This is a genomic window from uncultured Negativibacillus sp. (assembly GCF_944388365.1).
GTDB lineage: Bacteria > Bacillota > Clostridia > Oscillospirales > Ruminococcaceae > Negativibacillus.
In genome coordinates, this window is the sequence record NZ_CALXIN010000001.1 from 1 (window position 1) to 92,682 (window position 92,682).

The window sequence follows — 92,682 nt, forward strand, 5'->3', positions numbered from 1 at the left end:
TATATCGGACAGGTAGCAGTCGGCGCGGTTGTCCTCAACCGCGTGGAGTCCTCCTCCTTCCCTGACAGCATCTCCGGTGTTGTCTATCAGCCTGGCGCCTTCACCGCCATTACCGACGGGCAGATCAACGAAGCGGTCACCGACTCCGCACGCCGTGCAGCCCGTGAAGCTCTCAATGGCTCCGATCCTACCGGCGGTGCACTCTACTACTATAATCCTGATAAGACATCCAACAAGTGGATTCGCTCCCGAACCGTTATCACCCAGATTGGCGACCATCTTTTCTGTTCTTAAAGATAAAAGACCTGACTTCAATATTTACCGAAGTCAGGTCTTTTATCTTTATTTTTTAGGAAATATTTTCTTCGCAGAAAATCTTCTCTGTTTCTTCCCTCTTTAAATCTCGGATATGGTGTGTCTGACGCCCTTCCGAATAGGAATAAACATAAACATCGCACCTGCCTGTCCTTCGCTGCAAAAAGCTCTGCACTCTTCGGATGCGCACGATCCGCTCCGGCCGGATAATCACCTGATGCAGCGAAAAGCCCTTGGAGTAACGAAGTGTATAGCATCCATCCTGAAAAGAGATTCCCGCGGTGTTTAAATCAATCAGCTTTACGATCAAAAGCCAGATCAGTGGAAAGTTTGCCATAAAAGCCACCCATACGATCAGCTCCCGCCAATCTGGAAAGAAGTAGCATAATACGATCCTTGCAGCCAGCACCGCTACAATCAGCGCCAACGTTCTCGATGTATACCGAAACGCCGAACGAATGCGATGCGGCCGCAGCGTCCGCTCGGACAGATGATACTCCGGCAGCAGCAGACGTAAACTGTAGTTCAGCTGCCTTCTTCGCACACAGGGAATCAGTGCGGAAACATCATCCTTAAACTTGCCATATCCCACCGTGGACAGGAAGATAGAATAGACTCCCAAAATACAGGTTAGCAACGACCGCCGAATATCCAGATAACCAATCTTGCTCACCTCAATCCGGTAAGAACGTCTGGTCAAAAGGCCGGCATTGACCTCCAATAGATTGCGGCGGCGCATCACTTGAAAATTCGCGTGCCGCGCAAGACTGGCGACAAAGGCACAAAGATATCCCAATGACATCACACTTGCCAATGAAAAAGCCGCCGGTGGGATTCCAAAGGCCAGCGTCCTCGCAACATTTTCAAAGGTACCATAAATCATCTCGGAAAATCTCTGCCCCAAAATGTTGCCTACCTGGGTAATAAAGGTAGAGATCAACACCATTCCTGCAAACGAGTTGGAGGTAATCAGTGCCAGAATAAACACATATCGGCTCTTTGGCTTGTAGCTTCGCACCGGAGATAAGGGAGCCAGCGGAACCGGTGCCTGCAGCATCCGCAAAATCTTCTGACAATCCTTCTTTTTGAGCATCACCAACAGATCCGCATTCTGGATGCTTCCTCCCGCCGTATCCACCCGCAGATATACTGCACCAAATAACCACAGGCGCAGCGGTTGAATCACCGAGATGCAGCAGGTGCGGGATACCGGCAAAAAGGTCAGCTCTCTGCGAAAGACACCTCGTTTGACCAGTAACCCATCTCCCGACACCTCCACCGTGAAGGTTGCCCACAATAGGATACCCAGCGATAGAAAGGCAAACAGAACCAGCAGGTCCATCCAGGCGCCATGCAGCCATCGGGACAGATTGACTCCCAAAGTAAATCCCTCTGTCAATGAAAAGCTGTTGATGAGCACAAAGTATAAACCTCTGACAACTGGAATCAGCAGGATGAACAGATAACGCCACAGGTTGCTCAGGATATACAGCGGATGCGGACGGCATCGCTTAATTGTCACTGTGTTCTCCATGCTCCACCTCCATTTTGCGTCCTAACTGTACCCGCAAAAGACGTGCTTCCTCATAGTTCAGCCCAGCGATACGGATCACGCCTCCCGCCGCATACAATCGCAGGCTTGCCAGATTCATCAATTTCTGCAGCGGTGTCTGACTGAGTGTCGTATACTGCACATTGCGGATATACACCGCATCCATCTGATTGTATAAAACGCCGCGGCTGACCCGCACCATCCGATCGCTGACGGCATAGTGGTAAAAATGATAGTACATCGGATAATACACAAAACATAACAGCAAAAATACTGCCATCCAAACAAACGTCCAAATGGTAAACCAGCTTGCCTTTGTATAATAAAGAAATCCTCCGACCATCGCCGGACCTATGCAGAACAGCAGCAGCCTGATTCTCCAATAGGTCAGCACACGGGCCGGAAGGCGCTGCCCCGTCAACTTATCTCGCCATCCTTTCTAACCTATAATCCATAATGAATGACATACTTATCTTCTTTCCAAGCCTGAATAAGCATCCTGTGCAAGTCAGCAAGTTCTGGGACTGCTGCAATGATGTCACACATCAAGGGAAGTGAAGCCGGTGGAATCAAAGTAATTCCACAATAGGCCAATCCCTTGCCAGGCACATCCAGCGCATGCCAATAGCAATCCGCCGCACAGAGCTGCTCTGCAACCAGCTCCAGCACATCGTCGTCCACCTTGATGCAGTGGTACTTGTCCGGCTCATATTCATCAAACCGCTGTCCCAGAACCGGAGCCTCCTGCATGATTCCAAACTCATGACTTGCCATCTGCGTTTCCTCCCTATCCCTTGTTCTGCTCGATCCCTTTCATGCTCAGCGAGATGCGCTTTCTCTGCAAATCCACATCCAGCACCCTGACCTTGACAATGTCTCCCACCTTGAGCACTTCGGATGGATGTTTGATGTACCGGTCGCAGATCTGGGACAGATGCACCAATCCATCCTCATGCACTGCGATATCCACAAACGCGCCGAAATCGGTGACATTGCGCACCGTACCAGTCAGAATCATGTCCGGCTTTAAGTCCTTAAGCTCCATGACATCGGTGCGCAGCATCAGTTTTGGCAGCTCGTCGCGCAGGTCTCTTCCAGGTTTGAGCAACTCCGCAATCATGTCCCGCAGCGTCGGCTCGCCGATTTCCAACCGTTTGGCCAGCTGCTCCATCGTTCCCAACTGGGCGGCACGCTGCGGCAGCTGGGTAATCTTTGCACCCAGCACATCCTCCAAATCATATCCGCACAGCTGCAGCAGCTTCTTTGCCGCCGCATAACTCTCCGGGTGAACACCGGTGCGGTCGAGCGGATTCTCGCTTTCCATCACCCGCAAAAAGCCTGCGCACTGCTCGTACGCCTTTTTGCCCAGCTTCGGCACCTCCATCAGCTGACTGCGCTTTGTAAAGGAACCATTCTCCTCCCGATAGCTGACGATGTTCTTTGCAACCGATGTATTCACTCCCGCTACATACGAAAGCAGCGACTGACTGGCTGTGTTCAAATCCACGCCCACCTTGTTGACGCAGTCCTCCACTACGCCGCCAAGCGCTGTGTCCAGCTCCTTCGGCGGCATGTCGTGCTGATATTGTCCTACACCGATCGCCTTCGGGTCGATCTTCACCAGCTCTGCCAGCGGGTCCTGCAATCTGCGCGCAATCGAAACTGCACTGCGCAGCGAAACGTCAAACTGCGGAAACTCCTCTGCTCCCAGTTTGGATGCCGAATATACCGACGCTCCTGCTTCGCTGACCACCATATAGGATACCTTGTCCTTTCCTTCACCGTTTATCTCACCGAGCAGCTCTGCCACAAAGATTTCCGACTCCTTGCTTGCTGTTCCGTTTCCGATGGCAATCACACTGACTCCGTATTTGCGGATCAAGCCCGCCAAAACCTTCTTTGCCTGTTCGGTGCGATTCTGCGGCGGTGTCGGGTAAACCACCGTTGTTTCCAACACCTTGCCTGTCGCATCCACCACCGCAATTTTGCAGCCGGTCCGGTACGCAGGGTCAAACCCCATCGTCACTGCACCTTTGACCGGCGGCTGCATCAGCAGATTTTTTAAGTTTTCCGAAAATACACCGATCGCCTGTCTGCATGCTTTTTCGGTCAGCTGTCCGCGCAGCTCTCTCTCCAGCGAAGGAAACAGCAGACGCTGATAGCTGTCCTCACATACCTCCCGCAGTAAGGCAGCAAACGGAGAATCTCTGCGGATCACTTTGTGCTCCATCCGTCCCAGACAGACCTTGTCGTCAACCTCTACCTTGACCTTCAGTGCCTGTTCCCGTTCTCCGCGGTCGATTGCCAAGATGCGGTGCGGCGCAATTTTGCCCACCGATTCGCTGAATTCCGAGTACATATTGTATATTTTGTTTTCATTTGTACCTGTTGTTGTCGAAATCAGGGCATTTTTCTGTAAATAATCTCGCAGTGATGCACGGATGTCCGCTGAATCGCTGATCTCCTCTGCCAGGATATCCTTGGCTCCGGCAATCGCTGCTGCGGCATCCTCGACACCTTTGTCGGGATTGATATAGCCTGCTGCCTTTTGTTCCAGCGACTGATCTGCCTTCTGCCGCATCAGCCAGTCGGCCAATCCCTGTAAACCCTTTTCCCTGGCAACCGAAGCTCTGGTCTTTCGCTTCTGCTTATAAGGACGGTAAAGGTCCTCCACCTCGGAAAGCATCTGCGCCTGTTCCAGTGCCTGTTTCATCTGTGCCAGCTGCTTCTCATCCAGCTTGCCGCTCTGTTCAATCAGCCCCAGCACTTCCTCTTTTCTTTTTTCCAGATTCCGCAAATAGGATAAGCGTTCGCTCAGATTGCGCAGGACGGTGTCGTCCAAACCGCCGGTTGCTTCCTTTCGATAGCGGGCGATAAAAGGAATGGTGTTTCCCTCATCCATCAGTGTGACCGCACTCTCAATCTGTTTGAGCGGCACAGAAAGCTCCTTTGCCAGCACCTGTAAAATGTCCATCTGTCTGTCATCCTTCCATTTCATTTTCTTCCTTTCACTATATCATAGTTTCTTCGATACCAAAAGCAAAATATCTGAATTTATTGTCCATAATGTTATTTTTATCTTTCAGTATACTTTTAGAATATATTTTCTTATACTTTTTGTATTCTACTGTCGAATTATCACAAAAAAGGCAGCGAAGCTTCCATCAACTTCGCTGCCTTTTATTTATGCCAGATTGGAAATTTCCTTTCCGTCAACTGCGTTCTGGCAGTTGTTCAGAATCTGATTGACGATATCCTGCTGCACTGTATATTTGTTCTCACCGTTGAGCGAGATATAGACCGAGCCGTCGCCTGTTGGTGTCAGGACAAAGATATCCGCTTCTCTCGTGTCATCCACATAGGAAATAGTCATGGTGAGCACCGCATCCAGCGTCGGTTCTTTGCTGCTCATCTTGTCCGGTGGAATAGCTGTGATTGTCTGATACAGTTCCTCAAACAGTTCTGTATCTACCTGTGTTCCATTGCAGTCTACCGTAGTGCCATCGTCTGAATGAGAGAGGATAAAGTCATAGCTTGCACTGGTACCGGTTACCTGTAACTGTACCACCTCGTCAAGCGATACCGGCTGGTACACGCTTTGAACAAGCTGTTCTGCCTGTACCGTCAACCAGCTTAAACGGCTGGAGGACACCAGATAAACCATCGGGGAATCCTCCCGCATCAGATAGACATAGTTGTTGCTGTCCGGCGCAGATGTTTTCAGGGTAAAGCTCTCCACTCCGTCCATCTGTACCGAAATCACCGAATATGGATCATCCAGTCCAAAGTTAATCAGTTCATCCTCGGTCGGATAAACCGCCTCAATCGAGTTTGCATATAAGGAGAAAAGTCCTTCGGTCACCTGTGAAGCGGAGGCTTCGCTGATGGTCTGCTCGATCGGCGTCGTCATCTTATACTCTTTTTCGGTCGAGGAAACAACAACTTCCTCTGTTTCTTCTGCTTCTGTGCTTTCCTCATCCTCCACCGTCTGAATCTCCAGTGTAATGGCAGATGGACGTACCGATCCCGACAGGGTGATTACCGCCTGTGTGTACTCCGGTTCTGCCTCTGTGATTTCATTGTTCAGGAAGGAATACCGATGCCTGGAAACGCTGTCCAGAATATCGTCGTTCAGCAGATAGACACCATCTTCGTACAGTGCATAGACACTGCTGCCATTGGGCGCCTCATCTCCCAGATAGAGCACCTCTTCTGTTCCTTCTGCCGTCACGATTTTCACTGTATAGGACGGTGTGTCCAGTCCGTATTGTACCAGCGACTCCTGGGAGTCCCCGATGGTTTCTGCCTCTGTTTCCTCAGAAAGGCTGAGCAGCTTTCTCTGTGCGGTCAGGTTGGAAAAGCAGGCTGTCAGATTGCTGACGTTCAGACTGGATACATCCAGTTCCTCCAAGCCCTCGATGACAAAACCATCGCCCTGATTGACCAGCGTAAACTCATCGCTTGGATTCTGAATCTGGATGGTGTTGATGTCATCGACCGATAAGGACAACAGCACTTCTTCCGACGAGCTCTGCGTTTCTCCCGTTTCCTGCTCTTCCTGCGTCTGGAACCGAAATATCAGAAAAACCAGCAGTCCAACCAGCACCAGAACCAGCAGAAAACTTGCCGCCAGCGCTGTCGTTTGTTTTTTCATGCACCAACTTCCTTTCTTTGCACGCTTATGCGTTGCGCCGTTTGATCCACAGATACATACCACAGCCCAGTGTCATGATTGGTACAACGATCATAAAGATCAAACCGATGGTAAATACCTGTGCCGTATTTAATCCCAGCTCCTGACCGCCCAGCGTTTTGGACTGGATGGAAATTACATTTTCCCGATGGGTCAGTGTGTTCATTACCGATAGATAGTAATCCGCGTTGGCAAACGAACCGCTCTGCAGCAGCGAGTCGCTCAGCGACACCGAGGAACCATAGGCAACAACCTGACTGGTTTCTCCGTCATCAAACGTTTTTGTAGAAAGGATTGCCAGCGGGAATGGGCCATATTCCTCCGGCTGCCAGTTTTCCAGATCTGCGCTGTCGGTATCGTATGGAATTACCGAGGAAGTGTCCGAAGATTTCAGTAAAACGGTGGTGGAAATATCCATGTTGGTTTCAAAAACCTGCTCCAGAGGACGCGCAAACGGCATCGTCAATGGAATGGATGTATCAGACATCGTGTCGGTCAGTGTCAGATCGCTGATCTGGATGGTCGAGAAATAGGGGTTCATGTTGATAACTTTGTTGTTGTTTGTCTCCACAATCGAACTCAGCTCCACCGAAATTCCCCACTTCTGCAGAAAAGCATCCAGACGAGGCAGTTCCGGTTGGGTCGTGTCTGCAAAGTACAGCAGCGTTTTTCCCTCCTGTGACAAAAATGCATCCACACGATCGAGCACCTCCTGATCTGGGTCGTTGGTCGGTGCCATCCAGATCAAAACATCCACATCCTCTGGAATTTCATCCACCGTTGGATTCAGCGAGGTCACCTCAAAATTGTTGCTGGTCAATAACTCTGCAAAACCATCTGGATACTGTTCACCATGGCCTGTGAAAATCGCCGTCTTAACCTGTGTCTCGGAGGTTACATTCATAATTGCCGAGGTCATCGCCTGTTCTGCCTTGGAGGAGGTGATGTAGCTTCCATAATAAGAACCGGACTCCACATTGAACAGATCATACGCTGTCAGCGTCTGAGAACGCCGCGCACTCGAAACAATGATATCTCCAATCTGGACATCCTCGTAATTGGAAAGTAACGATGGATTTTCCAGCAGGTCGATATATTCCAGCGTGATCTGATCGGAGTACTGCGCATACTGTTTAAGTACCTCATTGGCCTGGACATAATATTCACCGCTGCCTACAAAGTTGCTTTCGGAGGTCAGAACCTGAATCGAAACCGGCTCGCTCAACTCAGACAGATACTCCTTGGACTGATCGGTTAGCTGAAACACCTTTTCAGGCGTCAGATCCACACTGATGGGATAGTGCTCGGTCAGATATGCCGTCAATACATTCAGCAGTACCAGCGCCACAACAATCAAAAAGGTGGTTGCTCCTGACAGCATCAGATACTTTTGGCGTCTGGTTGTAGGATGATGTTCTTTTTTCTTCCAAAATTTCTTCATCATGGCACCTTCCTTTCCGTCTTAGGAAACACGGCGGCGTTCCAGATGCCGCACTGTCAAAAACAGGAACAATACCGCCACACTGATAAAGAAGGTCAGATCGGATAAGTTCAAAATTCCCCTGGTGAAATCCAGATAATGCTGATAAAAGGAAAGTTCATCCATCAGCTTGGACACTGCCTCGCTGGAAACCACCGGCGTAAAGCTGTTGATAAACATCAAAAGCAGACCGATTGCCATCGAACCGATAGCAGCGATCACCTGATTCTCTGTCAGGGAAGAAATATAAAGGCCAATCGCACATAATGCCGCTCCCAGCAGCAAAAGTCCCAGGAAATTTCCGCAAAATACCGCTGCATCTGGAATCTGAAAAGCACACATCACCAGATAATAGACAATGGTGATGCCCATACCAATCCCGTAAATACTCAAACAGGCCAAAAATTTCCCCAGGACAATCGACGTAAAGTGGACTGGCGCCGTAAACAGTGCCTGTTCTGTTTTCTGGCGGCGCTCTTCACTGAACAGACGCATCGTCAGAATCGGCACCAGAAAAATGACAATCGAAAATAGATTGGAAAATACATAGCTCATGTCGGTCGTGTTGCTCACCAACGAGGTTGCAAAAAAGTAATAACCCGAGAGCGCAAAAAATACCGCCAAAAATACGTATCCAACCGGAGAGGTCAGATAAGAGCGCATCTCTTTTTTATATATTGCTGTCATCCCTTATTCTCCCTTCTCCTGTGTCGGCTCGGATGTTGATGCTTTTTCTTCTTCCGGATTTCCTTCGGTGAGTGCATCCGCTAAATCCACCGGTTCTTCCTGTAAACCTTCCGCTGTCAGCCGCAGGAAGATTTCTTCCAGATTTAGATTCTTGCGGCTCATCGTCAAAATCGCACAGTCGGTCTTGCTGAAGGTTTTGAAGATTGCTCTTCTGACCGGTGCACTGTCGGTACAGTCGTTTGACAGAGAAACCACATACTCCAGTCCATTGCGGTGTTCTGCCTTCTCCACCATTGCAATTTTACGCAAAAGCTCGATAATTGTCTTTTGATTTCCTTCTATCTCCAGCTGAATCTGTAAATGTCCGGTCAGCTGATCGGCCAATTCCTCCGTTCTTCCGTCTGCAACAATTTTGCCTCGATGAAGGATGATGATTCTGTCACAAATTTCCTGCACCTCCGAAAGGATGTGCGACGAAAGCAAGACGGTGCGCTCCTTGGCTAACTGTCGGATCAGCTCTCGAATCTCAATAATCTGTGCAGGGTCCAGTCCTACCGTTGGTTCATCAAGGATCAGAATTTCAGGATCGCCAATCAGTGCCTGTGCTAATCCCACTCTCTGCCGGTAACCTTTGGATAGATTGCGAATCATTCGATCTTTTACATCGCCAATTCCAACCAGATCCATAATTTTCTGCAAATATTCATCCCGCGGCTGAGTTATGTTTCGATTCTTTTTGACCTTTTTCAGATTATAGATAAAAACGAGATATTCCCACACCTTCATGTCCTGATAGACCGGCGGCTGTTCCGGCAGGTAGCCGATCTTTGTTTTTGCGCGAAATGGATCGGTCAGGATGTCCACTCCTTCGATCAACACATCGCCGTCCGAAGCCGAGATATATCCCGTCAGAATATTCATTGTTGTTGTTTTACCGGCACCGTTGATTCCCAAAAATCCGACCGCTTCCTTCCCTTCGATCGAAAAGCTTACCGAATCCAGCGCCTGTTTGTTTCCATAGTGCTTGCTGAGGTTTTTCACTTCCAGCAACAGATTCATCCCCTTTTGTGTGCAGTTTGGTTTTCCCTGTCTTTGTTCGCTTCTTATTAGTGTACAGGAAGTCGCTTCAAAGAGTTTTAAGAAAATATTGGGAATTTTTAAAGTTTCTTTCAGCATTTAAAAAACTTCTTGTTTTCTGTCAAATTCTCGGACATACAAAAAAAACGGATTCCAAAACTGGAATCCGTTTTTGGTGACCCGTGCGAGAATCGAACTCGCGATACCGCCGTGAAAGGGCGGTGTCTTAACCGCTTGACCAACGGGCCGCACATATATAAAAACTGCAAGAGCAGGTTTTAACGATGGTAGCGGCAAATGGATTTGAACCATCGACACTTCGGGTATGAACCGAATGCTCTAGCCAGCTGAGCTATGCCGCCATGTCATACGGCATTGCCGTAATCAACGAGCTAAATTATATAACATATTTTCGGATTTGTCAACACCTTTTTTTAATTTTTTTTACTTTTTTTATTTTATCCCTTTTTCTCCTTTTTATTCGCATAAATATCTCTCTAAACAGAAAAAAAGGATGTCCTTTTCATGAAAGGACATCTTTCTCTTTTGCTTGATTTCTTTCCTATTCAAAGCGGGCAAAACCCTCGAAACATTTTTTACCATTTTGATCCAATCCACTGACATAGTAGCTGAGGGAGTCGCTGCCTTCTTCTGTCAGTTCCTTGGTAAAGATGGCAAGCTCCTCTCCCATTTTGGCCTCGTTGTGATAGTTGATGACCAGCTTTTTCATCTGGCGATCCACCGTCGCCGAGAATGGAAGATTGTCCAAAATAATATCCGCATACTGCGTATTGTTCAGATGTCCATTGTCATCGGTGCGGGAATAGGTCACTCTCTCTGTTCCGGTTTGCTTAGCATCCTTTACTTTGGGAATGGTGAAATCATGCTCCTTTTCCATCTCCATGTGGAAAGGAAAGTTCATTTCTTCCGGCGGATTCCGCAAAATCTTTCTGGTATCTGTGTCGACCAACACCCATTTTGAATCCTGTGCAGCTACTTCCACTCCCTGCTCGTTAAAAAACTGGGTATATCTGCTGTAGATTGCGCGGTTTGGACGGGATGGACGGGTCACCATCCGAATTTTATCTCCCACTTTGATTTCTCCGTACAGCTCCAGCGATGCTTTCGCCAACAAAAACACCGTGTGGGTGCGGTGGTATACATCAATCGTCAAGCCGATGTCATTGCAATGGTTGGTGCTGATCGCCTGGCTCTGGGACATCAGTGCTCCGGCTTTCATTCTGCCGTTGCAGTCACATTCATACTGTCCCACAATAAATGACTGTTCATATACATCAATGTTTGCGCTCAAAACAAAACCCCTCTTTCCAGCCTTGATTTTATTTTATTATATTCCTTTTTTCAAAACTGCTCAATCAATATTGGGCGTTCTTTCCGATCAGAATATCATAAAACAGGGACATCCTCCATGATGCCCCTGTTTTTGTTTAAAATTATTTGCTCATCTTTTCCGCCAGCTGTTTCAAATCCTCTTCGCTGTAAAACTGAATTTGAATCAATCCGCCATTGCCGCTCTGTACAATCTTCACCTTGCGGCCCAATTCGTTGGACAATGCCAGCTCCATCTCGGTAAAGAAGGTTTCCTGCGCGCTCCAGCTTTCCTGGTAAGCTTCCGCCTTCTGATCCTGCGGCTCCTCATTTTTCTCTTTGGACATCTTTTCGATGTCACGCACCGAATATTTGCCGGTTTTTACCTTCTGGGCCACCGACAGCAGCTTGTTCTGATCTTCAAAAGCCAGCAGTGCTCTTGCATGTCCAGGAGAAACCTCGCCTTCTTCCACCATCGTAATGACCGTCTGTGGCAGATGCAGCAGACGCAGCGCATTGGCAATCGCCGGACGGGATTTTCCCACACGCTTTGCCACCTGTTCCTGTGTCATTCCGTAGCGCTCCATCAACAGCTTGTAGCCGGACGCCTCCTCAATCGCATTGAGGTCCTCGCGCTGCAGGTTTTCGATCAGCGCAATTTCCATCGCCTGTTCCTCATCCATATCACGGATGACCACCGGAACCTCCTGCAATCCAGCCATCCGGCTGGCTCTCCAGCGACGCTCTCCGGCTACCAGCTGATAACCTCCGGTTGGAAGCGGACGCACCAGCAGCGGCTGCAGAACACCGTGTTCCTTGATGGAGTCCGCCAGCTCATTGAGCGCTTCCTCGGAGAAAACTTTTCGAGGCTGTTCCTTGTTTGGCTCAATCTCGCTCAGACGTAAAGTGACAACCCCAGTATCCACCGTTTCATTATCAATAAACAGCGCGTCCAGACCTTTGCCCAGACCACCTTTTTTTGCTCGTGCCAATCTTCTCACCTCTTACTTTTTCTTCGCACGATTTTTCTTTAAAAACTCCTTGCACAGCGCAGTATATGCCTTGGCGCCTCTCGAGGAAGCATCAAAATAGATCGCCGGCATTCCAAAGCTTGGAGCTTCCGACAGACGGACATTTCTTGGAATCACTGTGTCATATACCTTGTCTGGAAAATGTTTTCGAACCTCTGCTTCCACCTGCTCTGTTAAGCGAAGACGTCCGTCGTACATTGTCAGAAGGATGCCTTCCAGCTCAATCACAGGATTGTATAAGCGTTTTACCTGACGGATAGTAGCTGTCAGCTGGGATAAACCTTCCAAGGCGTAATATTCACACTGAATCGGAATAATCACAGTGTCACATGCCGAAAATGCGTTGAGTGTCACCAGTCCCATGGATGGTGGACAGTCGATCAGAATATAGTCGTATTGATCGCGAATTGCCGCCAATGATTGACGTAATTTTAACGTTCTGTCCTGACTCTCTGCCAACTCCACTTCTGCCGCTGCCAGATCAATGCTGGATGGAATCAAGTCCACATTTTTAAACTGAGTTTTGAGAATCGCTTCTGATGCCCGACCGTCTCCCACCAACAGGTCGTATACCGAGCACTCCACTTCTCTTTTATTGATGCCCAGACCGCTTGTCGAGTTTCCCTGAGAATCCACATCCACCAGCAAACATTTTTTTCCGGCTTTTCCCAGTGCAGCGGTCAGATTGATTACCGATGTTGTTTTTCCAACACCGCCTTTCTGATTTGCAACTGCAATCACTTTCCCCATCTATGTTCTCTCCTTCCACGACCAAATTGTCACATAAAAACAGAGTTTCCTCTGAAAATCCTTCGAATTTAGTTTGATTATATCATAATTTCTGTGGAAAAGAAAGAAAAAAGCCTTCTTTCCACCTGTTTCTCCACAAAAATGTTTCATGTGAAACTTTTTGACTTTGACACTCAGTCTTTTTGTCGCAGCAGTTGTTTTTGTGTTTCACGTGAAACGAAAGATTGAAAAGAAAATCTTTTTTTGCTGCAATAAAACAAATCAAATTATACACCTATTGGTTAAAGGGCATTTTGCCACTATTAAAAATCAGGAGGTTCTGACCATATGAAAAAGTTCATTTCCGCTGCTATCTGTGCCGCAATGATTCTCTCCATGGCAGTTACTTACAGTGCCGATTCCTTTACTCTTTCCAGAAGTGTCATCCAGCCATATTCTTCGATGATCAATCGTGATAAAGAAGTTGAACCGCTCTATACTGTTTCCGAGCCAAAAATCCCAGAAGATATCGACGAGCAGTATACTTACCAGCAGCAGAATCAGACACCTGAAGCGTTTATTCAAAGTCTGCAAACCTTCGGTGCCAAAACCTCTTCGATGCTGCTGAAAGATACCACCTCCAACCAGACCTACTCTCCTGTCAGCTTTGCCTATGCGCTTGGCATCCTGGGCAGTGGAGCAAAAGGTCAGACACAGCAGGACATTGTACAGGTTCTTGCGTCGGAGAACATGGACGAAGTTTCCAACGGACTGAATAAGTTCTATCTTTCCAACTATCATAATGAAGAAAACACCGTCCTCAAGATTGCAAACTCTCTCTGGATGCAGAAGGATTATTCCTTTAAATCCTCCTTTGCAAAAAATGCTGTCGAGGACTTCTATGCTTCCTCCTATTCGGTGGACTTCAAAAAACAGAGCAGCGCAGATGCAATGGCAAAATGGATCTCGGAGCAGACCGGTGGACTGCTCAATCCAACCTTTGAGCCAAATCCAGACCAGGTTCTTTCGATCATTAACACTTTGTATTTCACCGGCTCATGGGCGGATCAGTTCGATTCCCAAAACAATGTGACCGACAAATTCACCCTGTCAGATGGAACACAGACCGATGTCACCTATATGACCCAGGAGCAGAAAGGTTCCGCTTACTACCAGACCGATAAATATACCATGGTCAAGCTGCCATTTGAAAATGGTCAGACAATGAACTTTGTTCTTCCTGCAGAAGGTGCTTCCCTCTCCTCGCTGCTCGACGAACAAACCCTCCAGCAGATTTTGGCAGATCAGTCCGAAGAAAGCACCCACTATGCCGATGTCACTGTCCGTGTTCCGAAGTTCAGCTACGACACCGAATTTAACCTGAATGACACCTGCAAAGCACTCGGCCTGGAGGAGCTTTTTGATGGAAGTGCAGACCTGTCCGGTATCACTGACGGCGATGTTGCTGTTTCCGATGTGAAACAGGAATCCCATGTCGAAATTGATGAAAACGGCTGTAAGGCTGCTGCCTACACCAAGATGGATATTATGAAGATGAGCATGCCGGTTGAGATGGAAAAATACACCTTCTCGCTGGACCGTCCTTTCCTGTTTGTCATCGAATCTCAGGACAATGCTCCACTGTTTGTAGGTACCGTTTATAACCCTTCCAAATAATGAAATCTCCTCGTATTTGATAGATTCACCCACAAACAAAAAGAGGTGCACGCAATAGCGTGCACCTCTTTTGTTATATGTTGGATTCATAGACATACAATGAAAAGCGCTCAGCATTGATCAGCTGCCTGCCTGCATACATTGGCTGTCCAGCTGCATCGTATGCAGTACTCTTGACGTACAGCAGGTGTTCTCCGCGCTTTACATTGAGCAGTTCACCCTCTCGAGTGGTTGCTCTGCAAATCTCAATCCTTTTTTCCGAACTTGCTACCCTTTTGCCTGTTTTTTTCTCAATATAATCAAACAGTGAGTTGTCGTCAAAATTGGCCTCCAGCAAAAAGGCATACTCCATAGTGAAGTAGTTGTTTTCGATAACAACCGGTTCCGAATCAGCAAAGCGGACTCTGGAGATAAATACAACCCGACTTCCCGCAGGAATTTCCAGGCGGCGTGCCATTTTTTCATCCACTGTCACAATTTTATTCTCCAGCATCTTTCCTCCTGCAGTAACTCCCATCTGCTGACACATATCTGTAAAGCTCTGCAGTTTGCGCATATTGCGCTCAAATTTGGGTTTTGTCACAAAGGTTCCTTTACCCTGTTTGCGTTCCACCAACCCTTTGTCAATCAGTTCTCCAATGGCTCTGCGCACCGTATTGATGCTGATATTATAAGTTTCTGCCATTTCATTTTCTGTCATCAGACGATCCCCGGGATGATACCGTCCAGAACGAATATCTTCTTCAATCGAATCCATCAGCTGGACATAAAGTGGGGTGATCGCTGTCGAATCGAGCATATTGTTACCTCCTGTCCAGACTCCGACCTTCTTGCAATCATCACATTATAGTCATAATTATAATATATTCCTACACATTAAAACAATATGAATTCTCCCAAAATTTCCCACAAGAATCCAATATTTTCTGCTTTAATTTGTCATATTATATACAGAGTACCATCTTTTCCTAGCAAAAAACACAGGTATACGGCAACGTGCTGACCCTAAATAGCCTTCTGCAATTTCACCGTATACCTGTGCTATCTGTTGATTATTAGAACATTAGTATTCTACTTTCCACATATATCTTCTTACATCCATGGAATGTCCTCTGACCTCTGCCATCTGAGATACGTAGTATCTTTCGATCGGGATGAGTACAACCGGATTGAAGAACTCTGCAACTGCTGGATCAATTCTGCCCTTGTTCAGTTCTTTGAAGTCGATAACAATGTAGTTCTCTGCGTAGGTCTTCAAGAATTTCAGGCAACGCTCATCCAATGCTCTGGTTCTTCCTTCGCTCATAATCAAAACCATTGGCAGCTGTTTGTCGGTTGTTTCGAACGGACCATGGAAGTATTCACCAGTGTGCAGGCAAACTGCATGTTTCCACTGCATCTCCATGAAATGGCAGCAGCACATGGAATAAGCAACACCATAGTTTGGACCGGATGCCAATACATAGAACACTGGCTCATCCTTTTCTTTTTCAGCCCAAGCCTTCGCCTCTGCCAGACAGTTTTCCTTGCCTTCCTGTACAATCTGGTCGATGTACTGATAAGCGTCCATTGCTTTGTCATACAGCTCCCAGCCTTCGATTTGATGCAGCAGCTCGAAGCCAACACGCAGGGAGTTTGCCTGGTTGGAATTGCTGTAATCCTGGTTGTCACCGTTGGAGTAAACCAGTACATACTGTCCAACCTTTGCCATTCCGGTGCTGGTGGAACCGGTCATTGCAATGGTGATTGCTCCACGCTCGTTTGCTGTTTTAACTGCCTCTACTGTCTCTGGTGTTGCTTTCAGAGAGCAGATGACAGCCAGACAACGCTCATCCAGCTCCTTCGGGGTTGCATGTACAAACTCGTTGCTGGTGTAGGTGGTTGCACTAAAGGTTTTTGCCTCGCTCTGCAACAGATACAGACCTGGGAAGATGGCTGCTTTGGAACCACCGCAAGCTACAAAATAGACGTGTTTCAATCCGCCTCTTTCTTCCATCTTTTGTTTAATTTCTGCGATCATGTTTTTTACTTCCATGACTATCGCTCCTTTCAGCTGTCAACCCTCGCTCTTTATTTTTCCATTTCTGATTTATCCTTGCTGATTTCCTCTAACATTCTGCACAGCAAGCGGACACAGTCCACTGCGGATGGATAATATCCATACTCTTTTTCGCTGTGGTCCAATGCTCCATGAGGACCCATGCCGTCCAGAATAACTGCACCTCCACAACGGGAAAGGTGATTTGCATCGGACAATCCACCACGATCCTTTTCCTCAAAATGGATCTGCAGTTCGTCCGCCATCGCCTGCAATCTCTTCACAAAAGCAGCCGTCTTTTCCGACTTCATCATCGGAGGCGAGGACCGATGTTTTACGACTTCGGTGCGAACACCTTTGACAAACGGTTCTCCATTGACCATTTTATCCACTGCCCGTTCCAGACGGATTCGCTCCGATTCCTTTTTAAACCGCATCTCAACGCTCAGCTTTGCAAAATCTGCAACAATGTTGTTGGCAGTTCCGCCGGATACAACACCGACATTGACCGTTGTGTCCTCTTCTCTGCTGGCAAGTCCCATCAGCTCAACGATATAGTGACCCATCTCCAGAATCGCAGAGGCGTTCTCTACACTGAACATAAAGCCGGCATGTGCTGCCTGTCCGTGGAACTCCAGTTCATATCCCATGGAACCTTTGCGTGCAAAACAATGTCTTGTGCCTTTGTTTCCTGCCGATTCCATGACGATGATGTAATCTGCCTTTTTGCCGATTTCATCCATCTTTTCTCTGGAGTAACGGCTGCCGATCTCCTCATCCGGATTATACAGCATACAGATGTTCAGCTTGTCCAGCACCGCCGGATCGGTGTTGAGCGCCACGTGAAACATTGCTGTGTCGCCGTTCTTCATGTCACCGACGCCAGGACCGTATACATTTTCCTCATCCATGTGGAATGGACGCTGTGCCGCTGTTCCATCTGGAAAAACGGTGTCCATGTGTCCAACAAACATGACATCATAATGGTCAGCCGGACGATTGCAGATCTCCATCAGGCGTCCTGCCTCAGGACCAACATCGTGGTTGATGACATGCCATCCAATGCCACGATACCAGCTTTCGATCTCATCGGCCACTTTATTTACTCCCGCCGTATTTCTGGAGCCGCTGTCAATGTTGACCAGCGTTTCCAGCTGCTTCAGATATAAGTTTAAATCCAAGCTGTGTCACCTCCTGTTTGCGCTGTATGTTATCGTTCTCTTGCAAAAAGGTAATAGGCTGGACTGCGATTTTCACAGTCTTTTTGTAAAACCTGAAAATTACAGTAGGCAAAAGGTTCTTTTACCTGAACTTTTCCCTTGCGTCCTTCCGAGTCAAATTTTCCTGGTTCCAAAGCTGGGTCCAGAATACATGCCTCTGTTTCATCCGCTCCGATTACCAGAATATAGTGTCCTCCGTGGGTGAAAACACCCTCATAACCTTCTCTGTCACCGCCGGAATTGGCTACTGCCATTCCACCGTTTCTGACATGAGCGATCATTTCCTTGATATTATCCGTCTGCGCATAGGTTAACCCAAATTTTTGTGCAACTGCGGGTCCCAAAATCGTCAAATTTGTTCCTGCGCTCTGGTTTGCTTTGAGATCATACGCCATCTGCCGGCAATCTTCCAGCGACAAATGGTGCATCGTCATGTTCTCTACAATCATACATAAACAGCATAATCCGCAGCCTGCCGCTGAGATATTGGATTTATCCGGCGGTGCACCACCATTTTTCAGGTTGTGCTGATAGGGCATGTCAGGATACTTGCGTTGATTCAGATACAGCATATCCTTTTCCTCCCTTTAATCATTGATTTCCTGGTAGCGCAGACAAGCTACTTTACGCTTTCCATCCACATCCTGAAGCTGTGGTGTTTCCTGTGAGCAGCGCTCAGTTGCATATGGACAGCGGGTGTGGAAGCGGCATCCCTTTGGCGGATGCAGCGGGCTTGGAACCTCTCCTTCGAGAATAATCTCTTCCTTTTTGCGGTGAATATCCGGCACCGGAATGGCGGAGAGCAAAGCCTTGGTATATGGATGCAGCGGATGTGCAAACAGATCCTGTTTGTCCGCAATTTCTACGATTTTACCCAGGTACATAACCGCAACCTTGTCGCAGATATACTGAACAACACTGAGGTCGTGAGAGATAAACAGGTATGCCAAATTCATCTGTTCCTGCAAATCTTTGATCAGGTTGAGCACCTGTGAGCGAACCGATACGTCCAGCGCCGATACAGGCTCATCACAGACAACCAGTTCAGGGTTATTGATGAGTGCACGCGCGATAACAATTCGCTGACGCTGACCACCGGACATCTCATGTGGGTATTTGTTGAGGTATTTTTCACCCATACCAACAACGTCCAGCATCTGAATAACCTTTTGTCTTTTCTGTTCCCGATCCAAATCTCCGGCGATATCCAATGGAGATCTGACCGACTGGAAAACAGTTTTTCTGGGATTGAGCGAAGCAAATGGGTCCTGGAAGATCAGCTGCATCTTTTTTCTGTACGGCATCATCTGATCGACCGAATAGTTGGTGATCTCTGTTCCGTTGTAAAAGATCTGTCCTCCGCTGACCGAGTGCAGCTTGAGGATGGTTCGTCCCAGCGTCGATTTTCCGCATCCGGATTCTCCAACCAGATCGACAGTCTCTCCCTTTTGCATAATCAGGTCAACGCCATCTACCGCCTTCAGATAGACTCTGTCAGCCTCTTTGAAACTCTTTTTGACCAGAAATCTCTTTTGCAGGTTACGAATTTCCAACAGTGGTGCTGCCATCTGCGCTTCCTCCTTCCTCTACATACTTCCAACAGCGGATCTTGTGTCCGTCTTTCAAAGTGTGCATTCCTGGATCAGCTTCCCAACATTTTGGCATTGCCTCTTTGCATCTGGTGCAGAATCGGCAGCCTTTTGGCATCTCGTCCAGCGTCGGTACCGTACCTTCAATCGTGTACAGACGTTCGTCCTTGCCCTGATCCAGTCTTGGAATCGAACTTAACAGGCCAATGGTGTATGGGTGCATCGGATGGTCAAAAATCTGCTCCAATGTGCCATACTCCACGTCCTTTCCGGCGTACATGACCATGACGTTGTCCGCCATCTCTGCCACAACGCCCATGTCGTGGGTAATCAAAATAACCGAGGTATTGTAGTTGTGGGTCAGTTCCCTCATCAGACGCAAAATCTGTGCCTGAATGGTTACATCCAGCGCAGTGGTAGGTTCGTCTGCAATCAGCAGCTGTGGATTGCACGACAGCGCCATTGCAATCATAACTCTCTGGCGCATACCGCCTGACAGCTGGTGCGGATATTCCTTGATGCGCTGTTCCGGCGAAGGGATTCCTACCTTTTCCAGCATCTCAATGCTCTTCTTCATCGCTTCCTGTTTGGAAATCTTCTGATGTGTCTGAAGCATTTCCACCATCTGATAACCGATGGTGTATACAGGATTCAGCGAGGTCATTGGCTCCTGGAAGATCATCGAAATCTTGTTTCCGCGCACATCGCGCATCTCCGCATTGCTGGCTTTTGACAAATCTTTTCCCTGGAAAACAATCCTGCTTTCTGGATCAATTTCACACGTTCCCGCCGGCATCAGACGGAGGATCGAGGTCGCTGTCACGCTCTTGCCGCAGCCTGACTCCCCAACAATCCCGATGATTTTACCTGCATCCAGGGAGAAGTTAACGTCCTCTACTGCCACTGTTTTTTTATTTTTTATTACAAAGCTGACCTTTAAATTTTCAATATTCAATAAAGGCTCCGGCATAAGAGGTTCCTCCTTTATCTATTCCTTATCCGGCTTGTAAACCGAAAATGCCTTTCTGAAGGGACGCATCAAAGATGCGTCCCCTACATTCAGAAAAGCGTCCTATTCTTACTGTGTTACAGACCAGTTCCAAACAGCTTCGTTGAGCATACCGCTGTCTGCCTGATGTACACCCTGCATTCTTGGGTTGATAACGTTGAAGGAGTAAGAATGATAGAGCATTACCAGAGGCATCTCATCATACAGGAACTCCTGATATTCGTTAACCAGTTCTTTTCTGGCTGTTTCATCCAGCTCAGAACCGATCTTTTCCTGATATTCTGCATAGCGTTCATCGGTAATCTGGCAGTAGGTTGCGTTGCGGTAATCATAGTAACCTTCCATCCACAGTGGGAAGCTGGTTGCTGTCGATCCGCAGATACCCAGATCGTAAGTACCATCCTGCAGGCCTGCAAACTCGGTTGCCAGGTCAACGGTCAAAACTTCAATGTTAATACCAGCTTCTGCCAGCTGCTGCTGAATCAGAGCTGCCATTTTTTCTCTTGCGGAGGTAACTGCCATGGTCAGTGTTGTGCTGCTGTCCCATCCAGCTTCTTCCAGCAGAGCTTTTGCTTTTTCTACATCGCGGCTCCATTCGATTCCTGCATCATATTCGGAACCTGGAATGATGTAAGTTGCTGAAGGAACACCTTCACCGTCAACGTTCTGTTTGATCAGCATATCCTTGTCGATTGCAAGGTTCATTGCCTGACGAACTCTCTTGTCGGATACGTTCTGGTTGTTGATCAGGAAGATTGCAACGCCGGTAGGCAGATCAGATTTTTCAACTGGCAGACCAGCAGCTTCTGCTGCTTTTGCATCTTCGATGGTGGACGACTGGAAGAACATATCCAGCTCATTTGTCATAACGGAAGTAACTGTGTTGGATGGAGATACAACGGTGTAAACCAGTTTGCCAAATTTTGGTGCGCCAAGCTGATAATCTGCAAAAGAACCCAGTTCCAGCTGGCTGCCCGAAAGCTCGGAGATGTAGGTGCAAGGACCGGAACCCATGTCATTCGGGTTGTCCCACAGATCAGAGCTGTTTACATCAGCAGGTGCAATGTCGCCCAGCAGATGCTCTGGCAGAACGTAGAAGTATTTGTTGTGCAGAAGGATCCAGTCTTCTACTGGTGTTGGGTTTTTAAAGTGCATTACCAGTGTGTAGTCGTCGGTTGCTTCGATGCCGATGGAGTCGCCTGTTGCAACACCGTTGTCATCGGTACCTTCGAAGAACTTAAACTCACTCTTCATACCAAAGTCAAAGTCAGGATCGGTGACCAGATTTGCGGTGAATACCCAGTCATTTGCAGTTACTGGAGTACCATCGTGGAATTTACAGTCAGGGTCCAGATGGAAGGTTGCTGTCATACCATCTTCAGAGGATTCCCAGGATTCAGCAGCTCTTGGCTGAATTCCGCTGGCTGCCTCTTCGATGTAGGCAAGACGGTCATACAGTTTGTCCAGAATCAGGTGGTTAAAGGTCGAACCGCTCGAAGATCCATAAGGATTCAGCGAGTCCCATGCAGTGGTCAAACCATAGTTGATAACTACATCGGAATAATCGGTTGTTTCTGCTGTGGTTTCGCCGCTTTCAGTTGTTTCCTCAGTCTGTGTGCTGTTGTCTGTGTTCTCAGCGGTTGTCTCGCTGCTGGAACATCCCATCATTGCTACAGACATGGTCATTGCAAGTACGATTGCCATGCTGACCGCTTTCAGGAAATGCTTCTTCATACGTACACTCTCCTTTTGTTTGTTTACTTCATCTTTGGATCCAGTGCATCACGGACACCTTCACCGATAAAGTTAAATCCGACAACCACCAGGATAATGCAGATGCCTGGTGGAATCCATACCCATGGTCTTGCTGTCAGAACCAACAGATTCTGTGCAGCAAAGATAATGTTACCCCAGGAAGCCTGTGGTGTCTGAACACCCAGACCCAGGAAGCTCAGCGACGACTCGGTCAAAATACCGCTGGATACGCGGAATGCAATCGTCACCCAAACCGGTGCAATCGCGTTAGGAAGAATTTCCGTAAAGATAATTTTACGGTTTTTCATTCCCATTGCTCTTGCTGCCTCAATATATTCCTTTTCCCTCAGAGAAAGGGTGTTGCCGTAGATCAGCTTGGCGATCGACGTCCATCCCAAAACACCGATGACCACCGTTACGTTAAAGATAGAAGGTCCAAATACAGCTACCAGTACCAGAATCAGAATCATCGAAGGGAACGACATGAAAATATCAGCCGCACGCATGATGATTGTTTCCCAGATTCCGCGGTAATAGCCTGCAATCAGTCCCAGTGGAACACCGATCAATACGCTGACACAGGTGGAAGCAATACCAACCAGCAGCGAAATTCGACCACCATAGAGCAATCTTGCAAACAGATCTCGTCCAACATCGTCTGTACCCAAAATATGCTGCGCGCTCGGAGGTGTGTTAAAGCCTGCCTCTGCGTCGGTGGTAAATGGGTCAAGATCCATCACCAGTGGTAAAATCAGCACAGCCAATGCGACAATCAATACGACAATGACGCCAAACATCGCGCGTTTATTGTGTCGGAACTTGTCCCATGCCTGGCTTTTCACCTTGTTGGGGGTCGAAGCAGCTTGCGCTGTGTTTCCCATTCATTACACCTCCTTAGTCGTAGCTGATTCGTGGATCCAGTTTCGCATAAATCAGATCCAGTACCAGGTTCGCAATCAGAACAACAACCGAAATCAGTACAGTGACACCCATGATAACCGGATAGTCACGGTTGTTAATCGCTGTTACCATCAGGCTGCCGATACCTGGCCATGCAAAAATCTGTTCTGTTACAACTGCGCCACCAATCAAAAACGGAATGGAAAGGCTGATGGATGTAACAACCGGAATCAATGCGTTGCGGAACGCATGACGAACAACGATGATCGCTTCTTTCAAGCCTTTGGAACGAGCTGTTTTGATGTACTCCTCATTGAGTACCTCCATAACACTCGCCCTGGTTTGCTTGATATAGTTTCCTATCGGCTGAATACCACAGACAAACGCCGGCAGTATCAGATGCCTCAGCAGATCCGCCAGATCCCTCGCTCCCGAAGTACTGTACATACCGCTTGCCGGCAGCCAGCTCAGCTTAACCGCGATGACATAGATCAGAATCAAGCTGAGGAAGAAGTTTGGTACCGATGCACCGATAAATGCAATAAAGTTTGCCAGGGAATCCCACTTGGAATATGGTTTGTATGCGGATACAATTCCCAGCGGAACACCGATGATAATTGCCATCAAAATACCGCTTCCTGTCAGGATCAGGGATGCCTGCAGTCGCTGGCCGATCATCATGCTGACCTCCTGAGAGGTTCTGTAAGATGTTCCCAAATCCCCGCGGAACAACTCTCCCAGCCAGATAAAGTATCGAACGATAATCGGTTTATCCAGCCCCAATGAAATTTTGAGCGCTTCCAGGTCGCTCTGCGACAGCTCACCGGAAGACGCCATAATATCAAGAGGTCCACCTGGCGCAATGTTTACCAGGAAAAATACAACAAACGTAATTCCCAGAAAAACAGGGATTGCAATCAGCAGTCTCTTGATTGTGTACTTGATCACCTTTTTCACCTCTCTGTTTCTAAATAAAAAATTCCCTTCTTCTGTTCTCCTTTCTGCATCTCGCCTGCATAATCCATTTTTGATTTAAGTTCAGCTTCCGTCTCCAAATCCTCTGAAAAAGATTTTTCTTCCTTCCGCCGCTCAAATTCATTCCGCTTCATGCTAATTCATACTGTAATATATTGTAATGAACTTGTCAATATAAAACTATTTTTGGGTTTTTTGTGGAAAATATTAAACAATTTATACAATAAGACCACTTGACAAAACGCTTTTTAGCCTTTATCATAAGATTAAACATGCCAAAACATATGGTAATGAATCTGTCAAAATAATATAGAAAATGTATCAAGGGAGTGTTATTATGTCCATCAAGGTAATCGGTGTCGGCGATAATGTTGTGGATAAATATATGCATACAAAAACCATGTATCCTGGAGGCAACGCCTTCAACTTTTCTGCATACGCCACAATGTTAGGCTGTCCTTCCTCCTATATGGGTGTATTTGGCAATGATGAAGCCGCTGCTCATGTGCAGGCAACTGCAAAAGAGCTGGGGATTGATACCAGCCACTGCCGCATTGAAGAAGGAGAAAACGGCTATGCCATGATTACCCTTGTGGACGGAGATCGTACCTTTATGGGCAGCAACAAAGGCGGTGTTGCAAAGGAAAAACCAATCCGATTCCAGCCAGAGGATCTGGAATATCTTTCCGGTTTTGATCTGATCTGCACCAGCATCAACAGCCATATTGATCCAGAGCTGCCAAAACTTTCTCCCCTGCATCCATACGTTGCCTACGATTTTTCCATCATTGAAACCGACGAACGGTTTGACGCTGTTTGTCCATATATCGACTTTGCCATCACCTCCTGCGGCGATGCATCGTTCGAGCAAATCAAAGAAAAGTGCGCCCGCATCCATCAGCGCGGATGCAAATATGTCATTGCAAGCCGTGGAAAAAACGGTTCCGTTTTCTCTGACGGTGAATACCTGTTTACCCGTGCCGCCAATCTGGTCAAGGCAGTGGATACCCTTGGCGCCGGTGACTCTTTCCTGACTGCGTTTCTGCTTTCCTTTGTGGAATGGCTGCGCTCCAGACCGGAAGATGTTTCACTGGAAACCGCTGTTATGCAGGCAATGGATGCAGGAAGTGCCTTTGCTGCCAAAACCTGTATGGTACATGGTGCATTTGGACACGGAAAACAGTTTGAGTAAAGTTGAAATCATCGGGGACTTGTCTCTTCTTTGTGGTGTAAAAGCCCAAAAAAACACCGAATACACAACTGTGTATCCGGTGTTTTTTTGGCTTTCTCTATATCTCTTAAGAAGGAATTTTTTTCTTGTAGGCACTTTCCTTTGGAATGCGGATGGTATAGACCAGTTCATCGCTTTCCTCCTGTACCTGGGTCTGTGCTTTGATACCCGATAACCTCATGGTCTCCAGCGCCTTATCAATGGTGTTTAAAAAGATGCGCAAATCTCGAACAACAAACAAGCGGTTCTTGTCCCTCTGTTTCTGCTGCTGTTTTCCCTGAAGCTGTGCTAAGTATCGCTCGGTCTGTGCGACGTTCATCTCTTTTTCCGCAATCGTTTTGATCGCCGAAAGAATCACTTCATCGCCCTGATCGTTTAAGCACAGCAATGCGCGCGCATGTCGTTCGGTCAGGCCATGGTTGACAATTTCTTCCTGAACCTCTTTGGAAAATTGCAGCAGACGCAGTTTGTTTGCTACCGTGGATTGATTCTTTCCCAGTTTTTTTGCCACTGCCTGTTGGGTGTATCCTGCCATCTTCATCAGTTTTTGAATTGCCATCGCTTCTTCAAAATAATTGAGGTCGCACCGCTGAATATTTTCGATCAATGCCAGGGCACTGCTCCGCTCCTCATCCATCGAAGTGAGAATCGCAGGAATCTCCTGCATCTTCAGCTTTCGGCACGCCAGCAGCCGGCGCTCTCCTGCCACTAACTGATAGTATCCATTTTCCAGCGGCAGAAGGGTGATCGGCTGCAGCAGTCCATATTGTGCAATACTGGAAGCCAGCTGCTCAATTTTTTCGGCGTCAAATACCTTGCGCGGTTGATATGGATTGGGGAGGATTTTATGTTCTGGAATCAACACCACCTTGTTGATGGTTTTTTGTTTAGCAAGAAGCGCCTTCATCTCAGCAGCTTCACCTCCTTGAGTTCCCTGGTCCCAAAACGCCCCTGCCTGGACTGGTCACACCAGCCGCAGGCAGGTAAAGTTTTGAGATATGATGGGAGCAGAAATGTTTGCAGGAGCGGATTAGGGAGCTCCGCACCTGCCGAGCAAAAGAAAGGAAAATAGGAATAGAAAAGGCATGGACTGCAGACCAGCTTCGGTCCGTGTCCATGCCTATATCATAGCACAGAGTATTCCTGATTTCCAGAAAAATCGTTCGACATGTTTCGACTTATCCCTGCAAAATCCCCTTTAAAGAATCGGTTTCTTTGCCATTTTAGCGGCGGTTCTGGGGAATTGCGGCGGAGTCTGCGATATTTTCTTAATCACAAGGATGCTTCTGCCGCTGTCTTCCGGCAGTGTAAAGTGCAGAATCTGTTCCACCTTGCCGCCCATTGTGGCGATGGCGTTCTTGGACTCACGCACTTCCTCCTCGACCTCCGGTCCTTTCAGCGAAACGAAGTAGCCTCCCACCTTGACATACGGCAGGCAGTATTCCGCCAGATCCCGCAGATTGGCAACAGCTCGGGCGGTTGCAAAATCAAACTGTTCCCGCAGATGTTTCTGTTTTCCGCCGTCCTCTGCCCGCGAATGCAGGAAACTGCAATCCAGACCCAGCTGGTCATTGACCGCCTGCAAAAAGGTCAGACGCTTCTGCAAGCTGTCCAGCATCGTTACCTTCAGGTCAGGGCGTGCAATCTTCACCGGCATGGATGGGAAACCCGCACCGGTGCCCACATCAATCAGGCTCGCTCCCTGCGGCAGCTGTACCGCTTTGAGCAGCAGCAGGCTGTCCACAAAATGCTTAAATACAATCTCTCTGGCCTCGGTGATGGCTGTCAGATTCATTTTTTCATTCCATTCCACCAACAGCTGCGCATACACATCCAGCTGATCGGGCGCCTGCTGCGGCAGTTCAATCTCAAAGGAGCGGCAGCCCTCCAAAAGAAGCTGTTTATCGATCATATCTCTATCCTTCCTGCACCGACGGATGATTTCTCCTCCGGTGCGACAAAATGTTTCATGTGAAACATTGGGTTTCTACGAATTTTTTTCCTCCATCCGATTGCTTTCGAGGTAGATCAGCAGCACCGAGATATCCGCCGGACTGACTCCCGAAATGCGGGAAGCCTGACCAATGTTGTATGGACGGACCCGCTGCAGCTTTTCAATCGCTTCCAGACGCAGTCCTCGAATCTGGGTGTAGTCAATCTGCTCTGGCAGCTGCTTGCTTTCCAGCTTGCGCATCTGTTCCACCTGCATCAGCTGCTTCTGGATGTAGCCCTCGTACTTAATCTGAATTTCCACCTGTTCGGTCACCTCGTCAGGCAGGTTCGGACGCTCCGTGTCAAACGGTGCCAGATCCTGATAGGTGATCTGTGGACGGCGAATCAGATCGGAGGCATGCGCACCGGTTTCCAGCGCTGCTGTTCCTCTTGCAACCAGCATGTTGTTCAGCTCTTCGGACGGACCAAAGGTTAGCTTTTCAATGCGCTTGCGCTCCTGTTCGATCTGTTCCTGCTTGTGCAGATAGTTCTGCCAGCGCTCCTCGCTGATGAGTCCCAGCTCGTGACCGATCGGTGTCAGACGCTGATCCGCATTGTCCTGTCTGAGCAGCAGACGATACTCCGAGCGGCTGGTCATCATGCGGTATGGGTCGGAACAGCCCTTGGTAACCAGATCGTCAATCAGGGTGCCGATATAGCTGGATGCACGGTCGAGGATCAACGGATGTTTTCCCTGTACCTTTCGTGCCGCATTGATGCCGGCAATCAGTCCCTGTGCCGCTGCTTCCTCATAACCGGAAGTACCGTTAAACTGACCCGCACCATACAGACCTTCCACCTTCAAAAACTCCAGCGATGGACGAAGGTCCAGCGGGTCGATGCAGTCATATTCAATCGCATAGGCGTTGCGCATGATGCGGACATTTTCAAAGCCGACAATCGAGCGATAGATCTGCACCTGTACATCCTCCGGCAAAGAGGAAGAAAGGCCCTGCAAATACATCTCCTCGGTGTCCAATCCCACCGGTTCCACAAAGGACTGGTGGCGTGGTTTTTCTGCAAAGCGCATTACCTTGTCCTCGATACTTGGACAATAGCGCGGACCGACGCCCTCGATCATTCCTCCGTACAGCGGAGAACGATGGATGTTGTTGCGGATAATCTCGTGTGTCTTTTCGTTGGTATAAGCAATGTGGCAGACCACCTGATTTTTTAAACCTTCGCGCGGTGTCTCAAAGGAAAACGGGATGATTGGCTCGTCCCCTGCCTGTACCTCCAGCTTGCTGTAATCAATGCTGTCGCGATGGACACGCGCCGGTGTTCCAGTTTTAAACCGACGCAGGTGGATACCCAGACGCTCCAGTGCCTCGCTGAGTCCTACCGCCGCGTGCAGACCGTCCGGTCCGCTCTCGTAGGAAACATCTCCCACGTAGATTCTGCCGTGCAGGAAGGTTCCCGAACAGATGATCGCCGTTTTGACGGTGTAAACTGCACCCAGCTTGGTAACCAGCTCTTTGACTGCACCGTTTTCGTCGATGCGAAGATCGCACACCTCCGCCTGAATGATGTCCAGTCCCTTCTGCTTCTCCAGACGGTGCTTCATCTCACGGTGGTAGGCATCCCTATCCGACTGGACACGCAGGCTGTGAACAGCCGGTCCTTTTCCTCGATTGAGCATCCTGCTCTGCAAAAAGGTGGCGTCTGCCGCCTTGCCCATCTCGCCGCCCAGCGCATCAATCTCCCGCACCAGATGGCCCTTGGCAGTTCCTCCAATCGAAGGATTGCACGGCATGTTGCCGATTGCATCGAGGGACATGGTAAAGATGGCCGTTTTTGCGCCCAGCCTTGCTGCTGCCAGCGCCGCTTCGATGCCGGCATGGCCCGCACCGATTACCGCGACCTCATATTCCCCCATCTTGTACTCCATTCTTTGTTTCCTTCCTTTCTCTATTTTCCAACACAAAAACGTGCAAATACCTGGTCAATGACCGCTTCGGAAGCGCGTTCACCGGTCAGTTCCAGCAGATCGTCAATCGCCGCATCAATGCAGACGTTGACTGCATCCAGCGTCTCGCCCATCTGCAGCGCCTGCTGTGCCTGTTCCATCGTCTTTGCCGCTTCTTCTACGCAGGCTCTCTGACGTTCGTTTGCAATGATTCCAGACGAGGAATCGAGTTGCGCCAGATTCAAAATCTCCCGCACCTGTGTTTCCAGTTCTTCTACGCCTTCACCTGCGCTGGCAGAAAGCTGTGCAATATGAGGAATCTTTTCCTTAATTTGCTCGATGTCCATTTTTCGCTCCAGGTCGGTCTTGTTGATGACTGCCACTACCGGACGGTCCTTGATTTGGTCGATCAATTCTAAATCCTGCTGGGACAGCTCTTACGAGCTGTCGAACACTGCCAGCACCAAATCGCTGCTGTCCAGACGTTTGCGCGCCAATTCGACGCCCATTCTTTCCACAGGGTCATCGGTATCGCGCAAACCGGCAGTATCCGCCAGATGCAGCACTACATCGCCCAGACGGATGGTATCTTCGACAACATCTCGGGTGGTGCCTGGTATCTGGGTGACGATACTTTTTTGTTCTCCCGACAGCAGGTTCATCAGCGTCGATTTTCCAACATTTGGACGGCCCACAATGACCGTCCGAACTCCTTCGCGCAGCACTCTGCCGCTGTCATATTCCCGCAAAATGGTGTGCAGTGAATCACAAATCTGATCCACACTGCGGCGCAGATTGTCGTCCGACACTTCCTCAATATCCTCATCGGGATAATCCACCCACGCAGCCAATGCAGAGGACACCCCCAGCATCTTGTCTACAACCTTGTGGATCTTTTGAAACACCGCACCGTCCCGCGCGCTCAGCGCAGCCTGGGCGCTTTGGCGTCCCTGTGAAGCGATCAAATCGACCACTGCCTCCGCCTGTGTCAGATTCATTTTTCCGTTCAAAAAGGCACGACGGGTGAACTCACCAGCCTGTGCGGGTCGGGCGCCGGCACTGATGCAGGCGCGCAATGTACGCTGCACCAGATAGATGCCTCCGTGGCAGCAAATCTCCACCACATCTTCCCCTGTATAGCTCTTAGGGTTGCGATAAACAAAAACAACCGCTTCGTCGATCTCCCCCTGGTCATCATGCAGTCGTCCAAACAGTCCTCGATATCCTTCTGTCTGGGATACCTTTCGGCCCGAAACCGATACAAATACACTGTCTGCCACTGCAAATGCCTGCGGACCGGAGATGCGCACCATTCCAATGCCTCCTACTGCCACCGGCGTTGCAATCGCCGCGATGGTGTCTGCAGCAATCATGCTGTTCATCCTGACCCTTCCTTTCTCTTGCAAACCTCATTTGTCCATAGATACTGTTATTATAGCAAAAAAACGCATCAATGCAAAGTATCGTGCCAAAAACAGCATAAAAATATCCCGTCAAACCAATGGTTTGACGGGATATTTTTATGCTGTTAAGCAGCTTTTCTCTTTATTGGAATTGGTGCACGATAGCTTGCTGCCTTACGCACCATACAATACTGTACCAGGTCAGGATAGTGGTCGATTGTTTCATACAATTCAAACCCAAAGTGCTGGTACATCGACACGTTTTTAGGATTGTGGGTCTCCAAACTAATGAACATTTCCCTCTGATCCGCATATTCCATCACAACATTCATCAAATATTTAGCAAGTCCTCTGCCCTGACAGGACGGTCGTACCGCCAGGTAGATAATATGCAGACGGTTTTCGTCCAGTTCCTCGGTCCAACTGCTGTTAAGATAGTCCCTGCCTTTGACAAAATTGAAAAATGTTTCCAAGCTCGGGTCATCGCGAATCAAACATGCGTTGGTTTTTACTGTGCTGTACAGCTGCTGCAAATAATATTTAAACGGATTATATGGTGCTGCTTCATCCGATACAACAATAATCGCATCAAGATTCTGGTTGTTTGCATAGATTTCGCAGTTTTCCAGCATTTCATCCAGGTCGCATCGAAACAGTTCCGGCAACAGTTTTTCTCTGGTTTCCTCGTCCGGAATCAGTTCCTGATACAATGGGTCATTGCTGAAGCATTCCGTCAGCAGCGCAATCAGCTTTGTTTCGTCTTCTCTTCCAACCCGATATAACCTATCGGTATCCATGATTTCACTCACCTTTAATATGATTCAGAGATTTCGATTTGTACAAGGCTGCAGCTTTGTTTTTCTTGTTCCGCGGTACCTTTATTATACCCTACCGATGCCTGTCTCTTCAAACCGCATTTGGCCGTGAAAACACAGGGGATTTCTTCTCCATTCACTTTTTACCCTTGTCCATAATTGGGCGATCTCACGTTTCCTTTGTTTTTCTCGCTTATGCTCCCTCATCCATCTTTTCTTCACCTGCGCTTCATCTGCTGTTTATCCCTGCTTTACAAAGGATAAACAAAAAAACCGACAGCAAAGCTGTCGGTTTTTTCAGATGGATTACTCCAGATCAATTTTTGCGTATAACGGCTTGTCCTCTGCCTCTCTTGGAGGAGTGCTGCGAGGAACTTCGTTGCGTACGTTTTCATTGGAAGGTGCCGGTCTGTCCTCAAAGCGGCGCTCTTTAAACTCGCGGTTCTGCTTTGGAGCGCGTTTGCGGTTCTCGACATCCTCCTTGGTGTTGGTGTTTGGACGGAATACATACGGTTTCTTTTCCTGACCTTCTTTGCGTCTCTCACCCTGCTGTCTGCGTCCACCCTGACGGTAGCCGCCTTTGCCGTTGTTGTACGGTTTCTTCTTGCCTTTGTAGTTGTTGTACTTCTTAACCGGATTGGTCGAGCTGATGACAACGCGGCGGTTTGGTTCCTCACCAATCGAAGAAGAGGTTGCACCCTCGACGGTCGAAACGGTCGCATGGATGATTCTTCTTTCGTATGGATTCATCGGTTCCAGGGTCACGCTGCGTCCGCTTTTGACAACATTGCGGGCAAGACGTTTTGCCAGCGACTCCAGGGTTTTCTCGCGTTTCTCACGGAAATTGCCGCTGTCAATGGTAATTCTCATATAGTCACCGTCCAGACGGTTGACTGCAAGACTTGCCAGATACTGGATTGCATCGATCGTTTCGCCGCGTCGACCGATAACAAATCCCAGGTCATCTCCCTTGAGGGCGATGTTCAGGTTGTCTCCGTCCTTAGTTGCCTCTGCAGTAAAGGACGAAACACCCATTGCTTTGAGGATGGAGGTGACATATTCGACCACCATTGCCTCTCTGTCCTCCTTGACAAAGACGCGAACCTTTGCCGGGTAGGTCTTTAAACCGAACAGACCTTTTTTCGGCAGGTCGATGATCTCAAACTCCGCCTGTTCTCTGGAAACATTCAGCTGCTGGCAGGCTTCTTCGATTGCCAGATCAACTGTTTTTCCTGTTGTAATGATCTCTTTCAAACTGTTACCTCCTCTGATAATCAGCGAAAAGCTCGGTTGCTATTCCAAATCGTCGTCGGTGACCTCGGTATAAACGTCGCCATACTTTTCAGCATCGCGTTTTCTAGCCTCTGCCAGTTTTTGACGATTGATTTCTTTCTGTGTTTTTGCTTTTGCCTTTGCCTCTGCATCACCATCGCGTGCCTTCTTTTTGGCTTCGATGCGTTCCATGCGCTCCTGTTCTCTGCGCGCTTCTGCTTCCTGTTTTGCTTTTTCTGCCATTTCCTTTGGATTATAGAACTTATTCAGGATCATGGTCTGCACAAACATCAATACGTTGGAGACAATCCAGTAGATACCAACACCGGCTGGAACCTGAAAAGCGATCCACAGGGACATCAATGGAGAAATCAACATCATTGCCTTCATGGTGCCTGCGCCAGGACCTTCCATTGCGGTAGGATTGTTGCGCATAGCCATCCAGGAGGACAGAAAAGCGGTTGCACCCGAAAGGATCGGGATCAAAATCAGAATATTAAAACCAAACGACGGAGTCGCACCCAGGTTGATACCTAAGAAGTTCAGATCAAATGCCTGGATTTTGCTGACAATCTCCTGTCCCAAAGCCGCATAGGCCTGTGGGTTTTCCTGTACCGAAGCGATGATGCTGGTCTGTGGAGAATAGTGGCTGAATGCAACGCCAAGTCCCTCCATGATCGACTGTGCCTGAGCAATCAGCTCACTGCTCATACCAAGAACGTGGGTCATTGGCTTGTAGATAACGTCAATCAGACCGAAGAGTACCAGGAAGGTGATCAGCATCGGCAGACATCCGCCTGCCGGATTGTAGTGCTCTCTCTGATAGAGCTTTTGCAGCTCTTCGTTCATCTTCTGCTGATTTTTTGCGTACATCTTCTGGATTTCCTGAAGCTGAGGCTGGATCGCAGCCATTTTAGCAGAAGATTTCTGCTGCTTGATCGACAGCGGAAGCATAACGAGCTTTACAAGCAGTGTAAAAATGATCAGCGACCATCCGTAGCTGTGCAGAACGTTGTAAAGCAGCCGCATGATTAAACCAAGCGGATAACCAAGAATATACATTGAAAACCTCCATTCTGCGTTTTATCTTCTATATTATAAGGAAGAAAAAACGCCGCACACCCCTGTCGCTTTCCAGCAGCCAGAGGGAATGCCTGCACTTTTGTTGTGCATTGATTGTGCCCGCCCGAAACATTTCTGGTAGAAGCGGCATCAAAACCGCCCGCCCATCAAAGGGCTGTGGAGTTATCTGTTTCGATCCAATTTTTCAGGCACTGGATCATAACCACCCGGATGAAATGGGTGGCACTTTAAAATGCGGCGCAGCGCAAGATAACCGCCCTTAATCGCACCAAACCGCTGGATAGCGGTAAACGCATAGGCCGAACAGGTCGGATAGAAGCGGCAGCGCGGCGGAAAACACGGCGAGATGATCTTCTGATAAAAACGAATCATCAACAGCATCAGATATTTCATCCCGATCTTCCCCTTCTAAATAGTATAGATGAAGTGACCATCACCTATGTTTTCTGCTTTTGTTTGTGCAAGGCAGAAATTTTCTTTTGCCTTTACACATTGTCTGCTAAAAGCCTTGGGCCATTCCCCTTTAGCTTTTATCCTTTTTTTTCACTGATTTCTGCTGTCTTTTGCCGGTGGTGTCCCTTTTCTGACTGTCCGGAGATGTAAGGTTTGAAATCTGCTTTTTTAATACCGGCACCAATTCGGTGGACTTTGCCTGCGTTGTTCTTGCCCGGGCAACAAACACAAAATCCCATCCTTGCTCGATGGAGGGATTGACCTGATAAAAGGCAGCGCGAATAATACGCTTGCATCTATTTCTGCAAACAGCTTTTCCCACTTTTTTTGTAACCGTGATTCCGATGCGGTTGCGACCCAGACGATTTTTGCAAGCATAGGTGACAATCAACGGATGCACAGCACTTTTTCCTTTAAAATAGAGACGTTTAAACTCCTTGTTCAGTTTTAACGTCGTCTTTTTGTCCATGACGTTTAACTCCTCTTGTCTTGAAATAAATAAAAAGAAAGGCCACTTATCGGGATAAGTGGCCTGCTTATTCTGGAACGAAACATGGAAAGCAGAATAAACAGAATCCATTCCCTGTTTCCTCCCGGTATTCCTTCTTTCAAAAAGGAACCGCGCTGGATATTAAAAAACGGACAGTAAGAAAAAAGCTGCCTGACAGGAAATTAGTATGTCAGCTGTTTTCTACCTTTTGCTCTTCTGCGAGCGAGGACCTTACGGCCGTTTTTTGTAGCCATTCTTTTTCTGAAACCGTGCTCTTTCTTTCTCTGGAGCTTCTTTGGCTGGTATGTTCTTACCATAATTCTAACCTCCCTTCAAGGCGAAACCTTACAGAGTAAAATTATAGACAAAAATTCTGCAAAAGTCAATAGAAACCCGCATCACATCCCCGTTTATTTTCCGTATTGAATCATAAAATTTTCTGTTTTTCCGCCCGTTTTATACAAATCACCGACCCTGGATGAAGATTCCCTTTCTCAGGCTCTATCATCGAATGCTCAGTTTCTATAAAAATCTCTAAAATCCCTCCCAATAATCTGTGAAGTATTGCTCGTTAAAAACTGTTGAAAGCTCTTGAAAACTTCATTCCACGTGTGTTAAAATATGAAGTGTAAAAAATGTTGAAAGTTTGTTTTACCCATTTATTTCACTTTTTCTCAACGGCTTTTCCATTGATAATTTATTTAGCTTATTCTTGAGGAATTTCCGTTGGAATCCTGGTGGAATTTCAATTAAAAACTGTAAAACAAAGTTGTATTTTTATACACCCCTGCTTGTTCTACCGGTTGACTGGGCTGTAAGCGGGGGTTTTGCTGTCTTTGTTTGCCATCAGGGAATACGGCAAGAGACGGCTTAATAAAGCACTGCCAAAAGAAGGGAATTTGAAGTATGGAATCGTTTAAAGAACTGTTTCAGATGGTCAAGGACTACACGCGACAATATGTCATGGACTCCAAGGAATTATCTGAAATTGCTTATCAGGTATGGATCAAAAGTTTGGAACCGGTCAGTTTTGATGGAAACACCGCTGTTCTTTATATCAAAGCGGAGTTTATGAAAAAAATTGTAGAGGAAAAATACCTGGGACTGCTTCATCAAGCCTTTGAGGCAGTGGTTGGTTTTCCTGTCAAAATAGAGATCCTCTGTGAAACTTCCGAAAAAGGAGAGCGAAAGGACTTTACTCCTGCTTCCGTTCAAACCTCTGCCCCCTCTCCAGTCCTCCCCTCTTACAGTCAGGAAGAAATCGATATGAACAGCCAAGGTGGCGAATATGAATACACCTTCTCCACCTTTATTGTAGGAAGCTCCAACAAATTTGCGCAGGCAGCCTGCCGCGCAGTTGCTCAAAACCCTGGCAATGCCTATAACCCTCTGTTTATTTACGGCGGGTCCGGCCTTGGAAAGACACATCTTCTGTACGCTATTGCCAGCGAAATCAAAGAAAGCCGTCCTAAAACCAACGTCATCTATGTCAAAGGCGAAGAATTTACCAATGAACTGATTGCTGCCATCGGTGCAGAATCCACCAAGGAATTCCACGATAAATACCGTCAAGCAGATGTCCTTTTGGTCGACGACATCCAGTTCATCGGTGGCAAGGAAAGCACGCAGGAAGAGTTCTTCCACACCTTTAATTCGCTGTATCAGGCAGGAAAACAGATCGCTCTGACCTCGGACCGTCCACCAAAGGAGATTAAAACGCTGGAGGAACGCCTGCGCACCCGATTTGAATGGGGACTGATTGCCGATATTCAGCCGCCGGATTTTGAAACCAGAATTGCTATTATCAAACGAAAAGCGGAATTATTAGATCTGGAAATCCCTAATATTGTTGAAGAATATATCGCAAACCATGTCAAAAATAACATTCGGCAGCTGGAGGGCGTTGTTAAAAAGCTTAACGCTTACAATAAGCTTGCTCAAACTCCTCCGTCCATTTTGCTGGCTCAAAGTGCAATCCGTGAAATTTTAACGGACAACCAGCCTATTCCTGTCACCGTAGAACGCATTATTTCAGAAGTTGGGCGTACATTCGGGGTCAGCTCAGAGGATATTCGATCTCCAAAACGATCCTCTCAAATTTCCAATGCCCGTCAAATTGCCATGTATGTCATCCGAGAAATCACTCAGATGTCGATGGCTGCCATTGGAGAAGAATTCGGAGGCCGAGATCATTCCACTGTGGTATATGCGACAAGTCAGGTTGTCAAAAACATGAAGCAGGATACCAAATACAAAGAAACTGTCGAGGATATTATTAAGAATATTCGCGATGCATAAAAACCATCTGTATTTTAACAGGGCACTTTCCCATTATCCGTGGAAAAGTGCCCTGTAAACCTTTTCATATTGTTTTTTATCTGTAATATCATTAAATTTTTCACACTGCGTTTTTCACTGTTTCCACTGCTCGTTCTTTATTCTCACTACCCCCTACCAGTTTCCTTCTCTGTCCTCCACATATTTTCAACTTTTTCAACGAACTTTTCAACTTATTTAAACTTGCATAGCTTCGCCTTTCACATATTCACATTTTTTCAAACTATTTTTCCATCTTTTTCACCTTTAATTTTTTCTGAAATGATGCGGTTTCTTTTTCATTTTCACATTTTAACAGCCCCTACTACTACTATTACCTTATACTATCTTTTTCTTTCTCATTTATCTCCTCTCAAATTATTATTTAAAAATTTATTCAAGGAAAAACCATATATTAAGATAGCCGTTTTTCTTTTTCCATTTGTGATCCATTTTTAATGGATACAATTTTGGGATAAAAAGGACCGGAATATTTATTCCGACCCATATTTAGCCCCTGTCCTCCCCACAAACACACGCGCAAGAAAGGGCCTTTTCTTTTCCCGAAAATATGGTATAATCTTTTTGTGTATTGATGGATAGAATGAGCTTGTTTCACCTTCAAAGTAATCTAAAACAACATTACAATAAAGTAAGCGGTGTTCCATCGTGAAACGATTTCAAAGAACCATGTTTTGAGGAGGGTTTAACCATATGAGAATTATCTGCCAAAAGGATCTTCTGGTAGAAGCTGTCTCAAATACTGCGCGTGCAACCTGCGCAAAATCTCCCGTACCTGCGTTAGAGGGCATCTTGCTCAAAGCAGAAGAGGGAAAACTTCATCTCACTGGATACGATTTGGAACTGGGAATTGTGACCAGCATAGAAGCTAAGACAGAACAACAAGGCGAACTGGTATTATCTGCAAAACTTTTATTAGATATTATCCGCCGCATTCCAGGAGAAACCGTCAGCATTGATTCAGACGAAAAATATCTGGCAACCATTCGAGGCGGCGCCTCGGAGTTTACCATTCCAGGCCTTTCTGCAGAAGAATTCCCAGAACTGCCCAATGTAGAGACACAGGCGGATCTGGTTTTAAAACAGGGCGTTTTAAAATCCATGATCGACCAGACCTTGTTTGCAGTTGCAACCACCGACTCTAAACCGGTTCATACAGGTTCCTTGTTCGACATCAAAGATTCCTGCGTTACACTGGTTTCGGTTGACGGATATCGTTTGGCACTGCGCAGAGAACCAATCGTCTCCGATCTTGCAACTCGCTTCATTGTCCCGGGAAAAACCCTGTCCGAAATCTCCAAACTGCTGAGAGAAGAGGAAGAAGAAGCGTACTTAGTGGTATCGCAAAAACATATTGTTTTCCGCATTGGAGGATACTATGTTGTCTCCAGATTGCTGGAGGGAGATTTCCTCGACTATAATGCGGCGATTCCAAAGATCAGCAAAACAACCGTAAAGATCAACTCCCGTGCGCTGACCGAGGCCGTCGAAAGAACTTCCCTGCTGATCTCCGACCGGCTGCGCAGCCCAATTAAGCTGGCTGTCACCGAGCAGAAGGTACAGCTCAACTGCTCTACCTCGATGGGTAAAGCACACGACGAGGTCGAATGCGAAGTCTCGGGAGAAACAGTCAGCATGGGATTTAACAATAAATACCTGCTTGATGCACTCAAGGCCGCTGACTGTGATATGGTCAAGCTCGAAATCAACGGTGCGCTGTCTCCAATGCGCATCATCCCACTGGAAGGCGACAGCTTCCTGTTCCTGGTGCTGCCGGTAAGGGTGAAGAATGATGACTGATTTTGAAAAGATTGAGATTACCACCGAATTTATCAAACTGGATTCCTTTTTAAAATTTGCCGGTGTTACCGATACCGGCGGTCAGGCAAAAGAACTGGTTTTGGAAGGCCAGGTAAAAGTAAACGGGGAAGTCTGCACCATGCGCGGCAAAAAGATTCGTCATGGAGATACTGTGGAATGCCTGGGACAGAAGTTTCAGGCGGTTCAGGCAGGAAACACCCAAGAATAAAAGCATCAAACTGGAAGGAGGAAGCGGACTGTGCGGTTGGATAACATTGAACTAACCAATTTTCGCAATATCTGTTCGCTTCATCTGGAGGCTGCTGCAGGAGTCAACGTGATCCACGGAGAAAATGCGCAGGGAAAAACCAATTTGACCGAAGCGATCTGGATGTTTACCGGAACCCGAAGCTTTCGTGGTGCCAAGGATCGGGAAATGATCCGCTTTGGGCAGAATTCCTGTAAAAGTGAGATCACCTTTTCCAATCAGCAACGCACACAGACAGCTTCTATCGAGCTGTTTGATTCAGCAGCTGCACAGGACAAAAAGACCAGGCAGATCCTGCTCAATGGGATCACGCTTGAAAACACTTCCGAATTGGCCGGACAGTTTTATGCAGTTGTCTTTTCTCCGGCACACCTGTCGCTGGTGCGGGATGGACCGGCGTTTCGCCGCAAATTCCTTGATACTGCTATCAGCCAGATTTTGCCTCGCTATGACCATTATCTGCACGAATATCAGCGTGTCCTGCTGCAGCGCAATACGCTGCTCAAGGATCTGGCGCGTTTTCCGCAGCTGATCGACACGATGGAAGTTTGGGAGGAGCATCTGGCGCGCGCAGCAGCGGCAGTTGTATTCTGCCGCGCAAGATATGTCGACCGTATTCGTCCGCAGGCGGCGGCGGTTTATAATGGAATCTCCTCTGGAAAAGAACGATTTGATCTTCAGTATCAATGTGGAGCACAGTCCGAGTCGCTGCAGACAAGGGACGATTTGCGCACCTTTTTCCTGCGGGAGTACCAGAGAACACGCCGAGAAGATATCGAACGCGGAGCAACGCTGTGCGGCCCGCACAGAGACGATCTGGAACTTCTGGTCAATGAGATGCCGATGCGTCTGTATGGCTCCCAGGGGCAGCAGAGAAGCGGTGTGCTGGCATTAAAAATGGCAGAGTGCAGCATGGTGGAAGAGGTGACCGGCGAGACACCGGTGGTTTTGCTGGACGATGTCATGAGCGAGCTGGATGCATCCAGAAGAGATTATCTCCTCAACCATCTGGAAGGCCGCCAGGTGTTTGTAACCTGCTGCGACGACGAAAACTTCCGTGGACTGAAAGAGGGCAGGAGCTTTCTGATTCATGCAGGGGAACTGATGGATGTACAGGACTTTTAATATCAGGAACGGGAGGAAACGACGTGTATTTGCATCTTGGACAGGATGTTGTGGTCAGAAGCAGCGATATTATCGGTATTTTTGATATTGAGAATACCTCTGTTTCTAAAATCACCAAGGAATATCTGAGTGTGCAGGAGAAAAACCATTGTGTAGTCAATGTTTCTGCGGAGCTTCCCAAGTCCTTTATCGTCTGTCGGGAGGGAGATCGCAGAATGGTTTATATCTCCCAGATTTCCTGTGCAACACTTAAAAAAAGAAACGGATATATCGATCGGCTAGGAACGATTTAGGCCGATCATATTTTGAAAAATCCGGCTGCAAAAGCAGCCGGATTTTTTGATGCACAGAAAATTACTGTAAACTTGATAATAACGCCCTTTTTTGAAGGTTTTAAAAAATACATATTAAGAAGAAAAGAATCGGCAAAAAACGTTGTAAATAACAGCCGATTTATGCTATAATAAACAAGTATCGGAAGTGAAAAATCCTGGCTTATGATGCGTGTTTTTGCCTGTCAGATTGATGCTCACAGAAGGGGAAACCATGCGGCTGTGTTTTTTTAAAAGACAGCCAGGAAATAAACGATGGAGGGAATCACTTTGCAAAATACACCTGAGAAAAATCCCGAGATGATCGAGAAATATGATGCCAGTGATATTCAGGTCCTGGAAGGTCTGGATGCGGTGCGCAAACGTCCGGGTATGTATATCGGTTCCACCGGACCGGATGGTCTGCACCACCTGGTGTATGAAATCGTGGACAACGCGATTGACGAAGTACTGGCAGGAAACTGTACCAAGATCCTGGTCGATCTGCTGCCAGGCGATATTGTCCGCGTAAAAGATAACGGACGAGGCATTCCTGTCGGCATTCAGCCGAAACTGGGAATCCCTGCAGTTACCGTTGTCTTTACTGTGCTGCATGCCGGCGGTAAGTTTGGCGGCGGCGGATACAAGGTATCCGGCGGTCTGCACGGTGTTGGCGCTTCGGTCGTCAATGCGCTGTCCGAGTGGCTGGAGGTTGAGGTCTGTGACGGACACTACCGTTATTACCAGCGCTTTGAGTACGGCAAACCGGTCTGTGAACTCAAAAAGATGGAGCCTACCACCGAAACAGGTTCTCAGATCGCTTTTAAGGCGGATAAGGAAATCTTTACCGAAACTACCCACTATAACTATGAAACACTGCTCAAACGCCTTCGTGAACAGGCATTTCTTAATGGCGGTGTGAATATCACCTTCACCGATCAGCGCGGAGATGAGCCGGTTGTTGAAGTGATGCACTATGAGGGCGGTATCCGCAGCTTTGTCAATTATATCCATGAAAAGAAAAAGAATATCTGGGATGTTCTGCATGAGGACGTCATCTATTATTCGGGCGATGGCGACCGTTCTACCGTAGAGGTTGCATTGCAGTATAACGACAGCTACAATACCACCATCCTTTCCTTTGCCAACAACATTCATACAGCGGACGGCGGTACTCATGAGATTGGTTTCCGTACAGCCCTTCTGAAGGCGTTTAACGACTATGCCAAAAAGACTGGGGTATTTAAGAAGGATACCGATAAATTTACCGTAGAGGACGTTCTGGAAGGCCTGACAGCGATTATTTCGGTTAAGCTGGAGGAAGCACAGTTCGAAGGCCAGACCAAAACCAAGCTGGGCAACACCGAGATCCGCAGCCTGACCTATCGTATTACCTATGATAAGCTGAGCACCTACTTTGAAGAAAATCCAGCGACAGCCAAGCTGATTATTGAGAAAACGTTGACCGCTGCACAGGCCAGAGAGGCAGCCCGCCTTGCCCGTGACCGTACCCGCGAGAGAAAATCGGCGCTGGAGGGCGTCAGCCTCCCAGGAAAGCTGGCAGACTGCTCGGATCACGATAATATCCGCACCGAAATCTACATCGTCGAGGGTGATTCTGCGGGCGGCTCTGCAAAGCAGGGACGCGACAGCTCGTTCCAGGCGATTCTGCCGCTGTGGGGCAAGATGCTCAACGTTGAGCGTGCACGTCTGGATAAAGTTTACACCAACGAGAAACTGCTGCCGGTCATTACTGCACTGGGCTGTGGTGTCGGCGACGAAATTGATCTGGAAAAGCTCCGTTATGGCAAGGTCATCATCATGGCCGATGCCGATGTCGACGGTTCGCACATCCGTACCCTGCTGCTGACCTTCTTCTTCCGCTTTATGCGTCCGCTGATTGAAGAGGGACACATCTATCTGGCACAGCCGCCGCTGTTTAAGCTCTCCCGCGGCAAAAAGGTGCGCTATGCCTATTCCGATCCGGAGAGAGATCAGATCATCGCTGAGATGACCACGGACGGCGGCAAGGTAGACATTCAGCGTTACAAAGGTCTTGGTGAGATGGATGCAGAACAGCTGTGGGAAACCACAATGGACCCAGAGCATCGCACCATGATTCAGGTGACCATGGCAGACGCTGAGCGTGCTGACGAGATGTTCACCATCCTGATGGGCGACAAGGTTGGCCCAAGAAGGGAATTTATCGAGCAGAACGCAAAATATGTCAATAACCTGGACATCTGATAGACGGAGAAGAACTATGAAACAAAATAAAAATCAAAAAGCGGTCGAAAAGCGCCAGCTCAGTGACTTTGAGCATCGAATGACCATTCAGCTCAAAGAGGATTACTATGTAGACTACGCACTTTCTCACTCCAAGGAACAGATCCGTCACAACCGCCAGAAGGCAATTTTGTGGGCAGTGCTGTTCTTTGTCCTGGGATGCATCGCAATCTACAAAGGCGCCATGACAGAAGAGCAGTGGTCGGATATCTATCTGATTGCCGGTGTGGTGATGATCGTTTTCCAGCTGTTTAACCTGTTTTATAACTTTGTGATGTTCCCTGTGGCTCTCAAACGTTCGGTGCTCAAGGAACTCAAAAAGGACCCCAGCCTGCTGATGCCGATGGAATATGCGTTTGAACCGGATAAAATCGTCTGCTTCCTCAATGGAAAACACCGCAGCTCGGTGCTGGTCGACGATATTTCCAGACTGGAAGAAACTGCACAGACCGTGATTATTGAAGTCAAGGATGGAAGAAGGATCATTGTGCCGAAGGACCTTCTGGAAAAGGCAGAGCCGGTGATTCAAAAGCAGATCCAATCCTTTCGCAAATAAATTGATAGGCGACCGATAACAAGGGAAGGAGCTTTGAGATGACACAGACACAAAACGAGGAAATGAATCATCCACAGGAGCCAGGCAGCGAGGAACAGACACTTTCCCAGGAAATGAAGCAGGAGGAAGGTATTTTTACCGTTTCTTTCGATGCCGTTTATGCAGATATTTTTGATGGACTGGATGCCACCGATACTGCGGACGGAACCAACCGGAGAACCAGAAAGCTGTATATCATCATCTCACTGCTGATGTGCATTCAGATTGTCTGGTTTGCTTTTTCTAAGAGCGGAATTGCATTGCTGTTTGCCATTTTTCTGGGCGCAGTGGCGTTGATGCTCAAATCTAAAAGCCAGCGTTTTAACAAGGAAATTGCCAAGGAATTTGAAAAAGAGGGACACCAGACCGTTTTGCTCAAAGAGGACGGCCTGATGCTCAATGAAAAGCAGGTGGCTTATACAGAAGTTGCCAAACTGTACGACCTCAAACGTTGTTTTTCTTTGATTTATCAGGGAAACCATGTTTTTATCATTCCAAAAAAGACGATGGATCAGGAGCAGCTCCAGACCTTCACCTCTTTGATGAAGGACAAGGTCGGAGATGCCTACGTAGACACGGTCAGCAAGTAAGTTAACCTTCAAATTGCTCGACGCTGTTTGCAGACGGCGTTGGGGGATCATGGAAAGGAATGAACAAAATGAATACATCGGGTGAAAACCTGATTTTAAAAGACATCGAAGATGAGATGAAGGAAGCTTATCGAGACTATGCGATGTCTGTTATTACAGCAAGAGCACTGCCGGATGTGCGCGATGGACTCAAACCGGTTCATCGCCGTATCCTGTACACCATGTATGAAAATGGACTGTATCCGGAAAAGGCATTTCGTAAGTGTGCGGACACGGTCGGAAGCGTACTGGGTCAGTATCATCCACATGGTGATGCTTCGGTCTATGATGCGCTGGTTCGTCTGGCGCAGGACTTTTCTCTGCGCTATCCGCTGGTACATGGTCACGGTAACTTCGGTTCGGTCGATGGTGACCCACCGGCTGCTTACCGATACACCGAGTCGAAGATGAGCAAAATCTCGATGAATATGCTCACCGACATCGACAAAGAAACGGTCGATTTTGCTCCAAACTACGATGACCGTAAGCAGGAACCAACCGTTTTGCCAAGCCGCTTTCCAAACCTGCTGGTCAACGGTTCGACCGGTATTGCGGTCGGTATGGCGACCAATATCCCGCCGCATAACCTCGGCGAGGTCATCGACGGCGTCTGCTGCCTGATCGACAATCCGGATGCAGGTCTGGATCAACTGATGGAGCATATCAAAGGTCCGGATTTCCCGACCGGCGGCATCATCATGGGACGCTCGGGTATTCGTGCAGCCTATGGAACCGGCCGCGGCAAAATCCTCCTGCGCGCAAAAACACACATTGAGGAATTTAAAAACGGCCGTGAGCGCATCATCGTCACCGAAATTCCTTACATGGTCAATAAGGCAAGGTTGATTGAGCGCATTGCGGATCTGGTCAAGGAGAAGAAGATCGACCAGATTAGCTATATCCGCGATGAATCCAACCGCAAAGGTATGCGCATTGTTATCGAACTCAAACGCGATGCCAATGCACAGATCGTTCTCAATCAGCTGTACAGCTATACCCAGATGCAGGACACCGTCGGCGTCATCATGCTGGCGCTGGTCAATGGCGAGCCAAAGACCCTGACCCTCAAACAGATGCTTCAGGAATATATCAAGTTCCAGGAGCAGGTCATCACCCGCAGAACCATCTTCGACCTGAAAAAGGCCAAGGAACGCGCTCATATCCTCGAAGGATTGCTCACAGCGCTCGATTATATCGACGAAGTGATCTCGATTATCCGCTCGCATTACACCGTTCAGGAAGGCAAGGCTGCTTTGATGGAGCGCTTTGGTCTGGATGATGTACAGGCACAGGCGATTGTCCAGATGCCGCTGGGAAGACTGGCAGGACTGGAAAGAGAGAAGATTCAGACAGAGGTAGACGAACTGCACGCAAAGATTGCAGAATATAACGCCATCCTGGCAGATGAGCATAAGGTGCTGGCGATTGTCAAAGAGGAACTTTTGCAGATCAAAGAGAAATACAGCGACCCACGCAGAACCGAACTGGCAGCACTGGAAGGTGAAGTGGACATCGAGGACCTGATTCCAGAGGAATCCTGTGTTGTTACCCTGACCCACTTTGGCTACCTCAAACGTCAGCCTCTGGATGTCTATAAGACCCAGCGGCGCGGCGGCCGTGGTATCAGCGGCATGACCCGCCGTGACGAAGACTTTGTCAGCGATATTTATATCTGTTCGACCCACGATTATCTGATGTTCTTCACCAACAAAGGCAAGGTTTACCGCATCAAGGGATATGAGATTCCTGAAGGTTCCCGCGTTTCCCGCGGCACCAATGTGGTCAATATTCTGCCATTGGAGCAGGAAGAAAAGATCACCTGCGTCATCAAGACCTCGGATATTTCCGCAGAGGATAAATACTATGTCATGGTTACCCGCAAGGGAATCGTCAAGAGAACCGAATATAATGCATATATCAATGTCCGCAAGAGCGGCCTGATTGCGATTAACCTCGACGAAGGCGACGAGCTGGCCTGGGTGAAGATCACCAGCGGTAAAGATCAGATCATTCTGGCAACCCGCAACGGTATGAGCATCCGATTCAACGAAGAAGATGCCCGCTCGATGGGAAGAACTGCCCGCGGCGTCAAAGCCATCACACTGGATGAAGGCGATGAAGTTGTCGGCATGATTGTCGCAGATCAGAACAAGGATGTATTGACCGTATCTCAGTCGGGTCTGGGACGCCGCACCAATGTGGAGGAATATCGTCTGCAGACCAGAGGCGGAAAGGGTCTGCGCAACTACTACTGCGATAAGAACGGTCCTGTTGCCGGCTTTGACAATGTGGACGACAACACCGATATTATGCTGATTACCGACAGCGGTGTCATCATCCGTATTCCAGCGGATCAGATCTCCAAACAGTCGCGCTATGCCGGCGGTGTCAAGGTAATGCGCGTCGACGATCAGACCAGCATCATCGGTATTGCAACAGCAGAAAAAGAGGATGAGTCGGAGCAAACCCTTTCGTCGGAGACAGAAATATCCAACGAGGAATCCGTGACCACCCATTCACTGCCGCAGCCGGATGCAGGCAAGGAGGAAGAGCAAATCTCCCGCCTGTTGGAAGCAGCTACCGGTAAAGATCCTGACGAGGAATAGACGGAAGTTTTTCTGCATACATCTGTTGGAGGACAGAAACGTAGGAAAGGAAGCGGACAGTATGAAAATAGCAATTATCATCTATAGCGAAAGCGGACGTACACAGCAGGCTGCCGAATTGATCGGTAAAGGCATTGAACAGGTGGAAGGCTGCGAGTATCGCATCATGAACGTTGACCCGCAGGCAGGCAAACCGGTGGATAACGATTATATCCACCAGGCAGATGCTGTCATCTTTGGAACACCGACCTACTATGCCAATATCTGCTGGCAGCTGAAAAAGTTTATCGACGAAACCGATGCCAGCTTTGCCGGTAAACTGGGTGCTGTGTTTGCTACCGCAAATGCACTGGGCGGCGGTTCTGAAACAGCAATGCTGACCCTGATTAACCAGATTCTCGTCAAGGGTATGCTGGTTTATTCAGGAGGAACTTCGCTGGGTAAACCAAATACCCATCTGGGAGTTACCAGCATCAAAGAGGTGCCGATGGAGCAGCAGGAAGAAAAGATGGTCATTTTCGGAACCCGCATTGCACAAAAAGCAAAGGAACTGTTCGAAAAATAAGCATAAAAAAAGAGGGACGGATCATCCGTCCCTCTTTTTTTATGCTTTTAGTGCCCTTTTGGCAGAGTATTTAAACGATCATGTTCGATGGTCAGATCGGCGTGCAGCAGCTTCAGGAATAAATAGGACATTGGAATCAGTGCAAACCAGATCGCACGTCCTCCCAGCCAGTTGCAAAGTACAGTGCCGATGACACCACCTAATACAAACATTCCCAACATTCTCAGATGGCGCAGAGAGCGTTTGAGAAAAGTGACATCCTTCTGCGAGATAAACTTGTGGAGATGGATACCTACCTGCCGCACGTGGTTGGTACAGAAGGTGGTCGCCATTGGAATTCCCTCTGCTTGGCGGAAGGTGTTGTACTGCATCGAGCAGATAAAGTTGGTGGCAACCTGAGAAATCTGATAAGGAGCTGAATCGGGAATAAAGCCCAAGATGATAATAAAAATCAGTTCAATAGCAATCAGCACCGTTTCCCATCGCAGAAAATAGACGTGGGTCAATTTGACCGAGATGGCTTCGGAAACAAAAGCCCCCATCATATATGCAGTCATCGGAATCAGGAAATAGGCAGCTCCGAGCCAGTTTCCCTGTCCAATCTCGATAGCACACAGCACAAAGTTGGAGGTCTGTGCATTACAAAAAACGCCGCCGCGCAGCAGAAAGGTGAACACTCCATAAAAACCACCGACAAAAATCAGCAGTGCAAAGACCCAATGATGTTCGCATTCCAGATACTCTTGTTTCTTTGATTCCATAGAAGCCCTCCTTTTCTGATTGTCATGCGGACTATTGTGTATTATACTACTATTATACCATTTTTCAAATACATATTTTTGCTCAAGTCCATGCTTTTTTGATATGGACATTATGGAAGATCACAGGAGGCAGCGAACAATGGGAATCAATTTTGAGCTGTATAAGACCTTTTACTATGTGGCACGATACCGCAATATTACCCATGCAGCAAAGGCGCTGTTTCAGACGCAGCCGACAGTCAGCCGCTGTATTGCCCAGCTGGAAGCACAACTGGGATGTACCCTGTTTATACGTTCCCAAAAGGGTGTTTCGCTGACGCCGGAGGCAGAGGTACTGTATCGCCATGTGGCGACAGCCTGTGAGGAAATCTTCACAGCAGAGCAGCAGATGAATAAGCGCAAAAACCTGCAGGAAGGTCTGGTGCGCATCGGCGCCAGTGAGATGACGTTGCACCATGGTTTGCTTCATTTTCTTGGCTCCTTTCGGGAGTGTTATCCAGAAATTCGGCTTCAGATTTCCAGCTTTACCACGCCATCCGCCATTCAGGCGCTCAAAAAGGAGGAGATTGACCTGGCAGTCGTCATCTCTCCTTATCCGCAAAGTGAGGAATTTCATGTACAGCTCCTTTCCAGCTTTCAGGACATAGCCGTTGCAGGCAAAGGATTTTCCAAGCTGTGCGGTCGTACGCTGCATCTGCGGGATTTAAATAATTACCCTTTGATTTGTCTGCAGTCAGGAACAGGAACACGACAGCATCTGGAGAGCTTTTTTGAACAGCATGGACAGGTGCTGCGTCCAGATATCGAACTGCCTACCACCGATCTGATCGTTCCTCTGGTAGAACAGAATTTGGGAATCGGCATTGTGCCGGAAAATTTTGCAGCACATGCGTTGGAACAGCAATCTATCTTTTCTCTTCGCCTGCGCACACCATTTCCTTTCCGACAGATTGGTGTGGTTACCTGTCTATCGCATCCGCTTTCGTTGGCGGCACAGCAATTTTTGAAAATGTTGGTGGAAAAAGGCGACTTTTAAAACGGTAAAATACGTATTTAGTAGAGTTTTTAATTTGGACATTATTTTTTCGTAAAATAGACATGGAGTACTGCTATAATCAAGTTATACAAAATCGTTCGAATGATTTTACATTGTGAAAGGACGGATTTATTATGAAACTTTGCGAAAATAAAATTGCGCTGGTTACCTCGGCTACCCGCGGCATTGGACTTGCCTGTGCAAAGAAGCTGGCAGAAAACGGTGCAAAGGTATATCTTGCTGTGCGCAGACTGGATGCCGGCCAGAAAGTAGCGGATGAAATCATTGCAGAAGGCGGACAGGCAGGTGTCGTTTACTTCGATGCAGACAAGGAGGAGACATTTGCATCGATGGTGGATGAGGTCGTCGCCAAGGAAGGCAGAATCGACATCCTGGTCAATAACTATGGTGCTACCGATGTGAAGGTTGACTTTGACCTGGTCAACGGCGACACCGACGGTTTCTTCCGCATTGTAGAAAACAACCTCAAGAGCGTTTATATCCCATGTAAACAGGCCGTTAAGTCGATGATCAAAACCGGCGGCGGCTCGATCGTCAACATCTCTTCGGTCGGTGGTAAATATCCTGATCTGTCCAGAATGGCATACGGCATTTCCAAATCTGCCATCAACTATCTGACCCAGAATATTGCGGTTCAGTATGCAAGACAGGGCGTACGCTGCAACGCTGTTATGCCTGGTTTTATTGCGACCGATGCCGCAATGCAGAATATGTCCGAGGACTTCCTGAAAATGTTCCTGAAGAATGTACCGCTCAATCGCCCAGGACAGCCGGAAGATATTGCAAATGCCGTGCTGTTCTTTGCAAGTGATATGTCCTCCTTTGTCACCGGTGAAACGATGCCGGTTGCTGGTGGTTTTGGCCTGCCATCTCCGATGTATGCAATGTATCAGGACATGAAGAGCAAAGGTTAATCCCAAAAATGACGATAAAAAAGGACGCCGTTTCGGCGTCCTTTTTGTTGTGTTGTTATTCCTTTGCAGTACATTTGATGCCATAGTTTCCCCGACTGCCAGGCTCATACTCTCTGGAGATTTCGTATTTTTGGCCGTTGATTTCGACCTCATCCTCTGCGGTAAAGGTACAGGAATCCCCGTTTTGCTCGCAGTATTTGGAGATGGCATCCATCGTTTTGACTAGATCGGGATAGACGCTACTGTCCTCATAAGGAACCCAGAATGCTTTCCGAAACAGTTTCAGCATAAGAAAACCTCCTTTAGACCAAATCGACCAGTGAAAACGAAGGGCTTATCTTTATGATATTCGGGAGAGGGGCTTTTTTCAAGAGAATAAAGCACTGAAAGTCACAGCTGGATTTCGACATCTTTACAGAGACTTTTGATACAAAACCTCATCGGCACCAAAATGATTCTTCCGGTGCTCGGTCATGACAAATCCGTGCTTTTCGTAGAATCTGCGGGCGCGAATATTTTCTTCAAAAACCCACAGAATAACCTGCCGGTATCCGGCAGACTTTATTTTTTCCAGCAGAAATTCCATCATTGTTGAACCGTATCCCTTGCCCCAGTTGCCCTGAAGGCTGTGGATGCAGATCAGTTCTGCACTTTCAGGATAAAGGTCTGTCCGGCTCTTTCCCCAAAAGGCCATGCAGTGCGGATTTCCGTCGACAAAGAGGAGATAGCCCTCGGGAAGTTTCTGCTGCAGAACACGGGTGTACATATCAATTACTTTTTGCGGATTGGTGTCCTTTTCCAGCTCGTCTGCGGGAAGGATGTTGGCAAAGGCAGTCTTCCAGGCCTCTGTTTGAATCTGTGCCAGGATCAATTCATCGCCGCAGACGGCAGGCCGTATCTGAATGTTGTTCATCGTGATCACTCCTAATGTTAGTGTTCCATCCGACTGATTGCATTTTGAGCGCCAACCACATCTGCAATGTGGTCCAGAGAAAAGAAGGTGCCGTATCTTCTGCCGTGGCTGTAACCTGTCTCCCAAAACAGAATTGTGCCGGTTCCGTCGCGGTGATGCTGGATATTCATAGGCGGCAGATCAGCGGACCGGTAGATTTTCACCTTGCTTCCAGTGCGGATGATGAGTTTTTTGTTGGTGATGATGTAATAAGTTTTCTTGCGCAGAAAGATTGTCTGCAAAAAGCGTCCGAACAGCAGATAGATTCCCACGCCGACAAAGGGAAGTCCCCAGAGTACCATAAAGAGGGAACCGGTGGTTCGGATGGCGGAAACTTCCCAGAACAGGGAAAAAGCCAGCCAAATCAGACTGAAAGGAATCAGGGCGAGGTCTCTGCTGGTAAGAACAAGCCCTTTTTGAGGCGCACCCTCCCACAGGATATACTCGTTATCCATGATGTAGGGTTTGCAGAAATCATAGTTGTCCAAAGTTGTCATGGGTATGTTAGGCCTCCTTACGGAAAACAGATCAGCGAAGTTTCTTGGAAAGATACAGAATCAGATCATCGTCGTTGCAGCAGTTGGAATAAGGCTTGCAGATAACATCTCTGTACCAGACGCCGCTTCCGTCCGGCAGATAACCGCGCTTGATATATAGACGCTGTGCGCTGCCATATCCTGTGTGAAGACCCACACCAAGACAAACGGTATCAGCATATTCTCCGGCAATCTGTTCAGCAATATCCATGAGTTTTGTGCCAATACCTCGGCGGCGATATTTCTCCAGAACGCCGAAATCTACGATTTCTGGAATATTCTGACCTGCGAATGCACCTTGTCTTGCTTGAAAGTATACATTGATATAACCGGCAGCCTGTCCGCAATATTCCGCAGCAAGTGCGACTGCCTTGCCGTCCTGTTGATCCTTCAGGCGTTGAAGATACTTTTTAGGGCTGGCGTGAATCCAGCCCTGTGCGACCTCCTCTGCTGCGATAATATCAGCATCTTCCTGCGTCAGGGAGCGGATGGTGAGTTCTTTGTCCGAATAATAAATCATAACTTATCCCCTGTCCTGCACGTGATATTCCAGATAAACCGATTCTCTGCCGTCCTCCACAAAGGATTCTTGTGCTGTAAACCCGTTTTTCTCCAGTACGCAGATCGAAGCGATGTTATCTGCATAAGTAAAAGCACCGATACTTTGGAGTGAAAATCTTGGGATAATATCTTTTAGAAAGAGGGAAACTGCCTGCGAAGCAATTCCTTTTCCCCAGCACTCCTTTTCAAAGATACAGTAGCTGAGCATGGCATTGGGTGTTTCTTTGGGGTCGATGCAGTAACACCAGATGTCACCGACGTAGCGGCCGTCAGCGTAGATGGTTCTGCCGTAGCTGGAAGCGTTGGGCAGCAGGGTCTGTTCAAAGTTTGCCAGTGCCTGTTCCAGCGTCTCCACGCTTCTTGGAAGCATCCGGTCGATCTGAGCGTCCTGTGTTTGCTCAAAATAGATACGCACATGGTCGGCAGTGCGTTTTTGCAGTTCGATGTTCATTTTCTGCTTCCCTCCTCAGAAAAAAGGAGCGATTATAATGCGTTGACCAGTTCTTTAAAGTGTCTGCCTCTTGCCTCAAAATCGGGATAGAGGTCAAAGCTGGCACAAGCAGGCGACAGCGAAACAATATCTCCTTTTTCGGCAACTTCTTTTGCCTTTTCGACCGCCTCCTGCATCGAAGAAACGTGCAGAATGGCCAGCTCCTTCGGGTCGTATCCTTCGCAGGAGGTGACGGCAGCTTCAATCTTTGGCGCAGTGACGCCCATCAGAATCAGCACCTTGACCTTCTCGATAATTTTTGGAGCAAGTGGTTCAAATGGGATCTTCTTGTCGTAGCCGCCTGCAATCAGGATTAGCTTCTGTTTAAACGAGTTGAGTCCGGCGATGGTTCGTGTTGGGCTGGATGCGATCGAATCGTTGTACCATTTAACGCCGTCCAGTTCACGGACAAACTCGATGCGGTGTTCCACACCCGCAAAGGTTTTGGCGACCGATACGATATTTTCTTTGGACACTTCGCCCCAGACAGCGCTGATCGCTGCCAGATAGTTCTCGACGTTGTGGATGCCAGGGATGCGGATTTCGTCCATGTGCAGCACAGGAGTGGTGCTGTGGCGGTCAGCCATGGTCAGCACACCGTCTTCGGACAGATAACATCCGAGGGCAGGAGTCATTTTGCGGCTGAACTGCATCGCTTCACCGCGGATTTCCGGCAGGAAGGAGGCGGTGATTTCGTTGTCAGCGTTGATGACAGTGCGGCTGATACCGCCCTGATGCAGATAGATGTTGCGTTTGGCGTCGATATATTCCTGCATATCCTTGTGGACATCCAGATGGTTTGGCGCAACATTGGTGACGACAGCCACATCGGGAGATTTTCTCATCGAGATGAGCTGGAAGCTGGACAGCTCGACCACAGCGCGGTCGTCCGGCCCGATCTGCTCAATTCTTGGAAGAAGCGGGAAGCCGATATTGCCGCCTAAAAATACCGAAAAGCCCTGTGCCTTTAAAAACTCTGCAATGACCGAGGTGGTTGTTGTTTTGCCGTCCGAACCGGTGACCGCATAGATTTTGCAGGGACAAAGGTCGAAGAACAGCTCCATCTCGCTGGTGACAGCGACGCCGCTCTCCTTTGCCTGCTGGAGAGCAAGAGTAAAGTAGTTCATGCCAGGGGTGCGCAGGATGATGTCCTCCTCACACAGGCCGTCCAAATAGTGTTCTCCCAGAGTGAGCTGGATGCCCATGGCTTCGAGTTTGTCCGCTTCCTCTCCGATCTGTTCGCGGGTGCGTTTGTCGCGCAGGGTGACCTTTGCTCCTTTGGAGGCAAACATCGGCAGCAGTTCGCGGTGGCTGCGTCCAAGGCCGATAAAGGATACTTTTTTGTTATGTAAGCTCTTGTAAAAAGAGTTCAGTTTGTCGTTCATCGTTGATCTCTCCTCTGACAAAATTTGTAAATTACAGGGATGGTTTCATTATACTCCCAAAGAGGTGGGATGTCGAGCGAGAACGGTCGTTTTTTTGATGAAATACCAAGCAGAAGATAGAAAAAATAATAAACAATATTTATTTTAGTTGACATAAATAATAAACGTAAATATAATTAGTTTATAAAGGAGGGAAAGACGATGAAAGAAGCATGGGAGAAATGCAGTATCGAGCAAATTGTACGCGGTTGGTTTACCGATGCAGAAGGAAACCTGTGTTGTGTCGAATGTGGAAAGCAGTTTGATCCACAGGAAATTTTTGCAGTGGACGGAAAATTTTATACCGCACAGAAGGCAGTGGAGCTGCATCTGCAAAAGGAACATCCGCAGCGGTTGGAGGAGCTGCTTGAGCAGGAAAAAAAGCTGCTCTCGTTGACCGATAAGCAGGAACAGCTGCTGCTGTTGTTTTCGCAGGGAATTTCGGACCAGGAGATTGCCAGACAGAATGGCACAGCAGTCTCGACAGTCCGACACCAGCGCTTTGTTTTTCGGGAGAGGGCAAAGGCGGCAAAGATTTATCTGGCAGCCTGGGAAATGATGCAGCAGGGCCGCAGAGAATCCCAGGGACATGAGGAACTGATTTCAATTCATGGAGGTGCTACAATGGTGGATTCCCGTTATGAAATCACGCAGCAGGAGGAACAGAAGATTTTGCAGGGAGCATTTTCCTCGCTCGATCCGCTCAAACTCAAGACGTTTTCGCCGAAGGAAAAGAAAAAGATTGTCATTCTGCGCAGGATTGCACAGCAGTTTACAGCCGGACAGCGTTATACCGAAAAGCAGGTTAACGAGGTGTTAAAGGAAATTTTTGACGATTATGTTACCCTCCGCCGTTATCTGATCGAGTATGGATTTTTAAAGAGAGAAAAGGACGGCTCCGCCTATTGGAAGGAGCAGGAATAGGGTTTTGGGACAGGCAGTTTTATTTAAAACGGCCTGTCCTTTTTGCATTGTTGAAAACTCGAGGGCAATCTGAACAACAAATCGGCGTAAAGGATGACAAAGTTTCGTGTAAAAAATGAAACAGCAATCGAGTTAGGGAGAGAAAACGAGCAAAACAAAGAGAATTTGAGAGATAGTGGGCTATAAATTAAAAAAACAGCAAGAAAGCCCTTGACAGCCGATTTTGAATTGGTTATAATAGAGAACGTTGATTTGTCATCATTGGGATTTTTACGGAAAACCGATGATATAAATTGTATTCGATACAAAATAAACAGGAGGTAGTAAACATGTCTACAACAATGCCAAATGCACAGAACATCACTCGTAAATGGTATGTTATCGACGCTGCAGACAAGCCACTGGGCCGCACCGCTGCCAAAGCTGCTGACCTGCTCCGCGGCAAACATAAACCGACTTTTGCTCCACACGTTGACTGTGGTGACCACGTTATCATCATCAACGCTGAGAAAGCAGTCCTCACCGGTAAGAAACTGGTTCAGAAGGTTCATTATCATCACTCCGGTTGGATCGGCGGCATGAAAGCCATCCGTTACGACAAACTGATGAAAGAGAACCCAGAAAAAGCAATGATGCTGGCTGTTAAAGGAATGGTTCCAGACACCACCATCGGCAGACAGGCTCTGACCCGCTGCAGAATCTACAGAGGCAGCGAGCACAACCATGCTGCACAGAAACCAGAACAGCTCTAATTCGGAAGGAGGACAATGAATTATGTACGAATCTAAAGCATATTTCTACGGAACTGGCAGAAGAAAACACTCTGTTTCCAGAGTAAGACTCTACCCAGGTACCGGTAAAGTTACCATCAACGACAGAGATATCGACGATTACTTCGGTCTGGATACTCTGAAAGTTATCGTTCGTCAGCCATTTGAAGTTACCAACACTGCTGGTAAATTCGACGTTGTCTGCACCGTTCGTGGCGGCGGCGTTTCTGGTCAGGCTGGTGCTATCCGTCACGGTATCGCTCGCGCTCTGCTGCAGAACGGCGAAGAGATGCGTCCAGAACTGAAAAAAGCAGGTCTGCTGACCCGTGACCCAAGAATGAAAGAGCGTAAGAAGTACGGTCTCAAAGCTGCTCGTCGCGCTCCTCAGTTCTCCAAGAGATAATTTCCCATTTGGGGTTTTTATATCGCATCAAAAGCGTTTCCGATCTTCGGAAACGCTTTTTTTGTTGAAATAAATTGTACAAAGGGTATATACTATCAAGGAAAACACATATGACGATTGTGGAGAAGAAAATAATATGGAAAGAACAAGAAATTATGGAATTGATCTGTTGCGCTTGGCATCTATGTTTTTTGTGGTAATGTTACATGTACTGGCACAAGGAGGCGTTCTGGAAAATGCGTCTGGAATTCAGTACGCAATCAGCTGGTATATGGAAATAACAGCTTATTGTGCAGTTAATTGTTATGCGCTGATCAGTGGATATGTATGTTATCGGGAAGAGGAAACACCTTACAATTATGCAGGTTATCTGGAATTTTGGATTCCAGTGTTTATTTATAGCTTTGGTATTACAGTGGCATTTTCTGTTTTTTGTCCACAAATGGTTGGAAGTGATGAACTGCTTAAATCGGCATTACCAGTATCTTCAGCAAGATACTGGTATGTTAATGCATATACAGGACTTTTCTTTATCATTCCATGGCTTAATAAGTTGCTTCGAACAATTACAGAGCGGCAGCTTAATCGCCTGGTTTTGATGTTGTTTATTATATTTTCGGTTTTTCCTACATTCTCAAATATCTGGACAGATGTTTTTAGAATGTATGGTGGGTATAGTTTTGTGTGGCTAGTAATTTTATATGTTGTTGGAGCGTGGGTTAAGAAAAACAAAATCGATCAGAAAAAAAGAATGTTTTGGTGGTTAATAATAATCTTCATCTGTATCGGTGTAACATGGGCCGAAAAAATGCTCATAGGAAATCGTCCATCCAGGCTGGTATCTTATATGAGCTTTACAATGGTGATAATATCGCTTGGTATGCTGATGATTTTTTCTCGTCTAAAACTTTCTTGTGGGATGGTTTCTGTTGTCAAAATATTTTCACCGGCAGCATTTGGAGTATACTTGATCCATACCCAGACTTTGGTGTGGAAATATGGGTTGAAGGATGCATTTTTGTGGATTGCACAATCCAAAGCCTGGTTACTGCCCTTGGAAGTTCTGGGGTGTACGCTAGGGATATTTGTAGTTTGTCCTATTACGGAAGTTTTGCGGAAAATAATTTTTAGAAAACTGGGATTGGATTGGTTAATTAAAAAGATTGAAGAAAGATGTAACGTTGCAGTAGGGAAATTAGTCTGCAGAATCTGTGATTAAAAAGAATTAAAAAACCTTCTTGACGGGAGAATCACTTTTGGATAAACTGAAAGTAACCCAAATAAAGGAGGGTGTTGTTGTGTTTTGTAGAAATTGTGGTCAACCAATCGACGAACATCAGCAGGTATGTCCGAATTGTGGAGCGTATCAGCAGCAGGGTCCGCAGACTCCGCCGGTAGTGGATAATGGCGGCATTGGATGGGGCATTCTGGGATGCTGTATCCCGATTGTAGGTCTGGTACTGTTTTTAGTCTGGAAGGACACCAAGCCTCGTACAGCAAAAGCTGCCGGTATTGGTGCACTGGTAGCGGTGATTCTGTATGCCTTGTATTATTTGATTGTTTTTACCTCTGCGATAACGATTGGATTTTTGAGCTAGTCAATGAGTGCATGGTTATATCGGTGGCTGCCGATTATCTTCGGCTGCCACTGTCGGAGTGATCGCTCTTTTTTCTGGAAAGGAAGACAGTTTCCCATCTGTGCAAGGTGTACCGGTGAGCTGGTTGGAATTCTTTTTTCACCACTGATCCTGGTGCTGTGCGGCGTGCCGGACTGGAAACTGTGTGTCATACTGGCACTGCCGCTGGTGGCGGATGGATTTGCCCAGAAGCTGACCAGATATGAAAGCGGAAATCTGCGGCGGTTGGTAACAGGGATTCTGTTTGGCTGTGCACTGGCAGGATGGATTGTATTTTCCAGTCTGCAGGCTGCTCAAATGGGGTTTATCATTGGAAAGAATCTAAAATAAAAAACGTCCTCATCAGAGAGGACGTTTTTTATTCTAATGTATCTATAATATATAAATCATCGTTGTAAATTTATGTTTTTACTGAATACAGGGGTTATAATATGGGATTTGTTTTAAAGAAAAAGAATCATAAAAAGGAGAAAGTAGTCTTTTCCATAAGGATCGATCGAGAATTGGCAGAACAGATCGAAAAGGCGATTACAAATACGGAAATTTCCCGCAATGAGTTCATCAGTCAAGCCATCGCGTATGCTTTGCAAAATATGGAAATAGATAGTGAGCAGGAAAATCAACAGTAAGTTTCGTTATAATACCTATTTTTCAATATGGCTTTATGGCGTTCTAAAAGCTGTCTGTAATAGTTCACCAACAATCAAAAATAAAAAACGTCCTCATCAGAGAGGACGTTTTTCTTTTTGTATTTTATTATATAGAGAGTGTTAGAGTAATAAGCGATCGAGCTGTTCGGGATGCTGAAGAATATTTGGAAGATCAACCCGCAACATGGACATAACGGCACAGCAAAAGTTGACCTGACTATCAAGTGTATACAGTTCCATTTCCCGAAGAGTGTTTAAAAAATCAGGATAAAAGGGTAAAGTGTTGCGAATATCGCTGTAATAGTCCCAGGGATCAGGCTTTTGTTGAGGACGTGAAATCTCAGAAAAATAGATAACGTTGCTTTTTTGCTGTTGTTCACGCTCAATCTGTTGCTTGAGTTTGTCCATCAGACCGCTGCGCTGGAAAAAATCAAGAATTTTTTCGGCGGTGGTCATAAGTCTTTCCCCCTTTTTTAATAACAGAACGTTTTCTTTAATATATCATGTTTTTATATATAAATCAAATACTTATAAGCAATAGCATATTTTAGCATATATCAATATATAATTATTTTATATATGATATAGATATCGAATAAAGGGGGATGAATATGGAGTTTTTACCAGGAAAAGTAGAGAAAGTTTTGATCTCTTTAAGAATCGAAGAACCGTTTTTAAACAAGATTGATATGGCAGCAAACCAGTGGGCTCTTTCCAGAAATGAATTTATTTGTCAGGCGATTGCGTATGCAATGGAACATATGTCAGATAAAAAAGATGATGTAATAGAAATGGAAAACGATAGAAAATCTCGTTGATTTGGAAAACCAGAACGTGCTGAGGGACAAAATCATTGGGATTTTCCTGGCAAAATACAGCGTGATAATGCGTTCCGCAGTTTGTATGGCAGCAAGTTTTTGAGTTTGACAATACATTCAAAAATGGATATAATAATCATGAAGTTCTCATCATAAATTTATGCAAGTTAAGGTTATTGTCCAATAAATTTTTTGAATGTAAGGAGAATGTAGTATGAGAAAAGTTGTATTGTATGGAACAGGTACATGAGGCGGTTGTCCAGTAGTGAAAGAGGTTCTTTCCAAGAATGACATCAAGTACATGTATGTCGATGTATGTGAAAGCGTAGGAAAACTTAAGAGCTTTTTGAAGATTCGTGATACTTCCGAAGCTCACAAGGAAGCACGTGAATCCCACAGAGCTGGTATTCCATGCATCGTGATTGACGACGATGTTATTTTGGTCTCGGGTGCTGAACATATGCAGCAGCTGATTGATCAGTATCACCTGAAAGAAGAATAAGAAAAGACAAAATCCCCGTTGTCTGTGTGGTAAACGGACAACGGGGATTATTTTCTTCAAAAAAACAGGACAAATTTTTACGTTTGTCCCGTTTTTATTTATTTTGCATAATCAACAGCACGATTTTCGCGGATAATATTGACCTTAATCTGTCCTGGATATTCCAGTTCAGCTTCGATCTTGTTGACGATGTCGCGGGCAATAATTGCCATCTTGTCGTCAGTAATCACTTCTGGACGAACCATAATGCGAATTTCACGTCCAGCCTGTACAGCAAAACATTTTTCAACGCCTTCAAAGGAGTTTGCAATTTCCTCCAGCTTTTCCAGACGCTTGATATAGTTTTCCAGGTTTTCACGTCTTGCACCAGGTCTTGCAGCGCTGATAGCATCTGCCGCCTGAACGATGCAGGCAACCAGGGTTTTTGGCTCTACGTCACCATGATGAGCTTCGATTGCATGGATGACAGCAGGGCTTTCTTTATATTTTCTGGCAAGATCTACACCGATCTTGACATGGCTTCCTTCGATTTCGTGGGTCAGTGCTTTTCCGATATCATGAATCAGACCGGCACGTTTTGCAGTAGCGACATCTGCGCCCAGTTCTGCGGCCATCACGCCGGCAAGGTGGGAAACTTCAATCGAGTGCTGCAGCACGTTCTGACCATAGCTGGAACGATAGCGCATCCGTCCGAGAAGTTTGATCATATCTGGATGCATACCGTGAACGTTGGTTTCCAGAACAGCACGTTCACCGTCCTGCTTGATCTTGGTTTCAATTTCGCGGCGAGCGCGATCCACCATCTCTTCGATTCTGGCTGGGTGGATTCTTCCATCCTGAATCAGACGTTCCAGAGCGGTGCGGGCAATTTCACGTTTGACAGCATCGTGGCTGGACAGGGTGATTGCTTCAGGAGTGTCATCGATGATGAGGTCGACGCCGGTCAATGTTTCCAGTGTGCGGATGTTGCGTCCTTCACGGCCGATGATGCGACCTTTCATCTCATCATTTGGCAGCGGTACAACCGATACGGTTACCTCACCGACATAGTCGGATGCACATTTCTGAATGGCAGTAGCGATAATTTCTTTGGCTTTCTGCTCGGATTCGTCCTTGAACTTCTGTTCGTAAAGGTTGATCTTCAGTGCTTTTTCATGAATCAGCTCATTTTCCAGGCTGGACAGCAGGTATTCTTTTGCCTGCTCTGCGGTGTAGCCGGAAATCTTTTCCAGAATCTCAAACTGATTTGCCTTGATCTGGTTTGCTTCTTTGAGCTTGCCTTCAGCTTCTTTGATCTTGTTTTGCAGGGTTTCTTCTTTCTTTTCCAGGTTATCCAGCTTGCGGTCGACCGATTCTTCCTTCTGCTGTACACGGCGTTCCAGACGCTGAACCTCGTTGCGGCGCTCTTTTACTTCCTTGTCGGCTTCGGTGCGCTGCTTGTGGATTTCGTCCTTTGCCTCGACCAGCGCCTCTTTCTTTTTAACCTCTGCGTCTTTAATCGCATCGCTGACGATACGTTTTGCTTCTTCTTCGGCGGTGCCAAGCTCTGCTTCGGCTACCTTTTTGCGATACTGGATTCCCAATGGGAATGCAATCGCAATACCTGCTGCCAGGGAAAGCAGAATGCAGGCAACATAACTGATAATGGATCCCATGAATGTTTCTTCCTCCTTTTTTGCGGATAGTTGCAAAGATGTTTTCAGGACAGGTGACTGCCTGGGGAAATTGTAACGTTGTTGCGAAACTGTTTTGCACACAACAAAACGCGCGAACCGGACATGTCCACAAAAGGACAGGCTGTTCAGAGCAATCCCCAAAATCCAGGAGAAAGAGCCAATTTGGCAGTATTTTCGATTTTCTTTTTACTATTTGTAATAAAAATAAAATAAACTCCAATTTGTAAGCAATCAAAAAGGTCAATTTATGCTCCAGAAGCTTAAAAAAGGAAAGACCGCTTTCGAACACAAATACAACGGATTGCCTGATTGGTGGAGAGTGCGAGGAGTTTTCGAAAATTATATCAATCTCAAATCATTTTAAGAATAGACTCTGAAAGATGTTTTGCTGATGCAGCAACAGAGCGATGCAACACAAAAAGCGCACGGTATCCCTGTTTTCTTACAGAAAAATCAGCTAACCACTTAAAAAAATCCGGCGGTGCCGGAAGGTTTGCAGACAGGCATACAAAGAACAGATGCGCTTTTATTATACATTTGCCAACACATTTTAGAACATGTGAAAGGTCTATATTCATTTTATATGTTATGAGAAGAGTTGTCAAGAAATTTGTGTTGACATTTAAAGGTTTGGGTGGTAACATGAAACTTAAAACAAAGAGAATATCCCAAAATCAATGAAAGGGACGCGCATTGGCAAAATTTTGTCGGACAGAGAGCGGGCACAGCAGCTGAAAGTGCCTGTGACAGAATGCTTTTGTGTACCACCCGGGAGAGCGTGTGAGCTTGCAATACAAGGAAAGCACGACGCAGCGGCAGCGTTACAGGCCGAAAATGAGAGATACATCTCTTTCAAGAGATGTATAATACGGGTGGAACCGTGGAGTAGAAAAAATGCTTCATCCCTGATGATGGGATGGAGCTTTTTGTTTTATCTGCCCAAAACCGGCGATACTGATAAAAAGAAAAAAGGGGGACGCCGATGGAGCAAGCACAAACACAAAAATCCGGCAGTACAAAGCCACAGGCGGAAATCTGTGACATCTATGATGTGTATGGCAACCGCACGGGAAAAACCTTTGTACGGGGAGAACCGTTGTCTGACGGACAGTATGTCATGGTTGTGGATGTCTGGATTGTCAACAGCCGCGATGAGATTTTGATTCAAAAGCGTTCCGAACTGAAAAAGGATCTGCCAGGAACATGGGCAACGCACAGTGGATGTGTGCTGGCGGGAGAAAGCGCGCAGCAGGCGTGTATTCGGGAGCCGATGGAAGAAATTGGCATCCGGATTCTTCCGTCCCAGATTCATAAACTCAACCGAAAACTGCGCGGCAAGCTGCTCTCGGAAAATTTTGTAGTGGAACAGGATTTTGATGCTGCCAAAGCTGTTTTGCAGGAGGAGGAAGTCAGCCAGATCAAATGGGTGACTGTCTCCCAGTTAAAACAGATGGCCAGCCGCAGGGAATTTTACCGTTATCCCGAATTTTTTGATGTTGTCAGATTTCTGGAGCAGCGTCGCAAACGAACATCAGCCCACAAAACCCCAAAAGAGTAACGAGAGGACATTGATACGATCAAGGAGGTATATTCTATGATTCATGTAACATTGAAAGACGGCAGCGTCAAAGAATTTGAAGCAGGCGTATCCGTCATTGACGTAGCAAAAAGCCTGGGCGCAGGTCTTGCAAAAGCAGCCTGTGCAGGAAGAATCAACGGCGAAGTCGTTGACCTGAGAGCAGCAATCAACGAGGACTGCAATCTGGAAATCTGCACCTTTGATGACGAGGACGGCAAAAAAGCGTTCTGGCATACCGCAGCACATGTAATGGCACAGGCAATCCAGCACCTCTATCCAGAAGCTAAATTCGGCATCGGTCCTGCTTTGGATAATGGATGGTACTACGATATCGGCGGCGTAAAACCATTTACTCCGGATCAGTTTGCTGCCATTGAAGCAGAGATGAAAAAAATCGTCAAGGAAAATATTCCGGTAGAAAAACGCATCATCACCGTCGAAGAAGGCCGCACCATCTTTGCCGGTCAGGATTATAAACTGGAACTGCTGGAAGAGTATGCAGAAAAAGGCTGGGAACTGAGCGTTTATACCCAGGGCGACTTTACCGACCTGTGTGCAGGACCTCATCTGATGAGCACCGGCACCATCAAGGCAGTGAAGCTGACACAGGCAACCAGCGCATACTGGAGAGGTGACTCCACTCGCGATACCATGTGCCGTATGTACGGCGTTGCTTTCCCGAAGGCAAGCGAGCTGGAAGCATATCTCAAACAGCAGGAAGAAGCGCTGCGCCGCGACCACAACAAGATCGGCCGTGAGCTGGAATACTTCACCACTGTTGATGTCATCGGTCAGGGTCTGCCGGTCATCCTGCCAAATGGTGCAAAGGTAATTCAGCAGCTGCAGCGCTGGATTGAAGACACCGAGGAAAAATGGGGCTACCAGCTGACAAAGACTCCTTATATGGCAAAACGTGAGCTGTACAAGATCAGCGGCCATTGGGATCACTATCTGGATGGCATGTTTGTACTGGGCGATCCTCACGACGAAACCAAGGAATGCTTTGCACTTCGTCCAATGACCTGCCCATTCCAGTATCAGGTTTACCTCAACCGCGCACGTTCTTACCGTGACCTGCCGATGAGACTCAACGAAACTTCTACCCTGTTCCGTAACGAGGACTCCGGCGAGATGCACGGACTGATCCGTGTTCGTCAGTTCACCATTTCCGAAGGTCATCTGATTCTTCGTCCAGACCAGCTGGAAGATGAGTTCCGCGGCTGTCTGGAACTGGCAAAATATTGTCTGGAAACCGTCGGCCTTGCTGAGGATGTCAGCTACCGCTTCAGCCAGTGGGATCCAAACAGAACCGATAAATACGAAGGCACCGCAGAGCAGTGGGAAGAAGCACAGAATGCAATGAAGAGAATTCTGGATCATCTGGGCCTGGATTACAAAGTCGGTGTAGACGAGGCTGCTTTCTATGGTCCAAAACTGGATATCCAGATCAAGAACGTTTTCGGCAAGGAAGATACCCTCATTACCATCCAGATCGACATGCTGCTGGCTCAGAAGTTTGGCATGACCTATGTTGGAGAAGACGGCAAAGAGCATTATCCATACATCATCCACCGTACTTCGATCGGCTGCTATGAGCGTACTCTGGCTCTGCTGCTGGAAAAATATGCCGGTGCTCTGCCAACATGGCTGATGCCGACCCAGACAATGATCGTTCCAATCAGCGAAAAATATCATGATTATGCACATGAGGTCCTGGAGAAACTCCGTGCAGCTGGTATCCGTGCAGAAGCAGACTGGCGCTCTGAAAAGATGGGCTACAAGATCCGTGAGGCACAGCTGAAGAAGATCCCATATATGCTGGTTGTTGGCGAAAAAGAAGCTGCCGATGGCACTGTTTCGGTTCGTACCCGCAAGGGCGGCGACAATGGTGTCATGAAGACAGAAGAATTTATCGAGCTGATTGTCGAAGAGATTCGCTCCAAACAGAGATAAAACCCGAAAAAAATCCCCTTTCCAACCCTTGGAAAGGGGATTTTTGCGTGTGCCGTCGAATTTGGCGAAAGGATATTTTTACAAATAACAAAAGTTTTCTTTATTTTCGCAAACAATTCTTGCACTCGTCGAGTATTTCCTCTATAATTACACTTGAACAGATATGTAAAAAAACGAACCGACAGTATTTTCTGCCAGTTTTTGGACGTTAGGAAGGAATGAATCGGTGAATCATAAAGTATTGTTACTAAACGCCGGTTATTCCCTTCGTGGGCTGATGAGGAAAAATCCCAATCTGCGCGATCAGTTTGCGCTGCTGGGAATCGACTTTGCAAACGAAGTGGTAATAACCGACCGAAATCAGCTGATTAACCAGATCAGCCAATCGGTAAAAGAGAATAAACTGCTTTTAATTGTAGATAATGCTCCTCAGCTGCAAGCCAGAGAGATTTTAGCACAGGGGTTTAATAAGCCGCTGCATAAGGACCCCACAGCGGTGGAAAATTTGCAGCTGTACTGCAGCAAAACCGGACGCGGAAACACAGAAGAGATGCTGCGCGGTACGATGATCCCACAGGGAGCAACGGTGCTCAGCGATCCTGCCTGCGCGCAGGCAGGATTTGTCATGTCTTATCCTTCGATCAACATCGTGCTGGTGTCCGGTCCATCGCAGTCAACACTGCGCCTGATTGTCAACCAGCTTTATCCTGTGTTGCTCGGGAAATTTTTCCCTGGAGCCGTCATGGTGGACATTCCCCTCAAAGAGGGAAGAGAAGAGGATGTCCAGGATTACATTGAGCGGGTACAGGACCGTTTGTATGATTTTTTGCCGCTGCTGGGAGGGACCGCAGATAATCCCGTGCTTCGTCTGATCGCAGTCAAGGAGGACGAAAAGTCTTCCCGCCAAAGCTGCAACAGCTTTTTGGAGGATCTGGTCAGCGAGTGCGGCAATGTTACGACCATTGCCCGCATTGGCATGAAAGGGCTGCGCGCTGTTGAGAAAAAACAGAAAAAATCGGCGGCAGTACCGACCGACTTTGCACAGCCGGCAACGGGGGATCATCCGTATGCGCCTATACAGCAAAGAGAACTGGCTTCTCAACAGAAGAGCAGCATCTATGCTGTAGGTGGAACAGTCGCCGCTGTGCAGCCAGAGCGTTCCACAGAAGGCATGATGCAGCAGTCATCCGGTCTGACGGACGATTATCTGATCGACGGTGATGACTTCTCGGACGATCAGGACGATTGGGACGAGGAAACCGAGTGGGAAGAAAAACCCAAGAAAAAGAAAAAAGAAAAAAAGGTGAAGAAAAAAGAGCGGGACTACGAAGAAGAAAAACCGCGCCGTTCACCGATTATCAAGCTGTTGCTGCTTCTCTTTGTTCTGATTTTCTTAGGCTCGGTCGGCTATCTGGGCTATTATTATTGGAAATCTGCGCAGAACCGCAGTACATATGAGTCGCTTCGTGAGGTGTATGACAGCACAACGCTGTTTGCTCCGCCAGGTTATCCATCTGACTATGATAAGTCCTTTGCGGCTCTGTGGGAGATTAATCCTGATATTGTCGGATGGATCAGCATTGATGACACAGATTTGGACTATCCGGTCGTTCAGACAACCGATAATACAAAATACTACCGCATGAACTTTGAAGGCGAATACAGTGAGCATGCAGTGCCGTTTGTAGATACCGAGGTTGACTTGAAAGCGCCGAGCTCCAATATTATCATCTACGGCCACAATATCCGCACCGACGGACAGATGTTCAACATTCTGAAGGGCTACAAGGATCTGGAATATTACCAGCAGCATCCGGTGGTTCAGTTTGACAGCGTTTATCATGAGGGAGAGTATAAGATCTTCTCCATCTTCTATACCAATACCAATGCTTCTCATGGAGAGATTTTCCCTTACCATGAGTTTATCAACGCACAGAGCACCGAGGAGATGCAGAACTACATCGACGACGTCATGATCCGCAGTATCATCAATACCGGCGTGGATGTTCTGCCGACCGATCAGCTGCTGACCCTGTCGACCTGTTCCTATGAATTTGATGATGCCCGTTTCGTCATCGTGGCAAGAAAGGTGAGGGACGGTGAGAGCTCCTCGGTGGATACCTCTCAGGCAACCATGAATCCGACACCGCTCTATCCAGATATTTGGTACCAGCTGTTTGGCGGCACCAAACCGGATGAAGCACAGCTCAAGGCAAATCTGCCGCAGTACTCTTCGTCGGCACAGGCTGAGGAACCACAGGACACCGTTTCTGCACAGCTGGATGAAACACCGATGGAGATACAGGATGAGGAAGGTACCTTCAGTGAGCTTGCCGATGTAAAGTACGCACAGACTGCACAGCAAACGCCCGCGCCGCAGGAGCAAACGGTGGCAGTCCAGAGCGAGGCAGAGCCGACGCAGGAGGAAACAACGACGCAGTCGGAACCTCCGGTGCAGGAAAGCCAGCCGGAACCTCAGGTGATGTCCGAACCGGAACAGCCCGAGCGGGAAGAATCCACGGCGCCGCAGGAGCAGGATCAAAAGCAGCCGGAACCGGAGCAGCCTTTGGAACAGGAAGTGCCTGAGGAACCGGAGCAGACAGAACCGGAGCTTCCGGATAAGATACAGACAGTACAGGAGGAAGAAGAACCTTCTATGGAAGAACCGAACCGTATCGTGGATTCTTCCAGCCTGCCAACACTGTCCGTCCAGATCAACGGCAGCACCGTCCGAGGTTCTGCTGAAGAGATTGTAGGACGAATGGTGGAAGCGGAGATGGGACCTACCTTCCAGACAGAGGCACTCAAAGCACAGGCTGTTGCCGCTTATACCTATGTGCTGTATCACAATGAGCAGGGAACCAGCCCGTCGGTGGTTGCTAAGGATAGCGTTTCTTCCAAAGTGGCATCCGCAGTCCAGTCGGTACTGGGACAGGCTTTGTACTATAATGGTTCTTATATCAATTCTACCTACTGTGCCTCCAATGCAGGATATTCGATGGACGCCCAGCATGTTTGGGGAAGTTATGTCCCCTATCTGGTCAGCGTAGAAAGCCCTGGAGATACCACACTGAAGGCCTACGGAGCCACCAAGACCTTCTCAGAAAGTCAGATGGCGCAGTATATTGAGGATTACCTGAATGTGGACCCATACAGCTGGGGAAGCCCAGAGGACTGGTTCTCCAATCCAGGGTATATCAATGGGCAGTATGTGGATACCATTGAAGTCTGCGGGCAGACAATCACCGGCAGAAAGGTGCGGGAAAATCTGCTGAAGGCGCAGATCAACTCCGCGGCCTTTGAGGTTACATACGACGGAAACAGCTTCACCTTTACGACCTATGGCTATGGCCATGGCGTTGGTATGAGCCAACAGGGTGCAGACTATTATGCACAGCAGGGATGGAGCTATCAGGAGATTTTGACCCATTATTATACCGGTGCGCAGCTGCACTAAAAACATAAAAAAGGCATGCACTTTCGTGCATGCCTTTTTTATGTTTCCTGTTTTTCCGAGAAAGAAAAACCACCAACCCTTTTAGGGTTGGTGGTAAAGTTTTATTATCCGCGCTGGCTGTCGGATTCACCGTAGCCATAACCGGAATTGGTGCCATATCCACCGCCCTCAACAGTGACGGTAATCGTGGAAGTCTGCTGTTTTCCGGTGGATTTTTCAGTAGCAGTGATGGTAACGGTGGCAGTACCTGGGCTGACACCGGTTGCAATACCGTTGTTGTCTACATGAACGACGTTGGAATCGCTGGAGGAGCACTGAACGGAAACGTCGCTGGCAGCCAGTTCAATACTGATGTCCAGCTCAACCGAAGAACCAACACTAACGGAGGCATCCTTTGCGGACAGACCTAAATCGGCCTGCTGATGCTGGTTGTTGTTCTGATTATTCTGGTCGCTCTGGTCGGTATTCGAGCCGCTGCTGGAGGAGGAACCATTGGTACCTACGACGGTGACAGTGGTTTGAGAGGTGACGCTGCCGTCCTTTGTCGCCATGGTGATGGTGACGTCGGTCGTTTGATCCAGCGAATTGATGGTGGTAACATAACCGTTTTCGTCGACATCCGCAATACGAGGATCGCTGGAGGTCCAGACAATTTCGGTGTTGGAAGGCTCGACCTTGTATTGCAGCTGAGCTTCCTCACCAGGATTCAGAACCAACGGATTTGCACTCATCTTAACCGAAGCGGTAGAGGTGCCCTCTGCCTTGACGGTAATGGTACAGCTTGCGGTCAATCCCGTGGAAGTAGTCGCTGTCAAGGTGGCCTGACCGGCAGATTTTCCGGTGATGATGACATCGGTGTCGGAATATCCGTCCTGAACGCTGATGGCATCGCTGCTGGAGGAGAAGGTAACTTCGCCGACATCAGCGTTGGTCGGTGTGATCGACAGCTTGATGTTCTGCGCCTGACCGACGGTGAGTGTCAGGCTGCTCTGTGCAAAGACAGCCTGCGGATGGGAAGCATCCGCACCGCCTGCTGCAACGGTGATCTTGCAGGTTGCACTGTATTTTCCGTCGGAGGTAGTTACAGTGACGTCCGCAGTACCCGCCTTGACCGCAGTGAGCGAAGCTGTGGTGTCTCCGCTGGAGCTGACGCGAACGATGCTTTCATCGCTGCTCTTCCAGTTTAAACTTGCCTGTGCGCCAGATGGCTGCAAGGTGGCAGTCAGAGTGGCAGTACCTTCCGGTTTCATTGCCAGAGCGCTGGTGTTGAGAGAGATACCGGTCGGCTCTTTGCCGTCGCTCTTGACGGTGATGGTGATATAATCAATATAGCCGCCATCGTCTGCCGTTACGGTAATCTGCGTGGTTCCTGCGCCAACAGCGGTGACAAGACCGGTCGTTCTGTCTACCGTTGCGACCGAGGTGTTGCTCGAATCCCAGGTACAGGACTGAATTGCTGCATCGGACGGGCTGACCTTAGCGGTGAGGGTGGTAGTATCGCCCACCTTCATGCTCAGTTCACGGTCACCCTGGATAGTGATGCTCTTTACCTGACCGAGTTTCTTTGCGTATTCGGCAGCGTTAGCATAGACTGCCGGATAGTATGCGTCCTCGTTGATGACTGCCTGATCGACATCAACACTGGCGTCTTCGCCATCACGAACTCTTCTGGCAACAACAACAAAACGTGCATCGGTAAACTCGTATGTACAGGTGGAGAGGGTCAGCAGTTCATCGCCGTATTTGACGTCGACAGGAGTGTCGAAAATGCTGCGGCGGCGAACTTCGTCGATAAATTCGTTGAACTCCTCTTCGCTCTCTGCATTAACGAAGTGGTTATACTGGAAAACGTTGCCGTTGTCGTGCTCTGCGGTGTTGTTGGTGATAAAGGCACCGATGATTTTGTAGGTGCCGGTCTTATAGACACTGTCAAAGCTGACGGTTGGATACTGCTGATAGAAGGAGAGCTGCTTATATTTGGTCAGGTCGTTGAACATCTGACCATCGTTGCGGATATTGTGTCCGTAGATGATGATATTGGTGCTTGGGGTTTTGACATCGCACTCATAGTCGATATATGGAGTACCATAGTAGTCGTACTCGCCATCAAATCCCAAACGGCTGTAGTAATCATTGTCTGCCGCCTGCACAACAGGGAAATTGACGTTGGTGCCATCAATTTTCAGCCAGCCTTTGATATCCTCATTCTGCAGATAGAAAGGATAGAATTTTGGCAGATAGTCGTTAGGATAACCTTCGATGTTGGAGGCGTTGATTTTGCCGTCGGCAACGTCTTTTTCTGCCTGTTCCATCTGATCCTGAAGATTTGCCAGGTTTTCCTGCGACTTTTTATTCTGGGCATTGAAGTCGACCAGATAAAAGACCGAGCTGCAGAATACCAGCAGACAAATCCACATCAAAACCTTGCGGATCTTGTCAAAGGTGCTGTCGTCCTTGTTAGGGAAGATACGATATAAAATTCCTTTAAAGCCTTTTGGAGCTTTTGAAGGAGCCTGCGATTTTTTCTTTCCTTTTTTGCCGGTAGCTTCCAAAGGAGCATCCTCGGAAACGGCCAAAGCTCCCGAAGCGGCAGCAGCCATACCTTCCAGAACAGCTTCTTCAGCGTCACAGCTGTCAACAGGAGCCTGTGGATAGCTGGCGGCCAGTTTGCGGGCAAGATTAAACATTTTTGCAACAGCATCTTCGGTCATCTGGGTCAGAGAACGATAGTTGGAGGCATCCAGCTCCTGCATCATGCAGACACCGTTCAAGACAGCGGCGATATACGCCTTGCGTGTTTTGAATACGGCGTTTGGCAGAGTGATAGCAAGACCCAGCAGATCTTTTTCCTCCTGTTTAGAGGCACCCAGAGCCATGGCAGCAGCAACGTTTGCGCTGACTGGACCAAAGGTCTGACCGATCTTATCGTTGATGCCCAGCTTCTCCAGATCCATCTGTTCCGGCTGGCAGGCATAGGTCGAATAGACCAGTTTTTTCTCCTTATCTACATTCAGGAACCGTTTTGCAGCCAGTCCGGCAGAACCGGATTCCGCAAAAGCAATGCGGATGTTTTTGCTGGCACACAGCAAAGCAACCGCCTGTTCGATGCCGCTGACATCAATGCCATAGACATGTTCACCAAGACGCTCGGCGGCAATGTTCAATACGGTTTTACAGTCCTTGGCAGCCTGCTGGCGGTCAGGATTGTTGTCCGAAATGCGAACGATGATTTCCGAACGCTTTTTATACAGTGCAACACAGGGTTTGGGAGCAGCCAGCAAATCTTTTAGCTGTTCTTCAACCTCTTCCATGCTCATCTCCATGATGCGAAGAACACGGCTGCAGCAGGGAGAAGAACTGGTCTTGTTGAGAATCTGATACAGGTAGTTTAAAAACAGGCTGTTTTGCTCTTCTTTGTCGGAAGGAAGAACAACGATGTGGAATCCTTCCCCTGCAATTTCAAAGCCAGGCAGCAGCGAATGGCGGCACGGGAAGATACGTGCACCATCAGGCAGCATGGCAAGCTTGGCAGCTTCCTGCTCAGAAATTTTTGCGGATTTTACCAGACGATGTGCAATCTCGTTGTTTTCGGAGAGCGTTTTTCCGCATACCTCAGCAGCAGCGCGGATGCAGGCAGCATCGGCCGGCAGTTTGCCGGTCAGAGGACATAAAATCAATGCCTGCGGCTGTGCGCATGCTTCAAATGAATGTTTGAGACTGTCGATGTTCTTGGCAGGAAATTGCTGGATTTCATAGCCAAGCATCTTTAGCTCTTTTTCCATATAGGTTGATCCCAGAAGTCCGAGCGGATTGCCGGTGTCAACCCCGACGATAAAAACTTTCAATATATCCACCTCGATTACATCGCTGACCATGTATTTGACCGGCGAGTAGTTCTACAAGAATAATAATACAAACACCCTATGCTTTCAAGCGGAAAATCCTGTTTGCCCCGAATTAAGAATTGGAAATAGAAAGTTCCTCGATATTTTCGATGGCGCGGGAGATCAGTTCCTCCTGCTTCATCTCATCCTCAGCAAATTTGACAAACTTCAGCTGTGGTTTTGTACGCGGGTGTTTTGGCGTAAATACTGTACAGCAGTCCTCGTAAGGGAGGATAGAAGTTTCGAAGGTGTCGATTTTGCGGGAGATGATGACGATCTCGTCCTTGTCCATGCCGATGACCGGACGCAGTACCGGCATGTCGCAAGCTTCGTCGGTGCAAGCGATCGCCTGAATGGTCTGGCTTGCAACCTGGCCCACACTTTCGCCGGTGACCAGCGCCTCGCACTCGTTGGCACGGGCAACGCGGCAGGCAATCTTCATCATATAGCGACGCATGATGATGGTGAACAGATCTTCCGGACACTGGTCACGGATTGCTTCCTGAATCTCGGTGAAAGGAACGATGTACATTTTGATGCGTCCACAGTAGGAACACATCTTCTGTGCAAGGTCGATTACCTTCTGTTTTGCACGCTCCGAGGTGTACGGAGGAGAAACAAAATGGATCGCACTGATTTCCAGTCCGCGCTTTGCCATCATATAGCCGGCAACAGGGCTGTCAATACCGCCGGAGATCAGAAGCATTGCTTTGCCGCCGCTTCCTACCGGAATGCCGCCGGCACCTTTGATCTGGCTGCCATGAATGTAGGCTGCATAGTCACGTACTTCTACCATAACGGTGACGTCAGGGTGATGCACGTCAACGGTCAGATGCGGGAATTTTTCCAGCAGATACTCACCGACTCCTGCACAGATTTCCGGAGATTTGAGCGGGAAGGTTTTGTCCGAACGTTTTGCCTCCACTTTAAAGGTGGCAGCGTTCTCCAGTTCCTCTGCAAGGTATGCGGCAGCGGTGGTTTTGATGAGTTCAAAATCCTTATCCACAACACAGGCACGAGTCAGTGCAGCAATACCAAATACCTTTTGCAGGCGGTCGACTGCCTCGTCCAAATCATAGCCGTCCTCGTCCGGCTCCACATAGATGGTGGACTGGGCCTTTTTAAAGTGGAAGGAGCCGACCGGCATCAGCTTGCGGCGGGCATTTTTGATCAATCGGTCTTCAAACGCATGGCGGTTAAGACCCTTGAGGGCGATTTCGCCGTTTTTGAGCAGAATTACTTCTTTCATACAATACCTCTCTATTCAAAATGGGATTATTTTCGGAAACGTTCCAGACCCTGCTGCAAAGCGGACAGAAATACAGGAACCTCTTCAAGGGTGTTATAGCGGCCAAAGCTCAGGCGAATGGCGCTGTCGGCGCGCTGATGTTCCAGTCCCATGGAGGAAAGAACATGGCTGGCGCCGCCTTTGGCACAGGCAGAACCGCTGGAAACATAAATATTTTGTTCTTCCAAAAAGTGAAGCATGATCTCCGAACGGACTCCCAATGCAGAGAAGTTCAGAATATAAGGTGTCGCGTCGGAGGGAGAGTTGATGCAGATGTCAGGAAGTTTTGTCAATCCATCCAAAAGTGCGTCCCGAATTTGGGTTACTCTTTCATGATTTTCCTGTTGTTCCTTCATTAGAAGTTCTGCGCAAAGTCCCATAGCACAGGCGCCGGAGATATTTTCGGTGCCAGGACGGACATTCTTTTCCTGCCCGCCGCCGAAGGTAACCGGACGGAAGCGTGTCCCTTTTTTGATGTACAGTGCGCCGATGCCCTTGGGCGCATAGATCTTGTGACCGCTGACCGACAAAAAGTCGACATCCAGCGTTTTTCCCAGACGCAGCGGCTCCTTGCAGTAGGCCTGCACGGCATCACAGTGGATGAGCAGCTGCGGATATTTGCGGCGCAGCAGGCGGCTGACCTGTCCCACCGGCAGGATGCTGCCGACCTCATTGTTGACCGCCATCATCGAAACCAGCACGGTTTTGTCATCCACCGCATCCAGCACCTGCTGCGCAGTGATCTGACCATTCTGGTCAGGCGTCAGGCGGACAATCTCCCAGCCCTCACTCTCGAGATATTTAACGGTATTGAGCACCGCGTCATGCTCAAAGGCAGTGGTGACAATGCGATTTCCAAGGCGGCGCTGTGCACGGGCTGCTCCCAGAATGGCAATGTTATCGGCGTCGGTTCCGCCGGAGGTAAAATAAATTTCCGAGCTTTGGCATCCCAGCGAACGGGCGACCTGCTCCCGCGCAGTGTCCAGCCGTTTCTGCGCCTGAAATCCCTTGCGGTGCAAGGAGGATGGATTTCCGTAGCAGTCGGTCAGCATCTCATAGACAAGTTTGGCGGCTTCCTCTCTGGTTCGGGTCGTCGCGCTGTTATCATAGTAAATTTCTTCCGGCAAAACCTACACTTCCCTCAGAATGATACTGGTACTTCGCAGACAAAGTACCGCACAGAATCGGCCGCCGTTGGCCGTCTGTTAAAAACAATGCATACTTTTTCATTATACCTCATTCGGCAATATCTTTCAAACCCTGCGGCGCTATTTTACAGTATTTTTACAGCCGACGAAAACAATAGATGGGACAAATGAAAAAAATACACAGCGATTCCATAAAACGCCTTTGTTTCTGACGCGTTATCAGTTATAATAAGAGCAGATTTACATACTGTCGTATGAAGATTGGAAGTTTCATTGAAATAAGTGAGGATGTTTTAACAAATTTATGGCGATCAATCGATTTATGCGCGCAACACTCAAAGCGCTCTCTTACCCCGAAATTTTGGACAAGAAAAACGGATACCGCCTGCAGCGGGCTGCAGTAAATGCGGCACATCCGCATGTGCTGCGACCGTTTTATAAAATCTGGGACCGTGAGGTCTATGCAGGGGATCACAACGTCCCTGTGCGAATTTTTTCTCCGGATCTGGAGGGTACCTATCCGGCGCTGCTGTTTTTCCACGGCGGTGGATGGGTCACCGGCAATATTGACTCCTACGACAAAGTTTGCACCAATATGGCTAAAATTACCAGACATACGGTGATTTCGGTCGATTACCGGCTGGCGCCGGAATATAAGTTTCCGGCAGCGCCGGAGGACTGTTACCAGGTGGCTCGGGAGCTGTTTTTGCACAGCGATCTGTTTGGCATTAAGCCGGAGCAGATCACGCTGATTGGCGACAGCGCAGGCGGCAATCTGGCAGCGGTTGTTTCGCTGATGGCACGTGACCGCGGCGAATTTTTGCCAAGCCGACAGATTTTACTATATCCTGCCACCAACAACGACCATACGGAAAACTCGCCGTTTGAATCGGTCCGTTCCAACGGGAAAGGTTATCTGCTGACCAGCAAGCGTATGGTGGATTATATGGCGCTGTATCGTTCCTCAGAGGAAGATCTGCACAATCCGTATTATGCGCCGCTGATCTGCGATGACCTGCGCAACCAGCCACAGACGCTCATTATCACCGCAGAGTTTGATCCGCTGCGCGACGAAGGAGAAGCCTATGGACGGAAACTGATGGAGTTTGGCAATGTGGTGGAGATGCACCGCATCCATGACGCTCTGCATGGATTTATGTCGCTGGGTCCAGGATTCAAGCATGTGAAAAAAGCGTACCGTTATATCAATGCATTTTTGAATCGTCCGGTGGATCACTTGAACCGGATGGTTTTTGAGTCGCAGGACACTGGTGACGAACAGAAACAGAATGATCACGAAGAGGTGAATGGCCTTGAAGCCTAACGTAAAAGATTGGAGCCGGTTGGACAATGCGGCAAAAATTTTCCCACCAACCAGCAACAAGCAGGATACCAAGGTGTTTCGATTTGCCTGTCAGCTCAATGAGTGGGTGGACAGAGATATTTTGCAGCAGGCAGCCGAGCGGACGTTGGAGGTATTTCCTACCTTCCGCAGCGTTCTCAAGCACGGACTGTTCTGGTATTATCTGGAAAAGACAGATTTGCTTCCGATTGTGGAGCCTGAATACCGTCCGCCGTGTGGGCAGATCTATGATCCCAGCAGCCGCAACCTGCTGTTTGAGATCACCTGTTATCGCGACCGAATCAACCTGGAGGTCTATCATGCGCTGACCGATGGAACCGGTGCGCTCCAATTTTTAAAGACACTGGTCTGCAACTATCTGAGCATCAAATATCCGCAGCTTCGCCAGGAGCTGTTGTCGGAGATAGAATATGATGCTTCGGTAAGCGACCGTGGTGAGGACAGCTTTTTAAAATACTATGACCCGCATCAAAAGGTCAAACAAACCAAGGCAAGAAAATCCTGTCAGCTCAAAGGTGCAAGGGTGCCGGAGGGAAGATTGAAGATCATCGAGGGAATTATGCCGGTCAAGGAGGTCATTGCGCTGGCAAAGGCGCACCAGACCACGCTGACGGTGCTGCTTACCTCCATGATGCTGATTGCCTTTGCCCAGGAAATTCCTCTGCGGAAAAAGAAACGTCCGGTGATCTTGTCGGTGCCGGTTAATCTGCGCAATTATTTCCATTCGGACACCGCACGCAACTTTTTTGGAGTCATTCAGGTGGGCTATAACTTCTCAGAAGGTCCAGGAACGCTGGAGGATGTGATTGCACATGTCAAAGAGGAGTTTAAGCGGGAGCTGACGGCGGAGCAGCTGGGCGCCAGAATGGCGGCTCTGTCAAAGGCAGAGCACAATTTTGTTGCTCGTGCGGTGCCGCTGGTCATTAAGGACGTCATTTTGTGGACAGCGGATACAATTAGTGAGTCCTATACGGCAGGAAGCATCTCCAACATTGGAAAAATCGACCTGCCACAGGCTGCCAAACCGTATGTCAAACGTTTTGATGTCTTTGTCAGCACCGATAAATTGCAGGCGTGTCTGTGCTCCTACGGAGAGGAGCTTACCATCAGCTTTACTTCAGCTTTTTTGAGTGCCAATGTACAGAAGCACTTTTTCCGGCAGCTGACCAACGAGGGCATTTCGGTCGAGATTCAGTCGAATAAGTTGGAGGATGATATCCAGTGAAGTACTGTGAAAAATGCAAGGTGTATGTCCCTTCGGGAAGAGAACGCTGCCCGTTGTGTCAGCGCTTTCTGGTGGAGGGAGAACATCAGGGATATAACGACGAAATTTTTCCTTATATTCCAACCATGTATCATCAGCACAATCTGCTGATCCGTATCCTGTTGTTTTTATCTGTTGTTTTTTGTGTCGTCTGTTTTGCGCTGAACCTGCTGATTTGGAACCACAGCTGGTGGTCGTTATTTGTTCTGTTGGGTGTGGCGGCTGCCTGGCTGACGGTGGCACAGGCTATTCGCAAAAGAACCACCTTCTGCAAACATGTGTTGTACCAGATGGTCACCATTGCGCTGGTAGCGGTGATTTTTGATCTGCTGACCGGTTTTTATCGTTGGTCGTTTAACTATGTGATACCGGCTTTGTGCGCTTTTTCCATGGTGGTGGTTGCGACCATCGCGGTGATGGGCCATCGGTTGATTCAAAACTACATCATTTACATGGTGGTGTCCGCAATCTTTGGCATTGTACCGCTGCTGTTTTTGATTCCGGATTGGACCACCGTCTTGTGGCCGACGGTGTTGACCGCCTCGGCTGGTGTGATCTATCTGGCAGCATTGGTGCTGTTCATTGGACAGGACACCTGGGTGGAACTGAAAAAAAGGCTTCATATGTAAAACAAAACCGCTGAAGAATCTTCAGCGGTTTTGTTTTAGATGGATTGTACTTAGAAAAGGAGAAGGAGCAGTGCAACTGCTACAGCAACGCCTCCTCCGATTCGGTTGAGGACCAGAGCAGCTTCGGAGGGCTCTGCATTGCTGTATCGCCAGCCGTAGCCCAGATACCACGAAGTCTGCGGAAAAAACAGATTAAAAATACCGACAGCAATCAGCACTACGATGAGCAGAATATTTTTGGGCTCCTGAGGTTCTGGTATCCTGCTGATGACAGCTTTCTGAAGGACACTGCCTTCAATGTAGCTTGTTTCATCATAATCATCGCTCCATCCGCCAAACCCGCTGGAAAATTCGCCGCTGCGTTGCTCATTCCACCACCAGGAGGAGCCGTCAGGATAGGTGATGTTGACCTTATAACCGTTGGCGTATGCAGAAACGGTGTAGCGGTAGAGATTGGTCCCATCCGAAATGGTGCCTGCTTCTGGGTTTACCGTGAGGTTAATTCCATTGACAGAGGTTGTATAGGAGATATCGGCAGATTCCGAGGATGTACAAGAGCAGAGGGAAAATATCAGCAACATTCCAAAGAGAAATACCAGCCATTTTTTCATGCAAACACCTCACTTAAAACAGAGGAAAACCATATTTATTGGCTTTATTATACCATCTCTAAAGGAAGGATACAATCAAGACGAAAGAAAAACCAGAGGACATCTTTGATATCCTCTGGTTTTGTATTATTCTTCCTCAAGGCTGTCAGGCATTTCCTGGATACATTTGGTATAGGTCAAACGCAGCAGCAGGATGCTGACGATGAGCGAAAAGATTTCTGCGATAGGGAACGCAAGCCATACCTGATTGAGGGTGCCAAACTTGGAGATCAGCCATGCACAAGGCAGCAGGATCACCAGCTGACGCAGCACCGAGATCAGCAGACTGTTTTTGCCCTCGCCGATCGCCTGAAAGAAGTTGGAGAAGGCGATGCCCAAAGCGGCAGCAGGGAAGCACAGGCTGATGATTCGCAGAGCAGAGATACCGATCTGCATCATTTCATCGCTGGCGTTAAAGAGCAGGAGCAGGTATTTTGCACCGAACTGGAACAGCAGCAGACCAACCAGCATGATACCCAGCGAGATCATCGAGGAGAGCTTGAGGGTGTGGGTCAGACGCTTTTTGTTGCGTGCGCCAAAGTTGTAACCCATGATCGGCATAGCGCCGTGGCCCAGGCCGAATACCGGCATGAACACAAAGGACTGGAGTTTAAAGTAGACGCCCAGAACGGCGACGGCTGCCTGCGAAAAGACGATGAGGATATTATTGAGCACCATAATCATCACAGAGCCGATCGACTGCATGATGATCGAAGGAAAACCGACGGCAAAGATGTCCCGAACAATCTGTCCCGAAAAACGGAAGCCCTTAAAGTGAACCTGTACAGCGTGTTCCTTTTTGATAATGATATAGATGGCAAAGAACATCGACAAGATCTGTCCGGCAACAGTGGCAATCGCAGCGCCCTTGACTCCCATGGCAGGCAGACCGAACCAGCCGAAGATGAAGATAGGGTCCAGAATGATATTGGAGATAGCGCCGGTGAGCTGGAACAGCATGGGATAGACCATGTTTCCGGTTGCCTGAAGGGTTTTTTCGAGGGTAATTTCAACAAAGCAGCCGAACGAGAAGATGGTGACAATCGAGGTGTAGTCGATACCCATCTGTACAACAATCGGGTCGTTGGTGAACGACTCAAAGAATATCCGGCAGAAGAACAGGCCGAAGATGCAGAAGCACAGCCATTCTGCCAGTGCAATCAAAACGCCGTGGGTGGCAGCAAGACTCGCTTCTCGATCGCGGCGTTCGCCAAGACGGCGGGAGATCAACGAGTTTAAGCCGATGCAGGTTCCTACACTGACGGCAATCAGAAAGTTCTGGATAGGGAAGGCGAGCGAAACAGCGGTCAAAGCATTTTCACCGATCTGTGCGACGTAGATGCTGTCGACGACGTTGTACAATGCCTGAATCAGCATCGAGAACATGGCGGGCAGAGACATCGAGATCAGCAGTTTTCCGACGGGGACAGTTCCCATCTTGTTCTGTGGTGCAGGGGAAGCGTTAGGCGTCGAATTTTCTGGCATAAAAAACAATCCTTTCGTCTTTCATCTTTACCGGTGGCAGTAACACACGACCGGAGTTATTCACACGATTTCCTATTATAGCACAGTTTGCAGAAAAGACAATGAAAGAAAGCAAGCTGTCGGAAGTTCTGTAAAAATGGGTAAAAACGCTCTTGTGAGCATTGCGGTGATTGTGTATAATGGTAGACAAAAAAGATGTATTGATGAGGAGGAGCAGCATGTCAAAAGTATTCTGGAAGGGTTCGACCCTGCTGGCACCGGTTTCGCCGACAATGGTCAGCTGTGGTACCGAAGAAAAACCCAATATCATCACCATTGCCTGGACAGGTATTGTCAATTCCAATCCGCCGATGACCTATATCTCGGTTCGTCCCAGCCGGTATTCCTATGATCTGATTAAGGAGAGCGGAGAGTTTGTCATCAACCTGACTCCGTCCAAACTGGTCCGTCAGGCGGACTGGTGCGGCGTTAAAAGCGGCAGGGACGTCGATAAATTTAAAGAGTGCCGTCTGACCCCAGGCAAGGCAAATCAGGTGTCGGTGCCGCTGATCCAGGAGTGCCCGATCAATCTGGAATGCAAGGTAAAGAGCATCACGCCGCTTGGCAGCCACGATATGTTCCTGGCAGAGATCGTCGGTGTGGACATCGACGAGGAGTATCTGGACGAGGATGGCAAACTGCACATGGAGCAGTGCGGACTGGCGTCCTATATGCATGGAGAGTATTTCGCACCAGGCAAGAAGGTGGGCAGCTTTGGATACAGCGTGCGCAAGCGTCCAAAGCGCAAACCGGAGGCAAAAAATAAGAAGTCAAAGAAAAAATAATTTTTTTCAAAAAAATTGAAAAAAGGTGTTGACAGATGCGAATCTCGATGCTATAATAATACTCGTGATTCGCGGATATGGCGGAATTGGCAGACGCGCTAGATTCAGGTTCTAGTGAGGTTAAACTCATACAGGTTCAAGTCCTGCTATCCGCACCACAAAAAAGAGAGTTCCAACCGAAAGGTTGGGACTCTTCTTTTTTTGTCCTGGAGTGGTCAGGACCTGAGCATTGGAAGTTTTACGGTTTTGCAAAAGCAAAATTGTGCCGGTCCGATATAGCACAAAGAAAAACGCTTCGACCAATCGGTCGGGGCATTTTTGTTGTCCGAAAATAAAATGTCTAATGTGTTGCTATAGAGAAAAAGGTGGTTTGTCTGGACATGAAGAAAACCGTTGCAGCGATACTGGGGTATCTGATCATGGCGGCGCTGGTTCTGCTGGTTTTGGCAGGCGTGATTCTGGGAATAGTAGTCTTGATGCGTTTTTTTGGATTTACCTACGAGTCACTGGGAAGTTTGTTATTGTTCTTTATGGTGGTTATGGTACTGGGTTTTCCATTGGAACTGGTTTCCAAAGCGTTGCCCAAAGCCCTTTTGGGTCAGGGAAAGCTCAGTCTCAACCAAGCCAGAGGAATGTTTGTGCTCATGGATAGCCTTTCCACAATAACAGTTATGAGAATTGCGGATGAACAGATGAGTAGAATCTATGCCAGTGACGCTTCCGTGCTAGTGGCAGCACTGGCAATGGCACTTTTATTGATGAATGATTTGAACCAAGACAAAGCAGGATAGTCAGAAACATAATGAATAATTGACATTTAACTGGTGTTTTGCTATACTTGCAAAAATCCTTTCGCATTGCGGGAAGGAATCAAATCTTACAGGAGGGAAGGTTATGAGCAGATTACAACTGGTTCTGCCGACAGAACAACACAAACAGGCGATATGGGACTATCGCGAGGAATTTTTGAATCATCACGACAGCATGGATGGCACAGGCGGTCTTGCTGACGCACAGAGTTTTGAAGAGTGGTATCAGAATAATGTCAATAACCGCACAGAGGAAACGGTTCGTGCGGGACTGGTTCCTGCGACGACCTTCCTGGGCATAGAGCAGGAGAACGGAAAGCTGGTGGGAATGATCGACATTCGCCATCGACTCAATGAATTTCTGCTGAGGTTCGGTGGAAACATCGGATACAGTGTGCGTCCGTCCTGCCGCAGAAATGGATATGCAACCGAGATGCTCTCTCTGGCGCTGGAGGAATGCCGCAAACTGGGGCTGGAAAAAGCACTGGTGACCTGCGACAAAGAGAATATCGGTTCGGCAAAGACGATTTTACACAACGGCGGTGTTCTGGAAAACGAGGTGCCGGAAGGGGACCGAGTTACCCAGCGATACTGGATCACATTGTAAAAAGTAAAAAAACGGGGTGCAGTTTTATAAACTGCACCCCGTTTGATGTTACAGGATGGAAATTGGTTCTTTTCTTGGCTCCTGGAAGTTTGCCAGGCACCAGGCGACCGAACCTTGAAACGCTTCGGAGGTGAAGGCCTTGGAGCCGAGCGGACACAGACGGACGCAGGACAGGCATTTCAGGCACTTGCTGGCATCCACTTTGCCAGGGTCCTGCGGGTCGATGGCGCCAACCGGACAATTTTTCACGCAGAGGCCGCATTTGATGCAGCCGTTGGTGTTTTCCGGCGCCATCGGTGCGGAAGGTTTGCGCTCCCTGTAGGGACGATTGCCTGGAATTTTGCCTTTTTCCAGCGGCTGTACCGGCGCTTCGAGCTTGCCGGCGAGCTGTTTGCCAAACTCTTTTGCCCAGACAAGGTCCTGTGCATCCGGACGACCGGTGGCAATCTTGGTGGTGTAGGAGTGTTCACCCAAGCAGGCAGCTGCTGCAGTGACAACAAAGCCCTGTTCGGTCATCAGATCCTCCATCTCGACAAGGCAGTCATCAAAATGACGGTTGCCATAGACGGCAACGACAGCACAGCCGGTCTGGGTTGCGGTGACGTGCTGCTGGATGTATTCGCGCACCAGCAGCGGCATCAGGCCGCCATAAACCGGACAGCCAAAGATAACGAAGTCATCCTGGTCAAAGTGCAGATCCTGCTGACGGTTCTGCGGCAGGGTGAAATCTACCTCAGTGACAGGACAGCCCATTCCTTCGGCGATAGCACGCAGATTTTTCTGGGTGGTTTTGGTGCTGCTGAAATAAAGCAGTGTGACCTTTTTTAACATGGCAAAAGCCTCCTTACAATAAGTCCTTCTTCTCTATTGTCATCGCAATGCGACAGCATTCTTAAAAATGACCTTTCCGCCGTAGGGATAAAAGTCGATTCCAGACACATCCTTGCCGAGCACAAAGTAGTTTTTTTCCACCAGCAATGGAAAAGCGACCGCATCATCGAGCAGCATGGTTTCGGCCTGCACATATTGATTGAGAATCTGCTGGCTGTCGTGAGAACTGCCGAGCGAGGAAAGAATAGTATCAAATTCGGTGTTCTTATAAAAGGAGATATTGGAAGTAGAAGAGGAAGTAAAACGGTTGAGAATATCTGCAGGGGTATTTGCCGAAGCCTCCAGAGGAACCAGAGCGACCTGGTAGTCGCCGATGCTCAGGCGGGAGGAAAGTTCGTCGCGGCTGACCTCCTCAATATTGACCGAAATGGCCAGCACGCTCTGCCATGCCTGCTGCAGCAGACCGCACATCTCAGGGATGTTGCTGTCCTCTGGAACCAGAAGCTGGATCTTGCGCAGTGTATCGGCCTCCAGTTCGTCCATACCGGCACGATAGGTGTTATAGGCTGCCTGTGGGTCATAGGTATTGACGGTCGAGACGCTGGTCTGCTCGGTGTAGGAATCGGTATACAGTGTGATCGCAGGTGGAATCAGGCGGTCGTATATACGCAGATTTTCCTGCCCGTTTTCCCGCAAAAAGTTTTCCAGCGTTGTCCGGTCGATGGCGCGGATAAATCCTTCGCGCACCTGTTGATTGCAGAAAGCAGTATGGGTCTGGTTAAATACCAGCGCCCACACGACATTTTCGGTTTCTTCACAGGTCATGCCAGCTTCCTTGGCCTGGCGATACTGATTGTAATCGGCAATACAGCAGTCGGCGCTGCCCTCCATGAGCAGGGAAAAGCGGGTAGGAGCCTGTTCTCCTCGTGCTTCCTGTGCACTGGTCAGAACATCACGATCCATATACAGATAGATGCCAGGAGTCTGCACCGATGCGGCATCGTAGTAGTTTTCGTTCTTTTTCAGATAGACGCGGTTGCCGTTTTCCCACTGCATGAGATAGAACGGGCCGTTGGAATAGGTTTCTTTGATGGTTGCACCATATTTTCCGTTTGCATTGTTAAACAGCTTTTCACTGCACGGCATTGCCGAGGAATGGGCAAGGTTTTCCAAAAAGGAAGGGTCGGCATAGTCCAGCGTAAACTGGACGGTCAAATCGTCCAGAGCCTGCACACCGAGCTGATCCTCCGACAGTTCACCGGCCAGCACCTGCTGGCTGTTGTGGATGGAAGAGTAAAGCGAAGCAAATGGAGAAGGGTAGATGTTATTAAAGATGCGCTGGAAGGCAAACACAAAGTCATGTGCTGTCACCGGAGTGTTGTCGGCGTCATCCCAGACCATTCCTTCTCGAAGGTGAAAGGTGTATATCTTCTGGTCATCGGAAACCTCATATCCGTTGATGACTCCGTTTTCCAGATCGCCGGAAGGAAGCTGACACATCAGACCTTCCATCATATTATAGATAATTAACTGTTCGTTTTCGCTGTCTGCAAACTGCGGGTCCAGGCTGTCTGCACTGCCTGAAATATCATAGCGAATCAGCGATGGGCTGGTGCCGCAGGCTGTCAATGAAAGAACAATAAGAAGGGTTGCCATGAAAACACACCATGTTCGAACAAGGCGGTAAATCCGATAACTCAAGAGAAACGCTCTCCTTTGTAATGAAAGTTTAAAACATACATTTTCCAGTATAAAAAGCCGCTGTATCTCATGAAATCAAGATTGAACACAGGCGGCAGACAAAATCAGACAATATATGATAGGGGTACGATTTAGTTTATCATGCTCAAAAAATAAATTCAATTCCAATATTATGAACCTTCCCGTAATTCGTGTTTTTTTGCGGTTTTTCATCAAAATTTCTGAAATTTTACGGTTTATCTTGCAATCCAGAAGCGTGGATGATACTATTATTCCATTAAAGCGATGAATATGAAGGCGCTTTATTTGCTGTGTCACCTGTGTAATAGAGAGGATTGTATGAAGATGAACATTGAAGAAATTTTTGGCATCCGCGCATTTGACGATGCCGCCATGAAAAAGCGACTGCCTAAACGTGTTTATGAAAGCCTGTCCCGCACCCGTCGACTGGGAGAAAATCTGGACCCCAGCATCGCGGATGTTGTCGCCTGCGCCATGAAGGATTGGGCGATTGAGCAGGGAGCAACCCACTATTCCCATTGGTTCCAGCCGATGAACAACTTTACCGCAGGTAAGCACGATGCCTTTTTATCCACCACCGATGGCGATGGACGCATCTCGCTGGAATTTTCCAGCAAGGCTTTGATCCGCGGCGAGGCAGACTCTTCCTCCTTCCCATCCGGCGGTCTGCGTGCGACCTTTGAGGCAAGAGGCTACACCACCTGGGACCCGACCTCTCCGGCCTTTGTCCGCGACGGCACTCTGTTTATTCCGACAGCATTCTGTTCCTATAACGGCGAGGCACTGGATGCCAAAACACCGCTGCTGCGTTCGATGCAGGCAGTTTCCCGCGAAGGTGTGCGTCTTCTGCGCGCATTGGGCAATGACACCGTCAGCAAGGTCACGCCGATGGTGGGTGCTGAGCAGGAATACTTCCTGGTCGACTACAACCTGTACAATCAGCGCCTGGACCTGAAAATCTGCGGTCGAACCCTCTTTGGAGCAAAGCCTTCCAAGGGACAGGAGCTGGATGACCACTACTGCGGACGCATCCGCATCCGTGTGGGCGAATTTATGCAGGACCTGGACAAGAACCTGTGGGAGATGGGAATTGCCAGCAAAACAAAGCACAACGAAGCTGCGCCTGCACAGCACGAGCTGGCGCCGGAATACTCCACAGCCAATATCGCCTGCGACCACAACCAGCTGATCATGGAAACCATGCGCACCATCAGCAAAAAACACGGTCTGGCCTGCCTGCTGCATGAAAAGCCGTTTGCCAACATCAACGGCTCGGGCAAGCACAACAACTATTCGCTGTGCACCGACACCGGAGAAAATCTGCTCAAACCAGGAAAAAACCCTGAAAATAACTTGCAGTTCCTGCTGGTACTGTGTGCATTTCTGCGCGGCGTCGATCTGTATGCTGATCTGCTGCGTATGTCCGCCGCCTGTGCAGGAAACGACCATCGTCTGGGCGGCTGTGAGGCACCTCCGCCGATCATCTCGATGTTCCTGGGCAATCATCTGACCTCGATTCTTCAGAACATTGCAAAAGGCGATAGCCCCGACAGCATCGTTCATCAGGAGATGGACATCGGTGTCGATGCAATCCCTTCCTTTACCAAAGACGAAACCGACCGCAACCGTACTTCACCCTTTGCCTTTACCGGAAACAAGTTTGAGTTCCGCATGGTTGGTTCTTCTCAGTCTCTGGCATATTCTGAAGTAGTGCTCAACACCATCCTGGCAGATTCGTTCCACGCCTTTGCAGAGCGTCTGGAACAGGTGGAGGACACCGACGAGGAGATTCGCAACATCATCCGCGACACCATGCACGAGCATGGACGCATCATTTACAACGGAAACAACTATTCTCAGACCTGGGTGGAGGAAGCGATCCGCCGTGGACTGCCGATTCTGCGCACCTCTGCCGAGGCGTTCCGCACCCTGACCGATCCAAAGAACATTCAGCTGTTCGATCAGTACCGTGTATTCTCTCCAAAGGAGACAGCGGCACGCTATGAGATTCAGCTGGAAAACTACATTCATGTCATCCAGATCGAGGCTTCGACCATGCTGGAGATTGCAAAACGGCAGATCATCCCAAGCTGCATCAAGTACAGCGGCAAGATTGCGCAGAGCCTGCACGAGATTTCGGCCTGCGGTATGACACCGAAACGGATTCAGAACCATCTGGAGACGGTCACCGAATCGGTGGAGAGCATCATGGCGCTGACCGATGAGCTGGAAAGTGCGTTGAACCGCTCCGGCAGCTTTGAGGACCTGTATCAGCGTGCGCAGTATATGGCAGGAGAGATCAGCGAGGCGATGAGCAGACTGCGTGCCCGCTGCGATGCGCTGGAAACCATCGTCGATCAGAAGGACTGGCCGATGCCAACCTACACCGACCTTCTGCACCGCATCTAATAAAGTAATAAAGAGCATAAAAAAACTCCGCCGGAACTTCCGGCGGAGTTTTTTGCTGCCGTTTTGGAAAAACAGGTTACAGGGCATTTGCGATGTCGGCAAACTGCTGCATCGAAAGCTGTTCGGCGCGCAGATTGGAGGCGACGCCAGCGCGGTTGAGCAACTCAGTAGCCTGCGCTTTGCTGATGCCAAGACCCGAGGAGAGGGTATTGGCCAGCGTCTTTCGGCGTTGGGAAAAGGCGGCCTTGACCACGCGGAAGAAGTTTTCTTCCTTATCGACCTGGACGGCAGGCTCCTTGCGGATGTCCAGACGGATGACAGTGGAGTCGACATCAGGAGCAGGCATAAAGGAACCGCGGGACACCTGGAACAGCACCTGTGGTTCACAGTAGTAGCGGACTGCGATGGAAACTGCACCGACTTCGCGGCTGCCTGGCAGCGCACAGATGCGCTGGGCGGCTTCCTTCTGCACCATGACGGTCAGCGAGGAGATAGGCAGGCGGGATTCCAGCAGATTCATAATGATCGGCGAGGTGATGTAATAGGGAAGATTTGCACAGACGGCCACCGGCATATTGGGAAATTCCTCGGCGATCAGCTGGTGCAGATCCACCTTCAGGACATCCTGATTGACGATTTTGATATTGTCAAATTCCGCAAGGGTTTCGTCGAGGATAGGCAGCAGGCGGCTGTCGATCTCGATGCAGACCACCTTGTCGGCGCGGCTGGCAAGCTCGGCGGTCAGCACTCCGACGCCGGCTCCAATTTCGATCATTCCCCAACCTGGCTGGGCATTGCCCATCTCCGCCATACGAGGACAGACGGTGGGATTGATCAGAAAGTTTTGCCCCAGACCCTTGGAAAAGGAAAATCCGTGGCGGGAAAGGACATCCCGAATGACCGAGATGTTGGACAGGTTTTCCATGAAAAGCTCCTTTCAGATGGAAATTCATTTGGAACAAATTCGTTTATGGCCTCTATTATAGCACAAAAATCCCCTCCGGCAGAGGATGTTTACAAAAAAGTGTGGGAAGTACACAGAAAACATACGCTGTATTCGGAGGGGAAAAGGGGGCTTATTGCTGTTCTCTCTCGAGAATGACCAGATAATTGCCGGCACCAGGAACGTTCATCTGCGGCTCCAGAATCTGTTTTAATCTCCATCCGCTCTGTGCTTCCGAGCCGATGACACGGGCACAGACCTTGTAAAGAGAAGGAGCATTGGCAGCATCGTTGCCATCCAGAGTGGATGGGATCTCGACAAATTTGTATTCGTATTTGTTCATAGGAAAAACCTCCTGTTTTTTGTTGTGGGTTTAATAACTTAAATTCATGGGTCCAAAGCCCTTGGGAAGCAGCTGCGCAAGGGTATACGCCTTATAGTGTTCCGCGTCGGAGGCGCAGAATACCAGAAAGGTCTGCGGGTTGCAAAATTCCATCATGACCTGACGGCAGACACCGCAGGGAGTGGTGATAGGCAAAACGTCGGCATCCTGCCGTCCGCCGGCGACCGCCATACAGATAAATTCCCGTTTGCCCTCGGACACCGCTTTGAAAAAGGCGGTGCGTTCGGCGCAGACGGTGGGAGTGTAGGCGGAGGATTCGATGTTGCAGCCGGTATAAATGGTGCCATCCTGACACAGCAGAGCGGCGCCGACAGCAAAGCCGGAATAAGGGCAGTAGGAACGTTTTCTTGCTTCCAGAGCAAGTTCAATCAATCGTTTTTCGTACATAGGAGTACCTCATTGCATTGGAAAAATCTGGGATAAAAATGAAGAAAATCCCGCAGGAGCCTCCACGCCAAAATAGTCTGCGATGGTGGCGGCAAGGTCGCCAAACGAGGTGCGGGTACCAAGATTTTGATTTGCACGCACCTGTTTGCCGCAGCAGAGCAGCGGGACATATTCGCGGCTGTGGTCGGTGGAAGGAGTAGCTGGGTCACAGCCGTGGTCGGCGGTGATAAACAGCAGGTCATCCGGGCGCAGCAGCGGCAGCAGCTGTGCCAGCTGTGCATCAAAGCGGTTGAGCGCCTGGGTGTATCCTTCGGGATTATTGCGGTGACCATAGAGCATATCAAATTCGACCAGATTGACAAAGCAAAGTCCGGTGAAATCGGTTTGACACAACTCGATGGTGCGCTGCATGCCTTCGTCATTGGAGTGGGTGATGATCTTTTGGGAGATACCTTTTCCGGCAAAGATGTCGGAAATTTTGCCGACGCCGATGGTTTGCAGCTGATGGCGGGACAGGATGTCCAGCAGTGTATCCTGCGGCGGCAGCAGCGAAAAGTCGCGGCGGTTTGCGGTGCGGGTAAAGCTGCCGCTCTTTTCACCGACAAAAGGACGGGCGATGATGCGCCCAACGCCATGTTCTCCCTGCATGATTTCCCGGGCAATCTGACAGATTCGATACAGTTCTTCCAGCGGAATTTTCTGCTCATGGGCTGCGATTTGCAGCACACTGTCAGCAGAGGTATAGACGATCAGATCGCCGGTGCGAAGATGCTCCTCTCCGTAGTCCTGAATGACCTGCGTGCCCGAATAGGGCAGATTGCAGAGGATACCGCGTCCGGTACGGCGGGAAAGTTCCTTGAGCACCTCGGGAGGAAATCCCTGAGGGTAGGTTGGCATTGGTTTTTGGGAGACAAGCCCCATCAGCTCCCAATGGCCGGTGGTGGTGTCCTTGCCAGCAGAACGTTCTGCCATTCTGCCAAAGGCGCCGGCAGGAGCAGTTACCGGCTGTCCCACCGTGACACCGTCGATGTTATAAAGTCCCAGATTCTGCATCTGCGGGACCTGCAGGTTGCCGGTGGCAAAGCAGGAAGCAAGGGTATTGCTTCCTGTGTCGTGGTAGTTTGCGGCGTCGGGAAGTTCCCCGATGCCAAAGCTGTCAAGAACGATGACAAATACACGTTTCATAGAGAAAACCTCGTTTAGTGATTGCCTGCACGCAAGCGGTTTTCAGCAAAAAATGATGACATACCGTTTGTGCGGCAAGATACAGGAATTAAACCAGCGAGAGGGCAACTTCCATCATCTGGGTGAAAGCGTTCTGACGAACTTCTGCCTCAACTGCCTCGCCGGTAAAAGGATTATCCGAGATGGTCAGCAGGCACAGTGCCTGTTTTTTAGCGCGGGCAGCCTCCATATACAAGGCAGCAGATTCCATTTCGACAGCGAGCACGCCCATCTTCTGCCACTCAGGCAGTCCCTGGGATTCGTCGTAAAACCAGTCGGAGGTCAGCACGGTGCCTGCTTTGTAGGTAAAGCCCTTCTGTTCGCAGAATTGTGCAGCGCGGCGCGCCAGATCAAAGCTGGCAGTAGGTGCATAACTGCCAGGCAGATGGTACTGTGCAGCGTAGTTGGAGGTGGTACAGGAGGAAACAGCGATCACAAGATCGCCGATTTTCAGCGACGGATCGACCGCGCCGGCAGAGCCGATGCGGATGATGGTGTCCACTCCATAAAAATGGAACAGCTCGTGGCAATAGATGCCCATCGAAGGCATTCCCATGCCGCTGCCCTGCACCGAAACCGGTTTGCCCTGGAAGGTGCCGGTGTAGCCCAGCATGGAACGGACCTGGTTATAGCAGACGGCATTTTCCAGATAGGTATCTGCCAGCAGCTTTGCCCGCAGTGGATCGCCTGGCATCAGAACGGTCTTTGCAATATCGCCTATTTTTGCGTTATTGTGAGGAGTAGGAACGGACATAAAAACACCCTTTCTTTAGATTGATATTACCATTATTATACGCGAAATACACCCAAAAAGAAAGATTATATGAAAAGGAAAGTAAACGGCAGCGGAAATAAATTTGCAAATTTGCGAAAAAGTGCTTGAACAGGTGTAAGCAATTCGTTAAACTTATAATGAAAAGGTTTATAATTTTAAGTTATTGATAAGAGTTTCAGGAAATCTTGTATGAATAGGATTATCAGGAGAGATCATCAGCGAGGAACAAAAAAGAAGGAGAGAGTTTATGCAGCGGATCAAAATTATGACAGATTCGGCGTCGGATTTACCAGCCCAAACAGCCGAACAGCTGGGTATTGAGATTATTCCGATTCCCATCGCTGTGGACGGCAAAGGCTATCTGGAAGGCGTGGATTTTACCCCAAGACAGTTTTACAGCATCCTGGAATCGGCAAAAGAAATTCCCACTACTTCCCAGATTTCGCCCATTACCTACTGTGAGCGTTATTATGAGGCGTATCAGCGTGGCTATACCGATATTATTCTGGTAGGCATTTCCTCGAGCGCATCGGCGACTTATTACCGTTCCCTAGACGCAGTGGACCTGCTGCATGAAAACTGTCCGGAGACCAAAGACAAGCTGAATATTCACATTGTCGACTCCAAAACGTTTTCGCTGGGATATGGCTATCCGGTGATGCAGGCGGCAAAGATGGCACAGCAGGGAAAAAGCGTTGAGGAGATATTGAACTTTATTCATGACTGGCTGGAACGCCTGGAAATTTATTTTACGGCGTTTTCCTTTGAGTTTATCAAAAAGTCGGGCCGCATCGGCTGTGCCTCCGCTATTGTGGGAGAGGCGCTGGGAATCCGTCCGCTGATTCAGATTAAGCAGGGTGAGATGAAGATCGTTGCCAAGCCTCGGGGCAATCATGCAGTGATGCAGAAGATGTCACAGATTTTGGCGGCAAACATCGACCCACAGTCGCCTTACCTGATGCTGACCGGCACACAGGCTGGTGCACAGGAGGATCTGACCGATATGATCTATGCAGCGACCAAGAAGAAACCGGAGTTTATTTCGGATGTTGGCTGTGCGGTCAGCATCAACAGCGGTCCGAAGATGATCGGCATCGGATTTTTGGGAGCAAAAAAGCGGTAATGAAAACAGAAAAAGCAGGGAAGAAGGAATAGAAATGAAACGAGTAGATAAAATCAATTATTATTTGGATATTGCACAGACAGTAGCCGCCAGAGGTACCTGTCTGCGGAGAAACTTTGGAGCAATCATCGTCAAAAACGACGAGATTATTTCCACCGGCTATGTAGGCGCACCTCGCGGCCGCCAGAACTGCTGTGATCTGGGATACTGCACCAGAGAAAAGATGAATATTCCCCGTGGAGAACGGTATGAGCTTTGCCGCTCGGTTCACGCAGAGGCAAATGCAATCATCAGTGCACCGCGTTCGGAAATGATTGGCAGCACCCTGTATCTGGTGGGACTGGAGTACAAGGACGGCAGCTATGTGGAAAATGCAAATCCCTGTGCGATGTGCAAGCGTCTGATTATCAATGCCGGCATCGAAAGGGTGATTGTGCGTGACACCAAGGAAACCTACCGCCTGATTGACGTCTATGAAAGCTGGGTCAACCAGGACGCTTCGATGGAGCAGATCGGATACTAATGAGACTAAAAAAGCCGTCCCACCGATTTGAACTGCACCCCATTTGTTAGACAGTATGGTATACTGAATAACAAGTGGGGTGATTTTTATGCCAAAAGAGAGAA

88 protein-coding genes and 3 tRNA genes are annotated in these 92,682 nt (G+C 48.3%); 37 read left to right on the forward strand and 54 right to left on the reverse strand.

The window, feature by feature from the left end; all coding sequences use genetic code 11:
• The coding region (locus tag Q0L39_RS00005; RefSeq protein WP_296626286.1) for a cell wall hydrolase at nucleotides 1-294 on the forward strand (294 nt) is incomplete at its 5' end.
• Between the two features lie 55 nt (nucleotides 295-349).
• Here the strand turns inward: Q0L39_RS00005 and Q0L39_RS00010 are convergent.
• The 13 genes from Q0L39_RS00010 to Q0L39_RS00070 form a co-directional block, all read right to left on the reverse strand.
• Nucleotides 350-1,849 (reverse strand): PH domain-containing protein, encoded by a 1,500-nt coding sequence (locus Q0L39_RS00010; protein ID WP_296626287.1) that lies wholly within the window; start codon nucleotides 1,847-1,849, stop codon nucleotides 350-352.
• Nucleotides 1,827-2,288: a PH domain-containing protein gene (locus Q0L39_RS00015; RefSeq protein ID WP_296626288.1), complete on the reverse strand. Its 462-nt coding sequence runs from the start codon at nucleotides 2,286-2,288 to the stop codon at nucleotides 1,827-1,829. Before Q0L39_RS00015 ends, Q0L39_RS00010 begins: the two co-directional genes overlap by 23 nt.
• A gap of 23 nt (nucleotides 2,289-2,311) precedes the next feature.
• Nucleotides 2,312-2,641, reverse strand: coding sequence for a hypothetical protein (locus Q0L39_RS00020; protein WP_296626289.1), 330 nt, complete (start codon nucleotides 2,639-2,641; stop codon nucleotides 2,312-2,314).
• A gap of 13 nt (nucleotides 2,642-2,654) precedes the next feature.
• Nucleotides 2,655-4,841 carry a Tex family protein gene (locus Q0L39_RS00025; RefSeq protein ID WP_296626290.1) on the reverse strand — a complete coding sequence of 729 codons (2,187 nt, stop codon included), beginning with the start codon at nucleotides 4,839-4,841 and terminating at the stop codon, nucleotides 2,655-2,657.
• Between the two features lie 210 nt (nucleotides 4,842-5,051).
• The gene (locus tag Q0L39_RS00030) at nucleotides 5,052-6,521 is read right to left on the reverse strand and encodes a DUF4340 domain-containing protein (protein WP_296626291.1); all 1,470 of its coding nucleotides are present in this window, start codon (nucleotides 6,519-6,521) and stop codon (nucleotides 5,052-5,054) included.
• Nucleotides 6,522-6,546: 25 nt separating this feature from the next.
• A complete protein-coding gene (locus tag Q0L39_RS00035; RefSeq protein ID WP_296626292.1) occupies nucleotides 6,547-8,004 on the reverse strand; it encodes a GldG family protein in 1,458 nt (485 codons plus the stop codon).
• A gap of 18 nt (nucleotides 8,005-8,022) precedes the next feature.
• The gene (locus tag Q0L39_RS00040; protein WP_296626293.1) at nucleotides 8,023-8,727 is read right to left on the reverse strand and encodes an ABC transporter permease subunit; all 705 of its coding nucleotides are present in this window, start codon (nucleotides 8,725-8,727) and stop codon (nucleotides 8,023-8,025) included.
• Between the two features lie 3 nt (nucleotides 8,728-8,730).
• Entirely contained in the window at nucleotides 8,731-9,768 is a 1,038-nt protein-coding gene (locus Q0L39_RS00045) for an ABC transporter ATP-binding protein (RefSeq protein WP_296626371.1), read from the reverse strand.
• A 209-nt stretch (nucleotides 9,769-9,977) separates the two neighbouring features.
• Nucleotides 9,978-10,052 (reverse strand) — tRNA-Glu (locus tag Q0L39_RS00050).
• Between the two features lie 37 nt (nucleotides 10,053-10,089).
• Nucleotides 10,090-10,166: transfer RNA gene (locus Q0L39_RS00055), tRNA-Met, on the reverse strand.
• Between the two features lie 200 nt (nucleotides 10,167-10,366).
• Nucleotides 10,367-11,116: an acyl-ACP thioesterase domain-containing protein gene (locus Q0L39_RS00060; RefSeq protein WP_296626294.1), complete on the reverse strand. Its 750-nt coding sequence runs from the start codon at nucleotides 11,114-11,116 to the stop codon at nucleotides 10,367-10,369.
• A 142-nt stretch (nucleotides 11,117-11,258) separates the two neighbouring features.
• Entirely contained in the window at nucleotides 11,259-12,125 is an 867-nt protein-coding gene (locus Q0L39_RS00065) for a ParB/RepB/Spo0J family partition protein (protein WP_296626295.1), read from the reverse strand.
• Nucleotides 12,126-12,137: 12 nt separating this feature from the next.
• Entirely contained in the window at nucleotides 12,138-12,914 is a 777-nt protein-coding gene (locus Q0L39_RS00070; RefSeq protein WP_296626296.1) for an AAA family ATPase, read from the reverse strand.
• A 327-nt stretch (nucleotides 12,915-13,241) separates the two neighbouring features.
• Between Q0L39_RS00070 and Q0L39_RS00075 the strand changes: the two genes are divergently transcribed.
• A complete protein-coding gene (locus Q0L39_RS00075) occupies nucleotides 13,242-14,570 on the forward strand; it encodes a serpin family protein (RefSeq protein ID WP_296626297.1) in 1,329 nt (442 codons plus the stop codon).
• A gap of 73 nt (nucleotides 14,571-14,643) precedes the next feature.
• Here Q0L39_RS00075 and Q0L39_RS00080 read toward each other — a convergent pair whose 3' ends face one another.
• The 9 genes from Q0L39_RS00080 to Q0L39_RS00120 form a co-directional block, all read right to left on the reverse strand.
• The gene (locus tag Q0L39_RS00080; RefSeq protein WP_296626298.1) at nucleotides 14,644-15,369 is read right to left on the reverse strand and encodes a GntR family transcriptional regulator; all 726 of its coding nucleotides are present in this window, start codon (nucleotides 15,367-15,369) and stop codon (nucleotides 14,644-14,646) included.
• A gap of 264 nt (nucleotides 15,370-15,633) precedes the next feature.
• Nucleotides 15,634-16,605 carry an SIS domain-containing protein gene (locus tag Q0L39_RS00085; protein WP_296626299.1) on the reverse strand — a complete coding sequence of 324 codons (972 nt, stop codon included), beginning with the start codon at nucleotides 16,603-16,605 and terminating at the stop codon, nucleotides 15,634-15,636.
• Nucleotides 16,606-16,640: 35 nt separating this feature from the next.
• The gene (locus Q0L39_RS00090; protein ID WP_296626300.1) at nucleotides 16,641-17,789 is read right to left on the reverse strand and encodes a M20 family metallopeptidase; all 1,149 of its coding nucleotides are present in this window, start codon (nucleotides 17,787-17,789) and stop codon (nucleotides 16,641-16,643) included.
• A gap of 29 nt (nucleotides 17,790-17,818) precedes the next feature.
• Nucleotides 17,819-18,400, reverse strand: coding sequence for a hypothetical protein (locus Q0L39_RS00095; RefSeq protein ID WP_296626301.1), 582 nt, complete (start codon nucleotides 18,398-18,400; stop codon nucleotides 17,819-17,821).
• Between the two features lie 15 nt (nucleotides 18,401-18,415).
• Complete coding sequence (locus Q0L39_RS00100; protein ID WP_296626302.1) at nucleotides 18,416-19,396, reverse strand: ABC transporter ATP-binding protein; 981 nt, start codon at nucleotides 19,394-19,396, stop codon at nucleotides 18,416-18,418.
• A complete protein-coding gene (locus Q0L39_RS00105; protein WP_296626303.1) occupies nucleotides 19,368-20,387 on the reverse strand; it encodes an ABC transporter ATP-binding protein in 1,020 nt (339 codons plus the stop codon). Before Q0L39_RS00105 ends, Q0L39_RS00100 begins: the two co-directional genes overlap by 29 nt.
• A gap of 108 nt (nucleotides 20,388-20,495) precedes the next feature.
• On the reverse strand, nucleotides 20,496-22,160 hold the full coding sequence (locus Q0L39_RS00110; protein ID WP_296626304.1) for an ABC transporter substrate-binding protein: 1,665 nt from the start codon (nucleotides 22,158-22,160) through the stop codon (nucleotides 20,496-20,498).
• Between the two features lie 23 nt (nucleotides 22,161-22,183).
• The gene (locus Q0L39_RS00115) at nucleotides 22,184-23,062 is read right to left on the reverse strand and encodes an ABC transporter permease (RefSeq protein WP_296626305.1); all 879 of its coding nucleotides are present in this window, start codon (nucleotides 23,060-23,062) and stop codon (nucleotides 22,184-22,186) included.
• Nucleotides 23,063-23,075: 13 nt separating this feature from the next.
• Nucleotides 23,076-24,029 carry an ABC transporter permease gene (locus Q0L39_RS00120; protein ID WP_296626306.1) on the reverse strand — a complete coding sequence of 318 codons (954 nt, stop codon included), beginning with the start codon at nucleotides 24,027-24,029 and terminating at the stop codon, nucleotides 23,076-23,078.
• Nucleotides 24,030-24,393: 364 nt separating this feature from the next.
• Here Q0L39_RS00120 and Q0L39_RS00125 point away from each other — a divergent pair, with 364 nt between their 5' ends.
• Nucleotides 24,394-25,248: a fructoselysine 6-kinase gene (locus tag Q0L39_RS00125; protein WP_366916337.1), complete on the forward strand. Its 855-nt coding sequence runs from the start codon at nucleotides 24,394-24,396 to the stop codon at nucleotides 25,246-25,248.
• Between the two features lie 106 nt (nucleotides 25,249-25,354).
• On the opposite strand, the gene Q0L39_RS00130 is transcribed toward Q0L39_RS00125, so the two are convergent.
• From Q0L39_RS00130 to rpmH, 11 genes are all read right to left on the reverse strand, one after another.
• A complete protein-coding gene (locus Q0L39_RS00130; RefSeq protein WP_296626307.1) occupies nucleotides 25,355-26,194 on the reverse strand; it encodes a ParB/RepB/Spo0J family partition protein in 840 nt (279 codons plus the stop codon).
• 291 nt (nucleotides 26,195-26,485) lie between these two features.
• The gene (gene rsmG, locus Q0L39_RS00135) at nucleotides 26,486-27,199 is read right to left on the reverse strand and encodes a 16S rRNA (guanine(527)-N(7))-methyltransferase RsmG (RefSeq protein WP_296626308.1); all 714 of its coding nucleotides are present in this window, start codon (nucleotides 27,197-27,199) and stop codon (nucleotides 26,486-26,488) included.
• A gap of 75 nt (nucleotides 27,200-27,274) precedes the next feature.
• Nucleotides 27,275-29,167 (reverse strand): tRNA uridine-5-carboxymethylaminomethyl(34) synthesis enzyme MnmG, encoded by a 1,893-nt coding sequence (gene mnmG / locus Q0L39_RS00140; RefSeq protein ID WP_296626309.1) that lies wholly within the window; start codon nucleotides 29,165-29,167, stop codon nucleotides 27,275-27,277.
• Between the two features lie 20 nt (nucleotides 29,168-29,187).
• A complete protein-coding gene (locus Q0L39_RS00145; protein ID WP_296626310.1) occupies nucleotides 29,188-29,598 on the reverse strand; it encodes a hypothetical protein in 411 nt (136 codons plus the stop codon).
• A 24-nt stretch (nucleotides 29,599-29,622) separates the two neighbouring features.
• A complete protein-coding gene (gene mnmE / locus Q0L39_RS00150) occupies nucleotides 29,623-30,567 on the reverse strand; it encodes a tRNA uridine-5-carboxymethylaminomethyl(34) synthesis GTPase MnmE (RefSeq protein WP_296626311.1) in 945 nt (314 codons plus the stop codon).
• Nucleotides 30,568-30,713: 146 nt separating this feature from the next.
• Nucleotides 30,714-31,385, reverse strand: coding sequence for an N-acetyltransferase (locus Q0L39_RS00155; RefSeq protein WP_296626312.1), 672 nt, complete (start codon nucleotides 31,383-31,385; stop codon nucleotides 30,714-30,716).
• 324 nt (nucleotides 31,386-31,709) lie between these two features.
• Nucleotides 31,710-32,657, reverse strand: a complete 948-nt coding sequence (gene jag, locus Q0L39_RS00160; protein WP_296626313.1) for an RNA-binding cell elongation regulator Jag/EloR — start codon at nucleotides 32,655-32,657, stop codon at nucleotides 31,710-31,712.
• 39 nt (nucleotides 32,658-32,696) lie between these two features.
• Nucleotides 32,697-33,737, reverse strand: coding sequence for a membrane protein insertase YidC (gene yidC / locus Q0L39_RS00165; RefSeq protein WP_296626314.1), 1,041 nt, complete (start codon nucleotides 33,735-33,737; stop codon nucleotides 32,697-32,699).
• A 183-nt stretch (nucleotides 33,738-33,920) separates the two neighbouring features.
• Complete coding sequence (gene yidD / locus Q0L39_RS00170; RefSeq protein WP_296626315.1) at nucleotides 33,921-34,151, reverse strand: membrane protein insertion efficiency factor YidD; 231 nt, start codon at nucleotides 34,149-34,151, stop codon at nucleotides 33,921-33,923.
• A gap of 130 nt (nucleotides 34,152-34,281) precedes the next feature.
• Nucleotides 34,282-34,791: a ribonuclease P protein component gene (gene rnpA, locus Q0L39_RS00175; protein WP_296626316.1), complete on the reverse strand. Its 510-nt coding sequence runs from the start codon at nucleotides 34,789-34,791 to the stop codon at nucleotides 34,282-34,284.
• 92 nt (nucleotides 34,792-34,883) lie between these two features.
• Nucleotides 34,884-35,018: a 50S ribosomal protein L34 gene (gene rpmH, locus Q0L39_RS00180; protein ID WP_022131472.1), complete on the reverse strand. Its 135-nt coding sequence runs from the start codon at nucleotides 35,016-35,018 to the stop codon at nucleotides 34,884-34,886.
• 589 nt (nucleotides 35,019-35,607) lie between these two features.
• Here rpmH and dnaA point away from each other — a divergent pair.
• From dnaA to Q0L39_RS00230, 10 genes are all read left to right on the forward strand, one after another.
• Nucleotides 35,608-36,999 (forward strand): chromosomal replication initiator protein DnaA, encoded by a 1,392-nt coding sequence (gene dnaA, locus Q0L39_RS00185; RefSeq protein WP_296626317.1) that lies wholly within the window; start codon nucleotides 35,608-35,610, stop codon nucleotides 36,997-36,999.
• A 732-nt stretch (nucleotides 37,000-37,731) separates the two neighbouring features.
• Nucleotides 37,732-38,838: a DNA polymerase III subunit beta gene (dnaN, locus tag Q0L39_RS00190; RefSeq protein WP_296626318.1), complete on the forward strand. Its 1,107-nt coding sequence runs from the start codon at nucleotides 37,732-37,734 to the stop codon at nucleotides 38,836-38,838.
• Nucleotides 38,831-39,067 (forward strand): RNA-binding S4 domain-containing protein, encoded by a 237-nt coding sequence (locus Q0L39_RS00195; protein ID WP_296626319.1) that lies wholly within the window; start codon nucleotides 38,831-38,833, stop codon nucleotides 39,065-39,067. The genes dnaN and Q0L39_RS00195 overlap by 8 nt, the downstream gene beginning before the upstream one ends.
• A gap of 30 nt (nucleotides 39,068-39,097) precedes the next feature.
• Nucleotides 39,098-40,231, forward strand: coding sequence for a DNA replication/repair protein RecF (recF, locus tag Q0L39_RS00200; RefSeq protein WP_296626320.1), 1,134 nt, complete (start codon nucleotides 39,098-39,100; stop codon nucleotides 40,229-40,231).
• Nucleotides 40,232-40,254: 23 nt separating this feature from the next.
• The gene (remB, locus tag Q0L39_RS00205; protein ID WP_296626321.1) at nucleotides 40,255-40,524 is read left to right on the forward strand and encodes an extracellular matrix regulator RemB; all 270 of its coding nucleotides are present in this window, start codon (nucleotides 40,255-40,257) and stop codon (nucleotides 40,522-40,524) included.
• A gap of 294 nt (nucleotides 40,525-40,818) precedes the next feature.
• Nucleotides 40,819-42,789, forward strand: a complete 1,971-nt coding sequence (gene gyrB, locus Q0L39_RS00210) for a DNA topoisomerase (ATP-hydrolyzing) subunit B (protein WP_296626322.1) — start codon at nucleotides 40,819-40,821, stop codon at nucleotides 42,787-42,789.
• 16 nt (nucleotides 42,790-42,805) lie between these two features.
• Entirely contained in the window at nucleotides 42,806-43,384 is a 579-nt protein-coding gene (locus Q0L39_RS00215) for a hypothetical protein (RefSeq protein WP_296626323.1), read from the forward strand.
• A 38-nt stretch (nucleotides 43,385-43,422) separates the two neighbouring features.
• Nucleotides 43,423-44,013, forward strand: coding sequence for a YcxB family protein (locus tag Q0L39_RS00220; protein WP_296626324.1), 591 nt, complete (start codon nucleotides 43,423-43,425; stop codon nucleotides 44,011-44,013).
• 59 nt (nucleotides 44,014-44,072) lie between these two features.
• Nucleotides 44,073-46,658: a DNA gyrase subunit A gene (gene gyrA / locus Q0L39_RS00225; protein WP_296626325.1), complete on the forward strand. Its 2,586-nt coding sequence runs from the start codon at nucleotides 44,073-44,075 to the stop codon at nucleotides 46,656-46,658.
• A 61-nt stretch (nucleotides 46,659-46,719) separates the two neighbouring features.
• Complete coding sequence (locus tag Q0L39_RS00230) at nucleotides 46,720-47,223, forward strand: flavodoxin family protein (protein ID WP_296626326.1); 504 nt, start codon at nucleotides 46,720-46,722, stop codon at nucleotides 47,221-47,223.
• A gap of 47 nt (nucleotides 47,224-47,270) precedes the next feature.
• On the opposite strand, the gene Q0L39_RS00235 is transcribed toward Q0L39_RS00230, so the two are convergent.
• Nucleotides 47,271-47,984, reverse strand: coding sequence for a YoaK family protein (locus Q0L39_RS00235; protein ID WP_296626327.1), 714 nt, complete (start codon nucleotides 47,982-47,984; stop codon nucleotides 47,271-47,273).
• 139 nt (nucleotides 47,985-48,123) lie between these two features.
• On the opposite strand from Q0L39_RS00235, the gene Q0L39_RS00240 reads away from it, so the two are divergent.
• Complete coding sequence (locus tag Q0L39_RS00240) at nucleotides 48,124-49,020, forward strand: LysR family transcriptional regulator (RefSeq protein ID WP_296626328.1); 897 nt, start codon at nucleotides 48,124-48,126, stop codon at nucleotides 49,018-49,020.
• 134 nt (nucleotides 49,021-49,154) lie between these two features.
• On the forward strand, nucleotides 49,155-49,955 hold the full coding sequence (locus tag Q0L39_RS00245; protein ID WP_296626329.1) for an SDR family NAD(P)-dependent oxidoreductase: 801 nt from the start codon (nucleotides 49,155-49,157) through the stop codon (nucleotides 49,953-49,955).
• Nucleotides 49,956-50,010: 55 nt separating this feature from the next.
• Here the strand turns inward: Q0L39_RS00245 and Q0L39_RS00250 are convergent, their stop codons facing one another.
• From Q0L39_RS00250 to murD, 6 genes are all read right to left on the reverse strand, one after another.
• On the reverse strand, nucleotides 50,011-50,244 hold the full coding sequence (locus Q0L39_RS00250; RefSeq protein ID WP_296626330.1) for a DUF4318 domain-containing protein: 234 nt from the start codon (nucleotides 50,242-50,244) through the stop codon (nucleotides 50,011-50,013).
• Between the two features lie 123 nt (nucleotides 50,245-50,367).
• The gene (locus Q0L39_RS00255; protein WP_296626331.1) at nucleotides 50,368-50,868 is read right to left on the reverse strand and encodes a GNAT family N-acetyltransferase; all 501 of its coding nucleotides are present in this window, start codon (nucleotides 50,866-50,868) and stop codon (nucleotides 50,368-50,370) included.
• 17 nt (nucleotides 50,869-50,885) lie between these two features.
• Nucleotides 50,886-51,404 (reverse strand): PH domain-containing protein, encoded by a 519-nt coding sequence (locus Q0L39_RS00260; protein ID WP_296626332.1) that lies wholly within the window; start codon nucleotides 51,402-51,404, stop codon nucleotides 50,886-50,888.
• A gap of 31 nt (nucleotides 51,405-51,435) precedes the next feature.
• Nucleotides 51,436-51,963 carry a GNAT family N-acetyltransferase gene (locus Q0L39_RS00265; RefSeq protein WP_296626333.1) on the reverse strand — a complete coding sequence of 176 codons (528 nt, stop codon included), beginning with the start codon at nucleotides 51,961-51,963 and terminating at the stop codon, nucleotides 51,436-51,438.
• A 3-nt stretch (nucleotides 51,964-51,966) separates the two neighbouring features.
• Complete coding sequence (locus Q0L39_RS00270; RefSeq protein ID WP_296626334.1) at nucleotides 51,967-52,455, reverse strand: GNAT family N-acetyltransferase; 489 nt, start codon at nucleotides 52,453-52,455, stop codon at nucleotides 51,967-51,969.
• A gap of 32 nt (nucleotides 52,456-52,487) precedes the next feature.
• Complete coding sequence (murD, locus tag Q0L39_RS00275; RefSeq protein WP_296626335.1) at nucleotides 52,488-53,879, reverse strand: UDP-N-acetylmuramoyl-L-alanine--D-glutamate ligase; 1,392 nt, start codon at nucleotides 53,877-53,879, stop codon at nucleotides 52,488-52,490.
• Between the two features lie 201 nt (nucleotides 53,880-54,080).
• Here murD and Q0L39_RS00280 point away from each other — a divergent pair, with 201 nt between their 5' ends.
• From Q0L39_RS00280 to Q0L39_RS00310, 7 genes are all read left to right on the forward strand, one after another.
• Complete coding sequence (locus Q0L39_RS00280; RefSeq protein ID WP_296626336.1) at nucleotides 54,081-54,842, forward strand: DUF2087 domain-containing protein; 762 nt, start codon at nucleotides 54,081-54,083, stop codon at nucleotides 54,840-54,842.
• A gap of 329 nt (nucleotides 54,843-55,171) precedes the next feature.
• Nucleotides 55,172-55,594, forward strand: coding sequence for a 50S ribosomal protein L13 (gene rplM / locus Q0L39_RS00285; RefSeq protein ID WP_296626337.1), 423 nt, complete (start codon nucleotides 55,172-55,174; stop codon nucleotides 55,592-55,594).
• Nucleotides 55,595-55,616: 22 nt separating this feature from the next.
• Nucleotides 55,617-56,015 carry a 30S ribosomal protein S9 gene (gene rpsI / locus Q0L39_RS00290; protein WP_296626338.1) on the forward strand — a complete coding sequence of 133 codons (399 nt, stop codon included), beginning with the start codon at nucleotides 55,617-55,619 and terminating at the stop codon, nucleotides 56,013-56,015.
• Between the two features lie 136 nt (nucleotides 56,016-56,151).
• Nucleotides 56,152-57,234 (forward strand): acyltransferase, encoded by a 1,083-nt coding sequence (locus tag Q0L39_RS00295; protein WP_296626339.1) that lies wholly within the window; start codon nucleotides 56,152-56,154, stop codon nucleotides 57,232-57,234.
• 79 nt (nucleotides 57,235-57,313) lie between these two features.
• Complete coding sequence (locus Q0L39_RS00300) at nucleotides 57,314-57,613, forward strand: zinc ribbon domain-containing protein (RefSeq protein WP_296626340.1); 300 nt, start codon at nucleotides 57,314-57,316, stop codon at nucleotides 57,611-57,613.
• A gap of 3 nt (nucleotides 57,614-57,616) precedes the next feature.
• Nucleotides 57,617-57,982: a DUF2085 domain-containing protein gene (locus Q0L39_RS00305; RefSeq protein ID WP_296626341.1), complete on the forward strand. Its 366-nt coding sequence runs from the start codon at nucleotides 57,617-57,619 to the stop codon at nucleotides 57,980-57,982.
• A gap of 101 nt (nucleotides 57,983-58,083) precedes the next feature.
• Nucleotides 58,084-58,281: a ribbon-helix-helix protein, CopG family gene (locus Q0L39_RS00310; RefSeq protein ID WP_296626342.1), complete on the forward strand. Its 198-nt coding sequence runs from the start codon at nucleotides 58,084-58,086 to the stop codon at nucleotides 58,279-58,281.
• 141 nt (nucleotides 58,282-58,422) lie between these two features.
• On the opposite strand, the gene Q0L39_RS00315 is transcribed toward Q0L39_RS00310, so the two are convergent.
• Complete coding sequence (locus Q0L39_RS00315) at nucleotides 58,423-58,758, reverse strand: hypothetical protein (protein ID WP_296626343.1); 336 nt, start codon at nucleotides 58,756-58,758, stop codon at nucleotides 58,423-58,425.
• 155 nt (nucleotides 58,759-58,913) lie between these two features.
• Between Q0L39_RS00315 and Q0L39_RS00320 the strand changes: the two genes are divergently transcribed.
• Both Q0L39_RS00320 and Q0L39_RS00325 read left to right on the forward strand, forming a co-directional pair.
• Nucleotides 58,914-59,120, forward strand: a complete 207-nt coding sequence (locus Q0L39_RS00320) for a hypothetical protein (RefSeq protein ID WP_296626344.1) — start codon at nucleotides 58,914-58,916, stop codon at nucleotides 59,118-59,120.
• Nucleotides 59,121-59,385: 265 nt separating this feature from the next.
• A complete protein-coding gene (locus tag Q0L39_RS00325; RefSeq protein ID WP_296626345.1) occupies nucleotides 59,386-59,622 on the forward strand; it encodes a glutaredoxin in 237 nt (78 codons plus the stop codon).
• A gap of 98 nt (nucleotides 59,623-59,720) precedes the next feature.
• Here the strand turns inward: Q0L39_RS00325 and rny are convergent, their stop codons facing one another.
• Entirely contained in the window at nucleotides 59,721-61,277 is a 1,557-nt protein-coding gene (gene rny, locus Q0L39_RS00330) for a ribonuclease Y (RefSeq protein WP_296626346.1), read from the reverse strand.
• A gap of 1,003 nt (nucleotides 61,278-62,280) precedes the next feature.
• On the opposite strand from rny, the gene Q0L39_RS00335 reads away from it, so the two are divergent.
• The 3 genes from Q0L39_RS00335 (at nucleotide 62,281) to srtB (ending at nucleotide 68,287) form a co-directional block, all read left to right on the forward strand.
• A complete protein-coding gene (locus Q0L39_RS00335) occupies nucleotides 62,281-62,856 on the forward strand; it encodes an NUDIX domain-containing protein (RefSeq protein WP_296626347.1) in 576 nt (191 codons plus the stop codon).
• A 36-nt stretch (nucleotides 62,857-62,892) separates the two neighbouring features.
• The gene (gene thrS, locus Q0L39_RS00340; protein ID WP_296626348.1) at nucleotides 62,893-64,830 is read left to right on the forward strand and encodes a threonine--tRNA ligase; all 1,938 of its coding nucleotides are present in this window, start codon (nucleotides 62,893-62,895) and stop codon (nucleotides 64,828-64,830) included.
• A gap of 226 nt (nucleotides 64,831-65,056) precedes the next feature.
• Complete coding sequence (gene srtB / locus Q0L39_RS00345) at nucleotides 65,057-68,287, forward strand: class B sortase (protein ID WP_296626349.1); 3,231 nt, start codon at nucleotides 65,057-65,059, stop codon at nucleotides 68,285-68,287.
• A gap of 104 nt (nucleotides 68,288-68,391) precedes the next feature.
• Here srtB and Q0L39_RS00350 read toward each other — a convergent pair whose 3' ends face one another.
• From Q0L39_RS00350 to Q0L39_RS00360, 3 genes are all read right to left on the reverse strand, one after another.
• Nucleotides 68,392-72,132: an Ig-like domain-containing protein gene (locus Q0L39_RS00350; RefSeq protein WP_296626350.1), complete on the reverse strand. Its 3,741-nt coding sequence runs from the start codon at nucleotides 72,130-72,132 to the stop codon at nucleotides 68,392-68,394.
• A gap of 112 nt (nucleotides 72,133-72,244) precedes the next feature.
• Nucleotides 72,245-73,420, reverse strand: a complete 1,176-nt coding sequence (thiI, locus tag Q0L39_RS00355; protein WP_296626351.1) for a tRNA uracil 4-sulfurtransferase ThiI — start codon at nucleotides 73,418-73,420, stop codon at nucleotides 72,245-72,247.
• 26 nt (nucleotides 73,421-73,446) lie between these two features.
• Entirely contained in the window at nucleotides 73,447-74,586 is a 1,140-nt protein-coding gene (locus tag Q0L39_RS00360) for a cysteine desulfurase family protein (RefSeq protein ID WP_296626352.1), read from the reverse strand.
• A 325-nt stretch (nucleotides 74,587-74,911) separates the two neighbouring features.
• Here Q0L39_RS00360 and Q0L39_RS00365 point away from each other — a divergent pair, with 325 nt between their 5' ends.
• Genes Q0L39_RS00365 through Q0L39_RS00375 form a run of 3 tightly spaced genes read left to right on the forward strand, consistent with a single transcriptional unit; the run spans nucleotide 74,912 to nucleotide 77,863 of the window.
• Nucleotides 74,912-75,931, forward strand: a complete 1,020-nt coding sequence (locus tag Q0L39_RS00365) for an alpha/beta hydrolase (protein ID WP_296626353.1) — start codon at nucleotides 74,912-74,914, stop codon at nucleotides 75,929-75,931.
• Nucleotides 75,921-77,195: a hypothetical protein gene (locus Q0L39_RS00370; RefSeq protein ID WP_296626354.1), complete on the forward strand. Its 1,275-nt coding sequence runs from the start codon at nucleotides 75,921-75,923 to the stop codon at nucleotides 77,193-77,195. The genes Q0L39_RS00365 and Q0L39_RS00370 overlap by 11 nt, the downstream gene beginning before the upstream one ends.
• Nucleotides 77,192-77,863, forward strand: coding sequence for a DUF6320 domain-containing protein (locus tag Q0L39_RS00375; protein WP_296626355.1), 672 nt, complete (start codon nucleotides 77,192-77,194; stop codon nucleotides 77,861-77,863). The genes Q0L39_RS00370 and Q0L39_RS00375 overlap by 4 nt, the downstream gene beginning before the upstream one ends.
• 50 nt (nucleotides 77,864-77,913) lie before the next feature.
• Here the strand turns inward: Q0L39_RS00375 and Q0L39_RS00380 are convergent, their stop codons facing one another.
• Both Q0L39_RS00380 and Q0L39_RS00385 read right to left on the reverse strand, forming a co-directional pair.
• A complete protein-coding gene (locus Q0L39_RS00380; protein ID WP_296626356.1) occupies nucleotides 77,914-78,474 on the reverse strand; it encodes a DUF6199 family natural product biosynthesis protein in 561 nt (186 codons plus the stop codon).
• 126 nt (nucleotides 78,475-78,600) lie between these two features.
• Entirely contained in the window at nucleotides 78,601-79,998 is a 1,398-nt protein-coding gene (locus Q0L39_RS00385; RefSeq protein WP_296626357.1) for an MATE family efflux transporter, read from the reverse strand.
• A gap of 218 nt (nucleotides 79,999-80,216) precedes the next feature.
• On the opposite strand from Q0L39_RS00385, the gene Q0L39_RS00390 reads away from it, so the two are divergent.
• The 4 genes from Q0L39_RS00390 to Q0L39_RS00405 all read left to right on the forward strand — a co-directional run bounded on the left by Q0L39_RS00390 (nucleotide 80,217) and on the right by Q0L39_RS00405 (nucleotide 82,238).
• Nucleotides 80,217-80,822 carry a flavin reductase family protein gene (locus Q0L39_RS00390; protein WP_296626358.1) on the forward strand — a complete coding sequence of 202 codons (606 nt, stop codon included), beginning with the start codon at nucleotides 80,217-80,219 and terminating at the stop codon, nucleotides 80,820-80,822.
• Between the two features lie 71 nt (nucleotides 80,823-80,893).
• Nucleotides 80,894-80,980 (forward strand) — tRNA-Leu (locus Q0L39_RS00395).
• A 222-nt stretch (nucleotides 80,981-81,202) separates the two neighbouring features.
• A complete protein-coding gene (locus tag Q0L39_RS00400) occupies nucleotides 81,203-81,613 on the forward strand; it encodes a YrvL family regulatory protein (RefSeq protein WP_296626359.1) in 411 nt (136 codons plus the stop codon).
• 103 nt (nucleotides 81,614-81,716) lie between these two features.
• Complete coding sequence (locus Q0L39_RS00405; RefSeq protein ID WP_296626360.1) at nucleotides 81,717-82,238, forward strand: GNAT family N-acetyltransferase; 522 nt, start codon at nucleotides 81,717-81,719, stop codon at nucleotides 82,236-82,238.
• 48 nt (nucleotides 82,239-82,286) lie between these two features.
• Here the strand turns inward: Q0L39_RS00405 and Q0L39_RS00410 are convergent, their stop codons facing one another.
• Both Q0L39_RS00410 and Q0L39_RS00415 read right to left on the reverse strand, forming a co-directional pair.
• Nucleotides 82,287-83,069 carry a 4Fe-4S binding protein gene (locus Q0L39_RS00410; protein WP_296626361.1) on the reverse strand — a complete coding sequence of 261 codons (783 nt, stop codon included), beginning with the start codon at nucleotides 83,067-83,069 and terminating at the stop codon, nucleotides 82,287-82,289.
• A gap of 39 nt (nucleotides 83,070-83,108) precedes the next feature.
• Nucleotides 83,109-84,725, reverse strand: coding sequence for a peptide ABC transporter substrate-binding protein (locus Q0L39_RS00415; RefSeq protein WP_296626362.1), 1,617 nt, complete (start codon nucleotides 84,723-84,725; stop codon nucleotides 83,109-83,111).
• Nucleotides 84,726-85,109: 384 nt separating this feature from the next.
• Between Q0L39_RS00415 and Q0L39_RS00420 the strand changes: the two genes are divergently transcribed.
• Entirely contained in the window at nucleotides 85,110-87,200 is a 2,091-nt protein-coding gene (locus tag Q0L39_RS00420) for a glutamine synthetase III (RefSeq protein WP_296626363.1), read from the forward strand.
• 76 nt (nucleotides 87,201-87,276) lie between these two features.
• Here Q0L39_RS00420 and rsmA read toward each other — a convergent pair whose 3' ends face one another.
• From rsmA to deoD, 5 genes are all read right to left on the reverse strand, one after another.
• On the reverse strand, nucleotides 87,277-88,125 hold the full coding sequence (gene rsmA, locus Q0L39_RS00425) for a 16S rRNA (adenine(1518)-N(6)/adenine(1519)-N(6))-dimethyltransferase RsmA (RefSeq protein ID WP_296626364.1): 849 nt from the start codon (nucleotides 88,123-88,125) through the stop codon (nucleotides 87,277-87,279).
• A gap of 151 nt (nucleotides 88,126-88,276) precedes the next feature.
• A complete protein-coding gene (locus Q0L39_RS00430) occupies nucleotides 88,277-88,486 on the reverse strand; it encodes a DUF4177 domain-containing protein (protein ID WP_296626365.1) in 210 nt (69 codons plus the stop codon).
• Nucleotides 88,487-88,516: 30 nt separating this feature from the next.
• Nucleotides 88,517-88,933, reverse strand: a complete 417-nt coding sequence (cdd, locus tag Q0L39_RS00435; protein WP_296626366.1) for a cytidine deaminase — start codon at nucleotides 88,931-88,933, stop codon at nucleotides 88,517-88,519.
• Between the two features lie 9 nt (nucleotides 88,934-88,942).
• On the reverse strand, nucleotides 88,943-90,118 hold the full coding sequence (locus Q0L39_RS00440) for a phosphopentomutase (RefSeq protein ID WP_296626367.1): 1,176 nt from the start codon (nucleotides 90,116-90,118) through the stop codon (nucleotides 88,943-88,945).
• A gap of 88 nt (nucleotides 90,119-90,206) precedes the next feature.
• Nucleotides 90,207-90,911, reverse strand: coding sequence for a purine-nucleoside phosphorylase (gene deoD, locus Q0L39_RS00445; protein ID WP_296626368.1), 705 nt, complete (start codon nucleotides 90,909-90,911; stop codon nucleotides 90,207-90,209).
• A gap of 268 nt (nucleotides 90,912-91,179) precedes the next feature.
• Between deoD and Q0L39_RS00450 the strand changes: the two genes are divergently transcribed.
• Nucleotides 91,180-92,055: a DegV family protein gene (locus Q0L39_RS00450; protein ID WP_296626369.1), complete on the forward strand. Its 876-nt coding sequence runs from the start codon at nucleotides 91,180-91,182 to the stop codon at nucleotides 92,053-92,055.
• 34 nt (nucleotides 92,056-92,089) lie between these two features.
• Nucleotides 92,090-92,578: a dCMP deaminase family protein gene (locus tag Q0L39_RS00455; RefSeq protein ID WP_296626370.1), complete on the forward strand. Its 489-nt coding sequence runs from the start codon at nucleotides 92,090-92,092 to the stop codon at nucleotides 92,576-92,578.
• Nucleotides 92,579-92,682: the final 104 nt, after the last annotated feature.

Excerpts from the sequence above, each read along its gene's own strand:
- Q0L39_RS00455 (WP_296626370.1), top strand. The coding sequence starts at position 92,090 with ATGAAACGAGTAGATAAAATCAATTATTATTTGGATATTGCACAGACA.
- Q0L39_RS00130 (WP_296626307.1), bottom strand. The coding sequence starts at position 26,194 with ATGAAGGCGCTTCTTGCTAAACAAAAAACCATCAACAAGGTGGTGTTG.
- Q0L39_RS00320 (WP_296626344.1), top strand. The coding sequence starts at position 58,914 with ATGGAGTTTTTACCAGGAAAAGTAGAGAAAGTTTTGATCTCTTTAAGA.
- mnmG (WP_296626309.1), bottom strand. The coding sequence starts at position 29,167 with ATGGAGTACAAGATGGGGGAATATGAGGTCGCGGTAATCGGTGCGGGC.
- Q0L39_RS00030 (WP_296626291.1), bottom strand. The coding sequence starts at position 6,521 with ATGAAAAAACAAACGACAGCGCTGGCGGCAAGTTTTCTGCTGGTTCTG.
- Q0L39_RS00100 (WP_296626302.1), bottom strand. The coding sequence starts at position 19,396 with ATGGCAGCACCACTGTTGGAAATTCGTAACCTGCAAAAGAGATTTCTG.
- thiI (WP_296626351.1), bottom strand. The coding sequence starts at position 73,420 with ATGAAAGAAGTAATTCTGCTCAAAAACGGCGAAATCGCCCTCAAGGGT.
- Q0L39_RS00095 (WP_296626301.1), bottom strand. The coding sequence starts at position 18,400 with ATGCTGTATCTGAATCAACGCAAGTATCCTGACATGCCCTATCAGCAC.
- Q0L39_RS00125 (WP_366916337.1), top strand. The coding sequence starts at position 24,394 with ATGTCCATCAAGGTAATCGGTGTCGGCGATAATGTTGTGGATAAATAT.
- Q0L39_RS00415 (WP_296626362.1), bottom strand. The coding sequence starts at position 84,725 with ATGGCAACCCTTCTTATTGTTCTTTCATTGACAGCCTGCGGCACCAGC.
- yidC (WP_296626314.1), bottom strand. The coding sequence starts at position 33,737 with ATGTATATTCTTGGTTATCCGCTTGGTTTAATCATGCGGCTGCTTTAC.
- Q0L39_RS00070 (WP_296626296.1), bottom strand. The coding sequence starts at position 12,914 with ATGGGGAAAGTGATTGCAGTTGCAAATCAGAAAGGCGGTGTTGGAAAA.
- Q0L39_RS00020 (WP_296626289.1), bottom strand. The coding sequence starts at position 2,641 with ATGGCAAGTCATGAGTTTGGAATCATGCAGGAGGCTCCGGTTCTGGGA.
- deoD (WP_296626368.1), bottom strand. The coding sequence starts at position 90,911 with ATGTCCGTTCCTACTCCTCACAATAACGCAAAAATAGGCGATATTGCA.
- rpsI (WP_296626338.1), top strand. The coding sequence starts at position 55,617 with ATGTACGAATCTAAAGCATATTTCTACGGAACTGGCAGAAGAAAACAC.
- rsmA (WP_296626364.1), bottom strand. The coding sequence starts at position 88,125 with ATGGAAAACCTGTCCAACATCTCGGTCATTCGGGATGTCCTTTCCCGC.
- Q0L39_RS00085 (WP_296626299.1), bottom strand. The coding sequence starts at position 16,605 with ATGGAAGTAAAAAACATGATCGCAGAAATTAAACAAAAGATGGAAGAA.
- Q0L39_RS00075 (WP_296626297.1), top strand. The coding sequence starts at position 13,242 with ATGAAAAAGTTCATTTCCGCTGCTATCTGTGCCGCAATGATTCTCTCC.
- Q0L39_RS00230 (WP_296626326.1), top strand. The coding sequence starts at position 46,720 with ATGAAAATAGCAATTATCATCTATAGCGAAAGCGGACGTACACAGCAG.
- Q0L39_RS00390 (WP_296626358.1), top strand. The coding sequence starts at position 80,217 with ATGTCAAAAGTATTCTGGAAGGGTTCGACCCTGCTGGCACCGGTTTCG.
- Q0L39_RS00420 (WP_296626363.1), top strand. The coding sequence starts at position 85,110 with ATGAAGATGAACATTGAAGAAATTTTTGGCATCCGCGCATTTGACGAT.
- Q0L39_RS00410 (WP_296626361.1), bottom strand. The coding sequence starts at position 83,069 with ATGTTAAAAAAGGTCACACTGCTTTATTTCAGCAGCACCAAAACCACC.
- Q0L39_RS00335 (WP_296626347.1), top strand. The coding sequence starts at position 62,281 with ATGGAGCAAGCACAAACACAAAAATCCGGCAGTACAAAGCCACAGGCG.
- Q0L39_RS00215 (WP_296626323.1), top strand. The coding sequence starts at position 42,806 with ATGAAACAAAATAAAAATCAAAAAGCGGTCGAAAAGCGCCAGCTCAGT.
- Q0L39_RS00195 (WP_296626319.1), top strand. The coding sequence starts at position 38,831 with ATGACTGATTTTGAAAAGATTGAGATTACCACCGAATTTATCAAACTG.
- Q0L39_RS00380 (WP_296626356.1), bottom strand. The coding sequence starts at position 78,474 with ATGAAAAAATGGCTGGTATTTCTCTTTGGAATGTTGCTGATATTTTCC.
- Q0L39_RS00010 (WP_296626287.1), bottom strand. The coding sequence starts at position 1,849 with ATGGAGAACACAGTGACAATTAAGCGATGCCGTCCGCATCCGCTGTAT.
- Q0L39_RS00110 (WP_296626304.1), bottom strand. The coding sequence starts at position 22,160 with ATGAAGAAGCATTTCCTGAAAGCGGTCAGCATGGCAATCGTACTTGCA.
- rplM (WP_296626337.1), top strand. The coding sequence starts at position 55,172 with ATGTCTACAACAATGCCAAATGCACAGAACATCACTCGTAAATGGTAT.
- Q0L39_RS00270 (WP_296626334.1), bottom strand. The coding sequence starts at position 52,455 with ATGAACATCGAACTGCAAAAACGCACTGCCGACCATGTGCGTATCTAT.
- Q0L39_RS00255 (WP_296626331.1), bottom strand. The coding sequence starts at position 50,868 with ATGAACAACATTCAGATACGGCCTGCCGTCTGCGGCGATGAATTGATC.
- yidD (WP_296626315.1), bottom strand. The coding sequence starts at position 34,151 with ATGAAATATCTGATGCTGTTGATGATTCGTTTTTATCAGAAGATCATC.
- mnmE (WP_296626311.1), bottom strand. The coding sequence starts at position 30,567 with ATGAACAGCATGATTGCTGCAGACACCATCGCGGCGATTGCAACGCCG.
- Q0L39_RS00385 (WP_296626357.1), bottom strand. The coding sequence starts at position 79,998 with ATGCCAGAAAATTCGACGCCTAACGCTTCCCCTGCACCACAGAACAAG.
- Q0L39_RS00305 (WP_296626341.1), top strand. The coding sequence starts at position 57,617 with ATGAGTGCATGGTTATATCGGTGGCTGCCGATTATCTTCGGCTGCCAC.
- murD (WP_296626335.1), bottom strand. The coding sequence starts at position 53,879 with ATGAACGACAAACTGAACTCTTTTTACAAGAGCTTACATAACAAAAAA.
- Q0L39_RS00430 (WP_296626365.1), bottom strand. The coding sequence starts at position 88,486 with ATGAACAAATACGAATACAAATTTGTCGAGATCCCATCCACTCTGGAT.
- Q0L39_RS00080 (WP_296626298.1), bottom strand. The coding sequence starts at position 15,369 with ATGCTCGATTCGACAGCGATCACCCCACTTTATGTCCAGCTGATGGAT.
- Q0L39_RS00365 (WP_296626353.1), top strand. The coding sequence starts at position 74,912 with ATGGCGATCAATCGATTTATGCGCGCAACACTCAAAGCGCTCTCTTAC.
- Q0L39_RS00250 (WP_296626330.1), bottom strand. The coding sequence starts at position 50,244 with ATGCTGAAACTGTTTCGGAAAGCATTCTGGGTTCCTTATGAGGACAGT.
- Q0L39_RS00105 (WP_296626303.1), bottom strand. The coding sequence starts at position 20,387 with ATGCCGGAGCCTTTATTGAATATTGAAAATTTAAAGGTCAGCTTTGTA.
- thrS (WP_296626348.1), top strand. The coding sequence starts at position 62,893 with ATGATTCATGTAACATTGAAAGACGGCAGCGTCAAAGAATTTGAAGCA.
- Q0L39_RS00450 (WP_296626369.1), top strand. The coding sequence starts at position 91,180 with ATGCAGCGGATCAAAATTATGACAGATTCGGCGTCGGATTTACCAGCC.
- Q0L39_RS00155 (WP_296626312.1), bottom strand. The coding sequence starts at position 31,385 with ATGGATACCGATAGGTTATATCGGGTTGGAAGAGAAGACGAAACAAAG.
- Q0L39_RS00405 (WP_296626360.1), top strand. The coding sequence starts at position 81,717 with ATGAGCAGATTACAACTGGTTCTGCCGACAGAACAACACAAACAGGCG.
- Q0L39_RS00235 (WP_296626327.1), bottom strand. The coding sequence starts at position 47,984 with ATGGAATCAAAGAAACAAGAGTATCTGGAATGCGAACATCATTGGGTC.
- dnaN (WP_296626318.1), top strand. The coding sequence starts at position 37,732 with ATGAGAATTATCTGCCAAAAGGATCTTCTGGTAGAAGCTGTCTCAAAT.
- Q0L39_RS00315 (WP_296626343.1), bottom strand. The coding sequence starts at position 58,758 with ATGACCACCGCCGAAAAAATTCTTGATTTTTTCCAGCGCAGCGGTCTG.
- Q0L39_RS00400 (WP_296626359.1), top strand. The coding sequence starts at position 81,203 with ATGAAGAAAACCGTTGCAGCGATACTGGGGTATCTGATCATGGCGGCG.
- Q0L39_RS00265 (WP_296626333.1), bottom strand. The coding sequence starts at position 51,963 with ATGATTTATTATTCGGACAAAGAACTCACCATCCGCTCCCTGACGCAG.
- Q0L39_RS00260 (WP_296626332.1), bottom strand. The coding sequence starts at position 51,404 with ATGACAACTTTGGACAACTATGATTTCTGCAAACCCTACATCATGGAT.
- Q0L39_RS00025 (WP_296626290.1), bottom strand. The coding sequence starts at position 4,841 with ATGGACATTTTACAGGTGCTGGCAAAGGAGCTTTCTGTGCCGCTCAAA.
- Q0L39_RS00310 (WP_296626342.1), top strand. The coding sequence starts at position 58,084 with ATGGGATTTGTTTTAAAGAAAAAGAATCATAAAAAGGAGAAAGTAGTC.
- rny (WP_296626346.1), bottom strand. The coding sequence starts at position 61,277 with ATGGGATCCATTATCAGTTATGTTGCCTGCATTCTGCTTTCCCTGGCA.
- cdd (WP_296626366.1), bottom strand. The coding sequence starts at position 88,933 with ATGTACGAAAAACGATTGATTGAACTTGCTCTGGAAGCAAGAAAACGT.
- gyrA (WP_296626325.1), top strand. The coding sequence starts at position 44,073 with ATGAACAAAATGAATACATCGGGTGAAAACCTGATTTTAAAAGACATC.
- Q0L39_RS00295 (WP_296626339.1), top strand. The coding sequence starts at position 56,152 with ATGGAAAGAACAAGAAATTATGGAATTGATCTGTTGCGCTTGGCATCT.
- gyrB (WP_296626322.1), top strand. The coding sequence starts at position 40,819 with ATGGAGGGAATCACTTTGCAAAATACACCTGAGAAAAATCCCGAGATG.
- dnaA (WP_296626317.1), top strand. The coding sequence starts at position 35,608 with ATGGAATCGTTTAAAGAACTGTTTCAGATGGTCAAGGACTACACGCGA.
- Q0L39_RS00240 (WP_296626328.1), top strand. The coding sequence starts at position 48,124 with ATGGGAATCAATTTTGAGCTGTATAAGACCTTTTACTATGTGGCACGA.
- rpmH (WP_022131472.1), bottom strand. The coding sequence starts at position 35,018 with ATGGTAAGAACATACCAGCCAAAGAAGCTCCAGAGAAAGAAAGAGCAC.
- Q0L39_RS00280 (WP_296626336.1), top strand. The coding sequence starts at position 54,081 with ATGAAAGAAGCATGGGAGAAATGCAGTATCGAGCAAATTGTACGCGGT.
- Q0L39_RS00115 (WP_296626305.1), bottom strand. The coding sequence starts at position 23,062 with ATGGGAAACACAGCGCAAGCTGCTTCGACCCCCAACAAGGTGAAAAGC.
- Q0L39_RS00440 (WP_296626367.1), bottom strand. The coding sequence starts at position 90,118 with ATGAAACGTGTATTTGTCATCGTTCTTGACAGCTTTGGCATCGGGGAA.
- Q0L39_RS00035 (WP_296626292.1), bottom strand. The coding sequence starts at position 8,004 with ATGATGAAGAAATTTTGGAAGAAAAAAGAACATCATCCTACAACCAGA.
- Q0L39_RS00245 (WP_296626329.1), top strand. The coding sequence starts at position 49,155 with ATGAAACTTTGCGAAAATAAAATTGCGCTGGTTACCTCGGCTACCCGC.
- Q0L39_RS00040 (WP_296626293.1), bottom strand. The coding sequence starts at position 8,727 with ATGACAGCAATATATAAAAAAGAGATGCGCTCTTATCTGACCTCTCCG.
- rnpA (WP_296626316.1), bottom strand. The coding sequence starts at position 34,791 with ATGGATTCTGTTTATTCTGCTTTCCATGTTTCGTTCCAGAATAAGCAG.
- rsmG (WP_296626308.1), bottom strand. The coding sequence starts at position 27,199 with ATGATCGATAAACAGCTTCTTTTGGAGGGCTGCCGCTCCTTTGAGATT.
- Q0L39_RS00220 (WP_296626324.1), top strand. The coding sequence starts at position 43,423 with ATGACACAGACACAAAACGAGGAAATGAATCATCCACAGGAGCCAGGC.